This window comes from Ferdinandcohnia sp. FSL W7-1320 (assembly GCF_038050315.1).
GTDB classification, from domain to species: domain Bacteria; phylum Bacillota; class Bacilli; order Bacillales; family Bacillaceae_L; genus Ferdinandcohnia; species Ferdinandcohnia aciditolerans.
On record NZ_JBBPAM010000001.1, the window covers coordinates 370,172 to 485,514 of the forward strand.

The following is a 115,343-nucleotide window of genomic DNA, read 5'->3' on the forward strand; positions in this document are numbered from 1 at the left end:
ATGAATATGACCTTGCTGGTTTTTCAGTGGGTGTTGCAGAAAAGTCTAAGCTTGTAACTGGCGCTTCAATTAAGCCTGGTGATGTTCTTATCGGCCTTTCTTCAAGTGGAATTCACAGTAATGGCTATTCACTTGTCCGTAAGGTTCTACTAGAGGATGGAGGATTGGACCTTCACAAAACGTACGGAAAAATCGGGCGTACATTAGGTGAAGAACTTCTTCAACCGACTAAAATTTATGTGAAGTCTTTATTAAAAGCAATGGAGAAGTTTGAAGTAAAGGGTATGTCCCATATTACAGGTGGGGGCTTTATTGAAAATATTCCTCGTATGCTTCCAGAAGGTGTAGGGGCGGAGATTGATTACGGTTCATGGCCAATTCCACCAATCTTTGATCTGCTTCAAGAGACCGGAAACCTAAATCGTGAAGAAATGTTTAATATATTTAATATGGGAATCGGAATGGTGTTAGCCATTAATGAGGCTGACCTCCATGAACTTCTTCAACTACTTGAAGAGCAAGGTGAAAAAGCATATATTATTGGCCGTATTAAAGAAGGTAATGGTGTAACCTTTGGTGGGGGAGCACTTGTATGAAAAAAATAGCTGTATTTGCATCAGGGAGTGGCACAAACTTTCAAGCCATTGCAGATTCGGTAAAAGAAGGTAGACTTGCAGCAGAAATTGAATTACTAGTTTGTGATAAGCCAGGTGCAAAAGTAATTGAACGTGCTTCAAAGGAATGGGTGGACACTTTTGTTTTTTCACCAAAAGACTATCAAGAAAAATCATTATTCGAAGCCGAAATTGTGGAAGCTTTACGTGAGAAAAAAGTAGAATTAATTGTATTGGCTGGATACATGAGATTAATTGGCGATACGCTTTTAAAGGCGTATCGCAACAAAATCATCAATATTCATCCTTCTCTTTTACCAGCTTTTCCGGGTAAGGATGCAATTGGTCAGGCATTTGAAGCGGGCGTGAGGACGACTGGTGTTACGATTCATTATGTCGATGAAGGAATGGATACAGGTCCAATTATTGCCCAAAAGGAACTTTCTATTGAACCAGGAGATACATTAGCAATCATTGAAGAAAAAGTTCATCAAATTGAGCATGAATTTTATCCACAGATCCTGCAATCACTTGTAACAGCAAAGAATTCTAGAGTAGGGAGCGATTCAAAGTGACAATCAAGCGCGCACTTGTCAGTGTTTCAGATAAACAGGGACTAGTTCCTTTTGTAAAAGGCTTAATTGATAATGGGGTTGAAGTTATTTCAACAGGTGGTACAAAGCGTACTCTTGAGGAAGCGGGACTCTCTGTCATCGGAATTTCAGAGGTAACAAACTTTCCAGAAATTATGGATGGTCGTGTCAAAACACTACATCCAAATATTCATGGTGGCCTCCTAGCGGTACGAGAAAATGAAGAACATGTAAAACAACTTCAAGAGCATGATATTACACCAATCGATTTAGTTGTTGTTAACCTATATCCCTTTCAACAAACAATTGCAATACCAGATGTTCAGTTTGCGGATGCGATTGAAAATATTGATATTGGCGGACCTTCTATGCTTCGTTCTGCTGCAAAAAACCACAAATATGTAACAGTTGTTGTTGATCCACAGGATTACGATACTGTATTAGCGGAGATATCTGAAAAAGGTGAAGTTGCAGCACAAACAAAGCTTCGTTTAGGAGCAAAAGTGTTCCGACACACTGCTGCTTATGATGCAGTAATCGCTGAATTTTTAACAAATGCAGCGGGTGAGGAAAATCCAGAATCCTTAACCGTTACTTATGAAAAGAAACAAGACCTTCGTTATGGTGAAAACCCTCATCAAAAGGCAGCATTTTATAAAAAACCATTAGGAACGCATATTTCGATTGCGTCCGCAACACAACTGCATGGAAAAGAATTATCTTACAATAATATTAACGATGCAGATGCTGCCCTTCAAATTGTTAAAGAGTTCAAAGAGCCTGCAGCGGTTGCTGTTAAGCATATGAATCCTTGCGGAGTTGGAGTGGGTGCTACTTTAGAGGAAGCCTACCAAAAAGCATATGAAGCAGACTCAACGTCAATTTTTGGGGGGATTATCGCACTGAACCGTGAAGTTGATGCACAAACAGCTCATAAAATGCGAGAAATCTTCCTTGAAATTATCATTGCACCATCATTCAGTGAGGAAGCATTTGAAATTCTTTCTTCAAAGAAAAACCTCCGTTTGTTGACTGTTGACCTTTCAGATGACGAGAAGGTTGAAAAGAAACTTGTGTCCGTTCGTGGCGGATTACTTGTTCAAGATGAAGATTCATACGGATTGGAAGAGGCAACTATCTCTGTTCCTACTAAGCGAGAACCAACTGAACAAGAATGGGCTGATTTAAAGCTTGGTTGGAAGGTTGTAAAACATGTTAAATCGAACGCAATTGTGTTAGCAAAAGACGACATGACCATTGGAATTGGTGCCGGTCAAATGAACCGTGTAGGATCAGCAAATATCGCAATTAACCAAGCAGGTGAAAAAGCAAAAGGTTCAGCACTTGCATCAGATGCATTCTTCCCAATGGGTGACACAGTTGAAGCTGCGGCAAAAGCTGGCATCACTGCCATCATCCAGCCTGGAGGATCCATTCGTGATGAAGAATCCATTCAAAAAGCCGATGAATACGGAATCGCAATGGTCTTTACCGGAGTACGTCATTTTAAACACTAATTAGGAAAAGCGCAAGCGCCTTGATCAGCCCTGACAAGCACAAGACGAGCCATCCAGAAGGTTGTACTTTAACCTTCTAGATGGATTGGGTTGTGACCTCGAGGGGCTAGGCGCTGGAGCTAGACAGTGTAGATATAAGTTAATCAAATTCGTTTGATGAGGTGAAAAAATGAAAGTACTAGTCATTGGCCGCGGTGGCCGTGAACATACACTTGCTTGGAAAGTCGGGCAAAGCCAAAAAGTAGAGACCGTCTATGTTGCACCAGGAAATCCAGGCATGCAGACGATCGCAACTTTAATAAACATTGATGAAAATGACTTTGATGGTTTAATAGAGTTTGCGAAAAAAGAACAAATCGACCTTACCCTAGTTGGACCTGAAGTCCCATTAATTAATGGTATCGTGAACCGATTCCAGGCTGAAGGCCTCGCGATATTTGGCCCAACAAAAGATGCTGCCCTACTTGAAGGTAGTAAATCCTTTGCGAAGGAAATTATGAAAAAGTACAATATCCCAACCGCAGAGTATGAGACATTCACTTCTTATGAAGAAGCGAAACAATATATCCTTGAAAAAGGAGCACCTATCGTTATTAAGGCGGACGGCCTAGCTGCTGGTAAAGGTGTTACAGTAGCTCTTAATTTGGATGATGCATTAACAAGTGTGTACGACATGCTTGAAGATAATAAATTTGGTGAAGCAAGTACTCAAGTAGTTATTGAAGAGTTTCTTGAAGGGGAAGAATTCTCATTAATGGCTTTTGTGGATGGGAAAACGGCTTATCCGATGGTGATTTCACAGGACCATAAGCGTGCTTTTGACAATGATGAAGGTCCTAACACTGGGGGAATGGGTGCTTATTCACCAGTCCCGCAAATATCAGACAATATTGTTCAAGAAGCAATCGAAACCATTATTAACCCAACAGTTAAAGCGATGGAAGAAGAGGGTAGAGATTTTACTGGTATCCTATATGCGGGGCTCATTTTGACCGCTAATGGGCCAAAAGTAATTGAATACAATGCTCGATTTGGAGATCCTGAAACTCAGGTTGTCCTTCCTCGTTTAGAAACGGATTTCATTGATGTTATAGAAGGATTACTTGATCAAAAGGAGATTTCCCTAGAGTGGTCAGATAAAGCAACACTTGGTGTCGTATTTGCATCAAAAGGATATCCAGAAAGCTATGAAAAGGGAGCAGTCATCGAAGGGCTAGACAACCTTGATGAGAAAATTACAGCTTTCCATGCTGGAACAGATTTGGTCAACAATCAGTTTGTTACGCATGGTGGAAGAGTGTTGACCGTTGTAGCTAGCGGTGAAACTCTTGAAAAAGCACAGGACTTTGTATACCAAGAAGCAGAAAAAATAAAGTGCTCAAATTTATTTTACCGAAAGGATATTGGGAACAAGGCGATTTCTTATAACGCAAATAATAAGAATAGCGCACAATTTGTGTGAATATCATACATTTTCGATATTAAAAACGAAATTCTACTACGGTAAAAATGCATTATAAAATAGGTAAGAGGATAATCCTCTTACCTTTTATGATGGATTTATTGGAGGAAGTTCTTTTAATGGTTCTGGTTCCTCTTGCTTTCTCTTGACATACTCTTGAAAGAGAGCTGTAAGTGGACAGAAACGAGTAATACCTTCTGCCACCTTCATTCCCCCAAGCATCGCCACGAAAATGAAACTTTCACGCCACGGACGTTTTACCATTTTAGCGGTAGCCCAAGCAAGCATCGTAAATCCACATGTAATGCGGACTAAAGCATTGATCATCCCTATATTCGGTTTCATTTTTTTTACCCCCGTTCAAAGATCTTTACCTTACCTCAAAAATTGTCAAAAAGTTTTACAATTTTTTCTTGAAGTCTTTAATGCACTAAATCAATTAATATGTTACTATAGCATAAAGCGCTTCCATAGCTTAAGGCAGAGATTGGAGAGATGGTTAATGGTTGGGCAACGTTACCGTTGGAAAAATAAGCAACTACGTGAACATGTTGCTGTCATAGATGGAAAAAAATCACCAACAATTCTATTAAAAAACGTCACATATTTAAATCAAATGTTAAAAAAATGGATCAACGCACATATCTGGATTTACCAAGATCGTATTGTGTACGTGGGTCAACAGCTGCCATCAAAACTTACCAACTGTGAAGTTGTAGAGTGTGATGGGAAATTTGTAGTGCCAGGTTACATTGAACCTCATGCACATTCATTTCATTTATATAATCCCCACTCATTTGCTCAATATGCATCCCAAACAGGGACGACTACAATCATAAATGATAACTTAGTGCTCGCATTACAAACGAGTAAAAAGAAAGCGTTTTCTTTTTTGGAAGAAATGAAAAACCTTCCAGTCACAATGTACTGGTGGTGTAGGTTTGATCCACAGACAGAAATTCATCATGAAGAGCAAGCTTTTTCTAATGGAAATGTGTTAAGTTGGCTTGAGCATGATGCTGTTGTTCAAGGTGGGGAATTGACGGGATGGCCGAAGTTGCTTGATGGAGATGATCTCATGCTTCATTGGATTCAAGAAGCGAAACGGATTGGAAAAAAGGTCGAAGGTCATTTTCCAGGTGCTTCTGAAAAAACATTAGCCAAAATGATGTTATTGGGTTCGGATTGCGACCATGAGTCGATGACTGGTACAGATGTATTGAATCGTCTTCTGCAAGGCTACACAACTTCATTGCGTAATTCCTCGATTCGCCCGGACCTGCCAAAAATTCTGGACGAAATACATGAAATAGGTATTGATCAGTATGATAAGTTCATTTTCACAACAGATGGTTCACCACCAGCGTTTTATGAACAGGGAATTATAGATAACATGATAAAGATCGCAATTGATAAAGGTGTACCAATTATCGATGCCTACAATATGGCAACAATCAATGTAGCAAGGCACTATAACATGGATAACCTCCATGGTATGATAGCTACGGGAAGAATTGCAAATCTAAATATTTTAACATCAAAAGAGAATCCAACTCCTGAATCTGTCCTTGCTAAAGGGGTTTGGGTGAAACGTGAAAATAAAGATCAACATGCATTTCCAGAATTTCCGTGGAAGAGTCAGGGCTTTACAAACCTTGCTACCAACTGGGAACTGACGCTTGATGACTTACAGTTTTCAATGCCGTTCGGAATGAAGATGGAGAATGCTGTTATTATGAAACCATATTCGATTTCCATTGATGCATCTTATGATGAAATTTCAATGGAACATGATGAGAGCTTCTTGATGTTAGTTGACCGGGAAGGGAAATGGCGTGTCAACACAATGATTAAAGGTTTCGCAAATCGCATTTCGGGGTTTGCAAGTTCTTTTTCAAATACGGGTGATTTTGTATTAATTGGAAAAAATAAAAAGGATATGCTTCTTGCCTTTAATCGCATGAAGGAACTTGGTGGTGGAATAGTTTTAGTTGAAAACGGTAACATTTTACATGAAGTCCCACTAGATATTGGTGGAATCACTTCGTCTAAATCTGTAGTAGATTTAAGTGTACTTGAAAAGGAGTTAGTTCGTTTAGTACGTGAGCGAGGTTATAATCACAGTGACCCGATTTATACATTAAGCTTTTTATCGTCTACTCATTTGCCTTATATTCGCATTACACCACAGGGAATTTATGATGTCATGAATAAAATGGTACTCTTTCCGTCAATAATGCGTTAAAATATAAAAGGATTTCAATTTTGATTTTCTATTAAAAAGGTTGTGTAATCAAATATGAAAAAGACTATATACATTCTAGGAATTCTTCTCTTACTCTTTTCAGCAGCTTGTAGCAATAAGGAAGCTGTAAAGCAACAGGAAGAGCATGAACCAAAACAGGTCCAGCCTGTAACAAAGGATGAACCAAAGGAAGAGTTTGAACATGTCTTTCCTTTAACAGGAATTGGAACAAACGAGGATGTAGATAGTCGTCCATTTGCAGTCATGGTCAACAATCATCCAAAAGCACGTCCGCAGTCAGGACTTCATATGGCTGATATAGTGTATGAAGTGTTAGCGGAAGGAGATGTAACTCGTTTCCTAGCTGTGTTCCAAAGTGAAAAACCAGAAATTATTGGACCAGTTCGTAGTGCTAGAGATTATTATATTGAGTTGAGCAAAGGCTTTGATGCACTATATGTAGCACATGGCTGGAGCCCAGAGGCTAAACAGATTCTTAACAGCGGCAAGATAGACAACATAAATGGAATGGTTTATGATGGCACTCTTTTTTGGCGTGCTGACCACAATGTTGCCCCACATAACTCATATATTTCATTTGAAAATATTGTAAAAGGGGCAGATAAGCAAGGATATTCAATGGAAGACGAGGTTCAAAGTTTTTCATTTTTATCTGAGAATGAGTTAGATGGCATTGAAGGCACAGCAGCTGAACATGTTCGAGTGTCCTATTCATCAAGAGATATATTTTCAGCAGTCTACGATTATAATGCTGAAAAAAGTAAGTATGAGCGTTATAGCGGAGGCGACCAGACAGTAGACCGTGAGACAAGTACACCGGTATTACTTGACAATGTATTGATCGTTGAAATGAATCATCGCTTTATCGATGATTATGGAAGACGTGCTGTTGATGTGACAACCGGAGGAAAAGGCTTTTTGCTTCAGAAAGGAAAGGCACAGGAAATCGAGTGGAAAAATGTTGAGGGAAGAATTGTGCCATTTGCAAATGGGGAAGAAGTCGGCTTAGTCCCAGGGAAAACATGGATTAATATCATTCCAACAACACCTGGAATCGCCGGTGCCGTATCGTTTGGAAACTAGAAAAAACATTTTAAAAAGGGAGAAATCACATGCAAATTGATAAATTACGTGGGAAAGAACTTGATCAATTATTTAATGCAATCCTATCACTAAACGATCTTGAGGAGTGCTATCGATTCTTCGATGATTTATGTACGGTAAATGAAATCCAGTCACTTGCGCAACGCCTTGAAGTCGCAAGAATGCTACAAGAAGGAAATACGTACCATAAAATCGAAACGGAAACAGGGGCAAGTACAGCAACCATTTCTCGTGTAAAGCGATGCTTAAATTACGGAAACGATGCCTATCAAATGGCACTCGATCGTGTCAAAGAAACGGAAAAACAGTAATTATGTGTGAAAGTCGAAACCTTGAGTTTCGGCTTTTTATTTTTTGTTGATTCGGTTAGTGGTATATTGCGAATTTAGTAATGGTGTATCGTCGTCGTATATGGAGTTTATATTGTGAGTTTTTTTACTTAATTAAAATTAAGAAGGAACATAACTTAAGGTAATTAAGTACTTCATCAAGTGTATGAGGAACATAACTTAAGATACATTAACGGGTTAAGTACTTCATCAAGTGTATGAGGAACATACTTAAGATATATTAACGAGTTAAGTACTTCATCAAGAGTATGAGGAACATAACTTAAGATACATTAACAGGTTAAGTACTTCATCAAGAGTATGAGGAACATAACTTAAGAAACATTAACAGGTTAAGTACTTCATCAAGTGTATGAGGAACAAAACTTAAGATATATTAACGAGTTAAGTACTTCATCAAGAGTATGAGGAACATAACTTAAGAAACATTAACAGGTTAAGTACTTCATCAAGAGTATGAGGAACATAACTTAAGAAACATTAACAGGTTAAGTACTTCATCAAGTGTATGAGGAACATAACTTAAGAAACATTAACAGGTTAAGTACTTCATCATGTGTATGAAGAACATAACTTAAGAAACATTAACGAGTTAAGTACTTCATCAAGTGTATGAGGAACATAACTTAAGATATATTAACGAGTTAAGTACTTCATCAAGTGTATGAGGAACATAACTTAAGAAACATTAACAGGTTAAGTACTTCATCAAGTGTATGAAGAACAAAACTTAAATTACATTAAGGAGTTAAGTACTTCATCAAGAGTATAAAGTTCTTAACCTAAGCTTGAATCACGTGCTAAGCCATTTTTATACATAAGTCAGGTGGTATAAAGGGTTTGTGTTATAACCTTTTTCCACTATTATTCAAAAATCTAGTCTTATACGGTCTTTAAACTATATCCTTTTTCAAAATTTATACAAGTTTCCTAAAATAAAATGAGATTAGCCATATTTTTCATCTGTAATTAATTGCAATAAAAGTACATTTTTAATGAAATCCACCTAAGTATTAATAGATGGATGTAGTTTTGATATAATGGAGAAATGGAATGATGAATGGAGGATCTTCATGTACGATTTTAGAGAATGGAGACATGTTTTTAAGCTGGATCCGAATAAGGAAATCAGTGAGGAACATTTAGATGCAATTTGTGAATCTGGAACAGATGCGATTATTGTTGGTGGAAGCGATGGGGTGACATTGGACAATGTCCTTCACTTAATGTCTCGAATCCGACGTTATACTGTACCAGCTGTTTTAGAGATTTCAAATATTGAGTCAGTCACACCTGGCTTTGATTTATATTTTATTCCTACTGTATTAAATAGTAGTGATACACAATGGATGATGGGGATGCATCATGAGGCGGTAAAGGAATTTGGAGATGTTATGAATTGGGAAGAAATGATTATGCAAGGTTATTGCATTCTTAATGAAGACTGTAAAGCGGCTAAGCTGACAAGTGCAAATGCTTCTTTGGAAAAGGATGATGTTGTAGCCTATGCAACAATGGCTGAAAAAATGTTTTCCCTCCCTATTTTTTATATAGAATACAGTGGAGCGTACGGGGATAAGGAGATTGTTTCAGCTGTAGGAGAAACACTAGAAACGACAAAACTGTTTTACGGCGGTGGAATAAAGACGGCTGAACAGGCAAAGGAAATGGGACAGTTTGCCGATACTGTAGTCGTAGGAAATATTATATACGAAGACATGAACGCAGCTTTAAAAACAGTACAAGCTGTTAAGGGATAAGAATGGAAATCCACATAAAAATCGGATAAAATAGAACGTATGTACGATACTGAAATAGGACGGTGAAGAAATTGCAATTTATTAGCAATAAATTGTTATCGGGATTAAACGAAGAACAACAAGAAGCGGTTAAAGCAACAGATGGTCCACTTTTAATTATGGCGGGAGCAGGGAGTGGTAAAACTCGAGTTTTGACACACCGTATTGCTTATTTAATGGTGGAAAAAGAAGTTGCGCCGTGGAATATCTTGGCGATCACCTTTACTAATAAAGCAGCTCGAGAAATGAAAGATCGTGTACAAGCAATTCTAGGAGGAGCAGCTGAAGATATTTGGATTTCAACTTTCCACTCAATGTGTGTTCGAATTTTACGAAGAGACATCGACCGAATGGGGTTCAATCGAAACTTCTCCATTTTAGACACAACTGATCAGCTTTCGGTTATCAAAAATATTTTAAAAGAAAAAAATATTGATCCGAAGAAATTTGACCCACGTACGATTCTAGGAACAATCAGCAGCGCGAAGAACGAATTGCAAACACCTGAAGAATATGAAAAAACAGCGGGCGGCATGTATGAGCAGATTGTAAGTGATGTCTATAAGTTGTATCAAAAAAGACTGCGTAAAAACCAAGCGCTTGATTTTGATGATCTCATTATGACTACAATCCAACTTTTCCAACGAGTTCCGGAAGTGTTGGAATTCTATCAGCGTAAATTTCAGTACATCCATGTGGATGAGTACCAGGATACAAACCGTGCCCAGTATATGCTGGTTAAGCTTCTAGCTTCACGTTTTAGGAATTTGTGTGTTGTGGGTGATTCAGATCAGTCGATTTATCGTTGGCGTGGCGCGGATATCACCAATATTCTTTCGTTTGAAAAAGATTATAAAAATGCAAAGGTAATTTTGCTTGAACAAAACTATCGTTCAACAAAACGAATTTTACAGGCAGCAAATGTAGTTATCCAAAACAATATGAACCGTAAACCGAAAAATCTCTGGACGGAAAATGACGAAGGGAAAAAGCTGTTGTACTACCGTGCCGATAGTGAATCTGGGGAAGCGCAGTTTGTTGCAGGGAAAATACGTGAACTTGTAGATGGTGGACAACGAACCTTTAAAGACATTGCGATTTTATATCGAACCAATGCCCAATCTCGTGTGATGGAGGAAGTCTTGCTTAAATCCAATATCAACTACCAAATTGTTGGCGGAATTAAGTTCTACGACAGGAAAGAAATTAAGGATATTTTGGCATACTTGCGCACAATTGCGAATCCAGACGATGATATTAGCTTAACGAGAATTATTAATGTCCCGAAACGTGGAATTGGTGCGACTTCTATCGATAAGATTGCCAACTATGCAATTGCACAAGACCTTTCCATGTTCCAAGCATTGCAAGAGGTTGAACAGATTGGTTTAAGTGCAAAAATCACAAAAGCATTACGCGAATTTAGAGATTTAATTAATAATTGGGTCCAAATGCAGGACTATTTATCGGTCACTGAATTGGTTGAAAATGTTTTAGAGAAGACAGAATACGTTGAAATCTTAAAGGCTGAAAAAACACTTGAATCTCAGAGCCGAATTGAAAACATCGAAGAATTTTTATCTGTTACTCAAAACTTTGAGAAAACAAATGATGACAAAAGTCTTGTGGCCTTTTTAACAGATTTAGCATTAGTGGCTGATATTGATAAACTAGAAGAAGATGAAAATGATAAAAATAATGCAGTTGTCCTGATGACACTTCACTCTGCGAAAGGACTTGAGTTCCCGGTTGTGTTTTTAATGGGAATGGAAGAAGGAGTCTTTCCACATAGTCGTTCTCTTATGGAAGAAGCGGAAATGGAAGAAGAACGCCGCCTTGCTTATGTAGGGATTACAAGAGCGGAAGAAGAGTTGTATTTATCAAATGCACAAATGAGAACCTTGTATGGACGAACATCAATGAATCCAGTTTCACGTTTTATTGCTGAGATCCCAGAGGAGCTTCTTGAAGATTTGGGTCAGCAACGTAGACAGCAAATGCGTACTCCATTTTCTTCGTCATCCTCACCTTCACCTGCGAAACAGCCAGAAAGAAGGGTTTTCTCAAGACCAGTTGCACAATCCACTGGCGGAGATGAAATTGGTTGGAAGGTTGGCGACAAGGCTGAGCATAAAAAATGGGGAATTGGAACGGTTGTCAGTGTGAAGGGAGAAGGGGAATCGAAGGAACTGGATATTGCATTCCCTAGCCCAACTGGAATCAAACGATTGCTTGCAAAATTTGCACCAATCACGAAGGCAAACTAGGAAAGAGAGGTTTGGTGTATGGATAAAGTGGCAGCACAAGAAAGAGTTCAGGAGCTTCATGAACTTTTAAACCAGTACAATTATGAATATCATGTATTGGATAAACCTTCTGTACCAGATGCGGAGTATGACCGGTTAATGCGTGAGTTGATTCAGCTTGAGGAGGAATTTCCTGAGTTACAAACAGGAGATTCTCCTACAGTCCGCGTTGGTGGGCAGGTTCTAGAATCCTTTCACAAAGTAGAGCATCGAATTCCAATGTTAAGTCTCGGTAATGCATTTAATGAGCAGGATTTGCGTGACTTTGACCGCCGTGCACGTCAAGCAGTTGGTGATTCTATCTCTTATGTGTGCGAGTTAAAGATTGATGGTCTTGCTGTGTCTCTACGTTATGAACAAGGTCGTTTTGTTCAAGGCTCTACTCGCGGTGACGGGACGATTGGAGAAGACATCACGGTTAACCTAAAAACGATTCGTTCGATTCCACTTCGTTTAAAGAAGGAGATCGATATTGAGGTTCGTGGAGAGGCATTTATGCCGAGAAAATCTTTCGAAAAGCTAAATGCGGCTCGACTCGAAAATGAAGAAGAACCATTTGCAAATCCGAGGAATGCGGCTGCAGGTTCATTGCGACAGCTTGACCCGAAAATTGCAGCAAGTCGCAATCTCGATATCTTCTTATACGCGATTGCGGACTCAACGAATCTAGGGGTCGATTCACATAGTGAAGGCCTTGATATGCTTGATGAAGTAGGCTTTAAAACAAACCCTGAACGCAGAAGATGTGCAAGTATAGAGGAAATTCTAGATTACATTGCGGAATGGACAGAAAAGCGTCCAGCTCTTGCGTATGATATTGATGGGATTGTCATAAAAGTTGATTCATTTGATCAGCAGGACGAGCTTGGATTCACTGCAAAAAGTCCGCGATGGGCTGTTGCCTATAAGTTTCCGGCAGAAGAAGTTACTACTAAGCTGATTGATATCGAGTTAAGTGTCGGTCGAACTGGAGTAATCACACCTACGGCTATCCTTGAGCCTGTTCGTGTGGCAGGGACAACCGTGCAGCGAGCATCTCTTCATAATGAAGATTTAATTCGTGAAAAGGACATCCGGATTGGGGATACTGTAGTCGTAAAAAAAGCAGGGGATATCATTCCAGAGGTTGTGAATGTCCTTGTTGAAAAACGAACAGGTGAGGAACCAGAGTTCTACATGCCGACACATTGTCCGGAATGTGAGAGTGATTTAGTCCGTTTAGATGGAGAAGTCGCTTTACGTTGTATTAACCCGAAATGCCCAGCCCAGATTAGAGAAGGGTTGATTCATTTCGTTTCTCGAAATGCCATGAATATAGATGGACTTGGTGAAAAGGTGATTTCACAATTATTTGATGAAAAATTGATTTCAGATGTTGCAGACCTGTACACATTAACAAAGGAACAGCTGATTAATCTTGAACGCATGGGTGAGAAGTCCGCAGATAATCTTCTTGCCGCAATTGAAAATTCAAAGTCAAACTCCTTAGAAAAACTACTATTTGGTTTAGGGATTCGACATGTTGGAGCTAAAGCAGCAAAAACATTGGCCCAGCATTTTGAAACAATGGAGAAGCTACAGGTTGCCACAAGGGAAGAACTTACGGCGATCAATGAAATAGGCGAAAAAATGGCTGATGCGGTTGTCACTTATTTTGAGCTCTCAGAGGTTCATGAACTTCTAAATGAACTACGTGAGTATGGAATAAATATGGAATATAAAGGTCCTAAGCTTGTATCTGTAGAAGATAGTGATTCCTATTTTGCTGGAAAGACCATCGTTCTTACGGGTAAGCTTGAGCAATTGTCAAGAAATGAAGCAAAAGCTGAAATTGAGGCACTTGGAGGAAAGGTTACAGGAAGTGTAAGTAAAAGCACTAACCTTCTGATTGCAGGTGAAGCAGCTGGCTCGAAGCTTACAAAAGCACAGGATTTAAAAATTGAGATTTGGGACGAGGAAAGACTGGTACAAGAACTAAGGAAGTAAGAGGTGTTCGAACTTGAGAAACCTATACCTTCTAGGCTTAGCGTTTTTGCTTCTTTTATCTGGGTGTGCCCCTAAATTTGAACAAGAGACAGAAGTCGTTCAGGATTCAGATAAGAAAGCGGAGAAAGCGATTATTCCTAGATATAATATTTCAGATTCCTATTATAAAGCGGTCCTTCCTTATAAGACAGGAAAAGCGCGGGGGATTGTTGCATCATATATTAACAATCGATTGGATATCGATGAATTCGAAACGGGATTAATGCGAATCGCTCAGGATTCATTTCCATCGGACAAATATTTTTTCCAGGAAGGCCAGTATCTTGAAAAAGAGACGGTTCAAGACTGGTTAAAGCGGAAAAGGTCATCTGCCCAGCAGCAAGCATATGAAAAGGCATTAGAGAAAAAGAATCTACCAAACGAAGGACTAAATCCGATATTTGATACATCAAATGAGGACCCAGGCTATGAGGCAGCTATGAAGAAGAGTCCAATCTATGTTGCTGCAATTACGGAACAGAACTATTTAATTAAAAATAATGAAGACAAATTAGAAATTGGAGGAATTGTCATTGGAATAGGCATGAACTCCCATCATTATTACAATTTGCCAGATTCAATGGGTGGATATCCAAGGGATGTAGAAATTTCGAATGCTGAAATCGAAAGAGAAGGAAAAAAAGCAGCAGAGGAAATCATTAATCGAATTCGAACCGAAAAAGAATATGCAAGTATACGTGATATTCCAATTGTCGTTGCTTTGTTTAAACAGCAGGCAGTTAGTGCAGTTGCCCCAGGAAACTTTATCATGAAGGCAAAAGTGGATGCTAACTCGTCGAATATCGGAAAATGGGAAACAATTAATGAAAAGTATTACTTCTTTCCATCTAACGAGGCAAAAAGTAATTATCGTGAGGATTCGTTAATGGTGCAAAATTTTTCTGACGCTATTGCAGATTTCTTCCCTAATTTTACAGCAGTTGTCGGAAAAGGTTTTTATAAGGACGACGAGCTACAGGAGTTAACTCTTAAAATCCCTATGCAATTCTATGGAAAAGCAGAGGTTATTGGTTTTACACAATACGTAACGGGTCTAATAATGGAGCATTTTGAAAACTATATTTCGCTTCAGGTATATATCGAATCTGAAAGTGGAGCTGAGAGTGTTATCATACGGGATGCAGGCGAAAGTGAACCGACTGTTCACGTGTATAATTAAGAGTAGAGAAGATCTAACCACATACGCGTTAGGTCTTTTTTACCAGGGAGTTCTAGTGTAGTTGTTACTACCCGTAATAAGGAATTCCAATTCCTTGCAACATGTGATTGGTGAAATTAAATAAGCATAGGCTACCATTGTCCCTTAGTACGAAAACAAGGATTTGATAAAAGTGGAACTTAAACATTTACAATATTTTATTGAGATTACGAGAACTGAAAATTTTACAAATGCTGCTGAAAATTTATTTATTACGCAGCCTGCCCTAAGCAGAATTATCAAATCATTAGAGAATGAACTTGGTACACAGCTTTTTATTCGGAAGAGAAAAAAACTAATATTAACAGAAGCAGGACAAATTTTAAAAAAACATGCATTGAAAATTGAGCAACAGTTAGAGCATCTAGATGAAGAGATGAATCAAGCATTCATGCTAAAAAAAAGGCATGTCCGCATCGGGCTACCTACCATTACCAATTCTATCTTTTTCTCACAATTACTCTCTTCGTTCCATCAAGAATATCCTGAGGTGACATTCCAATTAGATGAAGATGGTTCAAAAGCGATAGAAGAGAAAATTATTAATGGGTTACTGGATTTTGGAGTAATCGTTCTTCGTAAAACAAATAGTCAATTTGACTATTTGTTGTTTGTTAAGGAAAAATTAAAACTTGTTGTCCCATCGGCTCATTACCTTGCCAAGAGACAGGGAGTGTCATTGGATGAACTTAAGGAAGAGTCATTTATTATGTTTAATCGAGAATTTGAATTGAGGAGTCTTGTCGTTTCAGCTTGTAGGGAGGCTGGTTTTCAACCATCCATTATTTCTGAGACGTCACAGTTAGATTTCATTCAGGAAATGGTTGTTTCGAATTTGGGTATCACTTTGCTACCAGAAAGTATATGTGAAGAACTAACAAATGAACTTGCAAATGATATTCAAACGGTCAACATAACAAATCCGACAATCGAATGGAATTTAGCAATGGTCTGGAAAAGAGATGAATTCTTATCACAAGTTACCAAAGAATTTATCCGGTTTGCAAAAGCAAAGCTGACAACTGTTAACCCGTATGATTCATAATATAGCTGGACATAAATGTCAGAAAGTTCCCCTGGTTAAGGAGGAGCTTTTTTTATTTGGCTCTTTTCTAAAAGGTTGTTGCTTTTTGAGATAAAAATGCAAACCTAGTTGATTGGAGCGTAAGGTGGCGACTCCTCGAAAATGTATTCACATTTTCTTCGTGCGCGAGTTATTTCAAGGAAGCAAACTCAATGTCCAGCGGGAAAAGCGTGAGACTTGAGACCCCACAGGAGCAGCAGCGACGTGTCCAGTTTCAGCGGCTAGAAACTTGAGAAATTTCAACTTCTCGTTTCTGTGCAAGCCGCCTCCACATGTCGTTTAGGAGACTCAAGCCACGCCCGCGGAAAGCGTCCACCTGAAGCGGAAGTCAACGTTATAAAAAACAACAAAGTTTGCGAAAACAGCCATTTATTTTATGGTTTGGGGGCGTTTACATGCAATTTTGTTATGTATGTTATATATGAATTGGCATTGTATTTTTCTACTTTGGCAGTAGTATAATTGTCCTTGTGAAAAAAAATCTAATGCTTATGAGATTCATTCTTGTAGCATTTATATAAATGGTGATGATTAAATGGAAGCAAGGAAAGTTAAAGAAACGCGTGTTATTCAAACCGATCAAGTACTGATCAATGATTTGAACAATTATCATACTTTATTTGGCGGAGTTCTAATGAAGAAGATGGATGCCTGTGCAACACTTTCTGCCCGCAGACATTCACGGATAAAGGAGTGTGTTACGGCATCGACTGACAATGTTAATTTCATTGAACCAATCCGAGTAACTGATTCTGTATGTATTGAATCATTTGTCAGCTATACAGGGAAAAAGTCAATGGAGATTATCTGTAAAGTGATTGCTGAAGATCTTGAAACTGGGAAACGAAGAATGGCGGCAACAGCATTCTTGACTTTTGTCCCTCTTGACGAAAATAAAAGACCAATGGAAGTGCCAGGTGTTATTCCGGAAACAAAGGAAGAAAAGTATCTTTATGAGACGGGAAAAGAACGAGAAAGAATTCGCAAGTTAAAAAGGAAACAAAATCATGAGCTTGTGGCTAACCTTTCACTGGACAAACCATGGGATTAATGGGAAATAAACATAAATAAGGAAGATGATTATATGATAGTAGTAGCAAGTTACAAGCAATTGAAAGATGCACAAAATGCGATTGAAAACTTAAACAAGACAAAGCCAACTATTTATAAAAAATTCATAAATATCATTAAGTTAACCCGTCGAATGCAGTATGGGTATCAATATATGGGCTCATTAATTATGGGGGAAATCCAACCAATGTCCTCAGAAGATTATGTAGCATCTGTTTATCAAAGAGAAGTTGAAAAACTAAGAGCGGATGCAAAATTTAATGAATTGAGAGAAATGTTGAATACGCATAAACAGCTTAGTTATGTAAATATCAGTAAATTAGCATTAGGTGAAAATCCAACAGCATTAGTTGGTCCATCTTCAATCCGTTCATAAGGCAAAAGACAAATGAATAAACCACTGGAAAGAGTGGAGAGTAAGGGTGTATTGGACTTTGATTCAATTCACCCTTTTGTTTTGGATGGAACTACCCTTTTTTTGTATAAAATAAGTATAAAGAGTATTTCGACTATTTAATTCCCGTTTGAAGTAAGCGCTTTATTTTAGTAGAATGATATTGTTATCTTTAATGAGTACAAAGGGAGGCGAAGTAGAATGGTAGTACCTTACAAACATGAACCATTTACTGATTTTTCAATTGAGGAAAATATGAAAGCGTTTGAGGCCGGTCTGAAGACTGTAGAATCATATTTAGGCAATAATTACGACCTAATTATAGGTGGTGAACGCATCTCAACCGAAGACAAAATCGTCTCTGTAAACCCTGCTAACAAAGAGGAAGTAGTTGGCCGTGTGTCAAAAGCAAACCGAGAGCTAGCTGAAAAGGCTATGCAAGTTGCGGATAAAACATTCCAAACGTGGAGAAAGTCAAGCCCGGAAATGCGTGCTGATATTCTTTTTAGAGCAGCAGCAATCGTTCGTCGTCGCAAGCATGAGTTTTCTGCTTTACTCGTAAAAGAAGCGGGTAAACCTTGGAATGAAGCAGATGCAGATACAGCAGAAGCTATTGACTTTATGGAGTACTACGGACGACAAATGTTAAAATTAAAGAATGGAATTCCGGTAGAAAGCCGTCCAATTGAACATAATCGTTTTACTTATATCCCACTAGGTGTTGGGGTTATCATTTCACCTTGGAACTTCGCTTTTGCGATTATGGCCGGTATGACTACGGCTGCATTAGTTTCTGGTAATACGGTGTTACTGAAACCAGCAAGTACAACTCCAGTAATTGCTGCGAAATTCATGGAAGTTCTAGAAGAAGCAGGGTTACCTGCAGGGGTTGTCAATTATATCCCTGGAAGTGGCTCTGAAGTGGGTGACTACCTTGTAGATCACGCAAAAACTCGTTTCATCAGCTTTACTGGATCACGTGATGTCGGTTTACGTATATATGAGCGTGCATCCAAATTGAATGATGGCCAAATCTGGTTAAAACGTGTCATCGCTGAGATGGGCGGTAAAGATACAATCGTCGTTGATAAAGAAGCTGATCTAGAATTAGCAGCTAAATCCATTGTTGCATCAGCATTCGGATTCTCTGGACAAAAATGTTCAGCATGTTCACGTGCAGTTATCGTGGAAGATGTATATGATGAGGTACTAAGCCGTGCTGTTGAATTAACAAAGGAACTAACAGTGGGAGACCCTACTCAACAATCAACCTATATGGGGCCTGTTAATGACCAAGGTGCTTATGACAAGATTATGAGCTATGTTGAGATTGGGAAGAAGGAAGGGAAACTTCTTCATGGTGGAGAAGGTGATGATTCTAAAGGCTGGTTCATCCAACCTACAATCTTCGCTGATGTGGAAGAAGAGGCACGTATCATGAAAGAGGAGATATTTGGTCCTGTAGTCGCATTCTGTAAGGCACGCGATTTTAACCATGCAATTGACATTGCAAATAACACAGAGTATGGATTAACAGGTGCAGTTATTTCAAACAACCGTGCAAATATCGAAAAAGCAAAGGAAGACTTCCACGTGGGTAATCTCTATTTTAACCGTGGATGTACGGGAGCAATTGTAGGCTATCAACCATTTGGTGGCTTCAATATGTCTGGAACAGACTCAAAAGCAGGTGGCCCAGACTATCTTCTTCTTCACATGCAAGCTAAAACAATATCTGAAATGCTATAAAAATAAACGCCCTTTCATCACATGAGAGGGCGTTTTAATGTTTAATGGTGGTGATGTCCTTTTTTAGGATTGGTAATTACAAATTGCTCTTCTGGAACGTAGAAGAATTGAATCCATACACCATCTAAAAATTCCGCATCCCTCGTATCAAGAAGGACTTCAATATCCTTATCGGTTTTGACAATTTCATCATGCTCTGTAGGGTTATCAAACTGAAGGGCATAATGGGCGTGGTCACCGTGTACTTCTGTGATTACCACGCGAAGCATTTTTCCTTCTGATTCTTCACTTTCGAGCATTTTCTTCATTGTTTTTGCAGCATTACGATTAATTTTTACATTCATGTCGATTCTCCTGTTTTTTTATTAAAATTTTATACTACTTATTTTCTCAGTATTTCTGAAAAATAACAAATATATAGCCTTTTTCTGAAAAAAGTTCGATTTAATTTTATTAGTTTCGATGAATAGTTATTAGATTATTAGATTTATATTGCAAATTTACACTAAATTTATGAATAATTATACATTCATTATTTGTTTTTGCAATATTCGCCCTGTTCTGTAAGTTATCATATGTTAAGATTTATAAGTGTTTATTTTGAGCTGCAGTTAATATCGAAAAATGGGAATTATCATGAAATTGTATATGACTGCATAGGGATAGGATTAGCGAAACCTTGAGGGGGGTGAAGGTATGGAATATAGTTTAACGGGTGTCACATATTTTTGGCTGTTCGTGCCGATGCTTTCGTTAATTGTATTATCAACTATCACATTATTTACTGACAAAGGAGAGGATGTCTAAACATGGATATTAACGTACAAACGTTAACAGCAATTATTATCTATCTTGTAGGAATGCTGGTCATCGGTATCCTTGCTGCAAGAATGACAAAAAATTTAACCGACTATGTACTGGGTGGAAGAAGGTTAGGTGCAGGGGTTGCAGCCCTTAGTGCTGGATCGTCTGATATGAGTAGTTGGCTCATGCTCGGTTTACCTGGTGCAATGTATGCTGGTGGAATGGGTGAAATATGGATTGCAGTTGGTTTGGCAATAGGTGCTTATCTGAACTGGCAATTTATTGCGAAGCCTTTCCGTGTGTATACAGAGGTTTCAAATGATTCGATAACGGTTCCTGACTATTTTGAAAATCGATTCCGTGATGGAACAAAGCTACTACGTGTTATTTCCGCGGTTGTTATCTTAGTATTCTTTACCTTCTATACTTCTGCAAGTCTTGTAGGTGGAGCAATTCTTTTAGAAAGCTCATTTAAAATGGACTATGAACTCGCCCTATGGGTTGGAGCTGCCGTCATACTTTCCTATACTTTCTTTGGTGGTTTCTTAGCTGCAAGTTGGACTGATTTTGTTCAAGGAATCTTGATGTTCCTAGCATTAATCATCATTCCAATCGTCGTGATCTACGAACTTGGTGGATGGGGTGATACAGTCAATCAAATCGGTGCTATCGACACATCTTATCTAGATGTTATGTCTGGTGCTACTACACTTGGAATTATTTCATTATTAGCGTGGGGGCTAGGTTATTTTGGTCAGCCACATATCATCGTTCGATTTATGGGTATTAAATCAACAAAAGAGATTCCAAAAGCGCGTTTTATCGGAATGACTTGGATGGTATTATCACTATTTGGCGCAATCTTTATTGGATTTACGGGTATTGCTTATTTCGCTGATGCACCTTTAGCTAACTCAGAAACAGTGTTTATCGTTTTTTCACAAGTATTATTTAACCCATGGGTTGCTGGATTCTTACTAGCGGCGATCTTAGCAGCCATTATGAGTACAGTTGATTCGCAGTTACTTGTTTCTTCAAGTGCATTGACCCAAGATTTCTATAAAGCTATCTTTAGAAAGGAAGCTAGTCAGAAAGAAGAAATGTGGGTTGGTAGAATTGCCGTTCTTGTAATTGCAGTAATTGCTATTTTCCTAGGGTATGACCGTGATAGCAAGGTATTAGATCTTGTTGGATATGCTTGGGCAGGATTTGGAGCTGCATTTGGTCCTGTTATCATTCTCTCCCTGTTCTGGAAACGGATGAATCGTTGGGGAGCGTTAGCCGGAATGATCGTAGGAGCAGTTACAGTTGTTGTCTGGAGTATTCTTTCTACACCTAAATTGAATGAGGCTGGAGAGGTTATTAGAGAAGCAGTCATTCCATTTAGTTTGTATGAAATTGTTCCAGGTTTCCTACTTGCCACAATTACGATTATCGTTGTCAGCTTAGTTACAAAGGCACCATCACAAGAAATCCTTGATGAATTTGACGCAGTAAAAGAGAAACTGAAAAAAGCATAGAAAAGTATTCTTATAGATTGAAAACGAGAGGCCGTTATTTGCATTGTAGCAAATAGCGGCCTATTTTATTAGATTTCTAATTCCTTATATCATTCTTGGGATGTAGAAAATCAAAATGAAAGTCGGAATAAGATTTTGACAGGCCAAGTAGGAAATCCAAAAGTGAGTCAGAAAACGGTACATATTTGGACAGACTAATTGGGAAGAGCCTGAAGAGAGTCAGAAAAAGGTTTAGATTCTGCCAGGTCAAGTCGTAAAATCCAAAAGTGAGTCAGAAAACGGTACATATTTGGACAGGCTGATAGGGGAGAGCCTGAAGTGATTCCAATTAAGATGGATTCGGATAAAATGAAGGACATTTCTTTTGTTGCCTATGTAAGCGAGGTCACTCATAATTATTTTAATAGGATAATAAGTTGCGAGGAGCCAGGATATGTCATCAATAAAGATTAAAGAAATTACAATCGAAAATTTTTATGAGTGCATTAGCTTAAAATTGGGCGAAGGGCAGGATAAGAAAATTGAGCCTAATGTATTTTCAATTGCAGAGTCTAAGGTAAATCCTTGTTATACACCGTATGCAATTTATTTGGAAGAAGTTGTGATTGGATTTGTCATGACGGATTATGATCCATCACTTGAGCCCAGAAATAAATATTGGGTTCCAAGGTTGATGATTGATGTTCGATACCAAGGAAAAGGCTATGGTAAATCCGCGATGAAAAAAATTATTGATCAATTAAGAACAAATGAAGATTGTGAGTGTATCCGTCTATCAACAGAGCCAGACAACATAGTAGCTTTACGATTTTATGAATCCATCGGATTTGTAAATACGGGTGAGATGTTAAATGGAACAGAGATTATTTTAGAATTAAATCTAAACTAGACAAATAATGCCGTTAGTTGCTTGTACTAAACAATTAACGGCACTTCTTTAAGATATTAGATCCCTAATCCTTCAAGGTATTCGTTGACTTGCTCAGGTGTTTTCGCGTTAGCACTGTGTAAGTGTCCTAGCTTTTCTCCACCTTTATAATATAGAAGACTTGGGATTCCCATTACATTATACTTTTCAGCGATTTCAGGGAACTCGTCCTTATCCATGCTGTACCAAGGAACACTATTGTGAGTTTCGAGAACCTCACCAATGAACGCTTCAAGTCGTCTGCAATCAGGGCACCAAGTTGTATCAAATTTTATAATGGCACCTTCAGATTGAATAATCTCATTAAATTGTTCAACAGAAGTAATCCTTTCCATTCCAATCACTCCACATCCTGTATTTTATCAATCCTACTATACCAATTCCCTATTTAAAAGAGAAATAATCTGCCCAGCCAGAAGTTTCGAGTTGTTTCTTGTCGAAATCGGGAAGAATGAGGGAGGAACTATTGCCGAAACGGTGAAAATTTTGATATTATCAGTATATTGTATGGACGGTGGAGGTGAAGGGAAAATGTCGAGGATTTCGATTGAAGAAGTTAAACATGTTGCTAACCTAGCGCGTTTAGCTGTGACAGAGGACGAAGCGAAGATGTTCCAACAACAGTTAGATGCGATTATTTCATTTGCTGAACAATTAAATGAACTAGATACAGAAAATGTGGAGCCAACTTCACATGTTCTTTCCGTGAAAAATGTAATGCGTGAAGATGTTGCAAAAGAAGGATTACCAGTTGAAGAAGTTTTGAAAAACGCACCAGATGCGAAAGATGGACAGTTCCGTGTACCATCTATCATTGAATAAAGGGGGGAGACAAAGTGTCACTTTTTGATCACAAAATTTCAGAATTACAAGCACTTTTACATAAAAAAGAAATTTCAGTATCAGATCTTGTAGATGAATCATTCAAGCGTATCAATGCGGTTGATGATAAGGTACAAGCTTTTTTAACATTGAATGAAGAAAATGCAAAAGAATACGCGAAGCAATTAGATGAAGCACTTGGAAACAGTGATGAATTAGGCTTATTATTTGGTATGCCAATCGGTGTTAAAGACAATATTGTAACCAAAGGCGTTCGTACAACGGCAGCAAGTAAAATACTAGAAAACTTTGATCCGATTTATGATGCAACGGTCGTTCAAAAGCTTCAGAATGCTCAATCAGTTACGATTGGTAAGTTAAACATGGATGAATTTGCAATGGGTTCTTCCAATGAAAACTCAAGCTTTAAGGTAACAAAAAATCCATGGGATCTAGAACGTGTTCCAGGAGGGTCTAGTGGTGGATCTGCAGCAGCGGTTGCGGCTGGAGAAGTATTATTCTCACTTGGTTCTGATACCGGTGGTTCCATTCGACAACCAGCAGCTTTTTGTGGAGTGGTTGGATTAAAGCCTACGTACGGAAGAGTTTCACGTTTTGGTTTAATCGCTTTTGCATCTTCATTAGATCAAATTGGACCAGTTACACGCACAGTTGAGGATAATGCCTTCCTTTTACAAGCAATTTCTGGTGTTGATCCAATGGATGCAACTTCTGCGAATGTCGACGTACCAAACTACGTATCTGCTTTAACGGGTGATGTTAAAGGCTTGAAAATTGCTGTGCCTAAGGAATATCTAGGTGAAGGTGTAAATGAGGAAGTTCGTCAATCTGTTCTTGACTCACTTAAGGTTCTTGAAGGACTTGGCGCAACATGGGAAGAGGTTTCACTTCCACATTCAAAATATGCATTAGCAACGTATTACTTATTATCATCTTCAGAAGCATCAGCAAACCTTGCACGCTTTGATGGCGTTCGTTATGGATACCGTACAGATAATGCAGAAAATCTCATTGAGATGTACAAGCAAACGAGAAGCGAGGGCTTTGGTGACGAAGTAAAACGTCGTATCATGCTCGGAACCTTTGCGTTAAGCTCAGGCTACTATGATGCTTACTATAAAAAGGCACAAAAAGTTCGTACATTAATCAAGAAAGACTTTGAAGATGTACTTGAAAAATATGATGTCATCATTGGACCTACTACACCAACTCCAGCGTTTAAAATTGGTGAAAACATGGACGACCCACTTACAATGTATGCGAATGATATTCTAACCATCCCAGTGAACCTTGCAGGTGTACCAGGAATATCGGTACCATGTGGATTCTCAAATGGATTACCACTTGGTCTGCAAGTTATTGGTAAACATTTTGATGAAAGTACAATTTATCGTGTTGCAGATGCGTTTGAAAAAGCAACCGAACATCATAAACAAAAACCACAATTGTAAGGGGTGAAAACAGAGATGAAGTTTGAAACAGTTATTGGGTTGGAGGTTCACGTTGAACTTAAAACCGAATCAAAAATATTTTCAAGCGCACCGAATGAATTCGGAGCAGCGCCAAATACATTAACTAGTGTCGTTGAATTGGGGTACCCAGGTGTACTTCCAGTTATAAATAAAAAAGCTGTAGAGTGGGCGATGAAGGCTGCAATGGCTTTAAACTGTGAGATTAACCAGGAAACAAAGTTCGACCGTAAAAACTATTTTTATCCGGATAACCCAAAGGCCTACCAAATCTCTCAATTTGATAAGCCGATTGGTGAGAATGGTTGGATTGAAATCGAAGTAAATGGCGAAAAGAAAAAGATTGGAATTACACGTCTTCACCTAGAGGAAGATGCGGGTAAACTTACTCACTCTGGTCGTGGTTATTCATTGGTTGACTTGAACCGTCAAGGAACACCATTGATTGAGATTGTATCTGAGCCAGACATTCGTACACCTGAGGAAGCATATGCCTACTTGGAAAAACTAAAATCAATCGTCCAATACACAGGTGTATCTGATTGTAAAATGGAGGAAGGCTCACTTCGTTGTGATGCTAACATCTCACTACGTCCAGTCGGCCAAGAAGAGTTCGGTACAAAAACGGAACTTAAGAACTTAAACTCATTTGCATTCGTTAAAAATGGTCTTGAATATGAAGAGATCCGTCAGGCTGAAGTTTTATCTGCAGGTGGCGTAATCGAACAAGAAACACGTCGCTATGATGAATCTTCAAAATCAACTATTTTAATGCGTGTAAAAGAAGGTTCAGACGATTACCGCTACTTCCCAGAGCCAGACTTAGTTGAACTTTATATTGACGATGAGTGGATGGAAAGAGTTCGTGCAGAAATTCCTGAGCTTCCAGATGCTCGTAAAAAGAGATATATTGAAGAACTGGGACTACCAGAATATGATGCATCTGTTTTAACTGTAACGAAGGAAACATCTGATTTCTTTGAAGAAACAGTAGAAAGTGGCGCTGATGCAAAACAAGCCTCAAACTGGATTATGGGTGAAGTTTCAGGGTACCTAAATGCCGAGCAGAAGGAATTACATGAAATTGCCTTAACTCCAGCAGGACTTGCAGGTATGATTAAACTAATCGAAAACGGAACAATTTCTTCTAAAATTGCTAAAACCGTCTTTAAAGAGTTAATTGAAAATGGCGGAGATGCTGAAACAATCGTGAAGGAAAAAGGACTTGTTCAAATCTCTGATGAAGGTGCTCTAACAAAGATTATCGTTGAAGTGATCAGTAACAACCCTCAATCCGTCGAAGATTTTAAGAGTGGTAAAGGGAAAGCGATTGGTTTCCTAGTTGGCCAAGTTATGAAACAAACAAAAGGACAAGCCAACCCACAAATGGTAAACAAAATTCTTGCTGAAGAAATGAATAAATTATAAAAGACGAAGACCTACTTATTTTTAAAAAGTAGGTCTTTTTTTTGGTTGCCAAGCAACGGTGAGTTTTACGGTATACGGTCGGTTGAAATAGCGGAGTAGGATGTCCCGCAAGCGAATTCTACAGGTACAGGCTTGAATGAAATAGCGGTTCAGCTGCCCATAAGAGAGCTCTCCCAGTACAGGCTTGGCAGAAATAGTGTGTGGCATGTGCCACAAGAGAGCACTACCGGTACACGGCTTGCAGCAATAGTGCGCAGCTTGTATCGCAAGAAAGCTCTCCCGGTACACGCTCGATAGAAATAGAGTGTAGCATGTCCTGCAAACGGTGCTTATTGATAAACCATTGGCAGAAAAATATATTTATGCATTACGCATGAAACCTTCTCAGGGTCCTAATCGTAAACTAAATATAAGCGTTTTCACTCAAGGGGGTGCGAAGATGGATTTGATATGGATGATACTTGGAGCGATTGTAGTTCTTTATATTTTAATCATGATTCCGTTCCAATATCGAAATATAGCTGCAACGAAGGAAGAATTAAAGAAAACGAAAAAAACACATAATGAATTGTATGAGGACATGTCCTTCGAGGAGCAACAATTACAGTATAACCTCCAAGGGAATTTGTTAAATCTGCCATCAACATTAATCGCAGCATTAATATATAAATTACGTCATCGAGATAGTTAATTGTTTAGGAGACCTTCAAGTTTTGAGGGTCTTTTTTCGTGACTTTAAATTTTTTTATAAAAAGTGTAGGGTATAGTAGGGTTAAGTTCGTCTAATAGGGTAGAGAAAAGAGAAGGGGGGAGAGCGCAATTCAGGATGAGATTCTGATTGAAAAGGTAAAAGCAGGCGATGAGCACGCATTTCGATTATTTATCGAAAAATATAAGAATCTAGTATTCAAGGTAATATATTCAGTTTTACGACATGAAAAGGATGCCGAGGATGCGTCGCAGGAAGTGTTTCTAAAAATCTATTATGCTCTCCCCCAGTACAGTTCGCAGGGCATTAAAGCATGGATGACACGGATTGCTATGAACCACGCAATTGATGTAAAGCGGAAGAAACTTCGGCAGCAAGAAATGGTTCTTGAACCGGATGACCTCCCGACATTCTCTTCCCCAGAGGAAAATGTTGTATTGCCACTTTTACAAAAAGAACAAAGAGAACTGGTCAAAAATCGGTTACACGATATGCCTACGAATTATCGTAAAGTGATTGAAGCTTATTACATAGCAGAAAAAAGTTATAAACAAATTGCAGAAGAGCAACAGGTCGAAGTAAAGACGGTTGAAACCAAATTATACCGAGCTAGAAATTGGATGAAAAAACATTGGAAGGAGGATGATTTTAGGTGAGACATTACAGAGACGAAGAATGGTTAATGTACATGAAGGATGAATTAGCAGAATCAAGGCGGGGAGAACTTGAAGATCACCTGTATTCCTGTGACCAATGTTTAGAAATATATATGAAACTAGTAGAGGACCAAGCAGTTGAGCTTCCGGATCTTGAAAATATTCATTTTACAGACGAGGTAGTAATGAAGCTACCGGTGAACAAGGAAAAACAAAAGAAGTCTATTTTACAAAGTCCGATATTCCATTATGGTGTTGCGGCAGTTGTAACATTATCATTAATGTCAACTGGAGTCTTCCAAAGTATGACGGGTATAGTGGGGACAGTGGAGGCATCTAGCTTTTCTAAACAAAGACAATCTGTTTCAACTAGTTTGATGGAAAAAGCTTTATCGGTTTTTGACATAATCAATACAGATCAAGAGGAGGGAGAAAAATGAGTTATAATCCAGTGCTGGCATTTTTCCTATCATTTATTCCAGGTGTTGGACATTTTTATGTGAATCGAAAGATAAGAGGGTTTGTTTATGGAGTGGGTACAGTCGGGCCTATATTAATAGGAATCTTTGGATGGATGATGACTGGATTTGAAGATCCACTTTTAGTTGGGCTCATCTTTGCATTTTTTGTAGCGGTTATTAATGTATTCGATATGGTTATCTTTCTATTACGAAATAATAAGCAAAACCAAAAGCAGCAGGTAGTTCAATCGGGAGATGAACAAGTTATTGTTACTAGATCGGATGATTCAGAACGTTTCTATACAATTATTCTTTCGTTTATCCCGGGGTTAGGGCATTTTCAACTAGGCTTGCTAAACCGTGGATTAACCTTTCTTATCGGATTCTTCGGATTGGGAACCATGGTTGTGTTTATTTCCATTTTTACAGATCAAGGGGCATTCTTGGTATTTTTAGGGATTCTACCAATTTTGTGGGTATACAACATGTTTGATGCGATTCAGTTAATAGGGAAAAAACACCGTGGAGAAGAGTTAGTTGATAAGACCATAATCGAGGATTTTGAGGAAACAAGACGTGAGCAAGGGCGTAAAAGCAAAACGCTAGCAACAATTTTAGCCATTTTCCCGGGAGCAGGGCATTTGTATCTTGGCCTTCAAAAACGAGGTATACAGCTGATGGCTGCCTTTTTATTCGCGATTTATATTTTAGATGTTCTGAGGTTGTCATTATTTCTGTTTTTAATCCCCATTATTTGGTTTTATAGCTTTTTTGATGCCCTACAAAAGGTGTCAAAGCATGGAGAAGATGACCTTGAGGATGTTCCGGTCGTTTCCTATATTGTCAATCACCAAAAATGGGTCGGATTTGGGCTAATTGCCTTAGGGATTTACTATTTACTCGTAAATGTTGTCCTTCCTACGGTGGGTCCTACGATTATGAGAGTTTTCAATTTTGATGTTCAATATTTTTACTATAATTACTTCCAAGGCACGATTATTTGTATCTTACTCATTGGTGGTGGCTTGAAGTTGATGGTAGGAAGTAAAAAACGGAAGGAGAATGCGTAATGCGAAAGTGGCGGGTTGGTTCAGTTTCAATGGGGTTATCTTTAGTCTTGCTTGGGATTCTTCTTTTCCTATCACAGCTAAAAGGAATGCAAATGATGGAGCCTCTGCTTGTGTGGTGGCCAATCATTCTAATCGTGTTGGGAATAGAAATTGTCGTCTATCTATTTATGTCAAAGCAGGAAAATCCAATTGTTAAATATGACTTTTTAAGTATTCTTTTTGTTGGGATTATCGGAACAATTGGAATCGGGTTTACCTTGTTATCATCTATAGGGCTTGTTGATGAGGTTCAAGGCGTGATTGGGGCAGAGCACCGTACAATGGATTTGCCAGCAATTGAGGAAAAGTTGGCAAGTGATATCAAGCGTGTGGTCCTTGAAACGAACGGAGTAACAAGCAAAGTCGAAGGATCTACTGCGAATGAACTTCATGTATTTGGCGTGTTCCGTGCAACGGTCCACCCGAAGGCAGACCCAATCATTGCAGAAACAAAGGATTATGTATTTACAAAGGTTGTCGGGGACACTATGTACGTGACATTGAAAGAACCTGCAGATCAGACGGGGCCATTTTCTACATATGCAACAATTGAGCCCACGATTATTGTGCCAAGTTCGATTAGACTAGAGGTTCGAGGTGAACATAATAATGTCTCACTTTATCCGGGCTCACTTGAAAATAACTGGGTTGTAGATGGAGTGTCAAATGTATCGATTCATGTGAATGATAAGAGTGACATTCTGTTGTCAGCTGTTTCGAATAATGTCCTTGAGAATGGAAATATGAAATGGGATAAAATTGATACAACTGAACGTGGTGGAATTGAAGAGGTTTACGAGGAAAGTACCACCGAAAAATTATACAAAGGCACAAAAAAGTTGGGCGAAGGAACATATAAGTTATCGATTTTTAATAGTGATCTTGTAACAGTAAATCTAGTTGAAAAAATGTAAGAAAAGGTTTTGCGCTTTGGCCTTGGCTAAGCGCATTTTTGTGTAATAAGCGTAAGTTAAAAGGGGCAACTTAATAGTGTTTTTTGAATATAAATGATATAGTAAATAGGTGTGGTAGAATTGGATTTTTTTGCTAATGGACCAAATTGATTAAATCATTTGGTTAAGCTATGATGTAAATGAAATATAAAGATTATCTTTTTTAGGATGATGAAAATGAAAAGAGCTCGTATTATATATAACCCTACCTCTGGTAGAGAATTGTTTAAGAGACATCTGCCCGAGGTGTTAGAGAAGCTAGAAAAAGCGGGATATGAAACCTCATGTCATGCCACGACTGGGGCTGGCGATGCAACAAATGCGGCCCAAATTGCGGTTGAAAGAAAGTATGACCTTGTAATAGCTGCAGGTGGCGATGGAACCATTAATGAGGTTGTAAATGGCTTGGCTGAGCAGGAATATCGTCCAACACTCGGAATCATTCCTGTTGGAACAACGAATGACTTTGCACGCGCAATTGGAGTTCCTCGAAATATTGATGGTGCTTGTGACGTGATTGTAGAAGGAAACTCTGTTCCAATTGATATCGGCCGTATAAATGATAAGTATTTTGTTAACATTGCAGGTGGAGGAAGGCTAACTGAGTTGACCTATGAGGTACCAAGCAAACTGAAAACGATGCTTGGGCAGCTTGCCTATTATTTAAAAGGGATGGAGATGCTTCCTTCGATCCGTCCAACTGAAGTTAGTATTGAGTACGATGGGAAGCTGTTTGAGGGTGAGATCATGTTATTTCTTGTATCCTTAACGAACTCTGTTGGAGGCTTTGAAAAGCTGGCACCAGACTCCTCATTGAATGACGGCTTGTTTGATTTGTTAATTTTAAAAAAGGCAAACCTTGCCGATTTTATTAAGGTCGCGACTTTGGCAATTCGTGGAGAGCATATCAATGACCCACATGTTCTTTACACAAAAGCAAATCGTGTTAAAGTAAATCCTACTGAAAAAATGCAAATCAATCTTGACGGGGAATATGGCGGCTTGCTGCCAGGTGAGTTCGTAAATCTGTACAAACATATAAATGTGCTAGTATCAAAAGAAAAAGCAGAAAAGATGGATTGAAATCTGGCGTGAGCCAGATTTTTTTGGTTTGGATAAGGGTAAGGGCAAGCGAGTGAATCGTGCCCGATTAGCGGCGAAGGAAGGCAAAAGGGGAATGCAAGCAAATCAGCCCTGCCTAAGCACGAAGGGGAAATTGGATAGCATGGACGATGCTAAGCTTTGAATACGTTTTGCTAACTCTAGATCTGAATACTTAATACCCAAACCTCCCCCACACATTGGCGTAACCTCCCTCCGATATGTTACAATCAGTTCAGCATTTTGAACGCAAAGGAAGAATACACAATGACAAAACTGAAACCGCCAGTTGAAAAAAATACTTACTATGATGTCACATTTGAGGATCTTACCCATGATGGAGCAGGTGTGGCTAAAATTGAAGGCTTTCCGATCTTTGTTCCGAACGGTCTACCAGATGAGAAAGCAAAAATCAAAGTTACCAAAGTCAATAAAGGCTACGGCTTTGGCCGTCTAATAGAGATTTACCAAAAAAGCGAATATCGCGTCGATGCTCCGTGTCCGATATATAAAGAATGCGGGGGCTGTCAGCTTCAACATCTCAGCTATGAGGGACAGTTAGTTGCGAAACAAAAACAGGTTCAGGAAGTATTAACACGCATCGGTAAGCTACAAAATATCAAGGTTCACTCTGTTCTTGGAATGGATAATCCATGGCGATATCGGAACAAGGCACAGGTTCCAGTAGCAGACCGTGAAGGCGGCCTAGTTGCAGGGTTTTACCAACAGCGAAGCCATGAAATCATTGATATGGAAGCTTGCCTTATCCAACAAGAGAAGAATGATTTGGTTGTGCAAACAGTGAAAACAATCTGTGAGAAGTTTGGAATACAGGCCTATGATGAGAAGAATAACAAAGGTACTCTTCGTCACATTATGGCACGTTATGGCTTGGTTTCTGGAGAAATTATGGTTGTACTTGTCACTAGAACGAGAGAGCTTCCACAAAAGAATAAAATCATCTTAGAGATTACTGAAAACTTGCCAGGTGTTAAATCGATTGTACAAAACATTAACTCCAAACAGACGAATGTGATTTTTGGAAATGAAACAAATGTCCTTTGGGGTGAAGAATATATTTACGATAATATTGGTGATATCAAGTTTGCGATCTCTGCAAGATCGTTTTATCAGGTTAATCCTGAACAAACAAAGGTACTGTATGACAAAGCGTTGGAGTATGCAGGGTTAACAGGGGAAGAGACAGTTATTGATGCCTATTGTGGAATTGGTACTATTTCATTATTTTTAGCCCAGAAAGCAAAGAAAGTGTATGGAGTTGAAATTGTTCCTGAAGCGATTGAGGATGCGAAGCGGAACGCTGCCCTAAATCATATCGATAATTCAGAGTTTGCGGTTGGAGAGGCAGGGGTTGTCATTCCAGCTTGGTACAAAGACGGAGTTAGGGCGGATGTCATTGTCGTTGACCCTCCTCGTAAGGGTTGTGATGAGGCGTTATTACAAACGATTTTAAAAATGAAACCGAAGAAAGTTATTTATGTTTCATGTAACCCAGCAACTCTTGCAAGAGACCTTCGAATTTTAGAAGATGGTGGGTATAAAACAGCCGAGGTACAACCTGTAGATATGTTTCCGCACACTGTTCACTGTGAAGCAGTCGCAAAATTAATTATAAAATAGATACTAAATAAATAAACATGAAGCGGGAGGAAAAGGCTGATGGTTAAAGAAAAATTAAAAGCTAAGATTATCGAAATTGTGGATAATCAGATTAACATAAATGACCCAAAATGTACCAAAGAAACCTTGGAACGATTGGTCAACTCAGGTTTCTCAGAAATGGAGTCTAAAGAAATGATCGGCAGAGTGCTTATTGAAGAAATGTACGAACTTTTGAAAAACCAAGTTCCTTTTAATGAAAAGCGCTATGCAGAGAAATTAAGTATGCTTCAGTAGAGTCCTGTCCTAATATATAAAAAACTTTACGAAAGCCCCCATTAAACTATTTATGGGGGTTTTTTGATGCTGAGCTTTTTAGCCTTAAAAACAATCTGTACTAATCAATCATTTTCGTAAAAGCCCATTTTCAATCAAACGTTTGTTTAACGGATTAGCCCAGATGTATCAACGACTTGCAATTTCAATTAAACGTTTGTTTGAACTGGATTAATCGTGTTAAGCGAGCGGAAATACGAACTGTACTAGTCGAAAAATTGTAAAAAAGTGGGGCTAATTCGCAGGATGATGTGGACTGCGGAGGAGATTCTAGTAGTAAAAGGGGGGAAATCTATGGAGTTAGCATATAAAGGTACAAACAAAATGATAATTGGGATTGTATTTGGTGTTATTACATTCTGGTTATTTGCGCAAGCAATGGTCAATGTAGTCCCTGCCGTGCAAGAGGATTTAGGGATTTCACTTGGGACGCTGAACATCGCCATAAGTTTAACAGCACTATTCTCAGGGTTGCTTATCGTGGCTGCAGGTGGTTTAGCTGACAAAATAGGTCGTAAAAGGATTGCCTATTTTGGATTTATCTTAAGTATTGTCGGTTCACTATGTCTGTTAATGGCTCAAGGGTCTGTATTACTAATTATGGGACGTATTATTCAAGGTGTTTCAGCAGCATGTATTATGCCATCAACAATTGCATTAATGAAGGCTTATTTCGAGGGAGCAGAACGACAACGTGCACTCAGTTTTTGGTCCATTGGTTCCTGGGGAGGGTCAGGGGTTGCTTCTTTTGCAGGTGGCACAATCGCGACATCTTTAGGATGGAGATGGATTTTCGTATTTTCGATTACTTTTGCAATCGTTGGGATGTTTTTATTAAAGGATACACCAGAAAGTAAACAAGAATCCTCAGGTTCTTTTAAATTCGATTACTCAGGCTTAGCAATTTTTATCGTAACGATGATCGCACTAAATGTGTTTATTACATATGGGGCAGATTTAGGATGGACAAGTCCAATTTCGCTAGGCCTTGCTGCAGTAACAATAATAGGTCTTCTCCTTTTCATTAAAGTAGAGAAGAATAAAGAAATTGTTCTTATTGATTTTGCTTTATTTAAAAATGCGCCTTATACTGGTGCAACTGTATCCAACTTCTTGCTGAATGCGATTGCTGGTACATTAGTTGTAGCGAATACGTATGTACAAGTGGGTAGAGGTTTTAATTCTTTTCAATCGGGTATGTTGTCCCTCGGTTATTTAGTAGCGGTATTGGCAATGATCCGTGTTGGGGAAAAAATCCTACAAAAAGTAGGCGCAAAAAAGCCAATGGTTTGGGGCGCTACTATTACTACGATTGGTGTAGGTGTCATGGGATTAACATTCTTATCTGATCTTGCTTATACAGTTGTTGTGTTTATTGGATTTGCATTATTTGGATTAGGACTTGGAATCTATGCCACCCCTTCAACAGATACTTCTGTATCAAATGCGCCATCTGAAAAAGTGGGGGAAGCCGCTGGTGTTTATAAAATGGCAAGTTCACTAGGTAGTGCATTCGGTGTTGCAATTTCTGCTACAGCTTACGCGGCAATAGCAGCTAATGGGAACCTAGAATTTGCAGCTACGGTAGGAATCATTGTTAATGTCATCTTCGGTATTTTATCGATACTATCGATTATTATGCTGGTACCAAAAGATGCAGGAAAAACAACTAAAGAGGTTAAACCAAATCCTGCTTCTAACAAAACACCAACTAAAGAGCCCATTTTAGAATAGTCGAAAAGGAGAACAGCCAATGAAAGAACAATTGATGGAAATGTTAGAATCACGAAAGGATGAAATGATTGAAATCCGCAGACATTTACATGAAAATCCCGAACTATCCTTTAAAGAAGAAAAAACAGCACAGTATATTTTAGATTTTTATAAAGGGAAAGATGTAGAGGTTCAAGCCAATGTTGGGAATGGTTATGGAATTGTCGTGACAATAAAGGGGGGGAAGTCTGGAAAAAACATTGGCCTGCGTGCAGACTTTGATGCGCTTCCTATTGTCGAAGAAACAGATGTACCGTTTAAATCAAAGACTGAAGGTGTGATGCATGCGTGTGGTCATGATGGGCATACAGCGTATTTGTTAGTACTAGCAGACTGTTTAATTCAATTAAAAAATGAAATACCCGGTACAATCAAAATTATTCACCAGCATGCCGAAGAGGTTCCGCCGGGTGGGGCAAAAAGTATCGTGGAATCTGGTATTCTTGATGATTTAGATCATGTATTCGGCATCCATCTACTTCCACTAGGTCCGGCAGGGACAGTTGGGTATCATGCAGGATATTCATTTAACGGAAGAGCTTATATGAAATTAAAGGTCCAAGGTAGAGGTGGCCATGGCTCATCGCCACATTTGGCAAATGATGCGATTGTGGCAGGGGCGCATTTTGTAACAGCCGTTCAAACAATCATTAGCCGTCGTTTAAGCCCATTTGAAAATGGTGTTATTACGATAGGTTCATTTGATGGTAAAGGAACATTTAATGTCATCAAAGATAGCGTAGAGCTTGAAGGTGACATTCGTTATATGACGGATGAAACAAAGGAAAAAATTGAAAAAGAAGTGAAACGTCTTGCCCGTGGACTTGAAGAAGAATTCGGAGTAACATGTGAGCTAACTTACAAAACGGATTATCCTCCCCTATACAATGATCCAGAATTAACAGGAAAAGTTGCAGAGTATCTAAACAATGCAAATGACAAAGACATTAAAGAAGTGAAGGAATTTCCAGCAATGGCACCATCTGAAGATTTTGCTTATTATGCAGAAAAGTTCCCTTCTTGTTTCTTCTATATTGCATGTACGCCAAAGGGGGATAAGGATCCCTATTTCAATCATCATCCTAAATTTGATATTGATGAAGATGCCCTCCTTGTCGCTGCAAAGGCAGTGGGAACTGTGGTTTGTGGATTTTATGAATTAGATTAGGGTACTTATCCAAAACAAAGCCCATTCAACAAGTGATATGTTGGATGGGCGTTAGCCTTTTTAGGATAAAGGCATTTCTCTCAAATTTGTACGAACTTGTTTAACAGATTTTTTCTTTTGCGACAGCCTTACGTAGATATTATTAGATAATAGTGAAACGATGATTAAGATTGTACCAAGAAGATCGAACATCGTTACCTGATTACCCTGAAAAATCGAAATCAAGAGTGTTGTAACGGGAACAAAGTTAATGAACAGCAATCCATTTAATGGTGATAATATGCTCACACCAATATTCCAACCGAGTAATGCAATCACCCCAGGAAAAATAATCATAAATAATAAATGTGGGCTAACAGTTAGCATACTTTCTACTGTTGGGACAGTTAAAGAGCCGAACAAAGTTGCACCAATTGTAATTACAATAGCAGTAATTGTTCCAAGTAAACAACTTAAGGTTGAATAACGCAATGCAGACCAACCACTAAATTCACTACCACCCATCGTGTAAATGACCCATCCTATTACGGCAATGAATATTAGTAATGAAGGTATAAAGTCATCAGTTGCTCCAAGAAAAGCTCTAACATCACCTTTAGTAATCACCAACATCGCGCCAATGAATGATACGATTACACATCCTAATGTGAATAGTTGCGGGCGTTTCCTAAAAATCATCCATACGATTACAACGGAAATCATCGGCATTAGGGATTCCATAATTGATGCGACCATTACTCCGGAAGCACCTAATAAATCTTCACCCCAGAAGATAAAAAGATTATAGACGGTGAATGCCATCGTGCCGAAAAACCATAATTGAAGTCCTTTTCCTTCAAAGCGGAAAGCTTGCTTTCCTTCTTTCCATAATAAGATGGCCACTAATATAATAGTTACAGCGCCATAACGAATGATTGTAAAATAAAAGGGATCAAGATGTTTAAATGCCGCATGAGCTACAGGAAACATTGCTCCCCATGATACCGCTGCAATAAAACACAAAATCGCTCCGATTAGTACACTATTTTTCACTTTCCTCTACCTCTTTCAATAAGTTACGATAATCATCATCTTAAAACGATTTGTATATCTTGTAAAATGAATAAAAACAATGATTAATATCATTTTTATTGATATCATATTTATAGAGATAATTGTGCGAGCAGGAGGAGAAACTGTGGAATTCAAAGACTTAGAAATTTTTCAGATGGTAGCAGAAAAAGGAACAATTACAGAAGTGGCAAAAGAGTTGAGCTACGTTCAATCCAATATTACATCACGGATCCAGAAGCTCGAGGCTGAGCTAAATACACCTTTGTTTAATCGACATCGTCGGGGAATGACGTTGACACCCGAGGGGAAGAAACTATTAACCTATAGTAAAAAAATATTATTGTTAACAGATGAAATGAAAAAAGCCGTTCAAAATAAAAATGAGCCGTCTGGTAAATTAGAAATTGGAACAGTTGAAACTGTCATTCATTTACCAAAAATATTATCTACCTATACTAAAAAATATAAAAATGTGGATCTGTCATTATATACTGGTGTCACTGAAGATTTGGAAAAGCAAGTGTTACATCATAAGTTGGATGGAGCATTCGTTTCTGAATCAGACTTTCATCCTGACCTTGTGTCGCATGACGTATTGCAAGAGGAGCTTGTGTTAATATCAGATATTCGTACATCCTCATTGGAAGAGTCGAAAGAGGAAACCATTCTTTGCTTTAGTGAAGGCTGCGGATACCGAGCGAGATTTAAAGCGTGGTATAGAGACCAAAACCTTACACCAAGAAAAGTGATGGAATTTGGCACATTAGAAACGATTTTGCGTAGCGTAGTCGTTGGACTTGGTGTGGCATTCGTCCCAAGATCAGCGGTAACCCATTTGGAGCAAAGTGGGCTCATCAGATGTTATACCCTTCCAGATCAATACAGTAAAGTCAAAACCGTTTTTATAAGAAGAGCTGATTCGTACTTAACCTCAACAATGGAAAAATTTATTGAAACCATCGAAACGAATAATCAAATAACAGTATAAAAAAACAGGGTTGTTCCCAATAGTCACCGACATGACTTGTGGAACAACCCTTTACCATTTTTTTTAATCTATTTTTACCCATTCTTGCGACCATTTTTCAATTTCCCTTAAAATGGGTTCGATACTATGTCCTCTTTCTGTTAGTGAATACTCAATAATAACAGGCGTTTCAGGGATAACCTCACGTTTAACCAATCCTTGGTGCTCCAGTTCCTTTAAACGATCTGATAATACCTTTCCACTTATACCTATTGAAGATTGTATCTCATTAAACCTTTGTGGCCCTACTAATAATTGATAGATAACCAAAGCTGTCCATCTTTGACTTAATAGTGTAATTGCTTTTTCAAATTTCGGGCAGATTGTAGGTTGTTTCATTTTAAAAATGCACCTCTCTTAATGAGTATTGTACTAAAATGAAAAACTATTTACAATTGGAAATTTAATTACTTGACAATAATTAATTATATAAATAAACTTACTTACATAAAGTAACTTAATTTTAAAAACGAATTGATATTGTAAAGGGAAAGTTATAAAAAATTATAGATAATCTAGGAGGATAAAAATGGGATACCACGCAAAACCAACCACATTTGTTGGACATGTCAAAATAAAAGTTGAAAAGCTAGAACGTTCATTACAGTTCTATAAGGATATACTGGGATTTGATATTTTGGAACGAACAGACACATCCGCAAAATTAACGACTGATGGAAAGACAAGTATTCTATCACTGGAACAACCTGAAGATGTTGTTCCAAAGCAAGGAAGAACAACTGGACTCTATCATTTTGCTCTTCTTTTACCTACAAAAACAGATTTGGCTAATATCGTTGTTCATCTAGTAGAAAAAGGGGTTCGCTTTGGCTCTTCTGACCATCTAGTTAGTGAAGCTTTATATCTAAATGATCCTGATGGCAACCAAATTGAAATATATATAGACCGCGATCCCTCTGAATGGGATTGGAAGGGTGAAGAAGTGGAGATGGCTGTTGATCCGCTAGATTTTGAAAGACTATTAAATAATATTGAACCAGGTAAAACATGGAAAGGGATGCCAAATGAAACGCTAATGGGGCATATTCACTTACATGTAGCTGAGTTACAAAAGACCGAAGAGTTTTATGTGAAAGGACTTGGATTGGATGTTGTAAATCGTTATGGTACACAGGCACTTTTCCTTTCGTCCGGAAAGTACCACCATCATATTGGAGTTAATACATGGAATGGCGTAGGAGCACCTAAGCCACCTAAAAATGGTGTTGGGCTTGAATCGTATACACTTATTTTGCCAACTGAAGAAGCCCGTGACGGGATTGTGGAAAATTTGAAAAAGATTGGTGCGGATGTGATCGAAGAAAACGATACGGTTATCACATTTGACCCTTCTGGAAATCAAATAGAGTTAGCTATCTAATGAAGGGAGGACACCTTTAATGAATCAAGAAAAGAAAAGTGATTTTGAAATTGGCATTTACACTCTCGCTGATATTGGGCCAGACCCCCTTACCGGTAAGACCATTACCGCTCAAGAAAGAGTAAAAGAAATGATTCAAGCTGCAAAACTTGCGGACGAGGCTGGACTTGATGTATTTGGAATAGGAGAGCATCATCGTCTAGACTATGCATCATCTTCTCCAGCAGTTATATTGGCTGCAATTGCCCAAGGCACTGAACAAATTAGATTAACGAGTACAACGAGTGTATTAAGTACGCTTGATCCCGTTCGTCTATTTGAGGATTTTGCAACATTGGATTTACTCTCGGATGGTCGTGCAGAAATACTGGCCGGTAGAGGAGCCTTTATTGAATCATTTCCTCTTTTCGGTTATAGCACAAATGATTATGATGAATTGTTTGAAGAACATATGGATTTATTATTAAAATTAACTCAAAATGAGACTGTCACTTGGTCGGGGAAGTTTCGTTCTTCATTAAGGAATGCAGAAATCGCTCCTAGACCAGTACAGGAAAATCTACCAGTATGGATCGGAGTTGGAGGTACACCTGAAAGTGCCGTTCGTGCTGGAAAGTTTGGGGTGGGGATGGCTCTAGCAATATTAGGTGGTCATCCAAAGCGATTTAAGACACTTGTCGATCTCTATCGTCAAGCAGGAATAGAAGCTGGACATAACCCTCAAGACCTGAAGGTTGGTGTAACAGGCCATGCTTATCTAGCTAAAACAACTCAGCAAGCAAAGGATGAGTTTTACCCTTATTACTCCAATTACTGGGAATATGTAAATCGTCAGCGTGGAATGGGAACAAGGATGTCAAGGAATGACTTTGAACATATGGCTAGTCCAGAAACGGCCTTGTTCGTAGGAAGTCCACAGCAAGTCGCTGAAAAAATCCTCACACAATACGAGCTCTTTGGGCACAAACGATTTCTTGCCCAGTTAGATATAGGTGGTCAACCTTTTAAAAATGTAGCAAAAGGTATTGAATTGTTAGCAACGGAGGTTGCTCCAATCGTTCGAAGAGAAACAAGTAAATAATGGATACGAAAACTATCTGTACTAATCGGCTATTTTCGAGAAAACCCATTTTCAAACAAGCGTTTGTTTAATGGGTTTTTCCTTTAGTAACAATAACTTGCGAATTCAATTAAACGTTTGTTTGAATCAAATTCGTATTGTTGAGCAGGTTAAAAAGTGTGCTGTACTAGTCCAATATTGATATTAATGTGTCAATTCGTAGTCAACTCTTTCTCTTTACTTATATATTGTTCTATAATGAGGGTGGGGTGAAGGACATGGCTCGTGAACGTAAATTTACAACTGAGGAATTATATAAGACAACTGAGGAACTACTCCTAACACATCATTATGAAGGGTTCCAGTTTAGTTTGGTTGCGGATCATTTGCGTGTTTCCCGAGGAGCAATCTATAAGTATTTTGAAAACAAGGAAGAATTGATTACGGAGTATATGCTTTTTAAAATGGAGCAATTTCTCCAGGAGCTAAAGGAAATATACTCAATTGAAGGCTTTCATAGTCAATTTGATTTTCTTTTAAACCTCATGTTTAAGAATCCGGAACTTTATCAACTTATAGAAATTGGGAAGCGTGTTCCGGTCCACATAAATGAGAAAGTAAAAGAAAACATGGAAAAACTTGAAAGCTATCACATTGAGATGTACCGTTATGTGGAGGGCTTAATTGAATCGGGTAAAAGAGAACAACAATTTAATCCAAATATTCCTGAACCAGTCATCTTAGGTTATATTTTTCAATCAGTCGCGATTCCAAATCATTTTGGCATTCCCCATGATAAGTGGGTTCAGTCGATTAAAGAAATAATTTGTCACGGAATCTTCAAAGACTTATAATTGACACGGGTGTCACTTTAAAAGATAATTATCGTGACAACTGTGTTAATTTTTTTATAGAAAGTGACATGAGTGTTACTTTTGAAAGAAGAGGTGGTTTAAAATTGAAAAACATGTTACAAGCCATTACAGATAAAGTCACCACAAAAAAAGGAATGTGGATTACATTAGCATCTTGGCTTATTGTCACCATATTATTAGCCGTTTTTGCGCCGAACGCAAAGGATTATGAGGTTTCGAGAATTGACTCACTTCCTGAGGATGCCCAGTCGGTAATTGCCCAAAGTAAAGTGGATGAGTATTTCAAGGATAGTAATGGGACTCCAGCAATCTTGGTCTTTCATAATGATGAACAATTCTCATTTCAAGATCTTGTAGATGTATCTAGTCAAATTGAGAATGCTGAAATTCCTGGGGTAGAGCAGGTAGTTCCTTTATCAACCTTGCCACCGCAGGCTGCTGCAGGATTCTTTTCAGAGGACCAATCAACTGCTATACTTCCAATCATGTTTGATGCATCGTTAGAAACAACGGAAATCCGCGATTCTAAGGATGAGGTTATAAAGGTCGTTAAAGATAATTCAGATCTAACTTTGTATGTAACTGGTCCAGCGGGAATTGCAACAGATTCACTGGATTTATTTTCAAGGGCCGATCTAGTGTTAATTTTATCAACGGTAGGGTTAATCCTCATTTTATTAATTGTGATTTATCGTTCACCATTGTTAGCCCTAATACCGTTATTAGCAGCTGTCTTTGTCTATGAAGTGACTATGCAATCATTAGGTATACTAGGGAAAGCTGGTTTACAGCTAAGTAATCAGACAATCTCAATTATGTCGATTCTTTTATTTGCGGCCGTCATTGATTACTCGTTATTTGTATTTTCTCGTTTCCGTGAGGAGCTCAAGAATTATGAAAATAAATATGATGCGATGAGAGCTGCCATGAAAGAGGTAGGAATGCCTGTCTTTTTCTCAGGCGGGACAGTATTAGCGGCAATGCTAGTATTATTCTTCGCAGACCTTGGAGATTATCGTAATTTTGCTCCAACCTTCGGCACAACAATGGTAATCATCATGATTGCATCTGTCACACTCGTGCCAGCACTATTTACACTTTTCGGTAGAAAATCATTCTGGCCAAAGGTACCAAAAGTAGGGGATGCAAAAGTAAAAGATAACTCCATCTGGAGCAAAGTCGGAAGAATGGTTGTTAAAAAGCCAGGATTATATGTCGCAATTGTAGGGATTTTTCTTGTTATTTCTGCAGCCAATATGTTTAACTTAAATTACGAATTCGACACGATGAAGTCATTTCCAGAGGATATGCCATCACGACAAGGATATGAACTCATCGAGGAGAAATTTGCAAAAGGTGAACTTGCACCATCTACAGTCTTGTTTGAAGGGAAAGCGGCTGTTACAAAGGAAGAGCAGGATGCGCTACGCGATGAGTTACTAGCTCAAGATCTTGTAAGTGACGTTAGAATCAACGGAACTGCTGAAGAAAATCGGGTTCTAAATTTCTCTTTAACGTTTGAAGAAGGGCCATATGATATAGAAACGATTAACGCAATGGAGAAGATGATTTCAAACTCTGAAACCATTTTGAAGGATGCGGATGTAGATGGAGAACTCTACTTTGCAGGAGAAACCGCAACTAAAGTGGATGATCGCTCAACAAATAATCGAGACGTTATCTTGATCGTTATACTTGAAACCATTTTAATTTTTGGTATGCTAATTGTTCTTACAAAATCATTTAAAATGCCTATTTATATGATGGGTACAATCTTAGTTTCATTTTTAGCGGCATTAGGATTAGGTATGTTCTTAACAAACTTATTCTTTGATATCGACACGATAGCGAATCGTGTTCCATTATACGCATTTGTTTTCTTAGTTGCACTTGGAATTGATTATAATATTATGCTCATCTCAAGATTCCAGGAAGAAAGAAGAAATCATTCAGTAAAAGAAGCTGTACAAATAGCAGTAGCAAAAACAGGCGGAGTCATTTCATCTGCGGGTGTCATTTTAGCTGCCACCTTTGCGGTCCTCATGACACAGCCGGTTCAATTATTATTTGTCTTCGGCTTTATTGTAGCGGTAGGAATTCTGTTAGACACATTCCTAATCCGGGGAGTATTGTTACCTGGGTTAATCGTACTCTTAGAGAAGGATAAAGCGGTAAGTAAAGAAAATTAGTGATAGAAAAGAAAGGGCCTGTATCAATTTAGATACAGGCCTTTTTATAGTGTATGGATTTGTGTTCTAATTAAATCGAATTTTAGGTAATTGACAAGATTTGTGAATTATGAAACTATTATATTGTAAAAATTTAGAAAAGGAAGGCTAAAGATGATACTTAAAGCAAGAAAGGTTCCAAATCACCTACAAATACGGCGTTACTTAAAGCCCCGAATAGTGTTTACTGATGGGCAAGTAAAAAAGTTACTAGCTGATGAAAAAGGCTTTGAAGGCGAATGCAATTTCGATGAACTAATAGCCCGATCCCCTGCATCCACATATCTTCAACTATATGACCTCCTCCTTGAATGGCGAAACACAACTTTTCAAATTGACTCACTCCTTATATGTCCATACAAAATCTATCTTTTCGATGTCAAAAACTTTGAAGGAGAATTTTATATTGAGGGTAATCGATGGTACTTTTCATCTGGGTATGAAATAAAGAATCCAATTCCTCAACTAGAGCGCTCTGAATCCCTGCTTAGACCACTCATGCAATCAATAGGTATTAATCTTCCCATTGAAGCGAAAATCATTTTTGTTAATCCCGACTTTACCCTTTTTCAGGCAGATAGACATCTTCCAATCATCCTACCTACTCAAATTAATTCTTTGTTAAAGAAGTTCGGTTCTGCTTCTATGAATACTAGTGGATCATTAATAGGATCGGCAAAAGAACTAGCCCTACTTCATAGTGAAAATTCTCCATTCAATGATAAGCTTATCCCTGAATATACCTATCAATCTGTGAAAAAGGGAATCTCTTGCGTCGATTGTGGATCGCTATCGGTTAGTTTGAATGGAAGATACCTTATGTGTGAGAGGTGCGGGGCAAAGGAAGCTCTACATACAGGTATTATGAGATCACTAGAAGAATATAGGGTGCTCTTTCCAAATAGGATACTGACCGTTTCTGAGGCTAATGATTGGTGTGGGCTTGATATGAATAGGCTTAGAATGCAGAAAATATTGAAGGAGCATCTTGTTATGGTTGAGGGAGGAAAATCAACGTATTACCGTTTTATATAAGTGTAGTAGTGGAAATTCACTTCTATATTATTTTTAAGCGAGATGGATCAAAAGGCATTGGTAAATAAGGGATACGAATGCTTTTTTGTGGACAGGGCAGACAAAAGTATTTGTAAAATCCAGGAAAAGGAAAAAGTGACATTAGGATCGATGATAATTGTAATTCATTTCCATTTCTGTATCTTTTTTAAGCGAAAATGACCAAAAAGCATACGCAAATAGGGGATACGAATGCTTTTTTGAGAATAGGTGAAACAAAACCATTCGTAAAATCCAATAAAAGGAAAAGGTAACTTTGGAATCGGCATGGATTGTAATAAAATTCCATTTCTGAATGATTTTTAAGCGAAAATGACCAAAAAGCATACGCAAATAGGGGATACGTATGGTTTTTGAGGATGGACAACACAAAACCATTCGCGAAATCCAATAAAAGGAAAAATTAACTTTGTAATCGGCATGAATTGTAATAAAATTCCACTTCCGTATGATTTTTAAGCGAAAATGACCAAAAAGCATACGCAAATAGGGGATACGAATGCTTTTTTGAGAATAGGTGAAACAAAACCATTCGTAAAATCCAATAAAAGGAAAAGGTAACTTTGGAATCGGCATGGATTGTAATAAAATTCCATTTCTGAATGATTTTTAAACGAAAATGACCAAAAAGCATACGCAAATAGGGGATACGTATGGTTTTTTGAGAATAGGTGAAACAAAACCATTCGTAAAATCCAATAAAAGGAAAAGGTAACTTTGGGATTGGTATAAATTGTAATAAAATTCCATTTCCGAATGATTTTTAAACGAAAATGACCAAAAAGCATATGCAAATAGGGGATACGAATGCTTTTTTGAGAATAGGCAGCACCAAACCATTCGCAAGATCCAATAAAAGGGAAAAATAGCCCATAAGTTGAGTAAGAATGTAACGATATTCAACTTATGCATTATTTAAAAACGAAATATTGAACGCATAGTCTTTGTTTACCCCAGAAGCAAAAAAGATAAAACGCAATAAACGAACACAAGGACCGTATCGGTTATGATACAGTCCTTGTATTCGATGCTAGCTCCAAGAAAGAGCATCTCGGCTCTCTTATCTAGCCAATCCCCTCTGAGGGAAAAAGATGCCTTTTTTCAGTACTTGCCGACCACGACAGGACGGCTAAGCTTCTGAGGTAGGCACAAGAGTACCTACCTTCAGCTGGAATTCGGGCACCTTGCGCTTTTCTGTTAGTTCTGTCCCATCTTAAATTCTAGGAAAAGCTGGTTATAGATGGCGAGGTTTTTTTTCCCAAGGTTTTCATACACCTCAAGCTTTTCGGTTAGCTCTGGAGATGGGTAGAAACGCTCATCAGACACCATATCTTCTGGCATATATTGTAGTGCTTCTTTGTTTGGAGTAGAGTAGCTGACGTATTCCGTGTTTTGAGCTGCTACTTCCGCATCCAGCATAAAATTAATAAACTGATGTGCGCCATCAATATTTTTGGCCGTCTTCGGAATGACCATATTGTCAAACCAGAGGTTAGAGCCTTCGCTTGGTACGACATAGTTCAGATCCTCATTTTCCCACATGATATCAGCGGCATCACCCGACCAAACAATTCCAATCGCAGCCTCGCGATTTTGAATCAGTACTTTACCCTCGTCACCAACAATTGCTTTTACATTTGGGGTAAGCTTCATCAGTTTTGCCTTTGCTTCAATTAAGTGGTCAAGATTAGTATCATTCAATGAATAACCAAGAGAGTTAAGCCCCATTCCAATGATTTCTCTGGCACCATCAACCAAGATGATTTCATTTTTTAGGGAAGGGTCCCAGAGATCATTCCAGCTTGTAAATTCTTTACCATCAAGCATGGTAGAGTTATAGACAATGCCGACCGTTCCCCAGAAATATGGGACTGAGTACTGATTCCCCGGATCAAAAGGAAGATCCATGAACCGTTCATCAATGTTTTTTAAATTTGGTAGTTTTGAATGGTCAAGAGGGATGAGTAAGTCCTCTTGGCGCATTTTATCAATCATATATTCAGATGGCACCGCGATATCGTAGGTGGTTCCACCTTGTTCGATTTTTGTCATCATTGCTTCATTAGAGTCGAAGGTTTCATAAATAACCTTGATTCCAGTTTCTTCTTCAAAACGATCGATCAGTTCTTCGTCTATATAGTCGCCCCAGTTATAAATCGTCAACGTGTTCCCACCAGCGAGACCCTGTGATGAATTTAAATGGTGGATAAGGTAGAGTAACCCACCAGATACAAGTGCAATTGATATAAAAGCACGGATGAGCTTCGTCATTTCCGAACCCCCAATCCACGTGTGTTTCCTCGTTGTGCAATAAAGTAATATCCAACAACAAGAAGCATTGTAAAGATAAAGAGAAGAGTTGACAATGCATTAATATTTAACGAGATTCCTCGTCGTGCAAGAGAATAGATTTCAACAGATAGCGTTGAGAAACCATTTCCTGTTACGAAAAATGTAACAGCGAAATCATCGAAGGAATACGTAAGGGCCATGAAAAATCCAGCAAAAATTCCTGGTGTGATGTAAGGAATAATCACCTTTGTTAGAACCTGCCATTGGCTTGCTCCGAGATCTCTCGCTGCATCAATTAAAGAAGGACTCATCTCTTTTAGTTTTGGCAGTACCATAAGTACAACGATTGGAATACTGAAGGCAATATGTGAAAGTAACACAGAATAAAATCCTAATTTAATTCCAGCCATTGTTAATAAAATTAAAAAGGAAGCACCGATAATGACATCAGGACTTACAATCAAGACGTTATTTAACGATAGTAAAGTATTTTGAGTTTGTCTTTGTTTAATCGAATGAATCCAAATGGCTCCAAGCACGCCAATAATGGTCGATACAAGAGCAGAAAGCAAGGCAATCACAAATGTATTTAACACGATGATTAGCAGTCTAGTATCCCCGAATAGCTCTTTATACCAATCCAAGGTAAAGCCCTCAAAATTGCTCATCGTGCCACCACTATTGAATGAGTAATACACGAGATAGAAAATCGGTGCATATAAAATGAAGAAAATAATAAATAGATACGCCTTAGAAGAAATAGCCAGTTTATCTCTCATTTTTAGCACCTCGTTTCTTGCGGTTTCCAGTTGCGACCATAATTACTACCATAAAAATAATCAGGAAGACAGCTATTGTTGAACCCATGCCCCAATCCTGAGTGACAAGAAACTGCTGTTCAATAGCAGTACCAAGTGTAATCACTTTGTTTCCTGCAATTAGTCGTGTCAGCATGAATAATGATAAAGCAGGAATAAATACAACCTGACAGCCAGATTTTACCCCTTGAATCGTAAGTGGAAAAATCACACGACGAAACGTAGTCCATTTAGATGCCCCAAGGTCGCGAGAAGCATCTAGCAGACTAGGGTTTAATTCATTTAACGAGTTGAAGATTGGTAAAATCATAAACGGAATAAAAATATATACAGATACAAACACAAAGCTAAAATCCGTAAATAATAATTGTTTAGAGCCAATACCAAACACTTCAAGAATCGCATTCGCTGTGCCATAAGTTCCGAAAATTCCAATAAAAGCATAGGCTTTTAATAGTAAATTAATCCAGGATGGAGCAATGATTAATAATAACCACAGATGTTTATGTTTTGTTCTTGTAATTAAATACGCTGTCGGATATGCAACTAATAGAGTTACAGCTGTAATTAAAAACGCATACCAAAAAGAGCTCAGCGTCATTTTTAAGTAAACGGGTGTGAAGAATGTTTTATAGTTTACTAAAGATAAATTTCCCTCTATATCAAAAAAAGAATAATAGAGAACAAGTGTAACTGGAGCGATAACAAATATGAGAATCCATAATGCATAAGGGATAAAAACAAGATTACGTGTTACCTTATTTTCCATGGCTTTCCCCGTCCACGTATGCCTCTAAACGACGATCATATTCTTCTTCTGTTTCACCAAGACGCATAACGTGTATTGCCTCTGGGTCAAAATGAAGTCCAATTTCTTCGCCAACTTTAGCCTTCTTAGTTGAATGAACAAGCCACTCATTTCCATCCTTATCCAAACCGCAAATTTCATAATGTACTCCTCTAAATAACTGGGAATCCACTACAACTTGTAGTTTTCCTTTTTCAACAGAAGTAATTTCTAAATCTTCTGGACGGATGACAATTTCGACTAATTCATTGTCTGAAAAACCTTGGTCAACGCATTCAAATGTCTTTCCGACGAATTCTACGAGAAAGTCTCGATGCATTTTTCCTTTTACGATATTAGATTCACCGATAAAATCAGCAACAAAACGATTGATTGGTTCATCGTATATATCAATAGGGGTACCACTTTGTTGAATTTTTCCTTCATTAAGTACAAATATCTCATCAGACATGGCAAGAGCTTCTTCTTGGTCATGGGTAACGAAGATAAAAGTAATACCAAGCCGCTTCTGAAGGTCGCGAAGCTCGTATTGCATTTCGGTACGAAGCTTCAAATCGAGAGCGGATAATGGTTCATCCAATAAGATAATCTCGGGTTCATTAACAATTGCACGTGCAATCGCAACACGCTGTCTCTGACCACCTGACATTTCTTGAATTTCACGATTTTCATAGCCTGCAAGATTAACAAAGCTTAAAGCTTCTTTTACCTTTTTATCTATTTCAGATTGCTTCAATTTCTTTATACGTAACCCAAAAGCAATATTTTCAAATACATTAAGATGTGGAAACAGGGCGTAATCCTGAAACACTGTATTTACTTGACGTTTATTTGCAGGTGTCGTATTTACTTTTTTACCATTAAAATAAACCTCACCACTTGATGGTTCAATAAATCCTGCGATTAACCGAAGTATCGTGGTTTTTCCACACCCAGATGGACCGAGAAGAGTATAAAATTTTCCTCTTTCTATTTCAAAGCTAACATTGTCGAGAACAGCTGGATCATTGTCATACTGCTTTGTGACATTTTTAAATTGGATTATAGGTATACTGTTCATAGCAACCCCCTTCTTTCTATTAATAGAGATAAGATTCATAACGTAATCCGGCATAATTATACACGAATCGGCAAAAAAAACAATAATAATTATAATTGTCAAGTCAGAAAACTAGGGAAGACTATTTTCTTATTGAAACAAGAGAAGTGTATAGGGCATTTGGGATAGGAAAATTTTCCCGTTTTTAGCAAAAGATTATAACGATTTCATTGACCAAAGAGGAAAATAGAAATATAATTATAGTACTATTTAAAATACTCTTTCTTTAATGAGTTAATTGGATAAAGTAAGGGCAAATTCATTGAAAGATGAAGACGCAAAACTATAGGGGCTAAAGTTCACTAGTGTTCAAAATGGAAGATAAAAAGGACCGAGAAGTTCAAGGCGGCGTAGCTTTTTTGTACCAGAGCGTATGTAATTATACGTGAGGAACGTAGAAGTAAGCCAACCCAGAAATTCTATGTGTCATTTTTACCTGAGTTTTGGAACATCCTCATTTTGGACATGCCAGCCAGTTACCGAGTACAGCTCGTATCGAAAGAACGTAGATTAATCGGTATATGATTAGTCTTTTTTTATACCAAATTATTAACAATATGTTGCTACTATATTACTAGATTTTTGGAATTGGAACATTTCAAACGAATTTTGGAACATCCTCTAAAAAAATTTGGAAGTGATTACATGGAGAAAACAATCCAGAATCTTAACTTGCTAAAAAAATTAAGCGAACTAATTGAGATGATTGGTTCTGAGAAGACTCTAATTTCTGACGAGGTTCGTACTTTACTTAATCAAACATGTCAGGAAAAAGAAGAACAAGAGATTACCAGTACCCTTTTAAATCAACTCCAAGAAATAAACGAACAAATGGAAAACATGCATTGGATGAATAAGCATTACCGAATCCTACATGATTTCGCACAAGTCTGCAGTAAAACATTAAATGAATCCGTCCTTCTCCAAAAGTCTTATGAAATGGTTTCACGTGTTATGCCTACTGATGCATTTTATATTGCATTGCATAATCCTGGTGACAAACATATTCATTTAGTCTTTATTATGGATAATGGCGAACCAGCTCCTCCAAGTACCGTAGACTTTGGCGAAAACTACACATCAAAAGTCATCAAAACAAGGGAAATCGTCCACCTCAAACATCAAAACCAGAACATTGAATATGATACGAAAATGGGTGAGGGGGACGAGGACACAAGCTCCTGTCTTTTTGTACCCGTTGTCATTGATGACCAGGTCAAAGGTGTCATCTCAACTCAGAGCTTTAAAGATTTTGCTTATCGGAAAGAGCATGAGGAACTACTACAAATGATCGGAGCGCAAGTGATCAACTCGATTGAAACAGCAAGATTATATGAAAAAATTTACACAATGTCTCGTACGGATGAATTAACAGGTTTAAAAAACCACCGTGCCTTCCATGAGGATTTAGCACAACTGATCAAAAATGAGAATGATGAAATAACAGTTATGATGATAGACTCTGATGATTTAAAACAGGTCAATGATCGCTTTGGGCACGATGCTGGTGACCTATATTTACAGGTACTAGCATACGGAATGAAAACGGTATGTAATGAAAAGTTTGAGGGGTATCGTTATGCCGGAGATGAGTTCATGATTCTGATTAAAAATAGCAGCGACACGTGTGTAAAGGAAATTTACGCAACTTTAAATGAGTATTACAATGAAAACCCAATCATCATGGAGAATGAAAAAATCATTGTTTCGATCAGTACGGGTGTCGGGATATATCCACACCATGGAACGACCGTAGATTCTTTAAAAAAGGCAGCCGACCAAGCGCTATATGCTGCAAAAGAAAGTGGAAAAAAACGCATCGTAATAGCGAAATAAAAAAGCTCATCCAAATGGATGAGCTTTTTACTCGTTGTCCAGCTCCAGGCACCATCGGCACGAGGTCACAAGCCAATCGCTTCTGAAGGTAAAAATCACCTTCTGTCAGCGCTCGTCTTGTGCTGATCGCCCATGCCAGGATGGCAAGGATTCCAGCGTTATGCACAGGACGTGCATGCTTTTAGCTGGAATTGGGGCGCCCTGCGCTTTTCTTAGTTGATATGGGCAATAATACCTTCTTCGTCGTCCAACACAAGTTTGATTCCGGCATATGGGTCACGGTTAAGAAATTCGCCTAGCCATAAACGAATTGCTTCAATTAAGTTCGCCATAATGAGAACCTGCTTTCGATCGTTCACGTATACTTCTGCGGAGAATCCGTAATCATCGTCATACATCAGCTCCACTTCAACCTCTTCAGGCTTTACTTGCTTTTTTAAGCCGATATAGACACAAACTGCATTTATAATTTCCTGTTCAGAAAGTATTAGCGCTGCCATGGATCAGTCTCTTTTTTCTTTTTATCTTTAATCATGACGAAGATTTTTCGAATGATGGAGATCAGAACGTAAATCGCAAGAACGTTAATCATTAATCCTAAAAATGAACCAAGCATACCCATTCCACCTAAAAGACCTCCGAATAGGAATCCTGCAAGTCCACCAAGCATAAGACCCTTCATTAATCCACCAGACATGAATCCACCTTTTGGAGTGGTAGGAGTAGTAGATTTGTTCGTAACATTGTTGTCTTGTTTTTTCTGTTGTTGCTGGAAGTTTGATTTATTTTTGTTCCCAATATTACTATTGAATCCTCTTTTACCTGATTTGTATCCCTTTGCTTCTACAGCCGTTGGTTGGTCTTGGAAAACAAAGCTCCCAAGCGGGGAAAAAATCAAAGTAAGTGCTACTAATGCTGATAATATCTTTTTCATATGATAGAAATACCTCCATAAGTTAGTTATTTTATTTATAATAGTATACCTTATTATCCAATCTATTGCGCTTTGCAATACCTCCTCATCAACTTTCTCTCTTATATACGATGAAAGCAGAGTTTGGTTTCGCTTTTTTTAAAAAATATGATTGGTAAATAGTAACAAGAGCCCTAACGAAATTGTTAGGGCTCGCAGAATGTATTACATAAACATATCAAGGATCAAGACAACACCCAAACCTACAATAGAAGTTGTGAATAGTAATAGACCCCATGTCTTAAAGGTATCTTTAATGCTTAGACCGAAATATTCTTTAAATAACCAGAATGATGCGTCGTTAACGTGTGTGATTGTGTTACTACCAGCCGCTGTTGCAAGAACCATTAATACTGGGCTAACATCAAATGTATCGATTAGAGGACCTACAATACCAGCAGCAGTTATCGCTGATACAACACCTGTACCTGTAGCAATACGAATTAAGGCAGTAATAAACCAAGCCATAATCAACGGTGAAATTGTAGTATTTTCCATCATCGAAGCAATATAGTCACCAACACCAGAATCAAGAATGACTTGTTTGAAGGCACCACCTGCACCTACAATAAAGATTATCATCGCAATTCCTTTGATAGCGCTTGAGAAAGAGTCCATTACAGTGTTAATGTCTCGACCTGTACGTATACCAAATACATAAATACCGATTAAAACAGCCACAAGTAAACTAATTTCTGCACTACCTAGGAAGTTAATAATTTCATGGAACAAGCTTCCTTCTTCGATAAACATATTTAGAATAGTTGCAGTCATAATCATGATTGCTGGGATTAATGGAACAAAAAGACTTAAACCAAAACTAGGCATTTCTCCTTCAGTGAACTCTTTTGGTTTTTCCATTAATTTTGGAATCGGACGATCTAAATTTTTCATCATTCTTGGTAAAATGATTCCAGCCGCGATAACTGCCGGAATAAAAACAACAATACCAATTATATAAACCATACCCATATCTGCGCCATAAGCATCGACCAATGCAGTCGGACCAGGCTGTGGCGGGAATAAACTATGTGATAGAGTAGTAGCTGCAACCATTGTAATTCCAAGCTTTAAGAATGGAATTTTTGCCTCCATCGCAATACTAATAACAAGTGGCGCTAGAATAATAAAGGCGACCTCATAGAAGACGGAAATTCCAAATACCATACCAATAATAATTAGGGCCCATTCTACCTTTTTAACACCAAACTTATTTAATAGAGTAGAAGCAATACGTTGGGCTGCTCCACAATCAACCATTAATTTACCTAATACAGCACCCAAACCAATTATTAAAGCAAGGCTTCCAAGTGTACTGCCAAGGCCGGCCTTAATAGTTGAAACAATACTTGTTAGATTCATTCCATTTAATAAACCAACAAGGATTGCTGATAGTAAAAGGGCAATCACACTATTTAGCTTAAGCTTCATATTTAGAAAAAGAAGTAAAGCAACCCCAAGAATTACCGAGATAATCGGTAAATTGTCTACAAACCAATCCATTTTTCTTTCCTCCTGTATCTCTCTTAGCTGTAATATCGTTTACATTTGCTTCCGTAAGTGTTGTTCTTTTATTGAAAAAAATATTTAGAAAACTGAGCGCGTTTTCAAATCAGAAAACTTTTTATTAATTTGTTTAGGAAACAAACAAAAAGCGATGGTCTAATTTTACAAAACTTTTTTGAGGGAAGCAATGAGAAAGTTTTACTATTTAACTGTAGGGAGCGGAATGATATGGGAGTTGGGTGGAATTCACTATAGAAGTAGGTAAAAAGTGGTTTTCTTATCCTAAGAGCGATAAAAATGGTATAGTATATTTGAAGCATAATGTTCTTCTAATAGAACCGTAGGAGAGAGGATATCCATGCAATCAGAAATTCAAATACAAAAAACATCCCTCATAGCTGATCTTAAATCACTTTTTAAGGCAGGGGTTTTAATAGCCAATGTTCTACCCGTGTTTTCAGGATTTTGGTTAGCCATTTACTTTACGGGCGCATCTTTTCAGGACAATCTGGGATTGTTTCTGTATACAATAATCGGAAGTACGCTCGTTATGGCGGGGGCACTCATCATAAACAACTGGTATGATGTTGACATTGATACAGTCATGGATCGAACGAAAAAGCGACCAACTGTAACAGGGCATTTTTCATTGAAATTTGTTCTGGTATTAGGAATCATTTGTACTGCTCTAGGATTCATTTTTCTATATTTCACAACATTTGAAGCTATCTTTTTTACATTTATAGGCTGGTTCACATATGTTGTGTTATACACGATGTGGTCAAAGCGCAGATTTACGATTAATACTGTGATTGGAAGTGTTTCTGGCGCCGTATCTCCTTTAATGGGGTGGGCTGCGGTTGCACCTATCGATCACATCGTTCCAATTATGCTCTTCTTGATCTTATTTGTTTTTCAAATGCCTCATACATATGCGATTGCGATGAGAAAGTATGAAGAGTATAAAGCGGCTAAAGTCGCGATGCTCCCAGTCGTTCGCGGATTTGAGGTAACGAAGAAGCATTTTCTGTTCTGGGTGATCTGTTTGTTGCCGATACCTTTCTTTTTAGGGGACCTAGGATTAGTATTTGTCGTACTCTCGACAGTGCTTAATATTGGTTGGATTGTATTGAGTGTCAAAGGATTTACGGTTAAGGATGATATGAAATGGGCTCGCTGGAACTTTCTATATTCAGTGAATTATATTTTTATAATCTTCCTATTAATGGTCGTCGTTACATTACCAAAATATTTTGGATAGCCTTGCCACGAACCTCGTTACATTTAATGTAGCGGGGTTTTTTGTGAAACAAAATTTCACAAATAAATTCAGATCTTTTGTACTTGATTAAACGAGATAACCAACAAGAGAATATGGTATGCTTTGAAGAAGAGAAAAATCAAATCAAACATATCTTTTCCATTCGCAATCCAGAAAAGCTAACATTTGCATTGAGAGGGATACCATATTAATCACATCATGGCAAGGAGACTACCAATGGATGATAAGTATTACGATGCACTTTTACATGTAAAAACAAGTGGAGGCCAAAAGGGATTTAGCCCCTCCGTACATTATCACCGCTATGAACCGACGCCATATGAAGGGCTCGACGCACTATTTTTGCATTATCAATTGAAGGAAACCGACCGGGTAGTGGATTTTGGATGTGGCAAGGGTAGGCTTCTTTTTTATATACATCACCATTTTGGGGCATCTGTTGTTGGGATTGAGATTGACAAAAGTCTCTATCATGAAGCGGTGGAAAATCGAGTACGCTATTTTAAAAAGTCAGGTTACCAAAAAGGTGAAATTGAAATTCACCATTGTGCCGCACAGGATTATAAAATTAACTCGCTTGATAATCGTTTTTACTTTTTTAATCCTTTTTCTATACAGGTTTTTAAGCATACATTGTCTAATATCCTACGTTCATACGAGCAGAATCCACGACACATAGAGATTATTCTTTATTATGGATCAAACGAGTACACCTATTTTGTAGAAACCAATACACCTTTTCAAATGAAGAAAGAAATCATCATTCCTGAATTGTTTGAGAAAAACACATATGAGAGATTTTTAGTTTATCAACTTGATTAAGCAGCTTCCAAATTCGGAGGCTGCTTTTTTGTGCAGGGGTTAGTTCACCAATTTGTCATTTTCGGATTTCTTCGAAGGGTACAAGGGAGGAAAAGTCCACAAAAAGCCGAATTAGAGCGGTTTTATTGAGTTTTAATCAAAAGTTAGGGGACGAGAAATAGCCTTTTTTCTCGTCTTTTTTTTATGAGTGTATTAAAAATTACACTTGATGTGTGATTCAGTTCACAACATTGAGAACTATTCCTAATTATGATGTAAGTAAGAAGAACATAAGGAGGTTGAGTTGGATGGGAGCTTCAAAAGTTAACAGAAATAAAAACACAAACGGGGGAAATTCGGAACGATTAGTTGGAACCTGGATTTCAGTTGGTGTTGTTGGAGCAGTCATTCTTGCTACGTATCTATTACTATTCGGCCTATTTATGGCTAGATTCTAGGAGGGAAAAAAATGAAGATGCATCGTGATGAAAAAATATGGCTTACCATAAGTTTCGGCCTTATCATTGGATTCATGCTTATAACAGGATACCAAACATTTGCATTAGAAATGGGACCACCAAGTAATATGGAAACAATCGATCCTCAGAAAGTAGATGAAACAGCTCCATTCGACAAACCAGGTGTTTATCAAATCGGAGAAAATGAATATGAAGTAGTTATGACGTTACAAATATTTAGTTTTACACCAGCAAAAATTGAAGTACCTGCGGGTGCAAAGGTTCACTTTATCATGACATCTAAAGACGTAGTTCACGGATTCCAAGTTGCAGGTACAAACTTAAATGCAATGGTAATGCCAGGACATATTCAAAAAATCACTCAAACGTTCGACGAGCCTGGTGAGTATTTAATTCTATGTAATGAATATTGTGGTTCTGGTCACCAATTAATGTCTACAACAATTACGGTTAAATAAAGGAGGGGAGACCATTGGCAACTATATTAAAAAATTCAGATTTGACATTTAAAGAAAAGACAAACAAAGTTTTAGGGGTTAATCTAGATGATGCAAAGATTTCGAAATCCTATTTATCAGTAGCATTTATCGCATTATTATTAGGTGGACTTTTTGGATTATTCCAAGGATTAAATCGTGCAGGTCTTCTAGAATTGCCAAGTTGGCTTAATTATTATCAAGTATTAACAGCACATGGCCTATTATTAGTAGTAGTATTTTCAGCATTTGTTACCATTGGTTACTTTTACGCAGGTCTTTCTCATGATTTAGGTGGATTATTACCTAAAGTTAGAAGGATGGCATGGGTGGGCTTTTGGACGAAAATCCTTGGTATCGTATTAGTCGTCATTCCTGTTCTAATGAATGAAGCATCTGTCATGTACACTTTTTATCCACCAATGGCAGCACACCCAGTGTTCTATATCGGGTTAGCATTAGTGGTAGTAGGTATTTGGATCTTAGCAGCTGGTGCATTTATTCAAGTAGCAAACTGGAGAAAGAATCATAAGGGTCAGCATTTACCAATCCTTTCTTTCTTTGCTACAGGTGTATTTATTCTACTAGTTGGTGCAACTGCATTTGTCGCAGTTGAAGTATTATTCTTGATTTTACCATGGACACTTGGCTGGGTAGATACAATTAACGTAATGGTCTCTCGTACACTTTTCTGGGCATTCGGACACACAGCAGTTAATATCTGGTATTTAACAGCTGTATCTGCTTGGTATGTCATTATACCAAAAATCATTGGCGGAAAACGTTGGAGTGATACACTTACTCGTGTAGTTGTTATTGCCCTAGTTATCATGAACATTACTGGTGGATTCCACCATCAAATTATTGATCCAGGAATTAATTTATCAGTAAAATTCCTACACGTATTCATGAGTTTAGCAATTGGTTTCCCATCATTAATGACAGCATGGGCAATGTTTGCAGTATTTGAACGTACTGGAAAAGCAAAAGGAGGTAAAGGTGCCTTAGGTTGGTTTAAAAAGTTACCTTGGGGAGACGTTCGCTTCTTATCACCATTTATCGCAATGGCTGCCTTTATCCCAGCGGGTGCTGGTGGTATTGCACAAACAACGAACCAACTTGACCAAGTTATACACAACACAATGTGGGTTGTTGGACACTTCCACTTAACACTAGGTATGTCAGTCGTAATGACATTCTTTGGTATTAGTTACTGGTTAGTCCCACATATTTCAGGCCGTGTATTAACAAAAGGAATGAATAAATTAGGTGTTGTTCAAACCATCATCTGGACAACTGGTATGGTTATCATGGCGATCACAATGCACTGGGTTGGACTTCTTGGTTCACCAAGAAGAACATCTTTCACAGACTACTTTGGTAGTGCACAAGCTGCAGGTTGGGAACCATTTATGATGGTAATTGGTATCGGTGCAACACTATTACTTGTAGCGGTAATCATCCAAGTATATGCAGTATTCAATATGATGTTCTTTGCACCAAAAGGCGAAACAGAATTCCCAATTGCTGAAGTAGAAGAAACAGCTTCAAAAACTCCATTCTGGACAGAACGTTGGGGACTATGGGTTGTGCTTATGATTCTAGTAATTGCAATGGCCTATGTATTACCATTAACTGAAATGATTGTAAACGCACCTCCAGGATCACCACCATTTAAAACTTGGTAACTAGAAAAGCGCAGGCGAGCATTTTAGCGACGTACGGAGTGAGGCCCACACGAAGTGGGTCACGCAGACGTTGCCACAGGACGTGGCGAACTTAGTCTGTGTTCTTTAAGGAGATAAAGGAAACACGGGGAGCGAAGCGAACCGATGTTGACCTTTTCGTACGGAGGGTGAGGGAAGTCTCGCTAGTCGCTGCGAGCCGAAGCTAGACAAAACGAAAAGCGCAGGCGCCTTGAACAGAAACGAGGAAACTGGCCGACTAAAAACGCCACGTCCTGTGGCAACATCAGCACTAGCACATCCTGTGCGTCGAAGACTCCGACAAAGAGGCGCTCTTTGCCTCTGCAGGAGGAGTAGAATTTTCTCGAGTTTCTAGGCGCCGTAGTTAGACAATCAAGGAGTTGTTCCTTAATAGAGAGAGATAGCGAAACTTCTGCTATCTCTTTCTGATATTAGTAGATGGAAAAACTAGAAATAGGATGTGATCTTCGTGATCAAAAAAAATCGAACGACATTCGCTTGTATAGTAATCTTATTATTTGGATGTGTGCTGTTCTATACGGGAACCGATGGATTACGGGCGTTTACTGCTGAAACAGCAAGAGTAAACCAACTACTAGAGGATAAGCCAGCATTTCCAGATGTAACATTTGAGGATAGCGAGGGACGGACATATCCTATTTCTGAGTTTGAAGATAAATATGTGTTCATCACTTTTCTCTACACAGCCTGCACAACTGTTTGTCCACAATTAGAAATGAATATGGCGCAGGTATATGAGCAGATTCCTCAAGAATACATCGGGAAAGATATCGTCTTTTTAAGTATAAGCTTTGATCCCACAAGGGACGATCCAGCAACTTTAAGTAAATATCGCACCTTCTTTGGATCTGACGGAGAAACATGGAGAATGGCAAGGATACCAAACGAAACGGAATTACAAACCCTACTCGATACATTTGGTGTAATCGTAATCCCCGATGGAAAAGGTAACTTTGCACATAACTCAGCCTTTTATTTAGTTGATCCAAATGGTTTACTGATCGAAGTAATGGATTATCAGGAAATTGATCAAGCCACTGCCAAGGTTACTAGTATTTTAGAAAGTCAAAAGGAGGAATAAGGCTATGAAACAATTTTTAATTGGACTAGGGCTGTTATTCGTATTAGCGCTTCCTCCTGTTGCTGATTTACTGGAGTCAATTATGATCATCCATATGCACATGCAAATGCCTTCAATCGTAATTGCTGGATTTTTTATGGGTAAACTGTTTCAACAAAAGTTTCCACAGTTTTTTGAGAAATGGAATCAAAACGGAATACCAGGTATTTTATTATTCACTGTAATCATGGTGTATTGGACAATTCCAAAAACAATGGATGAGACACTAACGATTACAAGCATGGAAGTATTTAAATTTCTTAGTTTATCTTTTTTAGCGGGTGTTCCTTTACGAGATAGCTGGAAGAAACTAAGTGAACGTGCAAAAAATCTCGTCTTTATCTTTTTTACAGTGAAATATTTGGGTATGGGCGTGTTATATATAAATACAAATATGCAACTATGTAATAATTACCTTGTAATCGATCAAATCACACTGGGATGGGGTTTTATAACAACCGCAATTTGTATTGTTATTTATTTGGTTTATAACAATTATACAGACCAATCTATCTATAAAGAGTAGGTGAGAGAAGCTGCAGGTGCAGCTTCTTTTTTATAGTATTCTGATTGACATGCATTAAAATAAGGTTCAGAATAATAGCAATAAATACTAAAAAGGGTGAGGAAAATGGTAAAACGGTTTGAGACAAAATTAATACATAGTATAGAAAAAGCGAAATTACCTATTCGAAGCAAGGTAACACCAATTTACCAAACATCGGCTTTTACCTTTGATAACCTTGAAGATTTAGAGGGTTATTACCAAGGAGAAGGAAATTACTTATATTCGCGAACTGGAAATCCTAATACGGACGAGCTTGGCCAAATGGTAGCAGCAATTGAAGGAGCACCAGCAGGTATCGCGACATCTTCTGGACTATCTGCAATTTTAGCTGGAATCCTATCTGTTGCAAAAAGTGGAGATCACATTGTCGCAGCAGAGGACGTATATGGGGGGAGCTTTCATCTTCTACATGAAGAGTTGCGTAATCTAGGCGTGGAAACAACTTTTGTTTCCTTTGCAGACCTTGAACAAGTAGAAAGGGCCATCCAACCGAATACAAAACTGCTTTATACTGAATCAATCACAAATCCACTTTTACGAGTCGAAAATCTACCGGCTGTGGTCGAACTTGCAAAACGAAACAACTTAGTCACTGTTGTAGATAACACATTCGCGACACCATATCATTGCAACCCATATGAGCTTGGGGTGGAGGTAGTTGTTCACAGTGCGACAAAGTATATTGGTGGACATAGTGATGTAACTGCAGGGGTTGTTGTGGGAAGAGAGGACTTGGTTTCAAAAGCGCGTGCAAAGGTTGTTAATCTAGGTGCGAATGTAAGTCCTTTTGAAGCTTGGCTAACAACTCGTGGCTTAAAAACATTGGCCGTTCGCATGCAAGTACAGTCTTCAAATGCTCGAAAACTTGCGGAAGCTTTGCGTAACAATCCTAACATTGCAAGAGTGTACTATCCGTTTGAGGCAGAAACTACAGGATATGGAGCAATGGTGTCAATCGAACTTGCAAAAACTGTTGATGTGAATCAATTTTTCAAATCGATAGGCTGGGTTAAGCTAGTTCCAACATTAGCTGGAGTAGAGACAACTGTATCTCACCCTCTAAAGACTTCCCATCGTGCTTTACCGGCAGAGGCACAGGAATCATTAGGAATTACGAACGAACTTGTGCGAATCTCGGTGGGGATCGAACATTCCGAAGATATCATTTCTGTATTTGAAAAAGCTATCGAAAATTCATTGAAATAAACAAAACGAGTATCCATAATAATGGGTACTCGTTTTTCAAACAAACATTTGTTTGAAGCAAAACTGCATCCTGTTACCTAAAGAAATCTTTCAAGCTCCTGGGTTGAGTAATTGTTCTTTATACCAGGTTTGTTTTCTAGATACTGTATGATTTCCTCTTTCGAATAATACTCTCTAAGGCCTGAAATAATCGTATCCAAATATTCAGAGGAAGGTTTATTGAAAGCAACAGTATCTATATCCCAAGGGGCGGTAAACGTAAAAATTGGATAACCATCATCATCTCCAAGATATAGAATTCTCCCATACCACGCCTTTTCACGGAAAACCATTGAACCTGATTCTCTCACTTCCTGCAAGTCAATATCAATCTTCATTCCACTGTTCTCTTGTTTTAACACATCAATAAACTGCTCAGATGTAATTAAATATTTCTTGCTATAGGTAGCTGTTCTTTCATTCGGGGAACCATCAATAAAAGCAACACCCTTTGAATCCCATCTCCTAGCTTCCTTCGCAAAATACAATGGGTAGGGGATGGTAAAGATTCCTTCATCAATCGGAGATGAGGGATCTTTACAGCCAACCTCCGTTTCAGTAGAACCATTGGGTCTGCCACCTTTTATGTAACAAAGAAAGCGTTTCTTATTAATATTTGAGCCATAACTTGCATACCAGACATATTGTTTCACTAGAATCACCAGCCTTTAACTAATAATCATTCGTCAATTACTAAAGTTTCACCTTCCCCAGAACCGATAACATACTATATTTTCGACTTATTTCTACTCATTTCCCGAGCAATATTTGTGCGAAAAGGGGGGATTTGATGATATTTGTAAGATTTTAGATATCGAATAAGTGTGTAATTTTAAAAAGAATGTCAAGCCAGGAATATCTCACCTAGGCTTATTAATTCCGTATTTTTTTAATCGATATTGGAGGTTTTGGCGACTCTTGCGAAGTGCTTCAGCAGTCTTTGTGATATTAAAATGATAATGTTCAAGTACCTGTTTTAGGTATAAGGTTTCTGCTTCCTCCATGTAACTGTCTAACGGCTGAACCTCTGTGATTAAAGAGGGTTGTGGTGCCTTTTTTGTAGATACAGGTTTAATATGTGTTTTTTTACGAAAATGCATGGGGAGATGGTTATAAGTAATCGTATCCTCATAGGTAATGATATTTAAAGCTCCCTCTATAATATGCTCTAGCTCCCGAACATTCCCAGGCCAGTCATATTGAATCAATGTCTGTAATACCTCATCTGCTATGTTTGTTACTTGCAGACCAAACAGATGATTATATTTTTCCATAAAAGTAAAAGCGAGTTCTTTAATGTCTTCCTTCCGATTTCGTAATGGAGGAATAAAAAGGGTTACGACACCTAATCTGTAATATAAATCTTTTCGAAGTCTACCCTCGGAAATGGCATCAATGGGGTCCTCATTCATTGTAGCTAGGATCCGCACATTCACTTTTTTATCCTTCGTGTCACCCACTCTTCGTACTATTTTTTCTTGAATAACTCGTAGAAGCTTTGCTTGTAGGGCAGGATTCAATGAATTAATCTCATCTAATAGCAAAGTGCCTCCTTCTGCTTGTTCAAATAAACCTGGGCGGTCAATGGCACCTGTAAAAGCTCCTTTTTTTGTACCGAAAAGGAGACCCTCAATCAGATTGTCCGGTAAAGCAGCGCAATTCTGAGATATAAAAGGAGCGGATGACCTGGTACTTCCATTGTGAATACTTTGAGCAAATAGCTCTTTTCCTGTACCAGTATCCCCTATGATGAGAATGGAGGAACTTGTCCTAGTAGCACGTTTACTTGACTCAATTACCTCCAATATTGCAGAACTTTTCCCTATGATGCTATCAAATGTATAATGAGTATCACTTTTCCGGTTCATATTTTCACGTAGTAACTTCTCAACTTTTGTAACATCACGGGCAATTTCCATCGCTCCAATACGTTGTTTGCCATCCATAATTGGGATTGTGTTATTGATGGTGGTGATTTCCTGACCACGGTTGTTGTAATAGGTCTGTTTAGCATTATTTATGGAATTACCCGTCTTAAGTACTTGAAGCAACGTACTATCCTCATTTTTGTGAAACGAAAATACATCAACCAGCTTTTTGTTTAGAACATCATCTTGGTTCATCCCTTCAATCTGAGCCATTTTTTGATTGTAAATAATCGTTGTGCCTTGAGAGTCAACGACATGTATACCAACATCCACTTCATTAACTAATTGCTCAGTTGCTTTGGTTTTTAATATCTCAACTTGTTTCATGATATCCCCACCCTTTTCCTTACTTCTTATTATATGAGAAAAAAACAAAGGGGCAAATTATATTTGCATTAACTTTGGGAAATGAAAAATATTTTTGCGCAAAAAAATATAGTAGGTGCAAAGAAAATTTGCATTAATTTATGGAGATAAAAAAATGTCTTATTTCTAAAGATGGTCATTCGTATGAATTACCTGAGCGTAATGCACTTTTTTAAAAGAAATCATTTAAAATGCACCAACATGAGAAGTTGGCATGATTCTTGCACAAAATAGTAGACAAGAAGAAATTCTCACTACAACAATAGCTACTGGAGGTTAAATAGATGGCTCAAATTAAAGCGGACTCAAAAACAATCATTGACCAAACGGAAAAGTTTGGTGCAAATAACTATCATCCACTACCAATTGTAATTTCAAAAGCAGAAGGCGTATGGGTGGAGGATCCCGAAGGAAATAAATATATGGATATGTTAAGCGCATATTCTGCAGTTAATCAAGGTCACCGTCATCCCAGAATCATTCAAGCTTTAAAGGATCAGGCTGATCGCGTTACACTAACATCGCGAGCATTTCATAATGACCAGCTTGGCCCATGGTATGAATTAATTTGTAAAATGACAAATAAGGACATGGCACTACCAATGAACACAGGGGCGGAAGCTGTTGAAACAGCTATTAAAGCGGCACGTAGATGGGCATATGATGTTAAGGGTGTAAAGGAAAATCAAGCTGAAATCATCGCGTGTATTGGAAACTTCCATGGACGGACGATGACGGCCGTTTCATTATCTTCGGAAGAAGAATATAAACGTGGATTCGGTCCAATGCTACCGGGAATTAAACTAGTTCCTTATGGGGACATTGAAGCACTAGAAAATGCGATAACTGAAAATACAGCAGCATTTCTCTTTGAACCCATTCAAGGAGAGGCTGGAATTATTATTCCACCAGAAGGTTTTCTTAAGAAAGCTTTTGAAACATGTAAACAAAACAATGTCCTGTTTATTGCGGATGAAATACAAGCGGGGCTTTGTCGTTCTGGAAAAATGTTTGCATGTGAATGGGATGATGTAGAGCCTGATATGTATATTTTAGGTAAAGCATTAGGAGGCGGGGTATTTCCAATATCCTGTGTCGTTGCCAATAAAAACATATTAGGTGTATTTAACCCAGGTTCTCACGGTTCTACATTTGGAGGAAACCCAATGGCTTGTGCTGTCTCCATTGCTTCATTGAACGTCTTAATTGAGGAAAATTTAGCACAACGTTCTCTTGAACTTGGTGATTATTTCTTGAATCAATTAAAAGAGATAAAAAATCCAATTATTAAAGAAGTGAGAGGGCGTGGCTTGTTTATCGGAGTTGAATTAACAGAGGCTGCCCGCCCGTATTGTGAGTCTTTAAAGCAGGAAGGGCTCCTCTGTAAAGAAACCCATGACACGGTTATTCGATTCGCTCCACCTTTAATCGTAACAAAAGAAGAGTTAGATTGGGCAATCGAACGCATTGCGATGGTTCTAGGATAATCACATATTCGAAAAAAGGATCAAGTCTTTTACGCTTGATCCCTTTTTTATTGGTTTATAGGTTCACGTATAAGCGGAAGTGTTAAACAGTGTATTCCTCCCCCTAACTTATAGAACTCGGAGATGTCTACAGGGATAATATCAATACCATTTGCTTTGAGTAATTCCATTGTTTTTACTCCAGAAGAGGGGAAAATGAGCCTTCCAGGAGAAATCGGTAAGACATTAATCGTTAAAGGGGGATCTTCCGGATGAACATGAAATAATCCAATCTTCCTTTTATGAAGTTCATCTATAAACCAATAAGGAAGTAGAGCTTTATTAATAAGTGCTTTATTATGATCGATAAGAAGAAATGCTTCATCGAGATGAATGATGGTAGATGGTAAATCAACTGTTATTAAATCAATATCCTGTAGAGAAAGAATGTAATTTAATTGTTCAATACCAAGAGAATTTACGCGTTCCGAGCGACCGATAATGGCTGTGTTTTTGTTAAGCATGGTAAAACTTCCACCTTCGACAAAACCATGTCCTTGAATACGGCCTAGAATTGGCATCCCTAATTTGCTAAAGGTTTGTTCGGCCAAACGAGTTTCACCATATCGAATATAAAGGGCAAGCCTCGACAAAATGACACCACTCGGAATAATCATTCCTAAGTCTCTAGTAAAGGTTCTTTCCGGTAATTCTTCATGCTTAGTTCGGTCAAGAAAGACAACCTCTATTCCTTCAAGCCTCAAAGCTTTTACCAATTGGTCATGTTGATCTTGCAAGATCTGTAATTTAGGTTTTAAATTGGCTTCGAGATCTTCAGGTTGTGTGCCCTTTATATACTTTCCTAATAATGGACCAGCTTCAATTTCCTTCTGATTTTGATGAAGTTTTAAAACTTCATTACCAGGACGATGCATTAATACTTTTCTTAGCTGCCCGATATCACTTGTAATCCCCAAAAATTCGCCCCAAACTTCTTTGATAAGTGTAATGTCCTGAAAGGGCTCTCGTACAATCCTTCTTGAAAAGTTTAGCTTGTTTTTATTCATTTGGATTACCTGCTTTACTCTTGTCTTATATATAAAGAACCCCCTTGGTTCAATCTTGGGGGTTCTTTTTTTTAAGGTGCTTTCGTATTAAGGCATTTCGTCTTCTTTCTCTCGGTTCTTAAAAGCTTCATGAGAGACAATACCTTCCATTTGTTCAAATTGTCGACTATGGTCTTTTTCTTCAGTTATGCTGTTCTTTGGAAAGTTGCCAGGATGGCCTTTTTCTTTGTGGTTAAAGCTTTTTCCACGACCCATATTGATCTCTCCTTTCAAATGCTTTCCATCGTAGTTTTTGCATTCGTTGGTTTTGTATGTATCACGGACTATTTGGTAAATCGCGGAAAATAGGACTTAGCTCCTAATATCTGTAAAAAGTGAATAGTTGTCCTTGATTTGAAATATATACAGTATTGGTATATTTAATCTTTTTTTACCTTAGGAAAAAGGGGGATACACGATGCAGACGAAGGTGGAGAAGAAGGTACTTGTTGCAAGCCTTGTAGGAAGTTCTATAGAATGGTTCGATTACTTTTTATACGGTACTGTTGCAGCACTTGTTTTTAATACAGCATTCTTTCATAGTGACGATCCAACGGTCGGGTTAATGTTAGCATATGCTTCATTTGCTTTATCCTTTTTCATTCGACCACTTGGTGGAGTGATTTTTAGTCATATTGGCGATAAAATTGGGAGAAAAAAAACACTCGTTTTAACTCTATCACTTATGGGTGGAGCGACTGTTCTTATGGGTTTCCTTCCTACTTATGAACAAATCGGGGTAATCGCACCGATTTTACTCATAATCCTGCGACTTGTTCAAGGGATTGGACTAGGTGGTGAGTGGGGTGGAGCACTTTTATTAGCGGTTGAATATGCGCCAAAAGAAAAGCGTGGATTCTTCGGAAGTATCCCACAAATGGGTGTTACGGTAGGGCTCCTACTTGGAACGTTAGCATTATCTCTAATGACATTACTTCCAGAGGCTGCATTCATGTCGTGGGGATGGCGTGTTCCGTTTATTCTAAGTGCATTTTTGGTCATTTTCGGTTTATGGATCCGTAAAGGTATAGAGGAAACGCCTTCTTTCAAAAAGGTACAAGAGAAGGGCGAGGTAGCTAAAATCCCATTTATCGAAACAATGCGTACGCACTGGAAAGAGGTTTTAATCGCAGTTGGTGCAAAGGTTGTTGAAACAGCACCATTCTATATTTTTGGTACATTTATCGTCTCTTATGCAACAACACAGCTTGGTTTCTCGCGAACGGCAACCTTAAATGCGGTTACCATTGCAACAATCGTAACAACTCTTCTTATTCCTATTATGGGGAGTCTTTCTGATAAATTTGGTCGGAAAAAGCTCTATGTCGGTGGAACCATTTTGATGATGATATATGCTTTTCCTTACTTTTGGTTACTACATCAAGGCTCTGTTGCACTATTAATCGTTGCAACTATTTTGGGATTAGGAATTATCTGGGCTCCAATTACAGCTGTGCTTGGAACCATGTTTTCGGAGATATTTAAATCAAATGTTCGCTACACGGGGATTACATTGGGGTATCAAATCGGAGCTGCGGTTGCTGGTGGCACGGCTCCACTTGTTGCAACGGCATTATTAGCAGCCTTTAATGATTCCTATATACCAGTTGCATTATATATCATTCTTACCGCTGCTATATCACTTATTGCAGTTGCCACCGTACGTGATCGTAAGAATGAGGACTTAGATTATGATGAGATCGTGTAAGTGTGAAGGGATCGCAAGTGGCGGTTCCTTTTTCCTTTTAGTGATATGATGTTTATAAGATAAAATAGAAAGAAGGGATACCGTGCTCGTTTTATCAGAATCTCAAATTCGTTCCATATATTCAATGGCAGATGCAATTCAGGACTTAGAAGAGGCACTTATACACAATAATGATGGTAAGGTAAAGAATCCACACCGTACGGTTCTGGACTTCCCAGAAAAAGAAGCATCTGCTTTATACATGCCAAGCTCAATTGAACCGGTTGGAAAATCCGCTGTCAAGGTCGTGACTATTTTTCCGCACAATCCTTCCGTGGGCAAGAAAACGACACAGGGTATTATTTTACTAAGTGATACAGATAATGGAGAACACCTTGCATGTATCAATGCTTCTTATTTAACTCGTTTGCGGACCGGTGCAGTAAGTGGAATTGCAACAAAGCATCTAGCGAAAAAAGAAGCGTCAACTGTTGCTGTAATTGGAACGGGTGCCATGGCAGAGGAGCAGTTACAAGCGGTTCTAGAGGTACGTGAAATAATGGAAATCATGTTATATAATCGTACAAAGGAAAAGGCTTTCCTTTTTGAAAAAAGAATTTTAGAACTCTGCCCGGGATTCAAAGGTTCAATTACAGTCATGGATCATCCAGATGAAGCTGTTTCCAAATCAGATATTGTTATCTGTGCAACACGATCCGTTACACCTGTTTTTTCAGGGAGAGCATTAAAGCAGGGGACACATATCAACGGAGTTGGCTCTTATCTTCCGCATATGCAAGAGGTCGATGCAGAAACGATTCTAAAATGCTCAAAAATCGTTGTGGATACGATTGAAGGGGTAAAAGACGAGGCGGGTGATTTGATTATTCCAGCGAAAAAAGGGCTATGGAGTTTCTCGGATTTACATGGAGAATTAGGAGACCTTGTCTCGGGTGCTGTCTCTGGACGAGAAAATAAGGAAGAGATAACGTTTTTCAAGTCAGTGGGAATTGCTTATTTTGATCTTGCGGTAGCAGCTGCTGTCTATAATAAAGCAATAACAATTGGAGTAGGCACACAGGTAGAGATTTAGATTTTAGGTACCTTCAAGTATTCAAGCATTTATCGTGGTTTTTTTATTACAGTATTCGTGAAAGGGGTTATGAAATTGAACACAAATGATGCACAATTCTACATATCACATCTTGGGCTAGAGCCACATCCAGAGGGAGGGTTTTATAAACAAATCTATGCTTCAGATATGACGATTCATACTGAGCAGGAAAAACAAAGAAAACTATATACAAGTATTTATTTTCTACTGAGGTCTGAAGAAATTTCTCATTTACATAGATTGCAATCAGATGAGCTTTGGTATTACCATGGGGGGAGTTCCTTAACCGTACATATTATTGATGAACAAGGAGAATACAAGGAGGTAAACCTTGGTCTAAAGCTTGACAAGGGAGAGGTTCCACAAGTTCTTGTACCCAAAAACTCGATTTTTGCGTCTTCAGTGAACGAAGAAAATACATTCTCACTTGTTGGCTGCATGGTTTCTCCGGGATTTGATTTCGAGGATTTTGAATTATTTTCACAAGAGGAATTATTGAGGGAATATCCGCAGCATGAGGTGGTCATCCGCAGACTCGCGCTGGAAAAGAAATAAATTAGAATAATAAAATTATTGTTTCTCTATATATAACAGTCCTTTTTTACATGGCAGAATCTCGTGTAAACAAACGTTTGATTGAAATTCAAATACCTTGATCTGCATAGCTTAGGGTGCTAATCAAACGTTTGTTTGAAATGAGTATTGCAAAATGAAACAGATTGTTTTAAAACCATATTACAATAATAAGGTAAGGCGCCTATCCTCTAACTTGGGAAGGCGTTTTTTTATTGGTTTAAAGCGTTTATCGTGCAATGGGAATTCTTGAGAATGAAGCATAAAATATTCTACATTATAGATAGATTTAACTTTAATCAGTGGGGTCCAAACCCCGACTGATTAAAGTTAAAGCCTCCGGCGGATGCCACGATTTTTCAAAGGAAACTTTTCGAGCAGTAAGATCAAAGACTAAATACGCCACGTCCTGTGGCAACGTCTTTATGACCCACTTCCTGTGGGCCTAAAAATCGGGTGCAAATACGCCAAGGCGCGTTTGATCTTTCAAAATAATGGAGGGGTTCAGGTGAAAAGAAGAACGGCGGAACCATATAAAATTAAAGCAATAGAACCATTAGCAATGCTAACCTATGAGGAACGAAATGAGGCGCTTAAAAGGGCGGGTTATAATACGTTTTTGATTGATTCTCAGGATGTCTATATTGACCTTCTAACAGACAGCGGGACAAGTGCAATGAGTGACAGGCAGTGGGGAGCTTTAATGGTTGGTGACGAGGCTTATGCTGGAAGTAAAAGCTGGAAGAAGCTTGAGCAGGCAGTTAGAGAGATTTATGGATATAAGTATGTGTTGCCGACTCACCAGGGACGTGGTGCAGAAAACATTTTATCTCAACTAAAAATAAAACAAGGTGACGTAGTACCCGGGAATATGTATTTTACTACAACACGTGCCCATCAGGAGCTAAATGGGGCAAGATTTGTTGATATCATCATTGATGCAGCACATGATTCAACGACAGAGCATCCTTTTAAAGGGAATGTGGATCTTTCTAAATTAAAGTCGCTCATTCAAGAGGTTGGGGCAAAACGGATTCCTTATGTTTGCGTGGCAGTAACCGTGAATATGGCGGGTGGCCAGCCGGTTAGCATGGAGAATATGAGAGAGGTTTATAACTTGTGTAAAAGTTATGGAATTGATGTGATGTTTGATGCTACACGGTGCGTAGAGAATGCCTATTTTATAAAGGAAAGAGAAGCGGGATATGAAAATCATCGGATTAAGGATATTTTAAAAGAGATGTTTTCGTATTCAGATGGTTGTACGATGAGTGGTAAAAAAGATTGTTTAGTGAATATTGGCGGCTTTTTAGCAATGAATGATGAGGATTTATATGCCAGGTCACGTGAATTGGTGGTGGTTTATGAGGGGATGCCATCTTATGGCGGCATGGCAGGACGTGATATGGAAGCGATGGCACAAGGAATCTATGAATCTGTCGATGATCATTATATCCATCACCGGATTCAACAAGTCCGTTATCTTGGACAGCAGTTAATTGAAGCAGGAATACCTGTTGTTCAACCAATTGGGGGTCATGCTGTTTATTTGGATGCAAGAAAGTTTTTATCTCATTTAAACCAAGAAGAATTTCCTGCACAAGCATTGGCAGCGGCGCTTTATTTAGATTCAGGTGTTAGGGCGATGGAAAGAGGGATAGTCTCAGCTGGTCGAAATAAAGAAACGGGTGAACATAACAAACCGAAGCTAGAACTCGTTCGTTTAACAATACCAAGAAGGGTTTATACGAATAATCATATGGATGTTGTCGCTGATTCTGTGATTGGACTCTTTGAAAAGAGACATCAGATAAGTGGTTTACGAATAGATTATGAACCTCCTACGTTACGATTCTTTAATGCCAGGTTTTCACCACTTTCCAATGACTTAGAATTGATGCCTAAGGAATAAAATGAAAGCCAGCCCTTTATTAGATTTGGGGCTGGCCGTTTTTATTTTCCTTTTACTAGGTAAGGACGGGAATTTTCCCATTTAACCTGAACCGGAAGATTGAAATAGTCTGATAGAATTTCACTAGTAATGATCTGATCTGTTTGCCCTGAGGCAAATACTTCTCCGCTCTTTAAAAGCAAAGTTTTCGTAAACACAGGAAGAATTTCTTCTACATGGTGGGTAACATAAATAATCGTTGGTGCGTCTTCTTTGATGGCAAGTCTTTCAATTGAATCTAATAATTGCTCTCTAGCGATAAAATCTAACCCGTTTGTTGGTTCGTCCAAAATAAGGATTGATGGATTTGCCATTAAAGCACGGGCAATTAATACTCGTTGTTTTTCACCTTGGGACAGGGTCGAATAGTCACGGTTTGCATAGGCAAGACATCCAAGTTCCTCAAGAAGACCCTTTGCCTTTTCTCTCATGTCGTCAGTAGGGGTCTCATACAGGCCAATGGATGCAAAAGCTCCACTTAAAACAACCTCAAACGCGTTGTCTGTGGGGTAGAACTTTTCTTGTAAGGATGCAGACACAAAGCCAATTTTTTTCCGGAGCTCCTCACCTAAGTAAACCTTGCCGAACTTAAACCCAAGTACAGTAGCATTTCCGCTAGTAGGGAAATTATAGGCGTTAATTAAATCCAATAATGCAGTCTTACCAGAACCATTTAATCCATAAAGCACCCAGTGCTCGCCTTGTTTTATCTGCCAATTAATATTTTGTAGGATGAGTGCATCATCACGCCGTAGTGTAACATTCATCAAATCTAAAACCACTTTATACCCCTCCTTGTTTAATAAATTTATAATATCAAATAATTCAGATAAGGGTACACAAAAATTTCCAGAAGGAAAATGATGATAGTTCTTTCAAATAGTGAAAAACGGCCATTACATGAACCCTATACACAATCTATCCGTTAACATTTTAAAAGTCGTCTTCTAGCCACAATTGAGAACTATTTTGTGAATGGAAAACTTTTTGGGGTATACTTTATGATGGAGATAATTGACAGAGGGAGTGAAAATATGGCATATAACAAGGTTCGGTGGGGAATTATTGGTTGTGGGAATGTGACGGAAATAAAGAGTGGTCCAGCATTTCAAAAAATTACGAATTCCGAATTGGTTGCCGTAATGAGAAGAACAGGTGAGTTAGCAAAAGATTATGCAAAAAGGCATAATGTATCGAAATGGTATGATAATGCGGATGAGCTTATCCATGATCCGGAGGTGGATGTAATCTATATTGCAACTCCGCCAGGATCCCATAAAGAGTATACATTGAAAGCAGCTCAGGTTGGAAAGCCAGTATATGTTGAAAAACCAATGGCTCGTACATACACAGAATGCCTAGAAATGATTGAGGCATGTAAAGAAGCAAATGTTCCTTTGTATGTCGCTTATTATCGTAGAGCGCAAGAGCGGTTTTTGAAAATCAAAGATCTACTGAATAACGGTGCAGTGGGGGATATTCGCTTTGTGTCAACAACACAATATCGTAAAGCATCAGAAGATCCGAACAATCTCCCATGGCGAGTTCAACCAGAGTTATCAGGAGGTGGGCTGTTCTTTGATTTGGCAAGCCATACTCTTGATATAATCGATTACTTGGTTGGACCCATTATAGAGGTTCATGGTTTTGCTTCCAATCATGGTGGCCTATATACAGCAGAAGATATTGTAACGGGTACCTATGTTTTTGAATCTGGCATACATGGTGTTGGCAATTGGTGTTTTACGGCATTTCAAAATGAAGACGTGAATGAGATTGTGGGTAGCAAAGGAAAAATTACCTTCTCTACTTTTGGAAATGAGCCTGTTGTGTTAACAACAAACAATGGAACCGAAGAGTGGAGCTTTAAACGTCCCGAGCATGTACACCAACCACTAGTGGAAACCATTGTAGCCGAATTGACCGGAAAGGGCGGTATCTGCCCAAGTACTGGCGAATCAGGAGCTCGAACAAACTGGGTAATGGGAGAAATGGTTAAAGGGTATTATTCCAAGCACTGATAGTCTAGCCCACGGGAAGGTCGTTTTCTTCTTCGGGGGCTAGTTTTTTTGTTGCTAAACCAACATTGATTTTTATCATTTTAGTAATTAACTTTAAATGGAAACAAAAATAAAAAAGATTGCTATACTTTAATACACTTTTTTTAGCAATATTGTGATAAAATAGTTGATATTATTATCAGAATAATATAAGATTTCGATTAATAAAAACTTAAAAGATTTAAATTAAATGAAAGCTGGGATTAACATGACGACAGATTTTACAATTGATATCACCCTTACAACCAAGAAGAAGGAAATTCCTCCATTCGATCAGTTGGTGTTTGGAACTAGCTTCACTGATCATATGTTTATGTGGGATTACACGGAAGGAAAGGGTTGGCATGATCCTCGAATCGTACCTTATCAATCGATTCCTTTAGATCCTGCAGCTACTATTTTTCATTATGGTCAATCGGTATTTGAAGGATTAAAAGCCTATCGTACAAAGGACGAAGAAATTTTATTATTCAGACCGGATCAAAACATGAAAAGATTCAATAAGTCTAACCAGCGTTTAGTCATGCCGCAGTTTGACGAAGAATTTGCCATTCATGCTTTGAAGAAGCTAATAGAAATCGATAGAGACTGGGTGCCAAATCTTCCGGGTACTTCGTTATATATCAGACCGTTCATGATTGCTACGGAAGCACATCTTGGCGTTAATCCGGCTAAAAACTATAAGTTTATGATTATATTATCCCCAGTTGGTTCTTATTATAAAGAAGGTATCAATCCTGTAAAAATTGCTGTAGAAAATAAATATGTTCGTGCAGTTGCAGGTGGAACAGGTGATGCAAAAACAGCAGGGAACTATGCTGCAAGTTTATTAGCATCAGAAATTGCAAGTGAACATGGCTATTCACAAGTATTATGGCTTGATGGCAGAGAGAAACAATATATCGAAGAAGTTGGCAGTATGAACATCTTCTTTAAAATCAATGGAGAAGTTGTCACACCAGCATTAAACGGTAGTATTTTAGATGGAATCACTCGTAAATCTATTATTGAACTCTTAAAATACTGGAATGTTCCTGTAACTGAACGGAAAATTTCTATTCACGAAGTTCAACAAGCTTATAACGATGGCGTGCTTGAAGAAGTATTTGGAACAGGAACAGCAGCAGTTATTTCACCAGTTGGCGAGCTTTTCTATAATAATGAAAAATCTATTATTAACAATGGCGAAACAGGAGAATTATCAAAGAAACTATATGATACTATTACTGGCATCCAAAACGGTACAGTAGAAGATCCGTTTGGCTGGACTGTAAAATTATAAGGAATAAAAAAGTGCTTACCCATGTGGTAGGCACTATTTTTTTGCGATGTGGACAGGTTGGTTTCTTATCCCAGTGAGAGAAAAAGGATAACCCCCTAAGCCAGAGTTATCCATTTTATGTTCCATTATATTTTAAAAGATAATGAGCCAATAAATGTAAGATGCTACTAGCAGGCAGGTGTATGCCCATGATAGCTTGCGTTGCCAAGTAGCTGGTTGAAAAGTGGTAAATAGAAATGTGATAGGTACTAGTGTCCAAGGTAGTAAGAGTAATAGACTTAGGAAAATCAATCCAAGGGACATACCAATAGAGCCGACTCCTATCGAAACTTTGGCTAAGTATGCTGACGCTCCTAATCCAAAAGGAGAGAGTAATAGCAAGAAATAACTTTTAAGTCGGAAGGCTAAGAAAAACGTACTAAGAGATTCTGTTTCGAAAATTCCGAAATTAAAATGTGAGAGTGGTTCACGAATTTTTTCAGGAACTAATTGCATGTTCATCACTCCTAATAGAATGGTATACGAAGTATGTAAAATTCCTATATATATAGTATACGAAATAAACAGTAAAAAGTTTTACAATAATACAATAATATTCCATTTTTCTGAATTTATCGAATGATGTGATCGAATATTCATATTTCCTATATTGAAGGATGGGGTATGAATAATTTTTTAAGTACTTTACGGGAATCTTCTTAGGGGGGGCTGAACGACTAGGTGTGGATCGTACCCTCACAGCGCTCACTTTTAGTAATTGATGGTAGGACTAGGTGTGGATGCTACCCTCACCGCTCACTTTTAGTGATTGATGGTATGAATAGGTGCTAATCGTACCCTCACAGTGCTCACTTTTAGTGATTGATGGTATGAATAGGTGTTAATCGTACCATCACTGTACTGACCTATGGTGACTGAGGGTACGAATAGGTGTTAATCATACCCTCACAGTGCTCATTTTTAGTGATTGATGGTACGAATAGGTGTTAATCATACCCTTACAGCGCTCACCATTAGTGACATATGGTACGATTACAGGCTTTTGATGCCACCTCTCAACCGTCTTAGAGTAGTCCAAGGCGTGACTCCCCCGACTCCGACCCGTCCCAAACCCAAAGTCGAAAAAATTTGCTTCAGAACCAACAATATTAAATAATAGAAGTAGTTTAGCAATAAGATAAATGAAACAATAATAGGGGGTACAGACATTGGAGATAGGAATTAGTACTTTTGTTGAGACAACACCGGATCCTCGGACAGGTGAGGTCATTAGCCATGCCGAGCGAATTCGTGAAGTGGTTGAGGAAATAGTTCTAGCTGACCAAGTAGGTCTAGATGTATTCGGTGTTGGGGAGCACCACCGTGAGGATTATGCAGCTTCAGCACCAGCTATTATACTAGCAGCGGCTGCATCGCAAACAAAGAAAATTCGTCTTACTAGCGCGGTTACCGTACTTTCTTCAGCCGATCCTGTTCGCGTGTTCCAGGACTTTTCAACCCTTGATGCCATTTCGAATGGTCGGGCTGAAATTATGGCAGGAAGAGGGTCATTTATCGAATCATTCCCCCTATTTGGCTATGATTTAAAGGACTATGATGAGCTTTTTGAAGAAAAGTTAGATCTGCTGCTACATATTCAAAGATCGGAGAAAGTGACCTGGCAAGGAAAGCACCGAGCAGCCATTATCAATAGAGGCATTTACCCAAGACCTGTTCAAGATCCATTACCGATCTGGATTGGAAGTGGAGGAAACCAAGAATCAGTGGTACGTGCGGGTCTATTGGGATTACCACTCGTTCTTGCAATTATTGGAGGAAGGCCCGTTCAATTTGCGCCACTTGCTGAACTATATAAAAGAGCTGTTGCACATGCAGGGCATGATTTTTCAAAATTGGCTATTGCCTCCCATTCGCACGGGTTTGTTGGTGAAAGCAAGGAAGAAGCTGCGGAAAAATTCTTCCCACCAACAGCGCAGTCGATGAGTAAATTAGGAAAAGAGCGTGGCTGGGGACCATACACCCGGGAGACCTTTGAACATGCCCGAAGCTTTGAAGGTGCATTATATGTAGGTGACCCTGAATACGTTGCCAATAAAATCATACATTTACGTAAAAATGTTGGGGTTACTCGTTTTATGCTTCATTGTCCTGTTGGAACAATGCCACATGAGGATGTCATGCGCTCAATTGAACTACTAGGGAAAGAAGTAGCACCCCGTGTAAGGGAAGAAGTAGCGAAATGGGAAGCAGAAAACGAATCCAAATAAGAAAATAGAGGGGAAAGTAATGGGGAATCTATCTCATAAACAGTTAGCAACAGAATGCTTTAACAAAGTGTGGGATCTATTAGAAAATACGAATCGTACGGAATATGAAACAGAGGAAATGATGCATCTTTGTCATACTTCATTTTGGCATTGGACACAGGTAACAGATCACACCGAACAAAATTTATCAATTGGATATTGGCAACTTTCACGCGTTTATGCTGTAGTGGAAAATGGAGTTTTGGCCCTATACTTCGCAAAGCGGTGCGTCGAAATCAGCAAGAAGGCAGAGCTAGCTCCATTTTTTATAGCGTACGCATTTGAAGCGTTGACAAGGTCTTATATCGTCCTAAATGAAATAGGCCAAGCAGAAGAAACCCTTATTCAAGTTAAAAAATATACGGAACTTGTAAAAGATGAAGAAAGTAGGAAGCTCTTATTAGCAGATTTGGCAGACCTTATGAATAAAATATCATGACCCGCATGCATAACTCATGTTAAAAATTGGGATATTACTATTTGAGGTGAATAATTATGAAAAAAATAGTAATATCCCTGCTTTCTCTTGTCATCTTGTTCCCATTCCAAGTCGGTGCACAAGCAAGAGTTGAATGCCCAAGTGTGAGTCTGTTAGAGGATACATCAATAACGAATAAAGATGAACTCATTCAGGCTTTGGAAACAATCATTCCACGTACATTTGGCGAAAGTGATTATGGAAATCATTTTTCAGATTGGGAAGTCGTAACAGCGCAACCTCTAGATGAAAAAGTTGCAAAAGAATACCAAATGTCTACGAAATATTGTGGACAAGAGGTTGCTGACAAATCATGGTTAGTTACATTGCATTTTCCAAGATGGGAAGGAAAAAGTGACATTGCAGCGGATGGCCAAATTTTTGTATCTAAAAGTAAAGATAATGGTTGGTTCGTCTGGTACAGAAATCAATAAAAGAACGCAAACAAAACGCTTGGAAAAAATCCAAGCGTTTCGCATTTTTAATAAGTGGAAAATAGATTAGTGCGAAAAGGTGAATTATTTTTTTGTGAATTTTGCCTCGGCAGTTTGTTTATACAGTTGATGTCCGAAAACAGCAACCCCAGCTGCAATTACTCCGTTATATAACGCCTCTGCAGTAAAGCCATAGAAAAATGCGCCTCCTACTAGAGAAACTCCTAAAAGAATCCATCCAATAGCCCAATCAGGAATAGTTGGCGTTGATTTTAGGAAATACCCGATCACCCACAGTGCAGGGACCAACATATAGTAATTTTCATTTAAAAATTCAAGCAAGTCCATGGTTGTCACCTCCCTTAGTTCATCGTATGAAAGGTAGAAAGATGTGCTTGTTCGGATATCCCGATTTCATAAAAAAATGGTGAGTAAACACTCATTTTTTTATTGACTAGGTTTTGAAAAAGGAGCATAATGTGAGTAATCACTCACTTCTTTGTGAAAAGGGGGACCTATCATGAGTCATACTGTAGAAATCAATAAGATGAGTAAAAGCTTTGGGAAAAAGGTGGTACTAAATGAAATTGACCTATCTATTGAGGAAGGTACGATTTACGGTTTTATTGGGCCATCAGGTGCAGGTAAAACGACATTAGTTAAAATGATTGTGGGAATGGATTCACCAGATCATGGCTCCATTCAGGTGTTAGGAAAGAAAATGCCCAATTTGGAATTGTTGCAGGACATCGGGTATATGGCTCAATCCGATGCTTTGTACACAGAACTAACAGGTAGAGAAAACCTTGCATTTTTTGCTTCACTTTATAAATTAAATCGTGCCCAAACGAAAGAACGAATTGAATATACAGCAAACCTAGTCAATCTGACAGACGACTTAAATAAAAAGGTATCCACTTATTCGGGTGGGATGAAAAGACGTTTGTCTCTCGCGATCGCATTGATTCAAAATCCCAAAATGCTCATTTTAGATGAGCCAACTGTTGGCATAGATCCGGAGCTAAGACTTGCCATTTGGAATGAACTCATCCGTTTAAAAAAAGAAGAAGGAAAAACAATTATCGTGACAACCCATGTCATGGAAGAGGCTGAGCGTTGCGATTACATTGCAATGGTACGGGACGGTAGGATTTTAACAAGAGGTACACCAAACGAATTGAAAAAAGCATACAATGCCAGCAATTTTGATGAAGTATTTTTACACGCTGGGAGGGCGAGACAATGAGAATCGTAGCACTCATAAAAAGAATTTTTCAGCAGTTGCTTCGTGATAAGCGGACATTGGCTTTGCTATTTGTGGCTCCACTATTAATCCTATCTCTAATGTACGTAATGTTTAACGGAGATTCAGCAGAACCTACAGTGGGTGTTGTAGGTGTTGATGAAAAGTTAGTCATTGCATTAAAAAAGCTAGATATTCAAATTGAAGAGTTTGAACAGGCACCAAATCCTAATCAGACAATACTTAATCACGAACTTGATGGGTTACTTGTAATGGAAAATAATCATGTCATTCTTACGTTAACAAACAGTGACCCATCATCTGCAAAAGCCTTGCAAATGAAAGTGAACCAGATTTTTGCTGCGCAAGCACAGGAAAATCTAGTAAGTCAACTACCAAACCCTAGTGTAATGCCAAAAGTCGAACTCGAAACAAACTATGTGTACGGTAGTGATGACACCGCCTTTTTCGATGTGCTAAGCCCTATTTTAATCGGCTTTTTTGTTTTCTTTTTCGTATTTTTAATTTCTGGTATAGGATTACTAAAGGAAAGAACTACCGGTACTTTGGAGCGTCTTTTATCCACACCAATTCGAAGAGGTGAGATTGTAACAGCCTACCTTGTTGGATTTGGCATTTTTGCAATTATCCAGACAATAATTGTTGTCTTTTTTGCCATCACTGTTTTAGACGTCATATTAGTTGGTTCGCTATGGAATGTGCTCGTCATCAATTTATTATTAGCATTGGTAGCTCTTTCCTTGGGGATTTTATTATCTGCTTTTGCAGCTTCGGAATTTCAAATGGTACAATTTATTCCGATAGCCGTTATTCCTCAAATTTTTTTCTCAGGGATTATACCGCTTGAAGGAATGGCCAACTGGCTTCAAGTTGTAGCAAAATTCATGCCTTTATACTATGCCGCCGATGCATTGAAGGGTGTCATGTATAAAGGCTTGGGAATTACTGATATAAGTTTAAACCTTTTGATGTTAGTCATATTCGCGGCTGTGTTTATCATACTGAATGTATTCGCATTGAAAAAGTACCGTGCATTGTAGCTAAGGAAGTGAAGAATTTTGTCAAAAGATAATTTACTAGACGCTCTAATTGAACAAACTAAATTAACGAAAAAACAAACCGATAAACAACAGAAAATCATAGAAACTGCGATTAGTTTGTTTGCGGAAAAAGGGTATGCTAACACATCAACAAATGAAATTGCAAAAGCAGCAGGGGTTGCTGAGGGAACTATTTTTCGGCATTACGGTACAAAGGATAATTTATTGCTCTCCGTTATTTTGCCTTTTCTAAAAGAAGCATTACCTGGAATGGCCGAAAATGTGTTTAAAGAAGTATTAAAAGAGGAGACGCTCCACTTTGAGGATTTTTTAAAAGGACTTTTCAAAAATAGAATAAAATTCGTGATTGAAAATAGAGAAATCTTTCAAATCATCGTTAAGGAAATCTTATATAGTGACTCACTACGACAGGAAATTGCACCATTTTTTATGGACAGTGTTATCAAACGGGTTAATCAAGCAATTGAGAAGTTTAAAGAACGCGGAGACATAAAGGACATACCGACACACAAACTATTAAAATTGCTAATGACAACCTTCGGTGGTTTCCTTGTCACTAATTTTGTACTTATCCCATCCCAAGAAAAAATGGATATCGACCAAGAAACGGAAAACTTAGTCCGTTTTGTAATGGATGGTATCAGAAAATAAACTGAGCCTTGCCCGACAAAACATGCCGAGCAAGGCTTCATTATTACATGGATAATGGTAATGTTTGATTTTTTCGACCTGTAGATTCTTTCTTTCCATGCACAAAGAAGTAAAGAATAATACTCGCTAAAGCAAAAATTCCTAGTATAGAATATAGCTTGCTGTATCCTGTAATTGGAACAAGATATCCTAATAGATAAGGACCAAACCCAAGCCCTGCGTCCAGGAAGATATAGAAAGTTGAGGTCGCAAGCCCCATGCGATGTGCTGGTGTTAACTTGATCGCAACAGCTTGAGTACATGACTGCATATTCCCGAATCCTAGCCCGATAAGCGCACCAGAAAGTAGGAGAGTTATGCTGTTATGCGCAATACTTAATAGAAACATTCCAATTCCTAATAGGATAAAGGCAGGATACATGACATAATTGGCACCTTTTATATCCATTAACCGTCCAGTGAAAGGACGGGAAAGAAGTATCGCGATAGAATACACAAGGAAGAAGAAGCTTGCTGCAGTTACTAATTCAATTTCAATTGCATAAAAATTGATAAACGAAAGAACACTCGCGTAACAAAGCGAAATTGCAAAAGTAACAATAGCAATCGGAAGTGCCTTTGGTTCCACATAATTTGCAATTGAAAAGCCTTTTTTCTCTTGAGTTTGATTTGATTGTACTTCAATTGGTGGCACATAAAGAATGAACGAAGTGAGAAGAGTGATAACTCCAATCACAAGACATAGACCGAAGATAACCTGGTAGCTCGTATGTTGAGACATAAATAATCCGATGAATGGTCCGATTGCCGTCGCTAATGTCGCACTCATACTAAAATAACCAATTCCTTCACCCCTGCGTTTGGGTGGGATAATTTGAGCAACAATGGTACCAGTCGCAGTGCTAGCGATGCCAAGCGTAACGCCGTGTATGAAACGATTGATAAGGAAAAACGTGATTCCGGCATGTACGAAGTATAAGAAGGTCGTGAGTGTAAAAAGAGTCAACCCAATAAATAATGTCTTTTTACGTCCAATCAGATCGATATAACGACCAATAAAAAGTCGGCCAATTAATGTTCCGACAATAAAGATGCCTGTGACAAGCCCTGCTTGGCTAGTGGAAGCACCATATTCATCAACCGCATAGACGGCGATAATTACAACCAATAGATAAAAGATAAAGGTTAAGAAAAAGTTGATGGAAGACACGATGATAAAATCTTTCGTCCATAGTTTTTGATTATCCAAGTTGAAAATCCCCTCACTTAATTAAATTGTTTCGTATTGTTTTCATAATCTGAATGGCTTGGAGTAGTTCCTTTTCAGATACCCCCTCGATTAATTCCTTTTCAAATTCATCAACTGTTTCTCTGACTTCTAGGTACACTTTTTTACCAAGGTCAGTCAGCTGCATTCTTTTTTCTCGCTTGTCTTTCCCAGGAATGTTTTCTACATAGCCAAGTTCTTCTAAACGATTTATGGTTCTTGTAACAGTTGGCTTTTCGACACCTAGGTAGTTAGAAATTTCCACGAGTGTTGGTGAACCAAAGTTTACAATGTAGTACAGAATGGACCATTGTGCTCTATAAAGCTGGTGTTTTCCCAGTTCAACATTCAGCTTACTCTCAAATGGTCGATATAATTGGGTTAGTTGTTGAAAAAACAATTGAAAATTTCCGATTGGAATTCACCTCTTTTGAAAATAGTTACCCAAGGTAATAGTTAACAAGGGTAACCATTTGAATATAATATCAGACATCATTGTAATAGTCTATGAAATAAGCAAATAAAAATGAAAAAAGCGTGAGAAAACTGTTTCCAGTTTACACGCCTTTTATGGTTATTTGCTCGGAAAACCGCTATGAACCAAGCCCTGCGCTTTCCTCTTCTTTTACCCTGGTAATAAAAAACAATGCAAGAACCAGACTCCCTGCTGCAGCAATAAATAACACACTGAATCCAAACAGATCAATTAAGTATCCAAGTGCTGGAGGTGACGTGATTGCAGCCAATGAGGAAACTAAATAATAAAGCCCTGTTCTCGTTCCGAAACTTTTTTCACTTCCTGTCGAGACAATATAAGGGTATGCGTTAATGTTAACAAATGCCCAAAAAATGCCTCCCAAAAATAAAATGGCCCTCAAGAGAATAACGGAATCAACCCAGTTTAATAGTAAAAAAGAAACAATTAGCCCAATGACACCTATGACAATTACTTTTTTCTTGCCAATCTTTGCACCTAGTAGTCCACTTGGAATGGCTGAAATCACAAAGCTTAGTGAAAAAAATGTAAGTGAAAAAGCAGAAGCGCTTCTGGAAAGACCTAACTCATTTACACCATATAAGGTAAACAAAGCCTCCATTCCTTGAATGGCAATAAACCAAAAAAAGATAGCTGCTAAAAGGTATATCGTAGAGGCATTCAATTCCTCCTTATAATTAATCTTTGGTATGACTGTTTCTGCATAGGAAAGGGCATCACGTTGTTCTTTTATATGTTTAAATACAATCCAAAGGGTGATCAGGAAAACAACGGAAACAGCAAGAAAAGGGAGGGTCTCGTCGATGCTAAATAAGAATGAGCCGATACTAAATGCTAAGATAGCACCGCAGCCCCCCATAAAGTTGATGATTCCGTTTGCTTTTGTACGTTCTTGTTCAGGGGTGATGTCGGGCATCAATGCAATCGTAGGAGAACGGAAAATCGCCATCGATAAGTTCATGCATAGCATAAAAATGAGTAAGGATATTAGCCCAGTGTGGAAGGGAATGAGGGTATAGAAAAGGGCTGCAAGTGGCACACCAACAAGTAAATAGGGCATCCTGCGTCCGAAGCGAGTTCGAGTTTGGTCACTTAATTGTCCAATATACGGCTGTAAAAAGAGAGCAATATAATTATCGATTGTCATAAGAAAACCAATTAAAGCCGTACTAGTAATGAAATTATCCAGAAAAAAAGGAACAAATCCGTTATACAAAGACCAACCTAGACTAATGCTAAAAAAGCCAAACCCTAATAACCAAGTTTTTTTCATTCTCGCTCTCCTTGATGTAGATCAAATGCGCATTGGCGTATTTGTGCCCATTTGGACTTCTACTGAATATGTCAAACATACTTCTAATTTATGCTCAAGAATAGTACTTTTTGCCTGTTTTTGTGCCTATTATTCTTGATTTGTTTCATTTGTTTAAAGCGCGAAAATAATGTATCGTAGACATTATGTGATTGAGCAAAAGTGAGATAGAAAGTGGGAAGATGAAATGAAAGAACGTAGCCTAATTTTTTTTGACATAGATGGGACACTCTTGAACCATAATAAACAACTTCCGCCTTCCACAAAGGAAGCCATCTTTAAACTAAAGGAAATTGGACATGAAGTTGCGATTGCTACTGGTCGTGCTCCTTTTATGTTTGAAGACCTTCGCGAAGAGCTTGGGATCGGTACATATGTTAGCTACAATGGGCAGTACGTCGTGTTAAATGGAGAAGAGATTTATACGAACCCATTAAATGAAGAAGCCCTTATTCAATTAACTGAAAAGGCACTTGCCAACAATCATCCTATCGTTTACATGGACCACGAAGACATGAAAGCAAATGTGCCCGAACATGAATTTATTACGGAAAGCATTGCAACATTAAAAATCAAAAGTTTTCCAGCCTATGATCCAACGTATTATGAAGGACGGAAATTGTTCCAATCGCTTTTATTTGTCCAAGAAGGCGAAGAAGGTCAGTACGAAAAAGAATATAAGGACTTTGATTTTGTGCGCTGGCATCCGGTTTCCGTAGACGTAATCCCTAGAGGGGGTTCAAAAGCTAACGGAATAGAGAAGCTTGTTGAAAAAATAGGTATTCCTTCAGAACGCATTTATGCTTTTGGTGATGGGTTGAATGATATGGAAATGCTCACCACTGTTCAAAATAGTGTAGCCATGGGGAATGGACTTGACGAAGTAAAAGAAGTAGCGAAGTACGTTACCAAATCAGTTGAGGAAGATGGAATCCTACACGGACTAAAAATGGTGGGGTTGTTATAGAAATAGTTGCAAACCAAAAAAAAAGAGCAAAAGCACGAAAAATCTTGCTTTTGCTCTTTTTATGTTTCAAAACTCATGATTTAAAGATATTATCTATATCCTGGATTTCTTTTGGCGTTAATGTAATTTCTAACGCTTTAAGGTTACTAACAATTTGCTCTGGTCTTTTTGCCCCAGGGATAACAGAATCAATTCCATCACGTGTTAAGTACCAGGCAAGGACAAGATGTGCCATTTCAACATTTTTTGATTCGGATATGGTTCGTAATTTTTCTACCTTTTCAAGATTTTGCAGGTATGATTCCTCTTTAAAATAAGGTAATCTTGCTCGAAGGTCAGTGAATGTGGAGTCCTTTGAAAACTTACCGGTTAGTAAACCGGCTGCTAAAGGGTAAAATTGTATAAACGAAATATTTTTTTCAATCGTGTAAGGTATTATGTCATTTTCTAGTCCTCTGTCTAACAAGTGATAACCACCCTGGTATACATCTACGTAACCGTCCTGGTTCGCTTCTCTTAGCTGATCTATTGAAAAGTTTGACACCCCAATTACTCGTAGTTTCCCTTCATCTTTAAGCTCTTTTAAAGCACCGATAGCCTCAGCTTTTGGCGTTGTTTTATCGGGTTTGTGGATATAATAGATATCAATATAATCTGTTTTTAAACGCTTTAGGCTTTCTTCTACCTCTTGCTTTAGGAAGGAAGGGGAGTTATCAAATTGTATTTTTTGATTAATAAGTTTGGGGCCACCCTTTGTTGCAATAATGACATCAGATCGATTTCTCATCTCACTTACAACTTCACCAATCAATTCCTCTGACCTTCCAAACCCATAGCTATATGCCGTATCAATAAAATTTATATCATGATGAAATGCTGTTCTTACTAAATCTTTCCCAACCTCATCATCAAGGTTTGAATAGATATTATGACCACCAATCGCATTTGCTCCCAACCCGATTGGATTAATATATATTTCGGTTTTACCTAAACGAACTTGTATTGTCATTTTAAGCATCTCCTCTAAGCAAAAACATTTTATTTCAAGGGCTTATAATCAACATCAACTTTATCCTTTTCCTGATAAGGGGAGAGCATGAAAGCAGCTTTAAAAATTGTTTCCCCTGTATTTACAAGATAATGAACTTTTTTTGGCTCGACATGGATAAAGTCGCCTTTACTGCAATTGAAAACTTCTCCATCGATGTGGATTTCCAATTCGCCTTCAAGAATAAAGAAATTTTCCTCCATTACATTATGGTAATGGGCAGGGAAGTCTTGACCAGGTTTTAAAACCACTACACCAAAGTTCATTCTTGGACCTCTTTGAAGATACTTCGGACCACTATCACCAAATCTGTATTCCTTTTCGTTCTCATTAATAACCGTCATTGTTATCACTCCAAGTCGCTTATTTTAAGACTAAGAATCGGGCGCAAATTCGCAAAGGCTCATTTGATTCCGGGTGCTATCCACATATGCTCAGTTAAACCACTATCTGCTAATTCAAGTTGATGTTTGTATATGCCCTTCCACTTACTGTATAACTCATCATAAACTTCCCGATTTTCTTGATTTGGTAAATAGGTTCTTTCGAAATGAATGACTTTTGCTATAGCATCGTTAAAATCCTCATAAATCTTTGCGCCAACACCTGCACAAATTGCGGCACCTAGGGCTGTCGATTCTTTTACAACTGGAACTTTTATAGGCGTATTAAGGACATCGGAAACGATCTGACACCACAACTCACTTTTCGAAGCTCCACCCGCAAAAATAATCAGTTCAGGAGAAGTATTTGTTATAGCATTAACCAATTCGATATTCCCCTTCGTTACAAAAGCTGCATTTTCCATAATAGATCTATAAAAGCTTGCTTTGTTATACTTGTGGGAATCAAGTTTAAAGTTAATAAAACCAGGTGCGGCATGCTTCCAAGTTTTATAGTTCATTTGATCTGAAAAAGTGCATAGCAACCCAAAGCTTCCGGCAGGAACGTTTTGTGCTCGTTTTTCCATCTGAATATAAATACTTTCTCCGGTTTTATCTTGAATGTCCTTTTCAAGCTCACAAAAACTATCTCTAAACCATCTCATCACTAAGCCTGGAAAAAAGGCAATTGCTTCGTATTGCCAAGTATTAGGTGCAGCATGGCAATTAATTCGTACTCTGCATTCATCGTCGATTTCAACATGATTTGTAGTATATTCGTATTGCCAGAAGCTTCCTCCAAAGATAGCAGCATCGCCTTCTTTAATAACCCCTACGCCAATACAACCAAGCTGCGCATCTCCACCTCCAGCAACAACAATTGTTTGAGGGTTTAATCCTGTAAGCGTTGCCATTTCGTTCGTTACGTTTCCAATTACCGTACCACTTTCGTATACGATTGGAAAAATATCATTTCTCAGGTTTACTTTTTGGGCGATACTTGGATCCCATAACCTGCTTTTTAAATCAAAGAGCCCAGTAGTACAACCGTTTGAAGGCTCGACTGAGATAATATCTGTGAGACGATAGGTTATCCAGTCATTAAGCATCGTTACATATTTTATCTTTTCGTATGTGTCAGGGAGATTATTTTTAACCCAAAGTATTCGAGGGATGGCACCTAAGGAAAACGTCTGACCAGAGAGTTTATAAATCTCAGATTCTAGTGAATCGCTCTGGCTATATAGATTTGCAACTTCATCGTTAGAACGTGAATCAACATTCGCACATGCCCATATTTCCTTGCCCTTGTCATCATATAAAACGATGGCTTCTCTCATACTAGTCGTAGAAATGGCAAGTATATCACGTGGGTCTATTTTGCTTTTGTCGATCGTTTCTTTGATGAGGTCAGTAATGATACTGATATTTCTATTGATATCAAAATCCATAGAGCCTGGATATCTTTTATCTTCATGGTGTGTCCATTCAGCCTGTGAAACGCATACCTCTTGGCCAGTTGTGTCAAATATGATTACTCTCACACTGCCAGTTCCAGCATCGATAGCCATTAGGAATTTCCCCTTCATTCCTATTTCCCCCTTATCAAAAAAAGATAGTGTTCACTCTTTATATCAATCCTTGGGCAACTGATTCATCAGTAATTAGAACATCAATATATCCCCCCTTAAGTGCACCAATTATTGCATCCTTTTTTTCAAGGCCGCCAGCAACAGCTACTACATGATTAAGGGATTTTAGTACGTCAATTTCAGTACTAATAAGTTGTTTATGAAAATCTAAATCTAAAACATTACCATTGATATCGTAAAACTGGCATAATAAATCGCCAACTGCCCCCTTTGACTTTAATATTTCAAAGTCATTTGTATTGAAATAGCTTTCTTTAATTAAGGTGGCTCGATCATTCAGAGCGCCTATTCCGATTACTGTTAAATTCGTATATGGTATCATATCTAATATTTTGCTTACTGATTGTTCCTTTCGTAAATGCTCTGCAATATTTTTAGAGGAAATGATTAAGGGGGAAGGAACAATGTAATGATTGTAGTTAGGGTTCGTATAATAGTCTGATCTCGTATCGATAGCGGTAGGCATGTAGAACTTTACACCGCCAGAAAGTGAAACAAATGTCACTTTGTATTTTGTTGAGATACGCAAATGTCCTAAAGTTCTAGATACAGCTTCTCCGTAACCAATGCTTAACATCGTATCACTTGTAATTCGATCTTCAATATACTGGGCAGCAGCAATCGTTAAACTTTCAACATTCTTTTGATTTGAAGTAGGTACAATGATGATATCCTTTAGATTATATTTTTTCTTAATCTTATTTTGGAGACTAAGATTCTCAATTTCTTCCAGGTTGATTTTAAATTGGATCACATTGTTTGTTTTTGCTTTTTCAAGGTATTTAATAACCTTCATTCTTGATAAATTAAGAGATTCTGATATCTCATTCTGCGTTAGACCTTCAATATAATATTGCCACGCAATTTTTACGATTAAGTCATTTTCATAGTTCATCATAATCACTCTTCTTAGCTATATTTTTGGTTAATACAATTTATTCATATGCCAACAAATGTTCAAAAATGATACAAACATAACATCCTATTTCCAAAATTCATGAAAAACCATTTACAGAAAAATCCTTTTATTATTATGCGAATAATCTCGGGCCTGGGAATATATATGTAATATAAAAGTTCTATGGTCTATAAAATTTTAATAATTATGAAAATGAATAATTTTATCCTGCCTTAATAAAATGTTTTAACTTTATTCAGCAGAAGTCCCTACTTCTATAAGTGGGGGATGAATGAAATTTTGAGTATTCAATCAGTGGTGGGTTTAAACCCCGACTGAATAAAGTGAAAGCCTCCGGCGGATGCCACGATTTTTCAGGGGTAGTTTTTCGAGCGAGCTCGAAAAAAACCGGGCGCAAATACGCCAAGGCGCATTTGATAATCAATCTAAAACCGTTAAAAGAAAGCGATTACAAAAATAGAGAGATTTGTAGGCATGGGGGGGTTTTTATGGAAGTGAAAAAAAGGCTTGTTAGGCTAGACAATATCTATAAGACTTTTAACCAAAATGAAGTCCTTAAGGGTGTCTCTCTAGAAATTTATGAATCTGAAGTAATCTCGATTATCGGTGGAAATGGTGCTGGAAAGAGTACATTGATGAAGATACTTACAGGAGTCTATAAAGCGGATAGTGGAAGTATAGAGGTAAGTGGTGAGAAGGTGAACCAGTTTAATCCCTCTATTGCACACGAAAAAGGAATCTATTTGGTGCCTCAAGAACCTTTATTATTTCCAAATATGTCAGTTGAGCAAAATCTCACAATTGGGTTAAATAGGAAAAAACAAGTGGTAAGGGAGCAGGCAAAGAAATTAATTCACCAACTAGGTTGGGATCTTGATTTGAATAGATTTGCAAATTCATTGTCAATTGCTGAGCAGCAACAAGTAGAAATCATAAAAGGTCTGCTAAGGAATGCGAAGATTCTTATTTTAGATGAACCAACATCTTCTCTAACATTTGCAGAGACGAAAAGCTTATTCGAGCTAATTGAGAAGTTAAAGGCCGATGGTGTAGGTGTTTTTTATATCACTCATAGACTTGATGAGGTTTTTCAGATTTCGACACACGCAGTCATTCTTCGAGACGGTAAAGTGACATTAAAAGGAGAAATCCATGACTTTACAAAAGAAATGTTAATTAACGGATTGTTACCAGAAGAAAGCGAACGAAATGGTAAAGAAGAGTTTAGGAAAAGGTTCATAAGTCGTGAAAAAGAAGAGCCGATCCTGAAGGTCCAAAATATTTGTGGTGATGGTTTTAAAAATATAAGTTTCGATGTTTATAAGGGAGAGGTAGTCGGTCTTGCGGGACTCGTTGGGGCAGGTAGAACTGAAATTGCAGAGGCTATATATGGAATTAATAAAATAACTAGCGGGAAAGTTTATTTGAATGGAAAGGATATTACGGACTTACCAGCAAACGAAACAATTGAAAGTGGCTTAGCCTATATTCCGGAGGACCGGTTTTTAAACGGAACTTTTTCAATTAGTTCGGTAAGTAGTAATATCACAGCACAGGTAATCAAAAATCAGGGATTTTTCCTAAATAAAAATTTGGAAGAAGCAATTACAAATGAATATGTTAAAAAGTTAAGCATTAAAATAAGTAGCCAAAATGAAGAAATTAAATCATTGTCTGGCGGAAATCAACAAAAAGTAATCATAGCACGGATTTTATCTACAAATCCACAACTTATCATCATGGATGAACCTACAAGGGGAATTGATGCAGCAGCGAGGAGTGATATTTATTCGATTATCACACAACTAAAAAAACATGGATATTCGATTTTGTTGGTCTCTTCAGATTTAGAAGAAATTGAAAGAATTAGTGATCGAATATATGCCATATATCGTGGTACGTGTGCGGACTGTCTTGGATTTGATGAGATTAATGCAACAAATGTGATGAGTGCTGCATTTGGAACATATAAAGGAAGAAGTGATAGGCATGTCTAAAATCACTGGCATAACGAAGTATAGGGAATTTAGAACCATTATCTTCTTGATTATTATTTTTTTGCTGGTAGGTATAGTTAACTCTGACTTTCTTGCTTTGGAAAACATACTAAATTCTGTGAAAAATAGTTTGCTATATATAGTCCTTGCGGTTGGATTAACTTTCGTTCTATTGACAGGAGAAATTGATATCTCTGTTGGAGGTACTTTAGGACTTAGTGCTGCAGTAAGCGGTGTGATTGTAAGGGACGGAGGAAGCATCTTTCTAGCGATTATTGTAGCTATTTTCATTGGGGCTTTAATCGGTTTAGTCAATGGAATAGGGGTTACAAAACTAAAAATATCTTCATTCATTATGACTCTAGGTATGTTGGAAATTGTAAGGGTTGTACAAGTAATATACACAGATGGAAAATGGATTGAAAATCTTCCTGCAAATTTCAAGCAAATCTCACAGATTAATCTACTGGGAATGAATCTATTAGGAATTATCGTGATTTTAGCCGTTATTATCCTACATCTTTACTTGTCAAATAGTAGGAAAGGGAGGTACTTCTCGGCGATTGGTGATAACGAGGATGGAGCTATATTAATGGGAATACCCGTAATAAGGTATAAAATCATATCATTTGTCATTTGCGGAATCTCAGCTAGTTTAGCTGGACTCATCTTTGCAAGTCAGGTTGGTTTTATTTCAACCACTGCGGGATTAGGGATAGAGATGACGGTAATCGCAGCTGCTGTTCTTGGAGGAGTCTCCTTAAGCGGTGGCATAGGTTCTGTAGTTGGTGCGGCGATTGGAGCCATTATTATGAGTTCAATTAATTCAGCTTTAGTATTCTTAAAAGTTCCAGCATTTTGGAATGCCACAATCTCAGGGTCGCTATTGATCGTTATTGTCGTAGTTGATGTCCTCATTTTCCGTAGAGCTAATAAGAAGGCGAAAAAGGAAAGGTTAAATGCGAGAGTGCTAACTTTAAAGGAGGAGGTGTGAAGTCTGGGATGCTGAAAAAAATACCGAAGTGGAATTTGATCCTTTTACTAACATTAGTTGGTGAAATTATTATATTTGGTTTAATTAACCCGAGATTTTGGAATCTAAATGTACTTCTAAATAGTTTTAATGACTTTGTGGGAATTGCCATCATTGCTTTTTTTGTGACATTTGTCGTTATTACAGGTGGTATCGATATTTCAGGGGGATCTATTATCGGGCTAACTTCTGTAGTAACAGGTATGCTAGCACAATTTGTTGGAATGAATATTTGGATTGCCGCCCTATTAGCAGTACTAGTTGGAGGACTCTGTGGTTTGCTGAATGGAGTACTTATCGCATATGCCAAAGTTCAGGCCATGGTTATAACGCTAGGCGGGATGCTTTTATATAGTGGAATTGCAATTGTATTAGTTGGTTTATCGGGAACAAGCACATATGAGGGAATTTCTGGATTTTCACAAGAGTTTATAAATCTAGCAAATGGAAAAATTCTTGGAATACCACATTCCGTTATCCTCTTTCTTGTAATACTAGTGATTGCCTATATTCTACTTCATAGAACGAGATATGGGAGATATGTCTATTTAACTGGGATTAATCAGAACGCAGCGGATTATTCAGGTATCGATACTAGGAAGATTATTACAAGTACTTATATTTTATCAGGGTTAAGCGCAGGTATTGCGGGTGTAATTTTAACATCGTATTTGGGAAGTTCTCGAGCTGATTTTGGTGCGGAGTATTTAATGCCAATTTTAACAGCTGTTGTCCTAGGAGGAACATTAATAACTGGAGGTAAAGGGGGTGTTATCGGCACTGCACTTGCAAGCATAGTTGTTGGTTTCTTAAAGCTAGGATTGCAAATGGGAGGAGTTCAAACACAATATATAGGCTTAGCTACAGGATTGCTCTTAATCACTTCGGTTGCATTCTTAGGTGTTCCAGGATTCAAGTCCAAGGTAAAAAGATTTTTAACGATTAAAAAGGACAGAGGGGGAAATCTACATGCGTAAATCCAAGTTTTTTCAACTATTAACGGGAGTGGCTCTTTCCACATTGTTATTAGCAGCCTGTAGCGGTGAAGATTCTGGCAAAAGTACAGAAAATGGTTCTGGCGGAGAAAAAGATGCAAGTGACATTGAAGTCGTTTTTATTCCAAAAATGACTGGGAATGCATTCTTTGAATCAGGTAATGACGGTGCACAAGAAATGGCTGAAAAGATAGGATTTAAGGTGAAATATGATGGCGCACCGGAGGGAACAGTTGCAAATCAGGTGCAGATTATTAATAGTGCGGTCAATAGTGGTGCTGATGCAATTGCGATATCATCAGTTACCTCTGATGGATTAAATCAAGCTTTACAAAAGGCATTAGATGCAGGAATTAAAGTTGTTACTTGGGATTCAGATGTTGACCCGAAATATCGAACTGCATATATCAATCAAGGTACACCTGACATCCTTGGTGCAATGCTAGTTGACATGGCAGCACGTCAGCTTGAAAATCCCGATGAAGCACAACAGATTGCATGGTTCTATTCAAGTCCAACTGTGCCTGATCAGAATTCATGGGTTGATTATGCGAATAAATATATAAAAGAAAAATATCCTAACTGGGAAGTTGTAACAACACAATTTGGTGATGGGAATGAACAAAAATCTCTCCAAGTGGGTGAAAGTATTCTAGATTCATATCCTGACATCGATATTATTATTTGTCCTGACTCTACTGCTTTACCTGCAATGGCACAAGCGGCACAAAATAAAGGACTAAATAAGGAGGATGTAATCATTACTGGATTTGCATCTCCAAATTCTATGAGACAGTATATTGAAAATGATACGATCGAAAACCACGGTTTATGGGACGTAAAAGACCAAGGGGCTCTCGCAGTCTACATTGCATACTATTTAGCTCAAGGAAATGAACTAAAAGTAGGTGACACTGTAGATGTTCCGGAACTAGGGGAAGTAAAAGTAGAACCAAATTCTGTTCAAGGCTATGAGTACGAGGCAGAAGATTCCGGAATTATTGTATTACCTGAAAGAATCGTATTCACGAAGGATAATACAGGAGACTATGATTTCTAAAACCTTATAACAAAATTTCGCTTATTACTATCGATACGATTCTAGATATCTTGTAAGGAGAGGAAGAAAAAATGGCTGATGTAATTGGAAACAAAGCTGCAAAGAAATTTTTAGAAGAAACTCCTTTTGCCAATAATGGTAACTTTCATGTGAAAGGAGCAGCTAATTTAGATTGGGGAATGAAAGATCGATTATCAAGAATTTTTAATCCTAAAAGTCAAAAGACAGTCATGTTGGCTTTCGACCATGGATATTTTATGGGACCAACATCAGGCTTAGAAAGATTAGATATCCTTATTCCGAAATTAGCAAATTATGCTGATTGCTTAATGGGAACTAGAGGGGCAATCAGAAGTAGTGTCCCCCCAACCTTTAATAAATCAATAGCACTCCGGGCGTCCTCAGGCTCAAGTGTATTGCAGGATGACTTGAGTCACGAATCGATGGTTGTTGATATTGAGGATGCAATTCGAATGAACGCAAGTGCGATAGCCATCCAAACCTTCATCGGGGCAGAGGGGCAAAAGGAAACAATTGAACAACTAAATAAAGCAGTCAATTTAGGAACTAGGTACTCAATACCAACTATGGGTGTTGTTGCTGTCGGGAAGGAGATGGAACGCACAACCCAATTTTTCCTCTTAGCAACTAGAATGTTAGCAGAATTTGGTGTGCAAATAGTCAAAACCTATTATTGTGAGGACTTTGATAAGGTAGCATCTGCTTGTCCTGTACCATTAGTAGTTGCGGGTGGAAAGAAAGTTCCTGAAAAAGACGCACTCTCGTTGGCGTACAATTCTATCCAAGGTGGTGCGGCCGGAGTTGACATGGGAAGAAACATTTTCCAATCAGATTACCCTGAAGAAATGATTCAGGCAGTGGGAAAGGTTGTGCATGAAGGATATACGGATAAGGAAGCATATGAGTTTTTCATAGATTTAACGAATCAATAATGCTAATTTATTAGAAATCAAGCTTCTGCCTGGATAAGGGTAAAAGCTTGATTTTTGTTTGTCCTTTTAGAAAATATTTTAACTTTTTAAATTAGTACGATATAATTTATGTATATTTCGATTTGCGAAACATTTTACAAGAGAGGGGAAATTTAAATGGCATTATTACGTTCAGAAGTACCTGTTGAGCAAACATGGAACCTACAAGATTTATTTGAAACAGATGAGGCATGGGAGAGAGAGCTTTCGTCTGTTGAAATTGACATCCAAACCGTAACTCAATTTAAGGGGACTGTTGGGAAGAGTGCTAAGAACTTACTTAATTGCTTATTAGCAAATGACGCACTTCAGGAAAGAATTATGCGTGTTGTGAGTTATGCAGATTTACATATGTCGGTAGACGGTACGAATTCCGTTTATCAAACAAATGCTGCCAGGGCCGCATCCTTGGTCTCCAGTGTAAGTGCGAGTATATCATTTATAAAGTCAGAGCTACTTGCATTAGAATCAGAAACCATCCAATCATACATAAAAGAGGAAGAGGGATTACAAGAGTTCATAAAAACGTTATCGGATATCTCAGAGGCAAAGGAATACACACTATCCCCTGATGCAGAGGAAGTTTTAGCTGCGTTTGGTGAGGTGATGGATTCTCCATATATGATTTACCAAAGAAGCAAAACTTCAGATATGCAGTTTTCAGCATTTAAGACGGATAATGGGATCGAACATCCACTTACTTTTAACTCATTCCCAAAATATGAGGATTCTCCTGATACGGAATTGCGCCGTAAGGCTTCTGCAGCTTTTGCTGAAACTTTGGATAAATATAAAAATACCTATGCTGCGACATTAGCCACAGAGGTAAAAAAGCAAGTCATTGAAGCGCGCTTACGTGGTTATGAATCTGTAACAGATATGCTACTTGATGAACAACAGGTTACAAAGGAAATGTACCATAATCAGTTACATACCATTCAAACGGAATTAGCACCCCATATGCGACGCCTTGCTAAATTAAAGCAACGCGTATTAGGGCTTGAAAAAATGTATTATAGTGATTTAAAGGCTCCGCTTGATCCAGACTTTGACCCAGAGGTAACGTATGAGGAGGCTTCAAAGTATGTTCTTGATGCCATCCAGGTTATGGGGCCGGAATATAGTAAAATTATGGAAGGGGGCATTCATAATCGTTGGGTCGATTTAGCAGATAATATTGGGAAACGATCGGGTGCATTTTGTTCGAGCCCGTATGGAGCCCACCCATATATATTGATGACATGGAATAATTCCATGCGAAATACGTATACTCTTGCACATGAATTGGGACATGCTGGTCACTTTGTGCTAGCGGGGCGTAATCAACGCATCTCAAACAACCGTCCTTCACGTTATTTTATCGAGGCGCCATCAACAATGAATGAGATGCTGTTGAGCAGACATATTCTTTCGCATTCCAATGATGAACGGATGAAGCGCTGGGTGATTTTACAATCATTAGGCACCTACTACCACAATTTCGTTACCCATATATTAGAAGGTGAATTACAACGTCGTATCTATGAGTTGGCTGATAAAGGAACCCCGATTACAGCAAAACTTTTATGTGAACAAAAAACAGAGTTGCTGTCGACATTCTGGGGCGATGATGTAGTAATGGATGAGCTCGCTGCTTTAACATGGATGCGTCAGCCACATTATTACATGGGTCTATATCCATATACGTATTCTGCTGGTCTGACTGCTTCAACAGCTGCATCCCAAATGATTCAAGAGGAAGGCCAACCCGCAGTCGACCGCTGGTTATCTGCATTAAAAGCAGGTGGAACACTGAAACCACTTGAGTTGATGAAGCTTGCAGGTGTTGATATGTCAACACCGGAACCAATTAAGAAAGCAGTTGCCTATGTTGGTTCATTGATAGATGAGCTTGAAAGAAGTTTTTGATCAAAACGTTTTAACCTAGTCATTTTGGCTAGGTTTTTTTGTGTAAAAATGGATTTCAGGCATAAGATAAGGAAAGTGAAATTTTAAAGCTTGTACAATGATTCATTTATTCGCCTATGTAGTACAATAGTAGTAAAGGATTCTGATCATTTAAAATGGGGGATTCAAATGGATGAAATGGAAAAGCATTATTCAGACGATAAATTTTGGGAAAAACTTAAAAAGTTTGCATTAAGAGCGGGCCATTCAGTCGTATATACGGCATTATTGCTTTATTATGTCCTTCAAAAACCTGATTTGCCTGCAAAAGCAAGGGTGACGATTCTTGCTGCGTTGGGGTATTTTATTTTTCCAGTGGATCTCATTCCAGACCTTGCAGTAGGTATCGGCTTTACCGATGATTTAGGTGCCTTAGGTGTAGCATTATTCCAAGTGGCAATCCATATTGATGACAATGTCAAAGCAAAGGCAAAAGCAAAGTTAGTTGACTGGTTTGGTGAAGATGTCGATACTTCAGAAGTGGATGAAAAACTCTAGAAAGTAGAAAGGAACTACCCTTATTTAGCCTGGGGTAGTTCTTTTTTTAGAGTGATGGATCGTGGTGTTTTGGGTTCATAATGCAGGACTCCTTTTTCTTTAAGGCGATCCAGATATGCTTTAATTGTGCTTGTTGAGCTCACCGAAGTACAGAGTCTAGAAAGTTCACGTATCGTCGGAGCTTTGTGGAATTTCTTCATATATTTTTCAATTTGTTGAAGTAATTCCTGTTCGGTGTCCTCCATTCGCATTTGTAGTGTTCTAATTTGCAAACTTAACAACTCCTTTTTTCCTGGGTACATCTGCAGATAATATGCTTTCTATTTTAAAAGTTCTTTTTTTATGACGAAGCAAGCAATAAGCCTTGATGGTATGTTCATTGATTTCGTAAACCTTGATTAGGCGTTGTGTAAGTATGCCGTTTTGAGACATATAGATGATTTCGATTGGTGTGTGTTGAGAAAGGGCTCGTTGTAAAATCCCGCGCATGTAATCATCTCCTTTCTTATATTATATACGAACATATATTCTATTATCAACATAAACCAGAACATTTATTCGTGTCTTGGAGACTCGCTTTTAAATCAAGGATGTATGAAAACAGGGGTACCGATTGGAATGGTTCGTGCCAGTTCCTCAACATCATGGTTATACATTCGAATGCAACCTTTTGAAACGAATTTACCGATAGAGCTCGGGTCATTGGTTCCGTGGATTCCGTAGTGTTCTTTTGATAAGCTCATCCACATTGTCCCAAACGGTCCACCAGGATTCGGGGCTTTATTGATGATGATAAAGTTTCCGATAGGTGTGGAATGAAGCATACGGCCAACCGCAATTGGGTATTGTTTTTGTAAGACTCCATTTTTCAGTAAGCGTAAATGACGGTTCTGAGTAGAAATCTCAATTTTAAAGGGAATTGTTGAGGGGTCTGGGAAACCTGGAATAATAATGGATTGACCTGGATAAATCAGATTGGGGTTAATGGAAGGATTTGCTCGAATGATTTCAAAAAGTGGTTTCCGATAATCTCTGGCGATTTGATTCAGTGTTTCACCAGGTTTTACGGTATGATTCAACAGGAATACCTCCTTATTTACTACGTACATTCATCATATTAATTAACGAAGGAAAAGAGTCTGTACCTGTGGTCCAACAAGCCAATCCTCTGTTAAGAGGAATAAAAATACACCAGGCTACAAGGCCTCGTGTATTATGATTTGGATGAAATAGTTGGAGTTGTTTGTTGCGTTTGGTCTGCTTTTCTTTTTCCGGGAATGCCGTTTGTCTCAAGTAATTCAATGATTTTATCAAGATGTTCTTCATTTTCAACAACAACGAAATTGAGGAATGGAAAAATACTTTTTACCTTAATCGTTAACTTATAGCTAAAATTTAATCGGTCTTCAATCCCGTACAAATCATGCCAACGGACAATTCGCTCGACTTCATATTCCTTGACTCGGCTATAAGAAAAATATCGGCCCTGAAGGATAATACCTTTTGGTAATAAAAAGAGGTTTCCACGGTGGCGAACTGCACTAATGAGTGCAAAAAAGAAATATGCCAATGAAAAAAAGGAAGATCCTAAGTAATCTGTTGTAAGAATAACAATTAATAGCCCTATGAGAACGATGATTATAGCAGTCGTTCCCCATTTGACAATTTTATAAGATCTTGTTGATTTAGAAAGGGGCTCCATTTCCTTAAACTCATTCGGGATAAGGATGCCACGGAACTCCTCTTCCGTTTGCGGGTAAAGGGCTTCTTTTGAAAAATCGACTGCCTTTTTAATACTGATTCTGTATTGAATCAAATAATACACACCAAGTATGAAAACAATCGAAAAAAAGATATCTACAAACAAATAATCACCAACCTTGGTTTTTACATTATTTTCTATATATCTATTTTTTCATATTTTCAGCTGTTTGAAAAGGAAAAAAGACCACATTGCTGTGGCCTTCCTTTTACGCTTGTTTTGCATCTTCAACGATATGATATAGCAGGTGAGCGAGGTGATGGATGGGTCCATACTCTTGCTCTTCGTCTTCCGATTCTTCATCTGAAAACTCAAGGTCATTAAGGTACAATGCCATAAATTCATAAAAGTCCTTAAGCTCAAATGAGAAACAGTATGTAGGTTCTTCACTATCTTCTTCATACTGCAGGGCAAGATAATGTATATTTCCCTCGGCATCCGCACCATCGAAAAAGACAAAAAAACCAATATTTGTGTCAAGCTCAAATAAGTGTCGCGTACCACCTTCAGTCACACGGTTAAAATCGTCTTCCTCGAGGATACCGACTTTCATTGCTTCAACAGCATCTTCTTTATGAAATGAAACAGTAATTGATTTCAAAGATAACACCTCCTTAGGCTCATCTTTAGATTGTACTAAAAATATAAAAAGTAAAACAGCTAAAAGAAAATTAATCGATTTTTAAGATTACTAGATTTTCAGGTATAGAACCTAATCACCCTGGCTATCCTTGTTAAGGAGGTGAGGGACAAAATGAAAATGACAATTGCATTAATCTTATCGTTGGGAATTTTAGCAGGATTTTATAATAATCAGGAAGAAATCATTCAAAAAAACGATTTAGTGGATATAAAAGAAATTGCCGATAAAAATGAAATTGAAATTTCATCTTGGATGGCCTTATCTCGAGATAAGGTTGGACAAGCAAATAATGTACATGAAATGAAACAACAGATTGAAAAATTCATGAGTGATCATGGTTCATATAAGTGGAAAAGCATTCTTAAAGAAGAAAACAGCCATTATGTTTGGCAAGGATTAAAAGAAAATGATAACGGAATTACGGAGTCAATTAAGCTAAAAGCTTATAAATCCAATGATAAATACGAAATCGCTATCACGAATGAAGCAAAAGGGAATCAGCTTACTGCAGACCATGTTGAATGGGTGAGTGAAACTTTCGTGGAAAGAAATACTTTTTATACAGTCTCCGGTGTTATGAGATCCAAATCAAACCAATTAGATGAGGTAGCCGAGAAGATGGTTGGAGATGTGAATGCAAAGATGGTGGAACAGCTACAAGAAAAGAAATTTGTGTCGGTATCAGCTTACTCGGAGGTTTTCGAATCTGAATTGTTAACAGCAAAACAAGAAAAAATTAATCTTCAACTAGGCTTACGAGCAGATACAGATAAAAATGAAATCGACGTAACGATTGGAACACCAATAATTACAACCGAATATTAGAATAAGTAGCTTGGGCTAGTTTCCAAGCTATTTTTAAATGGAAGAGCATATTTTGTGACTTTTTCAAATTGTATGCTAAATTAATAGAATAAACTTCGAAGAAAGGATGAAACTAAATGTCACTTGAGAGTGTAAAAGATCATTTCAAAAAGTGGAACCGTGAAAAAGATGTGATGGAGTTTGATTCTGTAAGTGCAACCGTTGATCAGGCTGCTGATACAATCGGCGTTGCCCCTGAACGGATTGCAAAAACTCTTTCCTTTCGGGGAAAAGAGGATGCTGCCATTTTAGTTGTAGCAGCAGGGGATGCGAAAATTGATAATAAAAAATTTCGAAATACCTTTGGGTTTAAGGCAAGAATGCTGTCTGCAGAAGAAGTAGTCGAACAAACCGGACATGTCATAGGTGGTGTATGCCCGTTTGGCTTGGCAAACAATCTTGACGTTTACTTGGACGAGTCCTTAAAACGCTTTACGACCGTATTTCCAGCATGCGGCAGTATCAATTCTGCTATTGAACTAACCTGTGACGAACTATTCCAATACTCCGAAGCAAAACAATGGGTCGACGTATCCAAAGGCTGGCAACCCGAACAAACCGAACAAAAAGAGGCCGTACATAACAAATAGGTGGGACAGAGGGACAGGTCCCTCGTCCCACCATTTTTTTACAGGATTAGTGAAATCCCCTTCATTGAGGTTATGAAGGGGAAATCGAGTAGGTGGATGGGGAGAAATCCAAATCTTCGGGGTTATGAAGGGGAAACCGAGTAGGTGAATCGGGAGAAATCCTCTTCATTGAGGTTATGAAGGGGAAACCGAGTCGGTAGATCCATAGAAATCCTCTTCATGGGGGTTATGAAGGGGAAACCGAGTCGGTAAATCGTGAGAAATCCTCTTCATCGAGGTTATGAAGGGGAAACCGAGTCGGTAAATCGTGAGAAATCCTCTTCATCGGGGATATGAAGAGGAAAACGCGACGGTAGATCCATAGAAATTTTCTTCATCAGGGATATGAAGGGGAAACCGAGTCGGTAAATCGTGAGAAATCCTCTTCATTGAGGTTATGAAGGGGAAATTGAGTCGGTGGATCAGGAGAAATCCTCTTCATGGGGGTTATGAAGGGGAAAACAAGTCGGTAAATCGTGAGAAATCCTCTTCATCGGGGATATGAAGGGGAAACCAAGTCGGTAAATCGTGAGAAATCCTCTTCATCGGGGATATGAAGAGGAAAACGCGACGGTAAATCGTGAGAAATCCTCTTCATCGGGGTGATGAAGGGGAAACCGAGTCGGTAAATCGTGAGAAATCCTCTTCATAGGGGTTATGAAGGGGAAACCAAGTCGGTAAATCGTGAGAAATCCTCTTCATCAGGGTTATGAAGGGGAAACCAAGTCGGTAAATCGTGAGAAATCCTCTTCATCGGGGATATGAAGAGGAAACCGCGACGGTAGCCCCAGAGAAATCCTCTTCATCGTGGATATGAAGGGGAAACCGCGACTGTAGGTCCAAAGAAATCCTCATCATTATAGAGGGAATGTCTATTTTTTTGATGATACTCCTGGTAAATATAATGAAGTAAACTATTGGGATACCAAACAAGATGCCAAATCCGCACATAAGGTAATCTCTCCAAAATTAGAAGCGGCGTTTAAACAAATGAAAAGCCTACTTATCTCTTCATTGAAGTATTTGATACCATTGATGATGAGGAGATTATCTCATCACATTCCGTAACTAAATGAAAAAAAGAGCTTGGTGAGGTGGTGACCCCACAAAGTTAGATTTTCAACTCTAACTTCTGGGGTGCACCACCCGACTCAAGCTCTTTTTATGTGACAACAAATAGTTGGAAAATAGGATTGTATCGCCATACCATATTTTTACGGGGACAACGGACCTGTCCTTGTGTCCCATTATTTTTTCTTGTTGTATCCTCGTTCCCCGTATGGTTGGAAGTGTTCTAACCATTTGTTTTCGAGTTCTTGTAATGCTTCTTTTTCATTGTAATAGGGATCGTCCTTCTTTTTGAGTTTTTCTAGTATCTCAATACTGAATGCACTTGCGCCGTAATGATTCCAATCTACTTGGAGCGCTTGGTTCGTAGGTGAGGCTGAACCTGATTCTAAACTGAACCTTAACCCGTTTAAAGTTTTAAAGTTTCTCGTGCTTCCGATGAAAAGCTTCCCATTTTGGTTGTTTTTTATTTGATAAACACCAGCTTCAATTGGCGTTTCTTTATATTGCTGTTTCAATACTTTCTTTCGATCCATAGTAGACACTCACTTTCTTCTTATTGTTTCAGCCAATATTGACTGCCATCTTTCTTTCGTTCTAAAAATCCATAACTAATTAAATATCTTCGAATCAATACATAATCATCATACAATCCTTTTAATATCTGGTTGATTTCTCTTTCTGTGTATGTGATGTTACTATCGAATTGTTTTGTTATTTCTCGCAAAACAATCAGTCTTTGTTTTTCTTTTGGCGGGAATTTTAGTAGTCGACCATTTATCCCTTCTGGTAAAAACTTTTCAATGATTTCTTGTTGCTCCTGCTCTGTAACAGCATATCGATCATCAACCATTGTCGCTGTTTTATGAGGGGGAACAAAGGCTGGTGCGTGTTGATCTTTTTCTTTTAGTAGCTCCATGATGGCTAAGAAGGTCCTAGCTTGGCGTTCTTTTTCTTTCAATGCAAAACGATGATGTCTAATTGTAGAAGTACTGCCAATCCCCATTTCGGCTTGAACTTCTTTATCGCTTTTTCCTTGGTAGAATAGACGAAGCAGCTGATTTTGATGATCCGTAAGACCCGTAAGTTTTTTATCAAGTTCGATTAAATAATCAAATACAGATTGATGGGTCGCTTCGATATGAAGACGCATATACCTCTCCGCCTCATAAAGAACTTTTTCATGAGGATATATGACCCCCTTTTCTATTTTCTCGCCACATAAAAGGCAGACATATGAATCTGACTCTTGGATATACCCCTTTTTAAGTTCATCTAGTGAGGCATTCCAAAAATTTTCCGACATATCCATTACTTAAACACATCCGTTCAACGTTTGATATAGAACAAACACTTTTGAAAAATGTTTATCTTTTAATCAAAATTTTATAGTGTCCCTAGCTAAAAGTCAAACACTTTATATGGTTGTTTGTATAAAAGTAAACATTTTGTGTGAAAGTTTAACTATATGCAAAAAAGACTAGGATCTATTTATCCTAGTCTTTTCATTTATTCAATTAGCCCTAGCTGTTTTAATCCGTTGTATACGCCGGAATTCTCGACATCCGTTGTTTTATATTTTGCATAGGAAAATAAATCGGGATTGGCATTTCCCATGGCAAATCCAGAACCGACTGCTGACAACATTTCTTTGTCATTCATGCCATCTCCAAAAGCAGCCGCTTGTTCAGTTGATATGTGAAGTGAAGCTAACACAGCTTTTACCGCAACCCCTTTGTTTACTTCATCACGAATGACATCGTGACATGTTCTCATACCATCCACATTAACCGAGGAGAGGTGAATCCCATCGATATGTTCGAACCATTTTTCTGAATGTTCCTCAGTCGTAATAATCGTCGAACCTAGAATTTCGTCTTTTTTAGTGTCATCGTATAGCGCATTTTTCCTTAGATGGAAGGTTTCGATGAACTCTTTTACAATGTTAGAATCCATGCTAGTGAAGATATTTTTATTTTGAGTATATAGAACAATATCGTAATTATTTTCCTTGGTCGTATGTAAAAGGTTGTCAACTAAGCTAGCTGGAAGTGGTTCATTAAACAGTGTTACACCACGATGAATGGCAAAAGCACCATTATATGCAATATAGGATGAAATTGAAAGTTCATCTCCAATATCCGTTATTTCATGAAGCGGTCTACCAGTCGCGAGAAATACTTCAATTCCATTTTGCTGAAGGTGGGTAACCGCCTCCTTGGTGGATTCTTCAATGGTATCGTCCGGTCGCAAAATCGTTCCGTCTATGTCAAGAAAGACAATTTTTATATCAGGCATTTATTTTCTCCTTTTTAACTTTATTCAGCGTTCATGCCGTTTCATACAGTTAGAGAATTAATTCATAGTGGAGGTTCAAACTTAATGAATAAAGGTAAAGCCTCCGGCGGATGCCACGATTTTTCAAGGATTCGAGTTTGCTTGAAAAATCGGGCGGCAAATACGCCAAAAGGAATTTGATAATAGTATACCACGTTAGTTTGAAACCATATGGGGTGTTTATTCGTATTCATAAGTATGAAGGAGGGGACGGCATGCGTGCAAAAATGGGAGGCATCATATTATTACTAGTATTCCTTTTACTTTTTCCGATGCAAGGTTTCGCGGTCGATTTTTGGATCAATGATGTAAAAATGGATGCGCAGTTGCAGGATGATGGTACTGTTCACGTAACAGAAACACATACATATGAATTTGATGGTGAGTTTAACGGGATAACAAGGACTGTCATCCCGAAGGAAGGAAGTACGATTAAGGACTTTTCCGCTACTGAAAATGGAGCGGAGTTACGAGTAAAAAAGGAAGATGAACTTTATAAAATTTATCGTAAGGGTGAGGACGAGACAATAACAGTCACACTTACCTATACGATTGAAAAGGGCTTAGAAATCTACGAGGATGTAGCCCAATTTTATTGGCCATTTTTTGATAGTCGGAATGAGGCAACTTATGAAAACCTCGTTATCACAGTTCGTCCGCCACAATCAACAAACGACGTGATTGCCTTCGGGTATGATGAGGCATTTCAAAAGGAAACTGTGAAATCGGACGGCTCTGTTGTCTATCAGTTCGGAGAGGTTCCGAGTGAAACAAATGGAGATATTCGAATTGCTTATGATGTAAATCTTTTTTCTGGAGCAGGCTATGTAACCTCTGATAAACCGATGAAAGCAGAAATTATGAATGCCAAAAATGAACTACTTGCAGAAGCGCAGGAATGGACAGAGACACAAGACACTCTATCTAAGGTAGCGATTGTGTTAGTACCGCTTTTGGCATTAGTCTTTTTGATCATAATGATTCGAAATCGGATGGAAGGTCGAGCAAAGTTAGCTATGGTAAAAAGGGAGATGACAAATCCGGGTGCACTCCCGAAACAGGATCTTAGCTTGCCTGCAACTATCCGTTTTACTAACTACAATTATTTACCGCAAGGGCAGTCGATGGCAGCTGCGTTATTGGATTTGGTGAGAAAGAAAATGGTTAGACAGGTGACGGATGAAAAATTTCAGCTTATGAATCAGTCCGGGGCACTGCCACATGAGAACATCTTAATGGAGTGGTTATTTGAAAAAATCGGCCAAAATGGGGAGTTTAGTTTTAAAGACCTAGAAGATTATTCAAAAAACAAGAAGAACTCTGATAGTTACTCAGGCTTCCAACTGAAATGGGGCGAGTCAATTCGAAACGAAATTAAGGAACGCAATCTCTATGAGGATAAATCAAAGTTCAAATTGGTTCTTGGGCTGTTAAGCATTTTACTGGTTCCATTTTTAATCTTGTTCCCAATGTATGAGTTATTTTCTTGGTTTGTTTTGGATTTGATTTTGTTTGGAGGAATCATCATCTATTTGATTGCTTATCGACCAAAAAATATAGATGGTTTGCGAATTTACCATGAATGGTTACTGTTCAAAGAGAGATACAAAACATTGTCATCGGATGAATGGAAAAAATGGTCAGAAGATGACCAGATGCGTGCCTATATTTACGGATTTGGTATGGGAGACAAGGAAATGAAAAAGCAGAACGAGGATCTGATATCCGCAATCACTAAGCCTTATTACAATAATAGCACTGGTTTTTATCCTTATTCAGTAGCCTCATTTGGCTATGTTGGACCAAATGCCTCAACCCACTTTGATTCTGCCAATGAACTCATTGGAAGTGGAAGCAGCAGTTCGAGCAGCACAGGCGGTGGTGGAACCGGTGGTGGCGGAGGCGGTTCTGGAGCGTTTTAGGGACACAGGGACAGGTTCCGCGTCCCACCATATTTTTACAGGGACACTGTACCTGTCCCTCTGACCCACAAAATAAAAGCGGTAGCCCACGGGCTACCGCATTAACTAATCTCAATATAATTTTCCCTGTCGATATAGGACAGTAGATAGTCTTGTGACGGCATGAATATAACAGTTTTGACGCAGGGTGAATGAGTCCCCAAAGAAGGTCGGTAAGATTGCATCCAATGTTGCCTTCATTTTATTCAATAGCTGACTGAACACTTCTTCCTCGGAATAAAATTGTGTTTCACGACCCTGTAGCCACTCTAGGTAAGAAACGATAACGCCACCTGCGTTTGCAAGAATGTCCGGTATAATCAGGACACCTTTTTTACTTAAGAAATTGTCTGCTTCCTGTGTTATAGGGGCATTCGCACCCTCTAAAATAATAGGTGCTTTAATTTTCTCCATATTATTCTTATGGATTTGATCCTCTAAAGCAGCGAGAATCAGAGTATCTACTTCTAAATAAAGGATAGCCTCTCGGTCAAGAATTTCAGCCTTGACACCAGCTGCAGCTAGCTCCTTATCAGAAATAGGGAGATCCCCTTTATTGCTCTTAGTGAATTTTACAAGAGAAGGGATGTTTAAACCGTCCTCATTAAATAAAGTAACATTCCGGTCACTAACAGCTACAACTTTATTTTGTAAATGAGAACATTGATAAGCCTCTAGAGCTGCGACAGAGCCAACATTACCGAAGCCTTGCACCGCGAGCCTCATGGCTTGGTTTTCAAATTTGACCACTGTATTTGAAAACACATTATCAGTTTTCGTAAGTAGACTCTTTTGATTTTGAAGAAAATCATGAAATAGATATCGGAACGTAAAATAGACGCCTTTCCCGGTAGCTTCTCGTCGTCCTAATGAACCACCATTAACCACGCTCTTTCCGGTAAAACTCCCGCGATAGGGTGTGCCAGGTCGAATGCTTTTATACTCTGCCATCATCCAATCCATCTCGCGTTCACCTGAACCAACATCTGGTGCTGGAATATCTTTATCAGGACCAAGACTATCTGAAAAGTAACGAACATATTTTTTGCAAATTAGATGTAGTTCTTTTTCGGAAAGTGTTCTAGGATTGATAACGAGTCCGCCTTTGCCTCCACCAAAAGGAACGTCATGAAGTGCATTCTTTAATGTCATCAGAGAAGCAAGGTTAATTACTTCATCTTCGTTGACTGTTTCGTGAAAACGGATTCCACCCTTATAAGGACCTAACGCATTATTATGCTGGACACGGTAGGCTGGGATACGAACCACCTGACCATTTTCTAACGGGATTCTTAAAAAAGACTTATGAACATGATTCGGGGTTGATAGTATTGAGGCTAGTGAGGTAAAAGCTTGCTCACGGGTTTCCCCAGATAACTCTGGAATAAACGTGTCATCCTTCATTAATGCATCTAATGATTCTTGGACAATCAACTTTGTTTTATTCAATTCCATTCCTCCTTGTTGAAAGCGTTATTACACCTATAATTGTAACATATAGACGGTGTAAATGTTGGTCTGGGACTCTGTACCCTTGTCCCAAGGAATAGGAGCGTTGCTCTACATAAAACTGGCGGATGGAAGGAAAATACTAGAGTGGAGGGATATTGATGAAATATATTATTATTGGTGGCGATGCAGCGGGAATGAGTGCTGCTATGCAAATTGTACGGAATAGCTCAGGGAATTCGATTACTGTGTTCGAGAAGGGTGGAATCTATTCATATGGTCAATGTGGGTTGCCTTATGTAATAGGTGGGAAGATTGAGTCCACAGACAAGGTGATTGCAAGAACACAACAAGAATTCATAGAAAAGTATGAGATTGATGCAAGGGTATTTCATGAGGCGAAGAGCATTGATGCGAAACATAAGGTTGTACGAGGAATTAACCTGTCCACGGGAGAAAACTTTGAACAAGCATATGACCGTTTGCTAATTGCGACGGGTGCCAGTCCAGTTGTCCCAAATTGGGAAGGAAGTTCACTTCAAGGCGTCTTCACGCTAAAAACAATACCAGATACTGAAGAAATTTTAGATTATGTATACAAGGGGTTCCGTGATGTCAAAGACGTAACAATCATCGGTGGTGGTTATATAGGTCTTGAAATGGCAGAAAGCTTTTCGGAAATAGGAAAAAACGTCACCATCATTGAAAGAAATGATCAGCTTGCTGGAATTTTTGATCGAGATCTTGCTGAACTCATTCACGAAGAGGCAAAGAAACATAATCTAACACTAAGATTTGGTGAATCAGTAGAAGGTTTTATTGGAAATAACTTTGTTGAATCCGTAAAAACGGATAAAGGCAGTGTCAAAACAGATTTGGTTTTAATTGCCGTAGGAGTGAAGCCAAATACGGCGTTTATTAATGGTACGGGAATTGTAACAGGAATAAAGGGAGCGATCCAAGTAAATTCGAATATGCAAACAAATCTGGATGATATCTTTGCAGCGGGTGACTGCGCAACACAGTATCACCGAATCAAGGAGCGGGATGATTATATTCCTCTTGGTACTCATGCCAACAAGCAGGGGCAGATCGCTGGCTTGAATATGGTCAATTTACATAAAACCTTTAAAGGCGTAGTTGGGACATCAATTATCAAGTTTTTTGATTTAACACTTGGTCGAACCGGGCTATCAGAAAAAGAAGCGGAGAGGTTGAATATGCCAACTGCTTCTGTCACAATCCGTGCGCGAGACATTGCGGGCTATTATCCGGATGCAAAGAAGATGTCCTTGAAATTAATCTACCATAAAGTAACCCGCAAGCTTCTTGGGGGACAAATTATTGGCGAGAATGGCGTAGACAAACGAATTGACGTCCTATCCACGGCCCTCTTTCACAGTATGTCTATTGATGAATTAATGGATTTAGATTTAGCATATGCACCACCATACAATGGTGTTTGGGATCCCATTCAGCAGGCGGCAAGAAAAGCAAAATGAGGATACAGGCTCTTGTCTCTTGTACCCTGCCAAAAATTGGTGGGACAAGGGACCTGTCCCTGTGACCCACCATGCTTGACGATTTTGGGGGGGTCTTATATTATATGGGAAGATACTTGGTTTAATCGAGAGAGGTTCATAGCTCTATAACCCTCTATAAAAAACTATGGATACATGACTATGATGCCATGTCCATATTGGACGTGGCTTTTTATATGTTTGTCCAATTTAGTTTGAAAAGAATAATAGAAGGTTAAGATGTTGGGAGGCAACATTTTACAGGGAGGTTTTTTCATGTCAGGAAGAAGTCATGAAGAAGGATTGAAAGATTTAACATTACTTGGAAATCAAAATACAAAATATAGTTTTGAGTACGCACCAGAGGTGTTAGAGTCTGTTGATAATTTACATCCAGACCGGGATTATTTCGTGAAGTTCAATTGTCCGGAGTTTACGAGTCTTTGCCCACTGACACATCAGCCGGATTTTGCAACGATGTACATTTCGTATGTTCCAGATAAGAAAATCGTAGAAAGCAAGTCTTTAAAGCTGTATTTATTTAGTTTCCGAAACCATGGTGATTTTCACGAAGATTGCGTGAACATCATTATGAATGATCTTATTAAATTATTGGATCCACGTTATATCGAGGTATGGGGCAAGTTTACTCCACGCGGGGGCATTTCGATTGATCCTTGGTGTAATTATGGGAAACCTGGTACGAAATATGAGGAAATGGCACAATTTCGTTTGATGAACCACGACCTCTATCCTGAAAAAGTAGATAACCGATAAGGATTTTTTTCTATATGCAAATGCACACGTGTCAATAACGTGTGCATTTTTTATGCTTTGAAAAGCTGGTAAATAATGCTTCTTATAAATGTAATCCCTTTTACTTGACATGGGCGAAATAAAATAGTTAAATCGTATATGTTTAGTAGGAATTAATTTTTTGATAAATCTCTCTTATAAGATAAATAAAAAAGCTTAAAAGAGTAGTAGCAGTACTAAACGTACAAGATTACATATCATCGGGGGGTAATGACATTGAAAAAACGAACAAAACTCATTTCAGTATTATTACTAAGTGCACTTCTTTTTCTTGCAGCATGTGGTAATAATGAAGCTTCAAAATCAGGCTCTGACTCAAAAGAGGCGACAATTAATAAGGATGCAGAATTAAATATCGCATATCCTACAAATCTACAAACCTTAGATCCACATTTAACAACAAATCAATCAACAAGAGACGTAGCAAGACAAATATTTGAACAGCTTTTGACACTTAATGAGAACTATGAAGTAGTTCCGATGTTGGCTGAATCATACAAAGTAAGTGATGACGGTCTTACATACACATTTAAACTAAGACAAGGTGTAAAGTTTCATAATGGAGAAGAAATGAAAGCAGATGATGTTGTAGCTTCTATGGAAAAATGGATGAAAACATCGACTCAAGGTAAAGCAAACTTAAGTGGTGCACAATTTGTTGAGGTTGATCCGTACACTGTAGAATTGCATATTGATAAGCCGTCTTTAATTGTTCCTTTTGTACTGGCTGATGCAGCTCCGTTCCCAGCAATTGTTCCAAAAGAATCAGTTGAAGCGGCTGGTGATACTGGATTAACAGAATATATCGGTACGGGTCCATTTAAGCTTGAAGAATGGAAAGTTGATCAACATATTCACTTAACACGATTTGATGAATACGTAGCAAGAGAAGACGAAAGCAGTGGTCTTGGAGGAAAGAAAGAAGCGCTTGTAAAAGATGTATACTTCCGCATTGTCACAGATGAATCTACACGGGTATCAGGTGTTACAACCGGCCAATATGATATTGCATTTGAAGTTCCGTTTGACAGTGCAGATCAAATTGAATCAACTGATGGTGTAACGAATGTATTTGACGAAGGTGGAATTGCTACCTATGTATTTAACAAAAAGTCAGGTCCATTTTCTGACTTGAAATTAAGAGAAGCGTTTAATACCGCTCTTAATGCAGAGGAAGCAATGATTGCTGCTTATAGTGATGATCGTTTCTACACATTAGATTCTGGTCTTGCATTACCAAACCAGGTTAACTGGCATAGTGATGCTGCGAAGGAAAAATATAATATAGGTGACATTGAAAAGGCTAAAAAGTTAGTAGAGGAATCAAGCTATAACGGTGAGGAAATTGTTATATTAGCAACGAAAGACTACACCGACCAGTACAATTTAGCTGTGGTTGCTCAACAAGTTCTTGAAAGCATTGGTATAAAAGCGAAGTTAGATGTATATGACTGGCCAACAGTTCAAGAAAGACGAGTAGATCCAAATAACTTTGATATGTTTGCCATGACATTTGCCGTTAGACCAACGATTCACCAAAATCCATTCCTGGATTCTAAAGCAGAGTATCCTGGTTGGACAAATAGTGAAAAAATTGACCAATTACTTGTAGATATTAAATCAGCTTCATCATTTGAAGATGCAAAACCATTAATTGATGAGCTTCAAACAGAGGTTTGGAATTACTTACCGGTGGCTAAGGTTGGTAATATCCAAGACTTAGTAGCTGTAAGTGATGATGTAAAGGGTTATAAAAATCTCATTGGCCCAATCTTATGGAATGTCAGTAAGAGTGAATAAGGTGAAGCTCCAGCGATGAAGGCGGTAAGCTAGATCGCCTTCATTCATAAATAAAGGATGATGATAAATTGCTAAAGTATATTGTACAACGATTATTTTCATTACTTCCCATATTGCTGGTAGTTGCCATAGTAGTCTTTTTCTTGGCCCATCTGACACCAGGTGATCCCGTTACTGTTCTTCTTGGAGATGAAGCTTCAGAAGAGACCAAAGCCGAGTTACGAAAGGAACTCGGTTTTGATTTACCTCTTTATACTCAGTTCATCCTGTGGTTCAAAGGGGCTATCTTAGGTGATTTAGGAGATTCCTATTTTCTGAAAATGCCAGTAACACAAGCGTTTTTTGAATATTTAGGACCGACTTTATCATTGGCCATCATCTCGCAAATAATTGCGATTATTGTGGCTCTTGTTCTTGGTGTCTTGGCAGCAAAAAAGAGAGGCACTTTCATGGATCAGGCAGTTATGGGAATATCTCTCTTTGGTATTTCAGTACCTAGCTTTCTAGTAGGTTTATTTTTAATCTTAATTTTTTCCGTTCAATTGCAATGGCTTCCTGTTGCAGGCTATCGTCCTTTAAGTGATGGGTTGGGGGAACATCTCCGTTATCTAATCCTACCTGCAATAGCCCTTGGCATGATGCAAGCTGCGTTAATTGCAAGAATGACGCGGTCTTCGATGCTAGATGTAATGAAAACCAATTATATAAAAACGGCTAAATCCAAGGGGTTACATCCAAACAAAATTACCTTCAAGCATGCTCTCCGTAGTGCATTTATTCCAATCTTAACCGTCATCGGGGAAAGCTTTGGAACGTTAATTACAGGTGCAGCTGTTGTTGAAACTGTATTTAATATTCCTGGAATTGGACAATTAATTGTTAACTCAATCGAGAGAAGAGATTTTCCTGTTATTCAAGGAACAGTTTTAATGATCACTGTAACATACGTTTTATTAAATTTAGTGATTGATTTGCTTTACGGCGTGGTTGACCCGCGAGTTCGCTTAAATCAGAGAAAATGAGGAGATTACATGAAGAGTGAAATACAAGTAAGCAAGCCATCGACTCTTTTCGTAAAAAAACAACGTAATTGGACACGGGTCTTATCTAACAATATGCTCCTTACTGGTTTAATCATCATTTCGATATTAACCATCATTGCTCTTTTAGCACCGGTTTTAGCACCATTTAGCCCTTATGAAATTAATCCACAGAACCGACTCCAGCCACCAAGTGGAGAGCACTGGTTTGGAACAGATAACTTTGGTAGAGATTTATTTACAAGGGTCCTTTATGGAATACGGGTATCTATAATAGTTGGTCTTTCAGTTGCAATTATTACGGGGATTATTGGTTTAGTGATTGGCCTATTATCTGCTTATTTTAATGTGCTTGATCATATTCTAATGAGAATAGTCGATGGTCTGTATGCTTTCCCTTCTATTCTTTTAGCAATGGCAATAGTGGCTGTAAGAGGACCAAATACAGTAAACGTGATGATTGCTCTCGTGATTGTCTATATTCCTTCCATCGCAAGGGTAGTTCGATCCGCGGCATTAGTGGTAAAGGAGCAAACATATATTGAAGCACTAAAGGCACAAGGGGCAAGTACATGGAGGATACTAGTTATTCACACCATTCCCAACGTACTTTCGCCGGTTATTATTCAAACAACCTTTATATTTGCTGTTTCCATTTTAACAGAAGCTTCATTAAGCTTCTTGGGTGCAGGGATTCCAGCGCCGGAACCAAGCTTAGGAAATATATTGTTTGATGGGAAAAGCGTAATCTATAAGGCGTGGTGGATGACCGTATTTCCGGGTAGTTTCATCGTCCTCCTTGTTCTTGGATTAAACCTTGCAGGTGATGGTCTTAGAGATATAATGGATCCAAAAATTGTCCATGCAAAGCGAAGAAAGAGTCTTTAAAGTGAGTGTTTAAAAAGGAGGATGAAAAGGACCACGTCGACAAAAACGCCACGGCCTCATGTCTTGTCGACACTAGCACATCCTGTGCGTCGAAAGTTCGAGGCGGCGCAGCTT

At 38.3% G+C, this 115,343-nt stretch carries 109 protein-coding genes and 2 riboswitches (1 of these 111 cut by a window edge); of the genes, 74 read left to right on the forward strand and 35 right to left on the reverse strand.

The window, feature by feature from the left end; genetic code table 11:
* The 4 genes from purM to purD all read left to right on the forward strand — a co-directional run.
* On the forward strand, positions 1 to 596 hold the 3' portion of the coding sequence (gene purM, locus NST91_RS01870) for a phosphoribosylformylglycinamidine cyclo-ligase (RefSeq protein ID WP_341329761.1). It extends 445 nt beyond the left edge of the window; only the last 596 of its 1,041 coding nucleotides appear in the window; its start codon lies off the left edge, out of view; the stop codon is at positions 594 to 596.
* The gene (purN, locus tag NST91_RS01875) at positions 593 to 1,189 is read left to right on the forward strand and encodes a phosphoribosylglycinamide formyltransferase (RefSeq protein WP_341329762.1); all 597 of its coding nucleotides are present in this window, start codon (positions 593 to 595) and stop codon (positions 1,187 to 1,189) included. Before purM ends, purN begins: the two co-directional genes overlap by 4 nt.
* The gene (purH, locus tag NST91_RS01880) at positions 1,186 to 2,724 is read left to right on the forward strand and encodes a bifunctional phosphoribosylaminoimidazolecarboxamide formyltransferase/IMP cyclohydrolase (RefSeq protein ID WP_341329763.1); all 1,539 of its coding nucleotides are present in this window, start codon (positions 1,186 to 1,188) and stop codon (positions 2,722 to 2,724) included. Before purN ends, purH begins: the two co-directional genes overlap by 4 nt.
* Positions 2,725 to 2,893: 169 nt before the next feature.
* Positions 2,894 to 4,186: a phosphoribosylamine--glycine ligase gene (gene purD / locus NST91_RS01885; RefSeq protein WP_341329764.1), complete on the forward strand. Its 1,293-nt coding sequence runs from the start codon at positions 2,894 to 2,896 to the stop codon at positions 4,184 to 4,186.
* 87 nt (positions 4,187 to 4,273) lie between these two features.
* Here purD and NST91_RS01890 read toward each other — a convergent pair whose 3' ends face one another.
* A complete protein-coding gene (locus tag NST91_RS01890; protein WP_341329765.1) occupies positions 4,274 to 4,531 on the reverse strand; it encodes a YgaP family membrane protein in 258 nt (85 codons plus the stop codon).
* A 157-nt stretch (positions 4,532 to 4,688) separates the two neighbouring features.
* On the opposite strand from NST91_RS01890, the gene NST91_RS01895 reads away from it, so the two are divergent.
* From NST91_RS01895 to pruA, 11 genes are all read left to right on the forward strand, one after another.
* Complete coding sequence (locus NST91_RS01895) at positions 4,689 to 6,431, forward strand: adenine deaminase C-terminal domain-containing protein (RefSeq protein WP_341329766.1); 1,743 nt, start codon at positions 4,689 to 4,691, stop codon at positions 6,429 to 6,431.
* A gap of 54 nt (positions 6,432 to 6,485) precedes the next feature.
* A complete protein-coding gene (locus NST91_RS01900; protein WP_341329767.1) occupies positions 6,486 to 7,535 on the forward strand; it encodes a DUF3048 domain-containing protein in 1,050 nt (349 codons plus the stop codon).
* A gap of 29 nt (positions 7,536 to 7,564) precedes the next feature.
* Complete coding sequence (locus NST91_RS01905) at positions 7,565 to 7,867, forward strand: YerC/YecD family TrpR-related protein (protein WP_099354963.1); 303 nt, start codon at positions 7,565 to 7,567, stop codon at positions 7,865 to 7,867.
* 1,112 nt (positions 7,868 to 8,979) lie between these two features.
* Complete coding sequence (pcrB, locus tag NST91_RS01910; protein ID WP_341329768.1) at positions 8,980 to 9,666, forward strand: heptaprenylglyceryl phosphate synthase; 687 nt, start codon at positions 8,980 to 8,982, stop codon at positions 9,664 to 9,666.
* 71 nt (positions 9,667 to 9,737) lie between these two features.
* Positions 9,738 to 11,972 carry a DNA helicase PcrA gene (gene pcrA / locus NST91_RS01915; RefSeq protein ID WP_341329769.1) on the forward strand — a complete coding sequence of 745 codons (2,235 nt, stop codon included), beginning with the start codon at positions 9,738 to 9,740 and terminating at the stop codon, positions 11,970 to 11,972.
* 18 nt (positions 11,973 to 11,990) lie between these two features.
* Positions 11,991 to 13,997, forward strand: a complete 2,007-nt coding sequence (ligA, locus tag NST91_RS01920) for an NAD-dependent DNA ligase LigA (protein ID WP_341329770.1) — start codon at positions 11,991 to 11,993, stop codon at positions 13,995 to 13,997.
* Positions 13,998 to 14,010: 13 nt separating this feature from the next.
* On the forward strand, positions 14,011 to 15,216 hold the full coding sequence (locus NST91_RS01925) for a CamS family sex pheromone protein (protein WP_341329771.1): 1,206 nt from the start codon (positions 14,011 to 14,013) through the stop codon (positions 15,214 to 15,216).
* A gap of 172 nt (positions 15,217 to 15,388) precedes the next feature.
* A complete protein-coding gene (locus NST91_RS01930; protein WP_341329772.1) occupies positions 15,389 to 16,300 on the forward strand; it encodes a LysR family transcriptional regulator in 912 nt (303 codons plus the stop codon).
* Between the two features lie 574 nt (positions 16,301 to 16,874).
* A complete protein-coding gene (locus NST91_RS01935; protein WP_341329773.1) occupies positions 16,875 to 17,390 on the forward strand; it encodes an acyl-CoA thioesterase in 516 nt (171 codons plus the stop codon).
* Positions 17,391 to 17,423: 33 nt separating this feature from the next.
* Positions 17,424 to 17,786: a hypothetical protein gene (locus tag NST91_RS01940; protein WP_341329774.1), complete on the forward strand. Its 363-nt coding sequence runs from the start codon at positions 17,424 to 17,426 to the stop codon at positions 17,784 to 17,786.
* 219 nt (positions 17,787 to 18,005) lie between these two features.
* On the forward strand, positions 18,006 to 19,553 hold the full coding sequence (gene pruA, locus NST91_RS01945; protein ID WP_341329775.1) for an L-glutamate gamma-semialdehyde dehydrogenase: 1,548 nt from the start codon (positions 18,006 to 18,008) through the stop codon (positions 19,551 to 19,553).
* A 41-nt stretch (positions 19,554 to 19,594) separates the two neighbouring features.
* Here the strand turns inward: pruA and NST91_RS01950 are convergent, their stop codons facing one another.
* The gene (locus NST91_RS01950; RefSeq protein ID WP_121449498.1) at positions 19,595 to 19,897 is read right to left on the reverse strand and encodes an iron-sulfur cluster assembly accessory protein; all 303 of its coding nucleotides are present in this window, start codon (positions 19,895 to 19,897) and stop codon (positions 19,595 to 19,597) included.
* A 465-nt stretch (positions 19,898 to 20,362) separates the two neighbouring features.
* Here NST91_RS01950 and putP point away from each other — a divergent pair, with 465 nt between their 5' ends.
* Positions 20,363 to 21,877, forward strand: coding sequence for a sodium/proline symporter PutP (putP, locus tag NST91_RS01955; RefSeq protein ID WP_341329776.1), 1,515 nt, complete (start codon positions 20,363 to 20,365; stop codon positions 21,875 to 21,877).
* A 433-nt stretch (positions 21,878 to 22,310) separates the two neighbouring features.
* A complete protein-coding gene (locus NST91_RS01960; RefSeq protein ID WP_341329777.1) occupies positions 22,311 to 22,766 on the forward strand; it encodes a GNAT family N-acetyltransferase in 456 nt (151 codons plus the stop codon).
* 56 nt (positions 22,767 to 22,822) lie between these two features.
* Here the strand turns inward: NST91_RS01960 and NST91_RS01965 are convergent, their stop codons facing one another.
* Positions 22,823 to 23,140 carry a thioredoxin domain-containing protein gene (locus NST91_RS01965; RefSeq protein ID WP_121449495.1) on the reverse strand — a complete coding sequence of 106 codons (318 nt, stop codon included), beginning with the start codon at positions 23,138 to 23,140 and terminating at the stop codon, positions 22,823 to 22,825.
* Positions 23,141 to 23,336: 196 nt separating this feature from the next.
* Between NST91_RS01965 and gatC the strand changes: the two genes are divergently transcribed.
* The 13 genes from gatC to NST91_RS02030 all read left to right on the forward strand — a co-directional run bounded on the left by gatC (position 23,337) and on the right by NST91_RS02030 (position 36,431).
* The gene (gene gatC / locus NST91_RS01970) at positions 23,337 to 23,627 is read left to right on the forward strand and encodes an Asp-tRNA(Asn)/Glu-tRNA(Gln) amidotransferase subunit GatC (RefSeq protein ID WP_121449523.1); all 291 of its coding nucleotides are present in this window, start codon (positions 23,337 to 23,339) and stop codon (positions 23,625 to 23,627) included.
* A 14-nt stretch (positions 23,628 to 23,641) separates the two neighbouring features.
* Entirely contained in the window at positions 23,642 to 25,099 is a 1,458-nt protein-coding gene (gene gatA, locus NST91_RS01975; RefSeq protein WP_341329778.1) for an Asp-tRNA(Asn)/Glu-tRNA(Gln) amidotransferase subunit GatA, read from the forward strand.
* Positions 25,100 to 25,114: 15 nt separating this feature from the next.
* Positions 25,115 to 26,545, forward strand: coding sequence for an Asp-tRNA(Asn)/Glu-tRNA(Gln) amidotransferase subunit GatB (gene gatB, locus NST91_RS01980; RefSeq protein ID WP_341329779.1), 1,431 nt, complete (start codon positions 25,115 to 25,117; stop codon positions 26,543 to 26,545).
* A 439-nt stretch (positions 26,546 to 26,984) separates the two neighbouring features.
* Positions 26,985 to 27,236, forward strand: a complete 252-nt coding sequence (locus tag NST91_RS01985; protein WP_341329780.1) for a DUF3949 domain-containing protein — start codon at positions 26,985 to 26,987, stop codon at positions 27,234 to 27,236.
* A gap of 191 nt (positions 27,237 to 27,427) precedes the next feature.
* Positions 27,428 to 27,910, forward strand: coding sequence for a sigma-70 family RNA polymerase sigma factor (locus NST91_RS01990; protein WP_445724502.1), 483 nt, complete (start codon positions 27,428 to 27,430; stop codon positions 27,908 to 27,910).
* Complete coding sequence (locus NST91_RS01995) at positions 27,907 to 28,350, forward strand: anti-sigma factor (protein ID WP_341329781.1); 444 nt, start codon at positions 27,907 to 27,909, stop codon at positions 28,348 to 28,350. Before NST91_RS01990 ends, NST91_RS01995 begins: the two co-directional genes overlap by 4 nt.
* A complete protein-coding gene (locus tag NST91_RS02000) occupies positions 28,347 to 29,441 on the forward strand; it encodes a hypothetical protein (RefSeq protein ID WP_341329782.1) in 1,095 nt (364 codons plus the stop codon). The genes NST91_RS01995 and NST91_RS02000 overlap by 4 nt, the downstream gene beginning before the upstream one ends.
* Positions 29,441 to 30,394 (forward strand): hypothetical protein, encoded by a 954-nt coding sequence (locus tag NST91_RS02005; protein WP_341329783.1) that lies wholly within the window; start codon positions 29,441 to 29,443, stop codon positions 30,392 to 30,394. The genes NST91_RS02000 and NST91_RS02005 overlap by 1 nt, the downstream gene beginning before the upstream one ends.
* 216 nt (positions 30,395 to 30,610) lie before the next feature.
* On the forward strand, positions 30,611 to 31,516 hold the full coding sequence (locus NST91_RS02010) for a diacylglycerol kinase (RefSeq protein ID WP_341329784.1): 906 nt from the start codon (positions 30,611 to 30,613) through the stop codon (positions 31,514 to 31,516).
* Positions 31,517 to 31,801: 285 nt separating this feature from the next.
* Positions 31,802 to 33,175 (forward strand): 23S rRNA (uracil(1939)-C(5))-methyltransferase RlmD, encoded by a 1,374-nt coding sequence (gene rlmD, locus NST91_RS02015; protein ID WP_341329785.1) that lies wholly within the window; start codon positions 31,802 to 31,804, stop codon positions 33,173 to 33,175.
* Positions 33,176 to 33,214: 39 nt separating this feature from the next.
* Positions 33,215 to 33,451: a hypothetical protein gene (locus NST91_RS02020; protein ID WP_341329786.1), complete on the forward strand. Its 237-nt coding sequence runs from the start codon at positions 33,215 to 33,217 to the stop codon at positions 33,449 to 33,451.
* 333 nt (positions 33,452 to 33,784) lie between these two features.
* Positions 33,785 to 35,224 carry an MFS transporter gene (locus tag NST91_RS02025; protein ID WP_341329787.1) on the forward strand — a complete coding sequence of 480 codons (1,440 nt, stop codon included), beginning with the start codon at positions 33,785 to 33,787 and terminating at the stop codon, positions 35,222 to 35,224.
* A gap of 19 nt (positions 35,225 to 35,243) precedes the next feature.
* Positions 35,244 to 36,431, forward strand: coding sequence for an amidohydrolase (locus NST91_RS02030; protein WP_341329788.1), 1,188 nt, complete (start codon positions 35,244 to 35,246; stop codon positions 36,429 to 36,431).
* Positions 36,432 to 36,491: 60 nt separating this feature from the next.
* On the opposite strand, the gene NST91_RS02035 is transcribed toward NST91_RS02030, so the two are convergent.
* Positions 36,492 to 37,463, reverse strand: coding sequence for a DMT family transporter (locus NST91_RS02035; protein WP_341329789.1), 972 nt, complete (start codon positions 37,461 to 37,463; stop codon positions 36,492 to 36,494).
* Between the two features lie 145 nt (positions 37,464 to 37,608).
* Here NST91_RS02035 and NST91_RS02040 point away from each other — a divergent pair, with 145 nt between their 5' ends.
* Positions 37,609 to 38,472: a LysR family transcriptional regulator gene (locus tag NST91_RS02040; RefSeq protein ID WP_341329790.1), complete on the forward strand. Its 864-nt coding sequence runs from the start codon at positions 37,609 to 37,611 to the stop codon at positions 38,470 to 38,472.
* 63 nt (positions 38,473 to 38,535) lie between these two features.
* On the opposite strand, the gene NST91_RS02045 is transcribed toward NST91_RS02040, so the two are convergent.
* On the reverse strand, positions 38,536 to 38,850 hold the full coding sequence (locus NST91_RS02045; RefSeq protein WP_341329791.1) for a winged helix-turn-helix transcriptional regulator: 315 nt from the start codon (positions 38,848 to 38,850) through the stop codon (positions 38,536 to 38,538).
* A gap of 190 nt (positions 38,851 to 39,040) precedes the next feature.
* Between NST91_RS02045 and NST91_RS02050 the strand changes: the two genes are divergently transcribed.
* From NST91_RS02050 to NST91_RS02070, 5 genes are all read left to right on the forward strand, one after another.
* Positions 39,041 to 39,892: a VOC family protein gene (locus NST91_RS02050; RefSeq protein ID WP_341329792.1), complete on the forward strand. Its 852-nt coding sequence runs from the start codon at positions 39,041 to 39,043 to the stop codon at positions 39,890 to 39,892.
* Between the two features lie 19 nt (positions 39,893 to 39,911).
* A complete protein-coding gene (locus NST91_RS02055; protein ID WP_341329793.1) occupies positions 39,912 to 40,973 on the forward strand; it encodes an LLM class flavin-dependent oxidoreductase in 1,062 nt (353 codons plus the stop codon).
* A 257-nt stretch (positions 40,974 to 41,230) separates the two neighbouring features.
* Entirely contained in the window at positions 41,231 to 41,806 is a 576-nt protein-coding gene (locus NST91_RS02060; protein ID WP_341329794.1) for a TetR/AcrR family transcriptional regulator, read from the forward strand.
* A 104-nt stretch (positions 41,807 to 41,910) separates the two neighbouring features.
* Complete coding sequence (locus NST91_RS02065; protein WP_341329795.1) at positions 41,911 to 44,016, forward strand: MMPL family transporter; 2,106 nt, start codon at positions 41,911 to 41,913, stop codon at positions 44,014 to 44,016.
* A 153-nt stretch (positions 44,017 to 44,169) separates the two neighbouring features.
* Positions 44,170 to 45,090 carry a nuclease-related domain-containing protein gene (locus NST91_RS02070; RefSeq protein WP_341329796.1) on the forward strand — a complete coding sequence of 307 codons (921 nt, stop codon included), beginning with the start codon at positions 44,170 to 44,172 and terminating at the stop codon, positions 45,088 to 45,090.
* 1,236 nt (positions 45,091 to 46,326) lie between these two features.
* On the opposite strand, the gene NST91_RS02075 is transcribed toward NST91_RS02070, so the two are convergent.
* The 4 genes from NST91_RS02075 to NST91_RS02090 are packed head-to-tail and all read right to left on the reverse strand — an operon-like array spanning position 46,327 to position 50,107.
* On the reverse strand, positions 46,327 to 47,400 hold the full coding sequence (locus NST91_RS02075; protein ID WP_341329797.1) for an ABC transporter substrate-binding protein: 1,074 nt from the start codon (positions 47,398 to 47,400) through the stop codon (positions 46,327 to 46,329).
* Positions 47,397 to 48,200 (reverse strand): ABC transporter permease subunit, encoded by an 804-nt coding sequence (locus NST91_RS02080; RefSeq protein WP_121449394.1) that lies wholly within the window; start codon positions 48,198 to 48,200, stop codon positions 47,397 to 47,399. The genes NST91_RS02075 and NST91_RS02080 overlap by 4 nt, the downstream gene beginning before the upstream one ends.
* Positions 48,190 to 49,008 (reverse strand): ABC transporter permease, encoded by an 819-nt coding sequence (locus tag NST91_RS02085; RefSeq protein WP_341329798.1) that lies wholly within the window; start codon positions 49,006 to 49,008, stop codon positions 48,190 to 48,192. The genes NST91_RS02080 and NST91_RS02085 overlap by 11 nt, the downstream gene beginning before the upstream one ends.
* The gene (locus NST91_RS02090; protein WP_341329799.1) at positions 48,998 to 50,107 is read right to left on the reverse strand and encodes an ABC transporter ATP-binding protein; all 1,110 of its coding nucleotides are present in this window, start codon (positions 50,105 to 50,107) and stop codon (positions 48,998 to 49,000) included. Before NST91_RS02090 ends, NST91_RS02085 begins: the two co-directional genes overlap by 11 nt.
* Before the next feature lie 281 nt (positions 50,108 to 50,388).
* A riboswitch (cyclic di-GMP riboswitch) is annotated at positions 50,389 to 50,452 on the forward strand.
* Positions 50,453 to 50,791: 339 nt separating this feature from the next.
* On the opposite strand from NST91_RS02090, the gene NST91_RS02095 reads away from it, so the two are divergent.
* On the forward strand, positions 50,792 to 51,982 hold the full coding sequence (locus NST91_RS02095) for a sensor domain-containing diguanylate cyclase (RefSeq protein WP_341329800.1): 1,191 nt from the start codon (positions 50,792 to 50,794) through the stop codon (positions 51,980 to 51,982).
* 212 nt (positions 51,983 to 52,194) lie between these two features.
* Here NST91_RS02095 and NST91_RS02100 read toward each other — a convergent pair whose 3' ends face one another.
* The 3 genes from NST91_RS02100 to NST91_RS02110 form a co-directional block, all read right to left on the reverse strand.
* On the reverse strand, positions 52,195 to 52,482 hold the full coding sequence (locus NST91_RS02100; RefSeq protein ID WP_121449390.1) for a DUF2653 family protein: 288 nt from the start codon (positions 52,480 to 52,482) through the stop codon (positions 52,195 to 52,197).
* Complete coding sequence (locus NST91_RS02105; protein ID WP_341329801.1) at positions 52,470 to 52,916, reverse strand: hypothetical protein; 447 nt, start codon at positions 52,914 to 52,916, stop codon at positions 52,470 to 52,472. The genes NST91_RS02100 and NST91_RS02105 overlap by 13 nt, the downstream gene beginning before the upstream one ends.
* Before the next feature lie 204 nt (positions 52,917 to 53,120).
* On the reverse strand, positions 53,121 to 54,458 hold the full coding sequence (locus NST91_RS02110) for a gluconate:H+ symporter (protein WP_341329802.1): 1,338 nt from the start codon (positions 54,456 to 54,458) through the stop codon (positions 53,121 to 53,123).
* Positions 54,459 to 54,819: 361 nt separating this feature from the next.
* On the opposite strand from NST91_RS02110, the gene cyoE reads away from it, so the two are divergent.
* From cyoE to NST91_RS02150, 8 genes are all read left to right on the forward strand, one after another.
* Positions 54,820 to 55,722 (forward strand): heme o synthase, encoded by a 903-nt coding sequence (gene cyoE / locus NST91_RS02115; protein ID WP_341329803.1) that lies wholly within the window; start codon positions 54,820 to 54,822, stop codon positions 55,720 to 55,722.
* Positions 55,723 to 55,959: 237 nt separating this feature from the next.
* Entirely contained in the window at positions 55,960 to 56,565 is a 606-nt protein-coding gene (locus tag NST91_RS02120; protein ID WP_341329804.1) for a methyltransferase domain-containing protein, read from the forward strand.
* A 287-nt stretch (positions 56,566 to 56,852) separates the two neighbouring features.
* Positions 56,853 to 57,002, forward strand: coding sequence for a hypothetical protein (locus NST91_RS02125; protein WP_180271122.1), 150 nt, complete (start codon positions 56,853 to 56,855; stop codon positions 57,000 to 57,002).
* A gap of 11 nt (positions 57,003 to 57,013) precedes the next feature.
* Positions 57,014 to 57,481 carry a cytochrome c oxidase subunit II gene (locus NST91_RS02130; RefSeq protein ID WP_099360970.1) on the forward strand — a complete coding sequence of 156 codons (468 nt, stop codon included), beginning with the start codon at positions 57,014 to 57,016 and terminating at the stop codon, positions 57,479 to 57,481.
* Between the two features lie 14 nt (positions 57,482 to 57,495).
* Positions 57,496 to 59,187, forward strand: a complete 1,692-nt coding sequence (locus NST91_RS02135; protein ID WP_341329805.1) for a cbb3-type cytochrome c oxidase subunit I — start codon at positions 57,496 to 57,498, stop codon at positions 59,185 to 59,187.
* A 487-nt stretch (positions 59,188 to 59,674) separates the two neighbouring features.
* Positions 59,675 to 60,307: an SCO family protein gene (locus tag NST91_RS02140; protein ID WP_341329806.1), complete on the forward strand. Its 633-nt coding sequence runs from the start codon at positions 59,675 to 59,677 to the stop codon at positions 60,305 to 60,307.
* Between the two features lie 4 nt (positions 60,308 to 60,311).
* Positions 60,312 to 60,872, forward strand: a complete 561-nt coding sequence (locus NST91_RS02145; RefSeq protein ID WP_341329807.1) for a hypothetical protein — start codon at positions 60,312 to 60,314, stop codon at positions 60,870 to 60,872.
* 105 nt (positions 60,873 to 60,977) lie between these two features.
* Positions 60,978 to 62,120 (forward strand): trans-sulfuration enzyme family protein, encoded by a 1,143-nt coding sequence (locus NST91_RS02150; RefSeq protein WP_341329808.1) that lies wholly within the window; start codon positions 60,978 to 60,980, stop codon positions 62,118 to 62,120.
* 77 nt (positions 62,121 to 62,197) lie between these two features.
* Here NST91_RS02150 and NST91_RS02155 read toward each other — a convergent pair whose 3' ends face one another.
* Both NST91_RS02155 and NST91_RS02160 read right to left on the reverse strand, forming a co-directional pair.
* The gene (locus NST91_RS02155) at positions 62,198 to 62,812 is read right to left on the reverse strand and encodes a hypothetical protein (protein WP_341329809.1); all 615 of its coding nucleotides are present in this window, start codon (positions 62,810 to 62,812) and stop codon (positions 62,198 to 62,200) included.
* A 207-nt stretch (positions 62,813 to 63,019) separates the two neighbouring features.
* Positions 63,020 to 64,414 carry a sigma-54 interaction domain-containing protein gene (locus NST91_RS02160; RefSeq protein WP_341329810.1) on the reverse strand — a complete coding sequence of 465 codons (1,395 nt, stop codon included), beginning with the start codon at positions 64,412 to 64,414 and terminating at the stop codon, positions 63,020 to 63,022.
* A gap of 323 nt (positions 64,415 to 64,737) precedes the next feature.
* On the opposite strand from NST91_RS02160, the gene NST91_RS02165 reads away from it, so the two are divergent.
* Positions 64,738 to 65,940 carry an ornithine--oxo-acid transaminase gene (locus NST91_RS02165; RefSeq protein WP_341329811.1) on the forward strand — a complete coding sequence of 401 codons (1,203 nt, stop codon included), beginning with the start codon at positions 64,738 to 64,740 and terminating at the stop codon, positions 65,938 to 65,940.
* A 47-nt stretch (positions 65,941 to 65,987) separates the two neighbouring features.
* Here NST91_RS02165 and NST91_RS02170 read toward each other — a convergent pair whose 3' ends face one another.
* Positions 65,988 to 66,986, reverse strand: coding sequence for a dimethylarginine dimethylaminohydrolase family protein (locus tag NST91_RS02170; RefSeq protein ID WP_341329812.1), 999 nt, complete (start codon positions 66,984 to 66,986; stop codon positions 65,988 to 65,990).
* Positions 66,987 to 67,073: 87 nt separating this feature from the next.
* Positions 67,074 to 67,241 (reverse strand): hypothetical protein, encoded by a 168-nt coding sequence (locus NST91_RS02175; RefSeq protein WP_165918285.1) that lies wholly within the window; start codon positions 67,239 to 67,241, stop codon positions 67,074 to 67,076.
* Positions 67,242 to 67,443: 202 nt separating this feature from the next.
* On the opposite strand from NST91_RS02175, the gene NST91_RS02180 reads away from it, so the two are divergent.
* The 4 genes from NST91_RS02180 to NST91_RS02195 all read left to right on the forward strand — a co-directional run bounded on the left by NST91_RS02180 (position 67,444) and on the right by NST91_RS02195 (position 72,311).
* The gene (locus tag NST91_RS02180) at positions 67,444 to 68,733 is read left to right on the forward strand and encodes an MFS transporter (RefSeq protein WP_341329813.1); all 1,290 of its coding nucleotides are present in this window, start codon (positions 67,444 to 67,446) and stop codon (positions 68,731 to 68,733) included.
* 82 nt (positions 68,734 to 68,815) lie between these two features.
* Positions 68,816 to 69,805, forward strand: coding sequence for an ornithine cyclodeaminase family protein (locus tag NST91_RS02185; RefSeq protein WP_341329814.1), 990 nt, complete (start codon positions 68,816 to 68,818; stop codon positions 69,803 to 69,805).
* Positions 69,806 to 69,880: 75 nt separating this feature from the next.
* Positions 69,881 to 70,381 (forward strand): cupin domain-containing protein, encoded by a 501-nt coding sequence (locus tag NST91_RS02190; protein WP_341329815.1) that lies wholly within the window; start codon positions 69,881 to 69,883, stop codon positions 70,379 to 70,381.
* 526 nt (positions 70,382 to 70,907) lie between these two features.
* Positions 70,908 to 72,311, forward strand: coding sequence for a tyrosine phenol-lyase (locus tag NST91_RS02195; protein ID WP_341329816.1), 1,404 nt, complete (start codon positions 70,908 to 70,910; stop codon positions 72,309 to 72,311).
* A 41-nt stretch (positions 72,312 to 72,352) separates the two neighbouring features.
* On the opposite strand, the gene NST91_RS02200 is transcribed toward NST91_RS02195, so the two are convergent.
* Entirely contained in the window at positions 72,353 to 73,132 is a 780-nt protein-coding gene (locus NST91_RS02200) for an ABC transporter ATP-binding protein (protein WP_341329817.1), read from the reverse strand.
* A 252-nt stretch (positions 73,133 to 73,384) separates the two neighbouring features.
* Here NST91_RS02200 and NST91_RS02205 point away from each other — a divergent pair, with 252 nt between their 5' ends.
* Together NST91_RS02205 and NST91_RS02210 are read left to right on the forward strand one after the other, a co-directional pair.
* Positions 73,385 to 74,371, forward strand: coding sequence for a Gfo/Idh/MocA family protein (locus NST91_RS02205; RefSeq protein ID WP_341333471.1), 987 nt, complete (start codon positions 73,385 to 73,387; stop codon positions 74,369 to 74,371).
* Positions 74,372 to 74,618: 247 nt separating this feature from the next.
* A complete protein-coding gene (locus NST91_RS02210; RefSeq protein WP_341329818.1) occupies positions 74,619 to 75,692 on the forward strand; it encodes a branched-chain amino acid aminotransferase in 1,074 nt (357 codons plus the stop codon).
* Between the two features lie 132 nt (positions 75,693 to 75,824).
* Here NST91_RS02210 and NST91_RS02215 read toward each other — a convergent pair whose 3' ends face one another.
* The gene (locus tag NST91_RS02215; RefSeq protein ID WP_341329819.1) at positions 75,825 to 76,187 is read right to left on the reverse strand and encodes a hypothetical protein; all 363 of its coding nucleotides are present in this window, start codon (positions 76,185 to 76,187) and stop codon (positions 75,825 to 75,827) included.
* Positions 76,188 to 76,900: 713 nt separating this feature from the next.
* Between NST91_RS02215 and NST91_RS02220 the strand changes: the two genes are divergently transcribed.
* Genes NST91_RS02220 through NST91_RS02230 form a run of 3 tightly spaced genes read left to right on the forward strand, consistent with a single transcriptional unit; the run spans position 76,901 to position 78,910 of the window.
* Positions 76,901 to 77,959, forward strand: a complete 1,059-nt coding sequence (locus tag NST91_RS02220) for an LLM class flavin-dependent oxidoreductase (RefSeq protein WP_341329820.1) — start codon at positions 76,901 to 76,903, stop codon at positions 77,957 to 77,959.
* A gap of 19 nt (positions 77,960 to 77,978) precedes the next feature.
* Positions 77,979 to 78,437, forward strand: coding sequence for a hypothetical protein (locus tag NST91_RS02225; RefSeq protein ID WP_341329821.1), 459 nt, complete (start codon positions 77,979 to 77,981; stop codon positions 78,435 to 78,437).
* A gap of 56 nt (positions 78,438 to 78,493) precedes the next feature.
* Positions 78,494 to 78,910: a hypothetical protein gene (locus tag NST91_RS02230; RefSeq protein ID WP_341329822.1), complete on the forward strand. Its 417-nt coding sequence runs from the start codon at positions 78,494 to 78,496 to the stop codon at positions 78,908 to 78,910.
* Between the two features lie 84 nt (positions 78,911 to 78,994).
* Here NST91_RS02230 and NST91_RS02235 read toward each other — a convergent pair whose 3' ends face one another.
* The gene (locus NST91_RS02235; RefSeq protein WP_341329823.1) at positions 78,995 to 79,258 is read right to left on the reverse strand and encodes a phage holin family protein; all 264 of its coding nucleotides are present in this window, start codon (positions 79,256 to 79,258) and stop codon (positions 78,995 to 78,997) included.
* Between the two features lie 172 nt (positions 79,259 to 79,430).
* Here NST91_RS02235 and NST91_RS02240 point away from each other — a divergent pair, with 172 nt between their 5' ends.
* The 3 genes from NST91_RS02240 to NST91_RS02250 are packed head-to-tail and all read left to right on the forward strand — an operon-like array spanning position 79,431 to position 81,886.
* Complete coding sequence (locus NST91_RS02240; RefSeq protein ID WP_341329824.1) at positions 79,431 to 80,156, forward strand: ABC transporter ATP-binding protein; 726 nt, start codon at positions 79,431 to 79,433, stop codon at positions 80,154 to 80,156.
* On the forward strand, positions 80,153 to 81,214 hold the full coding sequence (locus NST91_RS02245; protein ID WP_341329825.1) for an ABC transporter permease: 1,062 nt from the start codon (positions 80,153 to 80,155) through the stop codon (positions 81,212 to 81,214). Before NST91_RS02240 ends, NST91_RS02245 begins: the two co-directional genes overlap by 4 nt.
* An 18-nt stretch (positions 81,215 to 81,232) precedes the next feature.
* Positions 81,233 to 81,886 (forward strand): TetR/AcrR family transcriptional regulator, encoded by a 654-nt coding sequence (locus NST91_RS02250; protein WP_341329826.1) that lies wholly within the window; start codon positions 81,233 to 81,235, stop codon positions 81,884 to 81,886.
* Positions 81,887 to 81,929: 43 nt separating this feature from the next.
* On the opposite strand, the gene NST91_RS02255 is transcribed toward NST91_RS02250, so the two are convergent.
* The 3 genes from NST91_RS02255 to NST91_RS02265 form a co-directional block, all read right to left on the reverse strand.
* Complete coding sequence (locus NST91_RS02255; protein WP_341329827.1) at positions 81,930 to 83,135, reverse strand: MFS transporter; 1,206 nt, start codon at positions 83,133 to 83,135, stop codon at positions 81,930 to 81,932.
* A 13-nt stretch (positions 83,136 to 83,148) separates the two neighbouring features.
* Positions 83,149 to 83,553 carry a MarR family winged helix-turn-helix transcriptional regulator gene (locus NST91_RS02260; RefSeq protein WP_341329828.1) on the reverse strand — a complete coding sequence of 135 codons (405 nt, stop codon included), beginning with the start codon at positions 83,551 to 83,553 and terminating at the stop codon, positions 83,149 to 83,151.
* 193 nt (positions 83,554 to 83,746) lie between these two features.
* A complete protein-coding gene (locus NST91_RS02265) occupies positions 83,747 to 84,922 on the reverse strand; it encodes an SLC45 family MFS transporter (protein ID WP_341329829.1) in 1,176 nt (391 codons plus the stop codon).
* Between the two features lie 226 nt (positions 84,923 to 85,148).
* Here NST91_RS02265 and NST91_RS02270 point away from each other — a divergent pair, with 226 nt between their 5' ends.
* Positions 85,149 to 85,928 carry a Cof-type HAD-IIB family hydrolase gene (locus NST91_RS02270; protein WP_341329830.1) on the forward strand — a complete coding sequence of 260 codons (780 nt, stop codon included), beginning with the start codon at positions 85,149 to 85,151 and terminating at the stop codon, positions 85,926 to 85,928.
* Between the two features lie 73 nt (positions 85,929 to 86,001).
* Here NST91_RS02270 and NST91_RS02275 read toward each other — a convergent pair whose 3' ends face one another.
* From NST91_RS02275 to NST91_RS02290, 4 genes are read right to left on the reverse strand one after another with little or no spacing between them, the layout of a single operon-like run.
* Positions 86,002 to 86,937: an aldo/keto reductase gene (locus NST91_RS02275; RefSeq protein ID WP_341329831.1), complete on the reverse strand. Its 936-nt coding sequence runs from the start codon at positions 86,935 to 86,937 to the stop codon at positions 86,002 to 86,004.
* Positions 86,938 to 86,966: 29 nt separating this feature from the next.
* Entirely contained in the window at positions 86,967 to 87,320 is a 354-nt protein-coding gene (locus tag NST91_RS02280) for a cupin domain-containing protein (RefSeq protein ID WP_341329832.1), read from the reverse strand.
* 59 nt (positions 87,321 to 87,379) lie between these two features.
* The gene (gene lsrK / locus NST91_RS02285; RefSeq protein ID WP_341329833.1) at positions 87,380 to 88,948 is read right to left on the reverse strand and encodes an autoinducer-2 kinase; all 1,569 of its coding nucleotides are present in this window, start codon (positions 88,946 to 88,948) and stop codon (positions 87,380 to 87,382) included.
* A 40-nt stretch (positions 88,949 to 88,988) separates the two neighbouring features.
* Positions 88,989 to 89,906, reverse strand: coding sequence for a sugar-binding transcriptional regulator (locus NST91_RS02290; protein WP_341329834.1), 918 nt, complete (start codon positions 89,904 to 89,906; stop codon positions 88,989 to 88,991).
* A 512-nt stretch (positions 89,907 to 90,418) separates the two neighbouring features.
* Between NST91_RS02290 and NST91_RS02295 the strand changes: the two genes are divergently transcribed.
* From NST91_RS02295 to NST91_RS02325, 7 genes are all read left to right on the forward strand, one after another.
* On the forward strand, positions 90,419 to 91,927 hold the full coding sequence (locus tag NST91_RS02295) for a sugar ABC transporter ATP-binding protein (RefSeq protein ID WP_341329835.1): 1,509 nt from the start codon (positions 90,419 to 90,421) through the stop codon (positions 91,925 to 91,927).
* The gene (locus NST91_RS02300) at positions 91,890 to 92,921 is read left to right on the forward strand and encodes an ABC transporter permease (RefSeq protein WP_341329836.1); all 1,032 of its coding nucleotides are present in this window, start codon (positions 91,890 to 91,892) and stop codon (positions 92,919 to 92,921) included. Before NST91_RS02295 ends, NST91_RS02300 begins: the two co-directional genes overlap by 38 nt.
* 8 nt (positions 92,922 to 92,929) lie before the next feature.
* Positions 92,930 to 93,937, forward strand: coding sequence for an ABC transporter permease (locus tag NST91_RS02305; RefSeq protein ID WP_341329837.1), 1,008 nt, complete (start codon positions 92,930 to 92,932; stop codon positions 93,935 to 93,937).
* The gene (gene lsrB / locus NST91_RS02310; protein WP_341329838.1) at positions 93,930 to 95,015 is read left to right on the forward strand and encodes an autoinducer 2 ABC transporter substrate-binding protein LsrB; all 1,086 of its coding nucleotides are present in this window, start codon (positions 93,930 to 93,932) and stop codon (positions 95,013 to 95,015) included. The genes NST91_RS02305 and lsrB overlap by 8 nt, the downstream gene beginning before the upstream one ends.
* A 71-nt stretch (positions 95,016 to 95,086) precedes the next feature.
* Positions 95,087 to 95,968 (forward strand): 3-hydroxy-5-phosphonooxypentane-2,4-dione thiolase, encoded by an 882-nt coding sequence (lsrF, locus tag NST91_RS02315; protein ID WP_341329839.1) that lies wholly within the window; start codon positions 95,087 to 95,089, stop codon positions 95,966 to 95,968.
* 156 nt (positions 95,969 to 96,124) lie between these two features.
* Positions 96,125 to 97,915: an oligoendopeptidase F gene (gene pepF / locus NST91_RS02320; RefSeq protein ID WP_341329840.1), complete on the forward strand. Its 1,791-nt coding sequence runs from the start codon at positions 96,125 to 96,127 to the stop codon at positions 97,913 to 97,915.
* 168 nt (positions 97,916 to 98,083) lie between these two features.
* Positions 98,084 to 98,452 (forward strand): YkvA family protein, encoded by a 369-nt coding sequence (locus NST91_RS02325; RefSeq protein ID WP_341329841.1) that lies wholly within the window; start codon positions 98,084 to 98,086, stop codon positions 98,450 to 98,452.
* Positions 98,453 to 98,472: 20 nt separating this feature from the next.
* On the opposite strand, the gene NST91_RS02330 is transcribed toward NST91_RS02325, so the two are convergent.
* The 5 genes from NST91_RS02330 to NST91_RS02350 form a co-directional block, all read right to left on the reverse strand.
* Positions 98,473 to 98,724 (reverse strand): LexA family protein, encoded by a 252-nt coding sequence (locus tag NST91_RS02330; protein ID WP_165918166.1) that lies wholly within the window; start codon positions 98,722 to 98,724, stop codon positions 98,473 to 98,475.
* On the reverse strand, positions 98,714 to 98,941 hold the full coding sequence (locus NST91_RS02335) for a hypothetical protein (RefSeq protein ID WP_341329842.1): 228 nt from the start codon (positions 98,939 to 98,941) through the stop codon (positions 98,714 to 98,716). The genes NST91_RS02330 and NST91_RS02335 overlap by 11 nt, the downstream gene beginning before the upstream one ends.
* A gap of 95 nt (positions 98,942 to 99,036) precedes the next feature.
* Complete coding sequence (locus NST91_RS02340) at positions 99,037 to 99,531, reverse strand: L,D-transpeptidase family protein (protein WP_341329843.1); 495 nt, start codon at positions 99,529 to 99,531, stop codon at positions 99,037 to 99,039.
* A gap of 134 nt (positions 99,532 to 99,665) precedes the next feature.
* Positions 99,666 to 100,319 (reverse strand): hypothetical protein, encoded by a 654-nt coding sequence (locus NST91_RS02345; RefSeq protein ID WP_341329844.1) that lies wholly within the window; start codon positions 100,317 to 100,319, stop codon positions 99,666 to 99,668.
* A gap of 103 nt (positions 100,320 to 100,422) precedes the next feature.
* A complete protein-coding gene (locus NST91_RS02350) occupies positions 100,423 to 100,815 on the reverse strand; it encodes a cytosolic protein (protein WP_309101759.1) in 393 nt (130 codons plus the stop codon).
* 153 nt (positions 100,816 to 100,968) lie between these two features.
* Between NST91_RS02350 and NST91_RS02355 the strand changes: the two genes are divergently transcribed.
* Complete coding sequence (locus NST91_RS02355; RefSeq protein ID WP_341329845.1) at positions 100,969 to 101,682, forward strand: YwmB family TATA-box binding protein; 714 nt, start codon at positions 100,969 to 100,971, stop codon at positions 101,680 to 101,682.
* Between the two features lie 116 nt (positions 101,683 to 101,798).
* Positions 101,799 to 102,311, forward strand: coding sequence for a YbaK/EbsC family protein (locus tag NST91_RS02360; RefSeq protein ID WP_341329846.1), 513 nt, complete (start codon positions 101,799 to 101,801; stop codon positions 102,309 to 102,311).
* Between the two features lie 1,286 nt (positions 102,312 to 103,597).
* Here NST91_RS02360 and NST91_RS02365 read toward each other — a convergent pair.
* The 3 genes from NST91_RS02365 to NST91_RS02375 all read right to left on the reverse strand — a co-directional run bounded on the left by NST91_RS02365 (position 103,598) and on the right by NST91_RS02375 (position 105,716).
* Positions 103,598 to 103,954 carry a GIY-YIG nuclease family protein gene (locus tag NST91_RS02365; protein WP_341329847.1) on the reverse strand — a complete coding sequence of 119 codons (357 nt, stop codon included), beginning with the start codon at positions 103,952 to 103,954 and terminating at the stop codon, positions 103,598 to 103,600.
* Positions 103,955 to 103,974: 20 nt separating this feature from the next.
* The gene (locus tag NST91_RS02370; RefSeq protein ID WP_341329848.1) at positions 103,975 to 104,730 is read right to left on the reverse strand and encodes a DUF2087 domain-containing protein; all 756 of its coding nucleotides are present in this window, start codon (positions 104,728 to 104,730) and stop codon (positions 103,975 to 103,977) included.
* A gap of 197 nt (positions 104,731 to 104,927) precedes the next feature.
* A complete protein-coding gene (locus tag NST91_RS02375; protein ID WP_341329849.1) occupies positions 104,928 to 105,716 on the reverse strand; it encodes a Cof-type HAD-IIB family hydrolase in 789 nt (262 codons plus the stop codon).
* A gap of 254 nt (positions 105,717 to 105,970) precedes the next feature.
* On the opposite strand from NST91_RS02375, the gene NST91_RS02380 reads away from it, so the two are divergent.
* Positions 105,971 to 107,677: a DUF2207 domain-containing protein gene (locus tag NST91_RS02380; protein ID WP_341329850.1), complete on the forward strand. Its 1,707-nt coding sequence runs from the start codon at positions 105,971 to 105,973 to the stop codon at positions 107,675 to 107,677.
* Positions 107,678 to 107,788: 111 nt separating this feature from the next.
* Here the strand turns inward: NST91_RS02380 and NST91_RS02385 are convergent, their stop codons facing one another.
* Entirely contained in the window at positions 107,789 to 109,171 is a 1,383-nt protein-coding gene (locus tag NST91_RS02385; protein ID WP_341329851.1) for a Glu/Leu/Phe/Val family dehydrogenase, read from the reverse strand.
* A gap of 155 nt (positions 109,172 to 109,326) precedes the next feature.
* Here NST91_RS02385 and NST91_RS02390 point away from each other — a divergent pair, with 155 nt between their 5' ends.
* From NST91_RS02390 to NST91_RS02410, 5 genes are all read left to right on the forward strand, one after another.
* Positions 109,327 to 110,667, forward strand: coding sequence for an FAD-dependent oxidoreductase (locus NST91_RS02390; RefSeq protein WP_341329852.1), 1,341 nt, complete (start codon positions 109,327 to 109,329; stop codon positions 110,665 to 110,667).
* A 125-nt stretch (positions 110,668 to 110,792) separates the two neighbouring features.
* Positions 110,793 to 110,841, forward strand: a riboswitch (PreQ1 riboswitch).
* 120 nt (positions 110,842 to 110,961) lie between these two features.
* Positions 110,962 to 111,462: a preQ(1) synthase gene (gene queF, locus NST91_RS02395; protein ID WP_121446832.1), complete on the forward strand. Its 501-nt coding sequence runs from the start codon at positions 110,962 to 110,964 to the stop codon at positions 111,460 to 111,462.
* Positions 111,463 to 111,717: 255 nt separating this feature from the next.
* Positions 111,718 to 113,301, forward strand: coding sequence for an ABC transporter substrate-binding protein (locus tag NST91_RS02400; protein WP_440273650.1), 1,584 nt, complete (start codon positions 111,718 to 111,720; stop codon positions 113,299 to 113,301).
* 68 nt (positions 113,302 to 113,369) lie between these two features.
* Positions 113,370 to 114,323, forward strand: a complete 954-nt coding sequence (locus NST91_RS02405) for an ABC transporter permease (RefSeq protein ID WP_341329854.1) — start codon at positions 113,370 to 113,372, stop codon at positions 114,321 to 114,323.
* A 9-nt stretch (positions 114,324 to 114,332) separates the two neighbouring features.
* On the forward strand, positions 114,333 to 115,229 hold the full coding sequence (locus NST91_RS02410) for an ABC transporter permease subunit (RefSeq protein ID WP_121446829.1): 897 nt from the start codon (positions 114,333 to 114,335) through the stop codon (positions 115,227 to 115,229).
* Positions 115,230 to 115,343: the final 114 nt, after the last annotated feature.

What these genes read in the sequence shown, in the direction of transcription:
- ligA (WP_341329770.1), top strand. Translation starts at nt 11,991, where the DNA reads ATGGATAAAGTGGCAGCACAAGAAAGAGTTCAGGAGCTTCATGAACTT.
- NST91_RS02125 (WP_180271122.1), top strand. Translation starts at nt 56,853, where the DNA reads ATGGGAGCTTCAAAAGTTAACAGAAATAAAAACACAAACGGGGGAAAT.
- NST91_RS02295 (WP_341329835.1), top strand. Translation starts at nt 90,419, where the DNA reads ATGGAAGTGAAAAAAAGGCTTGTTAGGCTAGACAATATCTATAAGACT.
- NST91_RS02055 (WP_341329793.1), top strand. Translation starts at nt 39,912, where the DNA reads ATGAATCAAGAAAAGAAAAGTGATTTTGAAATTGGCATTTACACTCTC.
- NST91_RS02270 (WP_341329830.1), top strand. Translation starts at nt 85,149, where the DNA reads ATGAAAGAACGTAGCCTAATTTTTTTTGACATAGATGGGACACTCTTG.
- NST91_RS02175 (WP_165918285.1), bottom strand. Translation starts at nt 67,241, where the DNA reads ATGGGTCGTGGAAAAAGCTTTAACCACAAAGAAAAAGGCCATCCTGGC.
- pepF (WP_341329840.1), top strand. Translation starts at nt 96,125, where the DNA reads ATGGCATTATTACGTTCAGAAGTACCTGTTGAGCAAACATGGAACCTA.
- NST91_RS02070 (WP_341329796.1), top strand. Translation starts at nt 44,170, where the DNA reads ATGATACTTAAAGCAAGAAAGGTTCCAAATCACCTACAAATACGGCGT.
- pruA (WP_341329775.1), top strand. Translation starts at nt 18,006, where the DNA reads ATGGTAGTACCTTACAAACATGAACCATTTACTGATTTTTCAATTGAG.
- NST91_RS01900 (WP_341329767.1), top strand. Translation starts at nt 6,486, where the DNA reads ATGAAAAAGACTATATACATTCTAGGAATTCTTCTCTTACTCTTTTCA.
- gatC (WP_121449523.1), top strand. Translation starts at nt 23,337, where the DNA reads ATGTCGAGGATTTCGATTGAAGAAGTTAAACATGTTGCTAACCTAGCG.
- NST91_RS01985 (WP_341329780.1), top strand. Translation starts at nt 26,985, where the DNA reads ATGGATTTGATATGGATGATACTTGGAGCGATTGTAGTTCTTTATATT.
- NST91_RS02360 (WP_341329846.1), top strand. Translation starts at nt 101,799, where the DNA reads ATGTCACTTGAGAGTGTAAAAGATCATTTCAAAAAGTGGAACCGTGAA.
- lsrB (WP_341329838.1), top strand. Translation starts at nt 93,930, where the DNA reads ATGCGTAAATCCAAGTTTTTTCAACTATTAACGGGAGTGGCTCTTTCC.
- cyoE (WP_341329803.1), top strand. Translation starts at nt 54,820, where the DNA reads ATGCAATCAGAAATTCAAATACAAAAAACATCCCTCATAGCTGATCTT.
- NST91_RS02085 (WP_341329798.1), bottom strand. Translation starts at nt 49,008, where the DNA reads ATGGAAAATAAGGTAACACGTAATCTTGTTTTTATCCCTTATGCATTA.
- purD (WP_341329764.1), top strand. Translation starts at nt 2,894, where the DNA reads ATGAAAGTACTAGTCATTGGCCGCGGTGGCCGTGAACATACACTTGCT.
- NST91_RS02080 (WP_121449394.1), bottom strand. Translation starts at nt 48,200, where the DNA reads ATGAGAGATAAACTGGCTATTTCTTCTAAGGCGTATCTATTTATTATT.
- NST91_RS02025 (WP_341329787.1), top strand. Translation starts at nt 33,785, where the DNA reads ATGGAGTTAGCATATAAAGGTACAAACAAAATGATAATTGGGATTGTA.
- NST91_RS02075 (WP_341329797.1), bottom strand. Translation starts at nt 47,400, where the DNA reads ATGACGAAGCTCATCCGTGCTTTTATATCAATTGCACTTGTATCTGGT.
- NST91_RS02110 (WP_341329802.1), bottom strand. Translation starts at nt 54,458, where the DNA reads ATGGATTGGTTTGTAGACAATTTACCGATTATCTCGGTAATTCTTGGG.
- NST91_RS02145 (WP_341329807.1), top strand. Translation starts at nt 60,312, where the DNA reads ATGAAACAATTTTTAATTGGACTAGGGCTGTTATTCGTATTAGCGCTT.
- NST91_RS02265 (WP_341329829.1), bottom strand. Translation starts at nt 84,922, where the DNA reads ATGAAAAAAACTTGGTTATTAGGGTTTGGCTTTTTTAGCATTAGTCTA.
- NST91_RS02000 (WP_341329782.1), top strand. Translation starts at nt 28,347, where the DNA reads ATGAGTTATAATCCAGTGCTGGCATTTTTCCTATCATTTATTCCAGGT.
- NST91_RS02180 (WP_341329813.1), top strand. Translation starts at nt 67,444, where the DNA reads ATGCAGACGAAGGTGGAGAAGAAGGTACTTGTTGCAAGCCTTGTAGGA.
- NST91_RS02100 (WP_121449390.1), bottom strand. Translation starts at nt 52,482, where the DNA reads ATGGCAGCGCTAATACTTTCTGAACAGGAAATTATAAATGCAGTTTGT.
- NST91_RS02090 (WP_341329799.1), bottom strand. Translation starts at nt 50,107, where the DNA reads ATGAACAGTATACCTATAATCCAATTTAAAAATGTCACAAAGCAGTAT.
- gatB (WP_341329779.1), top strand. Translation starts at nt 25,115, where the DNA reads ATGAAGTTTGAAACAGTTATTGGGTTGGAGGTTCACGTTGAACTTAAA.
- NST91_RS02045 (WP_341329791.1), bottom strand. Translation starts at nt 38,850, where the DNA reads ATGAAACAACCTACAATCTGCCCGAAATTTGAAAAAGCAATTACACTA.
- NST91_RS01960 (WP_341329777.1), top strand. Translation starts at nt 22,311, where the DNA reads ATGTCATCAATAAAGATTAAAGAAATTACAATCGAAAATTTTTATGAG.
- NST91_RS02095 (WP_341329800.1), top strand. Translation starts at nt 50,792, where the DNA reads ATGGAGAAAACAATCCAGAATCTTAACTTGCTAAAAAAATTAAGCGAA.
- NST91_RS01895 (WP_341329766.1), top strand. Translation starts at nt 4,689, where the DNA reads ATGGTTGGGCAACGTTACCGTTGGAAAAATAAGCAACTACGTGAACAT.
- NST91_RS02305 (WP_341329837.1), top strand. Translation starts at nt 92,930, where the DNA reads ATGCTGAAAAAAATACCGAAGTGGAATTTGATCCTTTTACTAACATTA.
- NST91_RS02235 (WP_341329823.1), bottom strand. Translation starts at nt 79,258, where the DNA reads ATGGACTTGCTTGAATTTTTAAATGAAAATTACTATATGTTGGTCCCT.
- NST91_RS02365 (WP_341329847.1), bottom strand. Translation starts at nt 103,954, where the DNA reads ATGGATCGAAAGAAAGTATTGAAACAGCAATATAAAGAAACGCCAATT.
- NST91_RS01890 (WP_341329765.1), bottom strand. Translation starts at nt 4,531, where the DNA reads ATGAAACCGAATATAGGGATGATCAATGCTTTAGTCCGCATTACATGT.
- NST91_RS02280 (WP_341329832.1), bottom strand. Translation starts at nt 87,320, where the DNA reads ATGACGGTTATTAATGAGAACGAAAAGGAATACAGATTTGGTGATAGT.
- purN (WP_341329762.1), top strand. Translation starts at nt 593, where the DNA reads ATGAAAAAAATAGCTGTATTTGCATCAGGGAGTGGCACAAACTTTCAA.
- NST91_RS02240 (WP_341329824.1), top strand. Translation starts at nt 79,431, where the DNA reads ATGAGTCATACTGTAGAAATCAATAAGATGAGTAAAAGCTTTGGGAAA.
- NST91_RS01905 (WP_099354963.1), top strand. Translation starts at nt 7,565, where the DNA reads ATGCAAATTGATAAATTACGTGGGAAAGAACTTGATCAATTATTTAAT.
- queF (WP_121446832.1), top strand. Translation starts at nt 110,962, where the DNA reads ATGTCAGGAAGAAGTCATGAAGAAGGATTGAAAGATTTAACATTACTT.
- NST91_RS02160 (WP_341329810.1), bottom strand. Translation starts at nt 64,414, where the DNA reads ATGAAACAAGTTGAGATATTAAAAACCAAAGCAACTGAGCAATTAGTT.
- NST91_RS02060 (WP_341329794.1), top strand. Translation starts at nt 41,231, where the DNA reads ATGGCTCGTGAACGTAAATTTACAACTGAGGAATTATATAAGACAACT.
- NST91_RS02245 (WP_341329825.1), top strand. Translation starts at nt 80,153, where the DNA reads ATGAGAATCGTAGCACTCATAAAAAGAATTTTTCAGCAGTTGCTTCGT.
- NST91_RS02375 (WP_341329849.1), bottom strand. Translation starts at nt 105,716, where the DNA reads ATGCCTGATATAAAAATTGTCTTTCTTGACATAGACGGAACGATTTTG.
- NST91_RS02370 (WP_341329848.1), bottom strand. Translation starts at nt 104,730, where the DNA reads ATGGATATGTCGGAAAATTTTTGGAATGCCTCACTAGATGAACTTAAA.
- NST91_RS02225 (WP_341329821.1), top strand. Translation starts at nt 77,979, where the DNA reads ATGGGGAATCTATCTCATAAACAGTTAGCAACAGAATGCTTTAACAAA.
- NST91_RS02165 (WP_341329811.1), top strand. Translation starts at nt 64,738, where the DNA reads ATGGCTCAAATTAAAGCGGACTCAAAAACAATCATTGACCAAACGGAA.
- NST91_RS02105 (WP_341329801.1), bottom strand. Translation starts at nt 52,916, where the DNA reads ATGAAAAAGATATTATCAGCATTAGTAGCACTTACTTTGATTTTTTCC.
- NST91_RS02020 (WP_341329786.1), top strand. Translation starts at nt 33,215, where the DNA reads ATGGTTAAAGAAAAATTAAAAGCTAAGATTATCGAAATTGTGGATAAT.
- NST91_RS02275 (WP_341329831.1), bottom strand. Translation starts at nt 86,937, where the DNA reads ATGACAATACAAGTTCGTTTAGGTAAAACCGAAATATATATTAATCCA.
- NST91_RS02325 (WP_341329841.1), top strand. Translation starts at nt 98,084, where the DNA reads ATGGATGAAATGGAAAAGCATTATTCAGACGATAAATTTTGGGAAAAA.
- NST91_RS02210 (WP_341329818.1), top strand. Translation starts at nt 74,619, where the DNA reads ATGACGACAGATTTTACAATTGATATCACCCTTACAACCAAGAAGAAG.
- NST91_RS02005 (WP_341329783.1), top strand. Translation starts at nt 29,441, where the DNA reads ATGCGAAAGTGGCGGGTTGGTTCAGTTTCAATGGGGTTATCTTTAGTC.
- NST91_RS02120 (WP_341329804.1), top strand. Translation starts at nt 55,960, where the DNA reads ATGGATGATAAGTATTACGATGCACTTTTACATGTAAAAACAAGTGGA.
- NST91_RS02130 (WP_099360970.1), top strand. Translation starts at nt 57,014, where the DNA reads ATGAAGATGCATCGTGATGAAAAAATATGGCTTACCATAAGTTTCGGC.
- NST91_RS02335 (WP_341329842.1), bottom strand. Translation starts at nt 98,941, where the DNA reads ATGCGCGGGATTTTACAACGAGCCCTTTCTCAACACACACCAATCGAA.
- NST91_RS02150 (WP_341329808.1), top strand. Translation starts at nt 60,978, where the DNA reads ATGGTAAAACGGTTTGAGACAAAATTAATACATAGTATAGAAAAAGCG.
- NST91_RS02380 (WP_341329850.1), top strand. Translation starts at nt 105,971, where the DNA reads ATGCGTGCAAAAATGGGAGGCATCATATTATTACTAGTATTCCTTTTA.
- rlmD (WP_341329785.1), top strand. Translation starts at nt 31,802, where the DNA reads ATGACAAAACTGAAACCGCCAGTTGAAAAAAATACTTACTATGATGTC.
- NST91_RS02050 (WP_341329792.1), top strand. Translation starts at nt 39,041, where the DNA reads ATGGGATACCACGCAAAACCAACCACATTTGTTGGACATGTCAAAATA.
- NST91_RS02355 (WP_341329845.1), top strand. Translation starts at nt 100,969, where the DNA reads ATGAAAATGACAATTGCATTAATCTTATCGTTGGGAATTTTAGCAGGA.
- NST91_RS01940 (WP_341329774.1), top strand. Translation starts at nt 17,424, where the DNA reads ATGATAGTAGTAGCAAGTTACAAGCAATTGAAAGATGCACAAAATGCG.
- lsrF (WP_341329839.1), top strand. Translation starts at nt 95,087, where the DNA reads ATGGCTGATGTAATTGGAAACAAAGCTGCAAAGAAATTTTTAGAAGAA.
- NST91_RS02030 (WP_341329788.1), top strand. Translation starts at nt 35,244, where the DNA reads ATGAAAGAACAATTGATGGAAATGTTAGAATCACGAAAGGATGAAATG.
- NST91_RS02230 (WP_341329822.1), top strand. Translation starts at nt 78,494, where the DNA reads ATGAAAAAAATAGTAATATCCCTGCTTTCTCTTGTCATCTTGTTCCCA.
- NST91_RS01950 (WP_121449498.1), bottom strand. Translation starts at nt 19,897, where the DNA reads ATGAATGTAAAAATTAATCGTAATGCTGCAAAAACAATGAAGAAAATG.
- NST91_RS02290 (WP_341329834.1), bottom strand. Translation starts at nt 89,906, where the DNA reads ATGAACTATGAAAATGACTTAATCGTAAAAATTGCGTGGCAATATTAT.
- pcrB (WP_341329768.1), top strand. Translation starts at nt 8,980, where the DNA reads ATGTACGATTTTAGAGAATGGAGACATGTTTTTAAGCTGGATCCGAAT.
- NST91_RS02215 (WP_341329819.1), bottom strand. Translation starts at nt 76,187, where the DNA reads ATGCAATTAGTTCCTGAAAAAATTCGTGAACCACTCTCACATTTTAAT.
- NST91_RS01935 (WP_341329773.1), top strand. Translation starts at nt 16,875, where the DNA reads ATGGAAGCAAGGAAAGTTAAAGAAACGCGTGTTATTCAAACCGATCAA.
- NST91_RS02205 (WP_341333471.1), top strand. Translation starts at nt 73,385, where the DNA reads ATGGCATATAACAAGGTTCGGTGGGGAATTATTGGTTGTGGGAATGTG.
- NST91_RS02390 (WP_341329852.1), top strand. Translation starts at nt 109,327, where the DNA reads ATGAAATATATTATTATTGGTGGCGATGCAGCGGGAATGAGTGCTGCT.
- NST91_RS02385 (WP_341329851.1), bottom strand. Translation starts at nt 109,171, where the DNA reads ATGGAATTGAATAAAACAAAGTTGATTGTCCAAGAATCATTAGATGCA.
- putP (WP_341329776.1), top strand. Translation starts at nt 20,363, where the DNA reads ATGGATATTAACGTACAAACGTTAACAGCAATTATTATCTATCTTGTA.
- lsrK (WP_341329833.1), bottom strand. Translation starts at nt 88,948, where the DNA reads ATGAAGGGGAAATTCCTAATGGCTATCGATGCTGGAACTGGCAGTGTG.
- NST91_RS01965 (WP_121449495.1), bottom strand. Translation starts at nt 23,140, where the DNA reads ATGGAAAGGATTACTTCTGTTGAACAATTTAATGAGATTATTCAATCT.
- NST91_RS02170 (WP_341329812.1), bottom strand. Translation starts at nt 66,986, where the DNA reads ATGAATAAAAACAAGCTAAACTTTTCAAGAAGGATTGTACGAGAGCCC.
- NST91_RS02410 (WP_121446829.1), top strand. Translation starts at nt 114,333, where the DNA reads ATGAAGAGTGAAATACAAGTAAGCAAGCCATCGACTCTTTTCGTAAAA.
- NST91_RS02010 (WP_341329784.1), top strand. Translation starts at nt 30,611, where the DNA reads ATGAAAAGAGCTCGTATTATATATAACCCTACCTCTGGTAGAGAATTG.